Annotated in this window: 82 protein-coding genes and 2 tRNA genes (2 of these 84 cut by a window edge); 28 read left to right on the forward strand and 56 right to left on the reverse strand. The window is 53.3% G+C overall.

The features are described 5' to 3' along the window. The 4 genes from uvrA to CLV58_RS06870 all read left to right on the forward strand — a co-directional run. On the forward strand, positions 1 to 287 hold the final stretch of the coding sequence (gene uvrA / locus CLV58_RS06855; protein ID WP_106137054.1) for an excinuclease ABC subunit UvrA. The gene continues 2575 nt to the left of window position 1, outside the view; the window shows 287 of its 2862 coding nt (coding positions 2576-2862); the start codon falls outside the window, past its left edge; its stop codon occupies positions 285 to 287. Positions 288 to 416: 129 nt separating this feature from the next. Further along, a complete protein-coding gene (locus CLV58_RS06860) occupies positions 417 to 824 on the forward strand; it encodes a hypothetical protein (protein ID WP_106137055.1) in 408 nt (135 codons plus the stop codon). Further along, positions 824 to 2074 carry a metal-dependent hydrolase family protein gene (locus CLV58_RS06865; RefSeq protein ID WP_106137056.1) on the forward strand — a complete coding sequence of 417 codons (1251 nt, stop codon included), beginning with the start codon at positions 824 to 826 and terminating at the stop codon, positions 2072 to 2074. The genes CLV58_RS06860 and CLV58_RS06865 overlap by 1 nt, the downstream gene beginning before the upstream one ends. A 156-nt stretch (positions 2075 to 2230) precedes the next feature. Further along, positions 2231 to 3511, forward strand: a complete 1281-nt coding sequence (locus tag CLV58_RS06870; RefSeq protein ID WP_106137057.1) for a citrate synthase — start codon at positions 2231 to 2233, stop codon at positions 3509 to 3511. 66 nt (positions 3512 to 3577) lie between these two features. On the opposite strand, the gene CLV58_RS06875 is transcribed toward CLV58_RS06870, so the two are convergent. From CLV58_RS06875 to CLV58_RS06890, 4 genes are all read right to left on the reverse strand, one after another. Further along, a complete protein-coding gene (locus CLV58_RS06875) occupies positions 3578 to 4789 on the reverse strand; it encodes a DUF3667 domain-containing protein (RefSeq protein ID WP_106137058.1) in 1212 nt (403 codons plus the stop codon). Positions 4790 to 4892: 103 nt separating this feature from the next. Then, positions 4893 to 5987, reverse strand: a complete 1095-nt coding sequence (gene recA / locus CLV58_RS06880) for a recombinase RecA (protein WP_106137059.1) — start codon at positions 5985 to 5987, stop codon at positions 4893 to 4895. 267 nt (positions 5988 to 6254) lie between these two features. Further along, positions 6255 to 6755 (reverse strand): hypothetical protein, encoded by a 501-nt coding sequence (locus CLV58_RS06885; protein ID WP_106137060.1) that lies wholly within the window; start codon positions 6753 to 6755, stop codon positions 6255 to 6257. Between the two features lie 127 nt (positions 6756 to 6882). Further along, positions 6883 to 8124 carry an ABC transporter permease gene (locus CLV58_RS06890; protein WP_106137061.1) on the reverse strand — a complete coding sequence of 414 codons (1242 nt, stop codon included), beginning with the start codon at positions 8122 to 8124 and terminating at the stop codon, positions 6883 to 6885. Between the two features lie 184 nt (positions 8125 to 8308). Between CLV58_RS06890 and ggt the strand changes: the two genes are divergently transcribed. Together ggt and CLV58_RS06900 are read left to right on the forward strand one after the other, a co-directional pair. Further along, positions 8309 to 10111, forward strand: coding sequence for a gamma-glutamyltransferase (gene ggt, locus CLV58_RS06895; protein ID WP_106137062.1), 1803 nt, complete (start codon positions 8309 to 8311; stop codon positions 10109 to 10111). Between the two features lie 203 nt (positions 10112 to 10314). Continuing rightward, the gene (locus tag CLV58_RS06900) at positions 10315 to 10875 is read left to right on the forward strand and encodes a PQQ-binding-like beta-propeller repeat protein (RefSeq protein ID WP_211300824.1); all 561 of its coding nucleotides are present in this window, start codon (positions 10315 to 10317) and stop codon (positions 10873 to 10875) included. Here CLV58_RS06900 and CLV58_RS06905 read toward each other — a convergent pair. The 5 genes from CLV58_RS06905 to CLV58_RS06920 form a co-directional block, all read right to left on the reverse strand. Beyond that, a complete protein-coding gene (locus tag CLV58_RS06905; protein ID WP_106137064.1) occupies positions 10872 to 13142 on the reverse strand; it encodes an NADP-dependent malic enzyme in 2271 nt (756 codons plus the stop codon). The two genes, CLV58_RS06900 and CLV58_RS06905, sit on opposite strands and share 4 nt — an antisense overlap. 602 nt (positions 13143 to 13744) lie before the next feature. Next, the gene (locus tag CLV58_RS28290) at positions 13745 to 13915 is read right to left on the reverse strand and encodes a hypothetical protein (protein WP_170108658.1); all 171 of its coding nucleotides are present in this window, start codon (positions 13913 to 13915) and stop codon (positions 13745 to 13747) included. A 317-nt stretch (positions 13916 to 14232) separates the two neighbouring features. After that, positions 14233 to 15561: a cation:dicarboxylate symporter family transporter gene (locus CLV58_RS06910; protein WP_106137065.1), complete on the reverse strand. Its 1329-nt coding sequence runs from the start codon at positions 15559 to 15561 to the stop codon at positions 14233 to 14235. 1 nt (position 15562) lies between these two features. Further along, the gene (locus CLV58_RS06915; RefSeq protein WP_106137066.1) at positions 15563 to 16090 is read right to left on the reverse strand and encodes a DUF4468 domain-containing protein; all 528 of its coding nucleotides are present in this window, start codon (positions 16088 to 16090) and stop codon (positions 15563 to 15565) included. Between the two features lie 104 nt (positions 16091 to 16194). Further along, entirely contained in the window at positions 16195 to 16668 is a 474-nt protein-coding gene (locus CLV58_RS06920; protein ID WP_106137067.1) for a hypothetical protein, read from the reverse strand. Between the two features lie 418 nt (positions 16669 to 17086). On the opposite strand from CLV58_RS06920, the gene CLV58_RS06925 reads away from it, so the two are divergent. Next, complete coding sequence (locus tag CLV58_RS06925) at positions 17087 to 17605, forward strand: hypothetical protein (protein WP_106137068.1); 519 nt, start codon at positions 17087 to 17089, stop codon at positions 17603 to 17605. Positions 17606 to 17773: 168 nt separating this feature from the next. Here the strand turns inward: CLV58_RS06925 and CLV58_RS06930 are convergent. From CLV58_RS06930 to CLV58_RS06940, 3 genes are all read right to left on the reverse strand, one after another. Then, positions 17774 to 17848: transfer RNA gene (locus tag CLV58_RS06930), tRNA-Arg, on the reverse strand. A gap of 142 nt (positions 17849 to 17990) precedes the next feature. Further along, the gene (gene hflX / locus CLV58_RS06935; RefSeq protein WP_106137069.1) at positions 17991 to 19274 is read right to left on the reverse strand and encodes a GTPase HflX; all 1284 of its coding nucleotides are present in this window, start codon (positions 19272 to 19274) and stop codon (positions 17991 to 17993) included. A 204-nt stretch (positions 19275 to 19478) separates the two neighbouring features. Continuing rightward, positions 19479 to 20864 carry an MATE family efflux transporter gene (locus CLV58_RS06940; RefSeq protein ID WP_106137070.1) on the reverse strand — a complete coding sequence of 462 codons (1386 nt, stop codon included), beginning with the start codon at positions 20862 to 20864 and terminating at the stop codon, positions 19479 to 19481. Between the two features lie 333 nt (positions 20865 to 21197). On the opposite strand from CLV58_RS06940, the gene CLV58_RS06945 reads away from it, so the two are divergent. From CLV58_RS06945 to CLV58_RS06960, 4 genes are all read left to right on the forward strand, one after another. After that, complete coding sequence (locus tag CLV58_RS06945; protein WP_106137071.1) at positions 21198 to 21944, forward strand: Nif3-like dinuclear metal center hexameric protein; 747 nt, start codon at positions 21198 to 21200, stop codon at positions 21942 to 21944. Between the two features lie 96 nt (positions 21945 to 22040). After that, complete coding sequence (locus CLV58_RS06950) at positions 22041 to 22688, forward strand: DUF4142 domain-containing protein (protein ID WP_106137072.1); 648 nt, start codon at positions 22041 to 22043, stop codon at positions 22686 to 22688. 62 nt (positions 22689 to 22750) lie between these two features. Next, a complete protein-coding gene (locus tag CLV58_RS06955) occupies positions 22751 to 23539 on the forward strand; it encodes a bacteriorhodopsin (protein ID WP_106137073.1) in 789 nt (262 codons plus the stop codon). A 103-nt stretch (positions 23540 to 23642) separates the two neighbouring features. Continuing rightward, entirely contained in the window at positions 23643 to 24089 is a 447-nt protein-coding gene (locus CLV58_RS06960) for a ferritin-like domain-containing protein (RefSeq protein WP_106137074.1), read from the forward strand. Between the two features lie 146 nt (positions 24090 to 24235). Here the strand turns inward: CLV58_RS06960 and CLV58_RS06965 are convergent, their stop codons facing one another. Further along, a complete protein-coding gene (locus CLV58_RS06965; RefSeq protein WP_106137075.1) occupies positions 24236 to 25102 on the reverse strand; it encodes an aldo/keto reductase in 867 nt (288 codons plus the stop codon). Between the two features lie 266 nt (positions 25103 to 25368). On the opposite strand from CLV58_RS06965, the gene CLV58_RS06970 reads away from it, so the two are divergent. Continuing rightward, positions 25369 to 28164 (forward strand): T9SS type A sorting domain-containing protein, encoded by a 2796-nt coding sequence (locus CLV58_RS06970; protein WP_245882245.1) that lies wholly within the window; start codon positions 25369 to 25371, stop codon positions 28162 to 28164. Between the two features lie 88 nt (positions 28165 to 28252). On the opposite strand, the gene CLV58_RS06975 is transcribed toward CLV58_RS06970, so the two are convergent. Together CLV58_RS06975 and CLV58_RS06980 are read right to left on the reverse strand one after the other, a co-directional pair. Further along, a complete protein-coding gene (locus CLV58_RS06975; RefSeq protein WP_106137076.1) occupies positions 28253 to 29110 on the reverse strand; it encodes a prephenate dehydrogenase in 858 nt (285 codons plus the stop codon). Beyond that, complete coding sequence (locus CLV58_RS06980) at positions 29107 to 30279, reverse strand: pyridoxal phosphate-dependent aminotransferase (RefSeq protein WP_106137077.1); 1173 nt, start codon at positions 30277 to 30279, stop codon at positions 29107 to 29109. The genes CLV58_RS06975 and CLV58_RS06980 overlap by 4 nt, the downstream gene beginning before the upstream one ends. 289 nt (positions 30280 to 30568) lie before the next feature. On the opposite strand from CLV58_RS06980, the gene CLV58_RS06985 reads away from it, so the two are divergent. Both CLV58_RS06985 and CLV58_RS06990 read left to right on the forward strand, forming a co-directional pair. After that, entirely contained in the window at positions 30569 to 34900 is a 4332-nt protein-coding gene (locus CLV58_RS06985) for a T9SS type A sorting domain-containing protein (RefSeq protein ID WP_146141381.1), read from the forward strand. A gap of 217 nt (positions 34901 to 35117) precedes the next feature. Further along, positions 35118 to 35573, forward strand: coding sequence for a hypothetical protein (locus CLV58_RS06990; RefSeq protein WP_245882246.1), 456 nt, complete (start codon positions 35118 to 35120; stop codon positions 35571 to 35573). Positions 35574 to 35701: 128 nt separating this feature from the next. Here the strand turns inward: CLV58_RS06990 and CLV58_RS06995 are convergent, their stop codons facing one another. The 5 genes from CLV58_RS06995 to CLV58_RS07015 form a co-directional block, all read right to left on the reverse strand. Beyond that, positions 35702 to 36487, reverse strand: a complete 786-nt coding sequence (locus CLV58_RS06995; RefSeq protein ID WP_106137080.1) for a DUF2490 domain-containing protein — start codon at positions 36485 to 36487, stop codon at positions 35702 to 35704. Between the two features lie 103 nt (positions 36488 to 36590). Next, the gene (locus tag CLV58_RS07000; RefSeq protein WP_106137081.1) at positions 36591 to 37712 is read right to left on the reverse strand and encodes a Gfo/Idh/MocA family protein; all 1122 of its coding nucleotides are present in this window, start codon (positions 37710 to 37712) and stop codon (positions 36591 to 36593) included. 153 nt (positions 37713 to 37865) lie between these two features. Continuing rightward, on the reverse strand, positions 37866 to 38348 hold the full coding sequence (locus CLV58_RS07005) for a GyrI-like domain-containing protein (protein WP_106137082.1): 483 nt from the start codon (positions 38346 to 38348) through the stop codon (positions 37866 to 37868). 94 nt (positions 38349 to 38442) lie between these two features. Next, a complete protein-coding gene (locus CLV58_RS07010; RefSeq protein ID WP_106137083.1) occupies positions 38443 to 39396 on the reverse strand; it encodes a helix-turn-helix transcriptional regulator in 954 nt (317 codons plus the stop codon). A gap of 182 nt (positions 39397 to 39578) precedes the next feature. Beyond that, entirely contained in the window at positions 39579 to 41390 is a 1812-nt protein-coding gene (locus CLV58_RS07015) for an acyl-CoA dehydrogenase family protein (protein WP_106137084.1), read from the reverse strand. A gap of 293 nt (positions 41391 to 41683) precedes the next feature. Between CLV58_RS07015 and CLV58_RS07020 the strand changes: the two genes are divergently transcribed. Both CLV58_RS07020 and CLV58_RS07025 read left to right on the forward strand, forming a co-directional pair. Beyond that, positions 41684 to 42832: an RNA-guided endonuclease TnpB family protein gene (locus CLV58_RS07020; RefSeq protein WP_106137085.1), complete on the forward strand. Its 1149-nt coding sequence runs from the start codon at positions 41684 to 41686 to the stop codon at positions 42830 to 42832. A gap of 193 nt (positions 42833 to 43025) precedes the next feature. Next, positions 43026 to 45113 (forward strand): LysM peptidoglycan-binding domain-containing protein, encoded by a 2088-nt coding sequence (locus CLV58_RS07025; protein ID WP_106137086.1) that lies wholly within the window; start codon positions 43026 to 43028, stop codon positions 45111 to 45113. 80 nt (positions 45114 to 45193) lie between these two features. Here the strand turns inward: CLV58_RS07025 and CLV58_RS07030 are convergent, their stop codons facing one another. From CLV58_RS07030 to CLV58_RS07135, 22 genes are all read right to left on the reverse strand, one after another. Further along, positions 45194 to 46372 (reverse strand): acetyl-CoA C-acyltransferase, encoded by a 1179-nt coding sequence (locus tag CLV58_RS07030; protein WP_106137087.1) that lies wholly within the window; start codon positions 46370 to 46372, stop codon positions 45194 to 45196. A 190-nt stretch (positions 46373 to 46562) separates the two neighbouring features. Then, entirely contained in the window at positions 46563 to 47117 is a 555-nt protein-coding gene (locus CLV58_RS07035; RefSeq protein ID WP_106137088.1) for an NADH-quinone oxidoreductase subunit J family protein, read from the reverse strand. A 42-nt stretch (positions 47118 to 47159) separates the two neighbouring features. Beyond that, positions 47160 to 47723, reverse strand: coding sequence for a NuoI/complex I 23 kDa subunit family protein (locus tag CLV58_RS07040; protein WP_106137089.1), 564 nt, complete (start codon positions 47721 to 47723; stop codon positions 47160 to 47162). An 81-nt stretch (positions 47724 to 47804) separates the two neighbouring features. Next, positions 47805 to 48974, reverse strand: a complete 1170-nt coding sequence (nuoH, locus tag CLV58_RS07045) for an NADH-quinone oxidoreductase subunit NuoH (RefSeq protein WP_106137090.1) — start codon at positions 48972 to 48974, stop codon at positions 47805 to 47807. 43 nt (positions 48975 to 49017) lie between these two features. Then, positions 49018 to 50103, reverse strand: coding sequence for an NADH-quinone oxidoreductase subunit G (locus tag CLV58_RS07050; RefSeq protein ID WP_106137091.1), 1086 nt, complete (start codon positions 50101 to 50103; stop codon positions 49018 to 49020). A 100-nt stretch (positions 50104 to 50203) separates the two neighbouring features. Further along, positions 50204 to 51544: an NADH-quinone oxidoreductase subunit NuoF gene (nuoF, locus tag CLV58_RS07055; protein WP_106137092.1), complete on the reverse strand. Its 1341-nt coding sequence runs from the start codon at positions 51542 to 51544 to the stop codon at positions 50204 to 50206. A 2-nt stretch (positions 51545 to 51546) separates the two neighbouring features. Next, complete coding sequence (nuoE, locus tag CLV58_RS07060; RefSeq protein ID WP_106137093.1) at positions 51547 to 52047, reverse strand: NADH-quinone oxidoreductase subunit NuoE; 501 nt, start codon at positions 52045 to 52047, stop codon at positions 51547 to 51549. A gap of 31 nt (positions 52048 to 52078) precedes the next feature. After that, entirely contained in the window at positions 52079 to 53311 is a 1233-nt protein-coding gene (gene nuoD / locus CLV58_RS07065; protein WP_106137094.1) for an NADH dehydrogenase (quinone) subunit D, read from the reverse strand. Between the two features lie 102 nt (positions 53312 to 53413). Next, a complete protein-coding gene (locus CLV58_RS07070) occupies positions 53414 to 53914 on the reverse strand; it encodes an NADH-quinone oxidoreductase subunit C (RefSeq protein WP_106137095.1) in 501 nt (166 codons plus the stop codon). An 81-nt stretch (positions 53915 to 53995) separates the two neighbouring features. Continuing rightward, the gene (locus CLV58_RS07075; protein ID WP_106137096.1) at positions 53996 to 54541 is read right to left on the reverse strand and encodes an NADH-quinone oxidoreductase subunit B; all 546 of its coding nucleotides are present in this window, start codon (positions 54539 to 54541) and stop codon (positions 53996 to 53998) included. Between the two features lie 62 nt (positions 54542 to 54603). Continuing rightward, a complete protein-coding gene (locus CLV58_RS07080) occupies positions 54604 to 54975 on the reverse strand; it encodes an NADH-quinone oxidoreductase subunit A (RefSeq protein WP_106137097.1) in 372 nt (123 codons plus the stop codon). A 214-nt stretch (positions 54976 to 55189) separates the two neighbouring features. Then, positions 55190 to 57352 (reverse strand): T9SS type A sorting domain-containing protein, encoded by a 2163-nt coding sequence (locus tag CLV58_RS07085; RefSeq protein ID WP_106137098.1) that lies wholly within the window; start codon positions 57350 to 57352, stop codon positions 55190 to 55192. Positions 57353 to 57505: 153 nt separating this feature from the next. Then, positions 57506 to 60481 carry a T9SS type A sorting domain-containing protein gene (locus CLV58_RS07090; protein WP_106137099.1) on the reverse strand — a complete coding sequence of 992 codons (2976 nt, stop codon included), beginning with the start codon at positions 60479 to 60481 and terminating at the stop codon, positions 57506 to 57508. 57 nt (positions 60482 to 60538) lie between these two features. Further along, entirely contained in the window at positions 60539 to 61549 is a 1011-nt protein-coding gene (gene obgE, locus CLV58_RS07095) for a GTPase ObgE (protein ID WP_106137100.1), read from the reverse strand. Positions 61550 to 61585: 36 nt separating this feature from the next. After that, positions 61586 to 62173 (reverse strand): adenylate kinase, encoded by a 588-nt coding sequence (locus tag CLV58_RS07100; RefSeq protein ID WP_106137101.1) that lies wholly within the window; start codon positions 62171 to 62173, stop codon positions 61586 to 61588. A gap of 174 nt (positions 62174 to 62347) precedes the next feature. Beyond that, positions 62348 to 64111 (reverse strand): tetratricopeptide repeat protein, encoded by a 1764-nt coding sequence (locus CLV58_RS07105; protein ID WP_106137102.1) that lies wholly within the window; start codon positions 64109 to 64111, stop codon positions 62348 to 62350. Between the two features lie 86 nt (positions 64112 to 64197). Further along, a complete protein-coding gene (locus CLV58_RS07110; RefSeq protein ID WP_106137103.1) occupies positions 64198 to 65133 on the reverse strand; it encodes a PstS family phosphate ABC transporter substrate-binding protein in 936 nt (311 codons plus the stop codon). After that, positions 65123 to 65308, reverse strand: coding sequence for a hypothetical protein (locus CLV58_RS07115; RefSeq protein ID WP_245882248.1), 186 nt, complete (start codon positions 65306 to 65308; stop codon positions 65123 to 65125). Before CLV58_RS07115 ends, CLV58_RS07110 begins: the two co-directional genes overlap by 11 nt. Positions 65309 to 65349: 41 nt before the next feature. Then, positions 65350 to 66174 carry an energy transducer TonB gene (locus CLV58_RS07120; protein WP_106137105.1) on the reverse strand — a complete coding sequence of 275 codons (825 nt, stop codon included), beginning with the start codon at positions 66172 to 66174 and terminating at the stop codon, positions 65350 to 65352. A 4-nt stretch (positions 66175 to 66178) separates the two neighbouring features. Further along, entirely contained in the window at positions 66179 to 66715 is a 537-nt protein-coding gene (locus tag CLV58_RS07125; RefSeq protein WP_106137106.1) for an ExbD/TolR family protein, read from the reverse strand. A 49-nt stretch (positions 66716 to 66764) separates the two neighbouring features. Further along, the gene (locus CLV58_RS07130; RefSeq protein ID WP_106137107.1) at positions 66765 to 67391 is read right to left on the reverse strand and encodes an ExbD/TolR family protein; all 627 of its coding nucleotides are present in this window, start codon (positions 67389 to 67391) and stop codon (positions 66765 to 66767) included. Between the two features lie 66 nt (positions 67392 to 67457). Continuing rightward, the gene (locus tag CLV58_RS07135; protein ID WP_106137108.1) at positions 67458 to 68291 is read right to left on the reverse strand and encodes a MotA/TolQ/ExbB proton channel family protein; all 834 of its coding nucleotides are present in this window, start codon (positions 68289 to 68291) and stop codon (positions 67458 to 67460) included. Positions 68292 to 68811: 520 nt separating this feature from the next. Here CLV58_RS07135 and CLV58_RS07140 point away from each other — a divergent pair. Next, positions 68812 to 69054: a hypothetical protein gene (locus tag CLV58_RS07140; protein ID WP_106137109.1), complete on the forward strand. Its 243-nt coding sequence runs from the start codon at positions 68812 to 68814 to the stop codon at positions 69052 to 69054. A 94-nt stretch (positions 69055 to 69148) separates the two neighbouring features. Here the strand turns inward: CLV58_RS07140 and CLV58_RS07145 are convergent. The 10 genes from CLV58_RS07145 to pbpC form a co-directional block, all read right to left on the reverse strand. Then, positions 69149 to 69222 (reverse strand) — tRNA-Pro (locus CLV58_RS07145). A 91-nt stretch (positions 69223 to 69313) separates the two neighbouring features. Beyond that, complete coding sequence (locus CLV58_RS07150) at positions 69314 to 71719, reverse strand: M1 family metallopeptidase (RefSeq protein ID WP_106137110.1); 2406 nt, start codon at positions 71717 to 71719, stop codon at positions 69314 to 69316. 26 nt (positions 71720 to 71745) lie between these two features. Further along, a complete protein-coding gene (locus CLV58_RS07155) occupies positions 71746 to 74139 on the reverse strand; it encodes a M1 family metallopeptidase (RefSeq protein ID WP_106137111.1) in 2394 nt (797 codons plus the stop codon). A 100-nt stretch (positions 74140 to 74239) separates the two neighbouring features. After that, a complete protein-coding gene (locus CLV58_RS07160; RefSeq protein ID WP_106137112.1) occupies positions 74240 to 75124 on the reverse strand; it encodes a hypothetical protein in 885 nt (294 codons plus the stop codon). A gap of 27 nt (positions 75125 to 75151) precedes the next feature. Further along, complete coding sequence (locus CLV58_RS07165; protein ID WP_106137113.1) at positions 75152 to 76576, reverse strand: MBOAT family O-acyltransferase; 1425 nt, start codon at positions 76574 to 76576, stop codon at positions 75152 to 75154. An 84-nt stretch (positions 76577 to 76660) separates the two neighbouring features. After that, on the reverse strand, positions 76661 to 77266 hold the full coding sequence (locus tag CLV58_RS07170; RefSeq protein ID WP_106137114.1) for a HupE/UreJ family protein: 606 nt from the start codon (positions 77264 to 77266) through the stop codon (positions 76661 to 76663). Then, a complete protein-coding gene (locus CLV58_RS07175) occupies positions 77263 to 77772 on the reverse strand; it encodes a gamma carbonic anhydrase family protein (protein WP_106137115.1) in 510 nt (169 codons plus the stop codon). Before CLV58_RS07175 ends, CLV58_RS07170 begins: the two co-directional genes overlap by 4 nt. Before the next feature lie 75 nt (positions 77773 to 77847). Beyond that, positions 77848 to 79164 (reverse strand): hypothetical protein, encoded by a 1317-nt coding sequence (locus CLV58_RS07180; protein WP_146141382.1) that lies wholly within the window; start codon positions 79162 to 79164, stop codon positions 77848 to 77850. Between the two features lie 137 nt (positions 79165 to 79301). Continuing rightward, positions 79302 to 84776 (reverse strand): alpha-2-macroglobulin family protein, encoded by a 5475-nt coding sequence (locus CLV58_RS07185; protein WP_106137117.1) that lies wholly within the window; start codon positions 84774 to 84776, stop codon positions 79302 to 79304. A 108-nt stretch (positions 84777 to 84884) separates the two neighbouring features. Beyond that, entirely contained in the window at positions 84885 to 87266 is a 2382-nt protein-coding gene (gene pbpC, locus CLV58_RS07190; RefSeq protein ID WP_425443497.1) for a penicillin-binding protein 1C, read from the reverse strand. A gap of 113 nt (positions 87267 to 87379) precedes the next feature. Between pbpC and CLV58_RS07195 the strand changes: the two genes are divergently transcribed. Then, on the forward strand, positions 87380 to 88777 hold the full coding sequence (locus CLV58_RS07195; RefSeq protein ID WP_106137118.1) for an MBL fold metallo-hydrolase RNA specificity domain-containing protein: 1398 nt from the start codon (positions 87380 to 87382) through the stop codon (positions 88775 to 88777). Between the two features lie 71 nt (positions 88778 to 88848). Here CLV58_RS07195 and CLV58_RS07200 read toward each other — a convergent pair whose 3' ends face one another. Continuing rightward, on the reverse strand, positions 88849 to 89070 hold the full coding sequence (locus CLV58_RS07200) for a hypothetical protein (RefSeq protein WP_106137119.1): 222 nt from the start codon (positions 89068 to 89070) through the stop codon (positions 88849 to 88851). 176 nt (positions 89071 to 89246) lie between these two features. On the opposite strand from CLV58_RS07200, the gene CLV58_RS07205 reads away from it, so the two are divergent. Continuing rightward, positions 89247 to 90632 carry a BatD family protein gene (locus tag CLV58_RS07205; RefSeq protein WP_245882249.1) on the forward strand — a complete coding sequence of 462 codons (1386 nt, stop codon included), beginning with the start codon at positions 89247 to 89249 and terminating at the stop codon, positions 90630 to 90632. Next, positions 90629 to 91708, forward strand: a complete 1080-nt coding sequence (aroC, locus tag CLV58_RS07210; RefSeq protein ID WP_106137121.1) for a chorismate synthase — start codon at positions 90629 to 90631, stop codon at positions 91706 to 91708. The genes CLV58_RS07205 and aroC overlap by 4 nt, the downstream gene beginning before the upstream one ends. 423 nt (positions 91709 to 92131) lie before the next feature. Here aroC and CLV58_RS07215 read toward each other — a convergent pair whose 3' ends face one another. Further along, positions 92132 to 92338, reverse strand: coding sequence for a hypothetical protein (locus CLV58_RS07215; RefSeq protein ID WP_106137122.1), 207 nt, complete (start codon positions 92336 to 92338; stop codon positions 92132 to 92134). 91 nt (positions 92339 to 92429) lie between these two features. Between CLV58_RS07215 and CLV58_RS07220 the strand changes: the two genes are divergently transcribed. Beyond that, on the forward strand, positions 92430 to 93392 hold the full coding sequence (locus CLV58_RS07220) for an FAD:protein FMN transferase (RefSeq protein ID WP_245882250.1): 963 nt from the start codon (positions 92430 to 92432) through the stop codon (positions 93390 to 93392). 17 nt (positions 93393 to 93409) lie between these two features. Here CLV58_RS07220 and CLV58_RS07225 read toward each other — a convergent pair whose 3' ends face one another. Continuing rightward, positions 93410 to 94777 (reverse strand): Gfo/Idh/MocA family protein, encoded by a 1368-nt coding sequence (locus CLV58_RS07225; RefSeq protein ID WP_106137123.1) that lies wholly within the window; start codon positions 94775 to 94777, stop codon positions 93410 to 93412. A 307-nt stretch (positions 94778 to 95084) separates the two neighbouring features. Between CLV58_RS07225 and CLV58_RS07230 the strand changes: the two genes are divergently transcribed. Then, positions 95085 to 98060: a TonB-dependent receptor gene (locus CLV58_RS07230; protein WP_106137124.1), complete on the forward strand. Its 2976-nt coding sequence runs from the start codon at positions 95085 to 95087 to the stop codon at positions 98058 to 98060. A gap of 168 nt (positions 98061 to 98228) precedes the next feature. Next, a complete protein-coding gene (locus tag CLV58_RS07235) occupies positions 98229 to 99632 on the forward strand; it encodes an APC family permease (RefSeq protein ID WP_245882251.1) in 1404 nt (467 codons plus the stop codon). Between the two features lie 60 nt (positions 99633 to 99692). Here the strand turns inward: CLV58_RS07235 and CLV58_RS07240 are convergent, their stop codons facing one another. Further along, complete coding sequence (locus CLV58_RS07240) at positions 99693 to 102653, reverse strand: FAD-binding and (Fe-S)-binding domain-containing protein (RefSeq protein ID WP_106137125.1); 2961 nt, start codon at positions 102651 to 102653, stop codon at positions 99693 to 99695. A 489-nt stretch (positions 102654 to 103142) separates the two neighbouring features. On the opposite strand from CLV58_RS07240, the gene CLV58_RS07245 reads away from it, so the two are divergent. From CLV58_RS07245 to CLV58_RS07265, 5 genes are all read left to right on the forward strand, one after another. Then, entirely contained in the window at positions 103143 to 106259 is a 3117-nt protein-coding gene (locus CLV58_RS07245) for a SusC/RagA family TonB-linked outer membrane protein (RefSeq protein WP_106137126.1), read from the forward strand. Between the two features lie 124 nt (positions 106260 to 106383). Then, positions 106384 to 107862, forward strand: a complete 1479-nt coding sequence (locus tag CLV58_RS07250) for a RagB/SusD family nutrient uptake outer membrane protein (RefSeq protein WP_106137127.1) — start codon at positions 106384 to 106386, stop codon at positions 107860 to 107862. Positions 107863 to 108082: 220 nt separating this feature from the next. Next, the gene (locus tag CLV58_RS07255; RefSeq protein ID WP_245882252.1) at positions 108083 to 111454 is read left to right on the forward strand and encodes a VCBS repeat-containing protein; all 3372 of its coding nucleotides are present in this window, start codon (positions 108083 to 108085) and stop codon (positions 111452 to 111454) included. A 20-nt stretch (positions 111455 to 111474) separates the two neighbouring features. Continuing rightward, entirely contained in the window at positions 111475 to 114843 is a 3369-nt protein-coding gene (locus CLV58_RS07260) for a VCBS repeat-containing protein (protein ID WP_106137128.1), read from the forward strand. Between the two features lie 91 nt (positions 114844 to 114934). Next, positions 114935 to 115343 carry the 5' end (the start) of a vanadium-dependent haloperoxidase gene (locus tag CLV58_RS07265; RefSeq protein ID WP_106137129.1) on the forward strand. It continues 947 nt past the right edge of the window, so the window shows 409 of its 1356 coding nt (coding positions 1-409); it begins with the start codon at positions 114935 to 114937; its stop codon lies off the right edge, out of view.

Raw genomic sequence — 115343 nt, forward strand, 5'->3', positions numbered from 1 at the left:
CCGGTAAGACCCTGTACATTCTCGACGAACCAACGACTGGCCTGCACTTTCAGGACATCGCGCACTTGCTCGACGTGCTGAACAAACTCGCCGACAAAGGCAACACCGTCCTGATCATCGAGCACAATCTTGACGTAATCAAAGTCTCCGACCACGTCATCGACCTCGGGCCGGAGGGTGGTAATAAAGGTGGCCAAATTATCGCCGAAGGAACACCCGAAAAAGTCGCCGAAGCGAAAGGTAGCTACACCGGTAAGTTCCTGAAGATGGAGTTACAGGCCAGCTAATAAAAAGTGATTTTAGGTGTAGAAAGCGCCCGATTCGAAAGGATTGGGCGTTTTTGTTGTTTCTCGTGCATATTGACAGGACACAAAAGCTATCTTCGTTTTGATTAACTAACCTGATTGATACGGTTCATGCGTAGCCCATTTTTTTACGTCGTTTTGCTGGTACTGGTCGTTCTGGACGGCTGGCTGTTGGCGCACCCCAACCTGATTGGCCGGGCGGGCGTTTTCTTTTTTGACTATACCTATCTCGAAACATTCCCAAAAGCCCTTGGAACGGTTGCCGTTGTGGCCGGACTGGCGCTACTGATCGCGGGCCTGGCCCGGCAACTTGGACAGGCGATTGGCATTGGTCTGGTCGTAGCCTTGCTGGCCCTGTCCGGGTACTGGCTTATCGACAGTTTCACCACGTATAATGCTGGGGTGTACAAATTAACCGGCGCGGGTTTCCGGGCGGGGGCAATTCTGTTGCCGGGCATCTGCTTCCTGATTTTTGGCGAGAAACTGCTCACGCTTATTCAGGGTAAGTCCGCGCGCTGATGAACTACCTGCTACTTTGCTTCGGGCTGTGGTTCGCTACGGCGGCTAACGCGCAGACGGTTTATCTGCTTAAGCCCGACCGCGTATTCGACGGCGAAACGATGCATGACGGGTGGGTTGTGCGGGTCAATGGCGATAAGATTGATGCCGTCGGACCAGCCGCCAACGTGTCGGCGACTGGTGCGGAGGTGGTCGAACTGGCTGGACAAACCCTGATGCCGGGACTGATCGAAGGCCATTCACACCTGTTTCTGCATCCGTACAATGAAACGCCCTGGGATGACCAGGTCCTGCGCGAAGCCCGGTCGCTACGGACGGCGCGGGCGACGAACCACGCCCGAAAGACACTGCTGGCGGGCTTTACAACCGTGCGTGATCTGGGTACGGAAGGGGCTGAGTATGACGATGTTGGTCTGAAACAGGCCATCAATCAGGGTATTATTCCGGGACCACGCATGGTGATCGTGACCAAAGCCCTGATCGCGACGGGTAGTTACGGCCCGAAAAGCCCGAGTCCGGATAGTCAGTTTCCGCAGGGAGCCGAAGAAGCCGACGGGCACGACGCACTGATTCGGGCGGTACGGTCGCAGATCGGTAAGGGAGCCGATGCCATCAAAATCTACGCTGATTACCGGTGGGGCTTGATGGCCGAAGCCCGCCCGACGTTTACGCTGGATGAGATCAAACTCATTGTTGAGGTAGCCAAAAGCAGTGGTCGGGCAGTGGTAGCACACGCCAGTACCGCCGAGGGAATGCGCCGGGCTATTCTGGGTGGTTGCGAAACCATTGAACATGGCGACGCCGGAACGCCAGAGATCTTTGCGTTGATGAAGCAACACGGCACTGCGCTTTGCCCGACACTGGCCGCTGGTGATGCGGTTAGTCAGTATCGGGGCTGGAAAAAAGGACAGGAGCCTGAACCCAATCGTATTCGGGAAAAGCGGGTGACGTTCAAACAGGCGCTCGACGCGGGCGTCACGATTTGCGCCGGGGGCGACGTAGGCGTATTCAGCCACGGCGACAACGCCCGCGAACTACTGATGATGGTCGACTACGGGATGAAGCCGCTGGCTGTACTGCGCGCTGCCACATCCATAAATGCGGATGTATTCCATTTGGCCGACCGGGGGCGCGTTAAAGCGGGGCTGTTGGCCGACCTTGTCGGCGTACAGGGTAATCCGTTGACGGATATCGGTGCACTGCGGCAGGTGCAACTCGTAATCAAAGGCGGGACGCGCTACAAGCCGTAAAAACTTAAATGTGTAACGACCGGTTAGTATCCTGTTAAGGAATCGCTTTTTTATGACGATTTCGACTGACGTTTGGGTTTTTGGGCTAATTTCGCCCCGCTACCCCCGTTGGGCCGCTAATCCTTTTCTACTGAATATATTACCCTGATTCTCTGTATGGCAAACACTGCTGAACTAACCGTCGATGGCAAATCATACTCGTTTCCAACGCTGGAAGGAAGCGAACAGGAAAAAGCGTTCGACATTTCAAATCTGCGCGATCAAACGGGCTACGTAACGCTGGATCGGGGTTATAAAAATACAGGTGCTACGAAAAGCGCCATTACATTTCTCGACGGTGAAGAGGGTATTTTACGCTACCGGGGTTACTCGATCGAAGAGTTGGCATCAAAGGCATCTTTCCTAGAGGTAGCGTATCTGTTGATCTACGGTGAACTGCCTACGAAAGAGCAGTTTACGCAGTTTGAAAGCGCGATCCGGAGTCATACGATGGTTAACGAAGATATGCGTAAGATCTTCGATGGCTTTCCCGTCAACGCCCACCCCATGTGCGTACTGGCGTCGCTGGTCAGTGCCATGAGCGGTTTTTACCCGGAGTCGTACGAAGGCAACGGCGATGAAAATCTGGACATCGTTCGGTTGATGGCCAAGCTGCCAACCATCGCAACGTGGTCGTACAAGCGGTCGCAGGGGCACCCGCTCAACTACCCAAAGAATAAGCTGGGCTACATCGAGAACTTCCTGCAAATGATGTTCGCCCTGCCGGTGGAAGACTATACCGTCGATCCGGTAGTCGCTGAAGCCTTGAATATTCTGCTGATTCTTCACGCCGACCACGAGCAAAACTGTTCGACCTCAACGGTACGACTGGTAGGTTCGTCGCAGGCGAATCTGTACGCGTCGATTTCGGCGGGTATCAGTGCCTTGTGGGGACCGCTGCACGGTGGTGCCAACCAGGAAGTGATCGAGATGCTCGAAGAGATAAAAGCGGGTGGTGGCGATGTAGCCAAATACGTCGACATGGCAAAGAACGCTAAAACGACGGGTTTCCGCCTGTTTGGCTTCGGGCACCGCGTTTACAAGAACTTCGACCCACGGGCCAAAATTATCAAGAAAGCAGCCGACGATGTGCTGAGCAAACTCGGTGTCAACGATCCCGTTCTGGAAATTGCGAAGGGATTGGAAGAGGCCGCACTGAACGACGAATACTTCGTGTCGCGCAAGCTGTACCCGAACGTCGACTTCTACTCGGGGATTATCTACCGGGCGCTGGGTATTCCGACCAACATGTTCACGGTTATGTTCGCCATTGGCCGTTTGCCGGGCTGGATTGCCCAGTGGAAAGAAATGCGCGAGACGAAGGAGCCAATCGGCCGTCCGCGTCAGATTTACACCGGCTCAACCCTGCGCGAATTCGTGCCGATGGAAAACCGGTAATTAGACCGATACATCAGTTGAAAACACAACGCCCCCGACCTGCACAGGTCGGGGGCGTTGTGTTTGTTAGAAGGTCAGGAAGCCCGCTCCCAGGGCACCTAGCAGAAAGAATATGGCGGTAAGGCCATACATCATGCTCAGCAGGAAAAACTTCACAATTGTCTTACCCCACGACTGTCCGTAAACGCGCTTGATCGACAGCAGAAAATAAAACCAGCTAATCCAGAATGTCCAGGCTAAAACAGACGAAATAAGCGTAGGCTTGGCAAAAAACGTGATGCCTATCGCAATCGAAAAAAGCAGGAACAATACCGTGTGAATATGCACGGAGAAGATCAGGTGCTCGTAGTAGAACCGGCCGCGCCGGAAATAGAAGAGCAGCAACAGTACGGCCACGAACGGCATAAGCACGAACATGACGATGGAAAGGTTCTTGGTAACGGCATGTAATAATTCGTGGGTATTCTCGCCGTTACTCAGATGCGAAAACTTGCTTTGCTGCCGGTACAGCTTTCGGGTAAGCCAACCTGGGTTGCTGCCTTCGGCCCGAATAAGCGAATCGATCTGTTGGTCCGGCATATGACTAAGCTGCTCCTCATACGCTTCCCGCTCCTCACTCGTCTTGAATTTCCGTTTGCCGAATAGCTGGTCCAAACCCGTCGATACGCGTGGGGTATCCGGTACAAGTTCGATCAGCGCGCGAAGCTTCTGCCGGGTAGAGTCATTAACGGCAACGTTCGCTTTTGTCAGCATCGAATCTAACTGGGCTGGTTTGAGCCGCTTCAGGCGACTGGATAGGTCAGTCAGGCCCCGCTCATTTAGGGGAATCTTGAGGTCGAGCCTGCGCCCTAATTTCCCGGCTTTAAGACTATCCAACGACTGATCGTCGTCAATCAGATCCTGCATATCAATTTTTACGATGTCGCTACGCTTCAACTCATGGATAGATTCCTCTAGCTGATGGTCGGCGAACTTGCCAATCAGAAAGAAGAAAATAACGCTGACGAACACGTAAAGCCGGGCAGGTGGCACGTAGCGGGCGCGTTTCCCCTCCAGAAACTCAGCTGTCATTTTACCGGGGCGCGTGAAAATGGCTTTCAGCGAATTCCAGAGCTTGTTATCGAAGTGCGTAATGCTCTCGACAAACTCATAGCCAATATGACTAAGTGGTAGTTTAACTTCGTGATTCTCCTGACCGCAGTTGGGGCAAAAGTTAGTGTCGTGTCCGAGATGGGTACCGCAATTGGGACAAACGTCGAGTTTGTGGTGAGCAGACATGCAGTCAGTAGTCGTTAGCAGGCGGGAGCGAAAACACAAAAATAAAAAAAGAGGTGGCCGGACAATGCCAGCCACCTCTCAGTATGCAAAAGATAAATAAGGCTTAATCGTCGATTTCGCCTTCGTCGTCATCTTCGGTCGCTGCCAGAACCGGGTCGAGCAGCGCGTTCTGATCTTCCGAAATCTTGGTCCGGATCTTCGTTTCCAGTTCAGCCATCAGTTCCGGATTGTCAAGCAGCAGTTCCTTCACGGCGTCGCGGCCCTGTGCCAGCCGGCTGGTACCATACGAGAACCACGAGCCTGACTTCTTCACAATCTCCATTTCGACAGCCAGATCAAGGATCTCACCTACTTTGGAAACCCCCTGACCGTACATGATGTCGAACTCAACGACTTTAAACGGAGCCGCCAGTTTGTTCTTCACCACTTTCACTTTCGTGCGGTTACCGATCACATTGTCGGCCCCTTCTTTGATCTGCCCGATCCGGCGAATGTCCAGACGAACCGAGGAGTAGAACTTCAGCGCGTTACCACCGGTAGTCGTTTCGGGGTTACCGAACATGACACCGATTTTCTCGCGAAGCTGGTTGATGAAAATACAGCAGCAGCCCGTTTTGTTGATCGTACCGGTCAGCTTCCGCAATGCCTGCGACATCAGGCGAGCCTGTAAACCCATTTTGCTCTCACCCATTTCGCCTTCGATTTCGGCTTTCGGTACGAGGGCTGCAACGGAGTCGATAACGATAATGTCGATGGCACCCGAGCTGATGAGGTGCTCGGCAATTTCAAGCGCCTGCTCACCATTGTCAGGCTGCGAGATCAGGAGGTTCTTGGTATCAATGCCCAGCTTCTCCGCGTATACGCGATCGAATGCGTGTTCGGCGTCGATGAAAGCCGCCAGACCACCGTTTTTCTGTGCTTCCGCAATGCAGTGCATGGTCAGCGTGGTTTTACCCGACGATTCAGGTCCGTAGATTTCAACGATCCGACCGCGAGGTACACCACCAATACCCAATGCAAGGTCAAGGCCCAGCGAACCTGTCGAGATTACCGGAACATCGACCACCTTGCTCTCGCTCAACCGCATTACGGTACCTTTACCGAAGGCTTTGTCGAGCTTCTCAATGGTCGTTTGCAGCGCTTTTAGTTTACTGTCATTAGCAGATGCTGTGGCTTGCGCCGTATCTGATTTCGCCATGTTGGGATGGTTGTTTTTAAACAGATAAAATTAACCAGAAACGACCAGAAAATCAAGCCTTTTTTTAAAAGAAAACGGGGGTTTGAGTTCTATTTTCTGTATCGAAAAAATATAACTTAACTGATTGACTAACAGGGTATTGTTGCTATAAAAATGGGTTGCCTGCAAGTCGTCTGAGAAGTAGCTGACGTTACAACCAAAAAAGCGGGCGATTCCACCTAGAGTCGCCCGCTTTTTTGCATTATTTGGTAGTCCTCCGGCTATCACTTACAGTACCGAATCGGGTACCGTCTGCTGCTGCGTTGGTTGTTGCTGACCCGGCTGCTGCGAATAGTTCTGCTGAGGGTAACCCTGCTGCTGTTGTGGGTAATTTTGCTGACCAGGGTAACCGTAAGCACCCGGTGGCGGGCTGACCGCTTCGACGTTGGTAATGTAATATTTGGTTTCGCCGTTCCAGGGTAACCGAAGCATTTTTTCTTCGTAATGCAGGGTCACCCGTTGGCCAGTCTTGACCGCATCCGTAATCTGCTTGGCGACATTATCGTCTTTCACTGAGAAGTCGAAAAACTGGGGGGTCAGCGAGCCGGTTTCACCCGAGAAACCGCCGACGTTCAGTACACCCTCGTAGGTTTTGAAGATGTAGCCCCGACGGCTGAATTTAGACACGGTGCCAGCTCGTTCGCCGTCGCTGAAACTCCAGCCGGTGAGCACGTACAGGATGCCGAGAACGACAAACAGGAAAAGTAGGAAGTACAGTAATCCGCGCATGAATGTGGTTGTTTGGTTGCGGTTGATACGCTCAAATAGACGATTGGTTTGGTAATGCGTCAACAGATAGCAACGGTAACCCCGATAAAATGTTTGCGTATACGGGTCGGATGGGCACGTTTCAGCCTTATTTGGCCCGAATCGCAATGACCGGATTAAGCCGGGAAGCCGAAAACGCCGGGATAATGCCAGACAGAATACCGATAACACTGGACACGCCCAGTCCCAGCAGGATGTTGCTCGTGGTGAGCTGTAAGTCCAGCGTGCCGAACGGAATCAGCGACAACAGATAGACGAGCACAATACCACCCAAACCACCAACGAGACTGAGTAGCACGGCTTCGAACAGAAACTGAAACAGGATGAAATAATTCTTGGCACCCAGCGACTTCTGAATGCCAATGATGTTGGTGCGCTCCTTTACCGACACGAACATAATGTTGGCAATGCCAAAGCCACCGATCAGGATGGAAAAGCCACCGATAACCCAGCCTGCCAGCGTCAGGACGGTGAAAATGGCGCTGACGAACTTGACGGCTGCTTCGGGTCGGTTGATGGCGAAATTGTCGTCCTGCGTCGGCCGTAACCCGCGCCGGGCACGGAGTAGCCCCTGCACTTCGCTTTCGAGTTCGAGCAGTCCTTCATCACCTTCGTAACCCTTGATCGCTACGTCGAAGGTAGGAACGCCCGAGTTGAAGAGTTTCGAAAAGATCAGGTAGGGAATGATGCATTTGATATCGGGTTGATTACCGCCCACGCTGACCAGGCTCTTACCTTTTAGCTCCTGTACGCCGATCACCAGGAAGTTCATGCCACCGATCTTGATGGTTTTACCAACGGCTTCCTGCCCGTTGAACAGGTCGTCGGCAACGGTCGCGCCAATGATCGTTACCGGCCGACCGACGGCCATTTCCTGCGGAGTGAAGTACCGCCCGCTGGCAATCGTTACGTCGGAAATCTGATTGTAATCGTAAGTGGTGCCTTGTACCTGCGACGATGTGCTGTTGTTGCCGTATTTGACAACGGTTCGCTTGAAGTCCAGAATCGCCATTGCCTGCGCATTCTCAAGCTGATCGTTCAGATACCGGAATTCACTGTATTTGGTCTCGGGCCGCTGAAAGTATTTCCACCACTGGTATTCGCCCCCAAACGACCACGGCCATTTGCTGAGGTAGACCACGCGGTCGCCGACAAACGACAGGCTGGTTTTTACGTTACGTTCGAGCGAATCGACTAACGTAAAGACGGCGATGATGGCGAAGATTCCGATCGTTACGCCCAGCAGTGAGAGCAGTGTACGCAGCAGATTCGAGCGTAGCGCCTGCCACGCAAACCGAAAACTTTCCAGAATCTGACGTAGAAAAGACATGCTATCGATGGGGTATACGAGTCAAACAAAGAAACAAACAAACGCGTTGCGGCCCAATGCGTTTTCGATAAGCCTGGCCGGTAATCGGATAGGCGGTCGATAGAATATACGGTTGTGGGAAGTGCAGGCAAACTTGCCTTTTCGTAGTTTAGGGTTTCTAACAACCTGTACTACCTACGATTTTATGAAAAAACTGTATCAGTATGCTGCCTGTCTGCTCATCGGCGGGCTCGTGGCTACGGCCTGCAAAACCACAAAGTCGCCCAGTGGTCAGGCGGGTGGCGTTCGGCAGGGGCAGGGCGTTTACCAGTATCGGGAAGAAGACCCGCTGACGAAGCCGTTCTACTCGGATCGGAAGGGCGTAATCGGGCGCAATGGCATGGTCGCGTCGGCGCATCCCGAAGCGTCTCAGGTCGGACTGACTATTTTGCAGGCTGGCGGTAACGCTGTCGACGCGGCTGTAGCGGTACAATTCGCCCTGGCGGTTGTCTATCCAAACGCCGGGAATGTCGGTGGCGGTGGGTTCATGGTGTATCGCGACCGTTCTGGAAAAGCGTACAGCCTTGATTACCGGGAAAAAGCCCCTGGTCGGTCGACGGCCAACATGTATCTCGACTCGGCCGGTAACGTACGACCCGGCCTGAGTACAAGCGGGCATCTGGCAAGTGGCGTACCGGGTTCGGTCGATGGGATGGTCGAAGCACACAAGCGGTTCGGCAAGCTGACATGGGCGCAGGTGTTGCAGCCCGCTATCGATCTGGCCACTAACGGCTACGCGCTGACCGAGCGGGATGCGACGGGGCTAAACCGCATTCGGAAGGAGTTACAGACAATCAACCCCGGTAAAGCGTACTTTCTGAAAAGCACGACCGACACGTCGAGCCGCTGGAAACAGGGCGACAAACTCGTTCAGGCCGATCTGGCCCGAACACTACAGCGTATTCAGCAGCAGGGACGGGCGGGTTTTTACGAAGGCGAAACGGCGCGGCTGCTCACCGACGAGATGAAGCGGGGCGGTGGTATCATTAGCGAGGAAGATCTGAAAAATTACCATGCTGTCTGGCGCGACCCATTGCAGGCAACCTATAAGGAGTACAACGTAATTACGATGCCGCCGACTTCCAGCGGTGGCGTGGCTCTGATTCAACTGATGCGTCTGTCAGAGCAGTATCCGCTGCGCCGGTGGGGCTGGAACCGCGACAGTACGGTACAGGTAATGATCGAAGCCGAACGACGCGTGTATGCCGATCGGGCCAAGTTTCTGGGCGACCCCGACTTCCTCAAAATTCCCGTTGCGCAACTAATCGACCCGGCATATCTGCGGAGCCGCTGGCAGGATTTTTCGTTTGCTCACGCTACGGATAGCCGAAACGTCCGGGGAGGAACGCTACCCGGCTACGAGAGTCTGGAAACGACCCATTTCTCAATTGTCGATAAGGAGGGCAACGCGGTCAGTATCACCACGACACTCAACGGGGGCTACGGTAGCCGCGTGGTCATCGGCGGGGCCGGGTTCTTTATGAACAATGAGATGGATGACTTCAGTGTAAAGCCCGGTGTGCCGAATATGTTTGGCTTGACTGGTAATCAGGCCAACGCCATTGCGCCCAACAAGCGGATGCTGTCGTCGATGACACCGACGATCCTGGAAAAAGACGGGAAGCTGTTTATGGTTGTCGGTACGCCCGGCGGCTCGACGATTATCACGTCGGTATACCAGACGATCCTGAACGTGATCGAGCACGGAATGACCATGCAGCAATCCGTCAACGCGCTGAAGTTTCACCATCAGTGGTTACCCGACAAGACGATCTTCGAACAGGGGGCTTTCACCGAGCCAACCACGCAGACGCTCATCAGCCGAGGGTACATCCTCGAACGGCTTACCAATACGCTCGGTCGCATGGATTGCGTACTGGTCCGCCCGGACGGTTCCTACGAAGGAGCCTCCGACCCCCGCGCTGATAACACAGCAAGAGGGTATTAGAAAGGTAGAAGAAAGAGAAAAGAGATAAGAAGAAAGACGATTAAAGGCTTGATCGTGCGATGCAAATAAAGTCCACTGATTTCACGATCGATCTTTTCGAGGACCTAACTTATGATCCCCAATCAGCTGATAACGTCGTCAAATACGACTACTATTACGCACCAGAAGATCAGCAGTACAGATTACTCCAGCGGGGCATCTGCGTGACTGATGAAGAACAGCAGGTAATACGACAGGTGTATATAGCTGCGTCGGGAGGAAACACGAGTATTAATGAACATTCATACGTTCTGTTCGAGGAAGGGCTGGCTGTTTGTTGTGGCGACTCTGTCTTTTGTCTGGCAGTTCCAGATCTTACGCTGCTGTGGCAAACGAAAGCGGATACAATAACGTGTTTCGGCGTCTTTGCCCACGAAAATGATCTGATTGTTCATGGTGAACTATCAATTAGTAGGCTTACTAAAGAAGGTGCAATTATCTGGCAGTTTTCTGCGAGCGATATCTTTGTTTCTCTAACGAGTACTATCAACTTTAGAATTGAAGGACGTACTATTTACGTAATCGACTGGGATGGAATAATGTACGAAGTAGATGCTGAAACGGGTCGTCTCTTAAGAGAATACAGAGAACAGCCTTCTGCCGATCAGTTACGCGCCACGGCTAATATCGATACAGAAAAAGACGTAAGAGGAAAACTGGAGTCTTTAAGCAAAGGGCTCCGGTCTTTGTTCTTACGTCTTTTGTCTTTCTTCCGAAACGATTAATCGGCTACGGCGATCGTCACCATGTTAACGACTTCGCGGACGGTACTGCCCAACTGAAGCACGTATACCGGTTTGCGGATTCCCATCAGGACGGGGCCAATCTTCTCGATCCGGCCGATCTCTTTCAGCAGGTTGTACGCGATGTTCGACGCCGACAGGTTTGGGAAAATCAGCACGTTGGCCGGTTGTTCCGCTAACGACGAGAACGGATAGGTTTCGCGGAGCAACTCCTGGTTGAAGGGTAAGTGCGCCTGCATTTCGCCGTCGACAATCCAGTCGGGGTGGCGTTGTTGCAAAATGGCCGTGGCCTGCTGCATTTTCTCGGCGTCTTCGCCCGACGCACTACCAAACGTAGAGTAGGAGAGCAGGGCGATGCGCGGCTGAATTTTCAGTCGTTGCACCTCACGGGCGGTCGTTTCGGCAATCTCGACAATCTCTTCCATCGTCGGATTTACGTTGACGGTCGTGTCGGCGAGGAACAGTGGGCCGAAGCGCGACATCAGCACGTACATACCCGACACTTTCTTGATACCCGGCTGTCGGCCGATTACCTGTAGCGCCGGACGGAGCGTTTGCGGGTAGTTGCGCGTCAGCCCCGAAATCAGGACGTCGGCTTCGCCCGTTTCGAGCATCACGGCACCGAAATAGTTCCGGTCGCGCATCAGGGCCTGCGCTTCGGTCAGGGTCAGTCCTTTGCGTTTCCGTTTCTCGTATAGTACCTGCGCATACCGCTCCCGAACCTCCGCCTGCTCGCTGGAACGCTGGTCGATGATTCGGACATTGCCCAGATTCAGCCGGAAGTCGTTGAGCATCGTCCGGATGGTATCGGGGTTACCCAGCAGGATCGGGACGGCGATGCGTTGTTCCAGCACGTCGGCGACGGCACGCAGAACGGTCGGGTTTTCGCCGTCGGTAAAGACAACCCGTTTCGGCGACCGCTGCGCCTGCGCCAGCAAACCACGGGTAAGCGAATTGTCCTGCCCCAACCGACGCGATAGTTGCAGGTCGTAATCGTTCCAGTCGTTGATCGGCTGCTGCGCAACCCCCGACTCCATAGCCGCTTTGGCAACGGCCGGGGCCACGGTCATTAGCAGACGCGGGTCGGTAGGTTTCGGCAGAATGTAAGTCCGGCTGAACACCAGCCCTTCCTGTCCGTAGCTACGGCTGACGCTTTCCGGAACGGCTTTCTTGGCCAGATCAGCCAGCGCGCGCACGGCTGCCAGCTTCATGGCTTCATTAATTTCTGTTGCCCGTACGTCGAGCGCACCCCGGAAAATGTAGGGGAAGCCCAGTACGTTGTTGACCTGATTGGGGAAATCGGAGCGACCCGTGGCCATGATGATGTCCGGACGGGCGGCTGTTGCGATGTCATAACTGATCTCCGGATTCGGATTCGCCATGGCGAACACGATCGGGTTGTCGGCCATTGTCTTGACCATATCGCCCGTAACGACATTCCCGACCGACAAGCCCAGAAAGACATCGGCACCCTGCAGCGCATCGGCCAATGTCCAGTTGCTGGGGCAGCGATCGGTCGTGTATTTGTATTGGTTGGGGGCCAGGTTCGTCCGGTCTTTGGTGAGCAGCCCGTCTTTGTCGAACACGATGATGTTGTCCGGCGATACGCCCAGACTGACGTAGAGGTTCATGCAGGAAATAGCCGCAGCCCCCGCGCCGTTGACAACCAGTCGGATTTCCTCGATTTTCTTCCCGGCCAGTTCCAGCGCGTTGAGCAGTGCAGCCGCCGACGTGATGGCGGTGCCGTGCTGATCGTCGTGCATGACCGGAATATTCAACTCCTGCTTTAGCCGTTGTTCGATGATGAAGCAGTCGGGCGCGGCAATGTCTTCCAGGTTTACCCCGCCAAAGGTGGGTTCCAGAATCTTGACCGTCCGCACAAACTCATCGACATTGGTCGTGTCGAGTTCGATGTCGAAAGCGTCGATGTCCGCGTAGAGTTTGAACAGCAGGCTTTTCCCTTCCATGACGGGCTTCGACGCGACTGGCCCGATGTTTCCCAGTCCCAGCACGGCGGTACCGTTGCTGATTACCGCCACCAGGTTGCCTTTAGCCGTGTAGTCGTAGGCTTTGGCCGGTGTCTCGGCAATAGCCAGACAGGGTTCGGCTACGCCCGGTGAGTAGGCCAGCGATAGATCGCGCTGATTGGCTGTCTCTTTGGTGGGTGTAATTTCAATCTTCCCCGGTCGACCTTTAGCGTGGTAATACAGCGCGTCTTCCCGGAGCTTATCCGTAGGATTCGTTGTCATTGTCAAATAGTTACATAAAATCGAACGGCCGTGTTGACCCCGTTCGCCGATTAGTGTGCAAACCTAACGGATTCTGTTGGTAAAGTCCCGTTCATTCAGCAACTGTCTGAAGCCATACCTGGGGTTGGGTACTCTTTCAGGGTATCCGGACTGTTAAGTTCTAGACCGTCTACCCCCCAGCCCCCTGAAGGGGGAGTTGTTTTTTCGCGGAACGCTCCCCCTTTAGGGGGCTGGGGGGTAAATGGACCGAAGGAAATTTGGCTAACGTCAGTGTCAATTCAAGAACTTAACAGCCCCGCTCTTTTAGGGTATCCGGGCCTGGTTCGGAGTACGATACTGATTGGAAAGCGCAGGCAGGGGAAAGTAAGTGTGGTACTCGCGACAGGCTGCGGTTTAATAGCAGCTATTAACAAAAATTGGTTTAGCGCAGCTGATAGCGTACACGCTAAACCAATGGGAGCAGCGAAATCGGTGGTAGGCCAAAGAGCGGGCAGGTCAACTATGACACCCGCATTCGCAAAAGGCTGGAAGTGGGGATAGTTCGCTTGTTACTGTATTGAATGACATACTAGCAATGCAGCCAGTAATAGAGCGCGTTCGGATCAGAACGAGCCGGCGTATTTCTCGTAGACTTTGGCTTTGTACTGGGCCAGCAGTCGCTTGAACGTATCCAGTTCTGATGCTGAATAGTCGGCGGATGAATCGGCTGTTTCCTTGGCCGGCTTGTTGGGCTGATGCGATTGAGGGAGATGGTTATCCTTTACTGGTTTCATGGATGTGGCTGTTACGACGTGTTTTACAAATATACAGTTGACCTATGTCCTCGTTAACAAACGCATGTATACAGTTTGTTTTGTTGTACGAACAGGCCAAAAGCACACACGACCGACCGATTCGCGCGTAAACGGCACAGTAACAACAACTAAGCAGTACGGCTGTTTTGGCGGATAGCAGCGAAGAATAGGTAGCCGTGAACAAAATGCGATGCAGCAGTCGTCCCTGACTACGTGGTCGAAGCCAGTACCGGCCCCGGTAACGAAGTTGTGTAGTTACCGATGGTATAGCCCGATGATGCCGGTATGAGATACGGTTACTCTTCGCGGGTGGGCAGGACCGTCTGATTGTCTTCGCGAATATCTTCCAGATCGGGCGTTCGGGAAAAGGCGCGTTCCATCTGCGTTCGGTCGAGGGCGTTTTCATTGTTCGACAGCCAGATCGTGGCGACACCATTGCCAATAAAATTCGTAATGCTCCGCGCTTCCGACATAAACCGGTCAACACCCAGCAGCAGCGCCAGTCCTTCGAGCGGAATGGCCTTAACGGCTGTCAACGTACTGGCCAGTACCACAAAGCCGCTACCCGTAACCCCCGCTGCCCCTTTCGACGTTACCATCAGAATGCCAATGATCGTCAGTGTCTGCGTCAGGTCGAGGTGGACGTTGAACACCTGCGCCAGAAAGATCGTGGCCATCGACAGGTAAATTGTCGTACCGTCGAGGTTGAACGAGTACCCCGCCGGTACGACCAGTCCCACAACCGATTTGGCACAACCCATCCGCTGTAACTTATCGATCAGAGAAGGCAGGGCGGCTTCCGACGACGACGTGCCGAGCACGATCAGCAATTCTTCGCGGATGTACCGCAGAAACTGGAGGATATTGACCCGGCACGAGCGCAGAATCAGGCCCAGTACGCCGAAGATAAAGACGGCCATCGTCGTATAGACCGTCCCCATCAGTTTGGCGAGTGGCAGCAAGGTGCCCAGGCCGTATTTGCCGACCGTGTAAGCCATGCCGCCCAGTGCTCCGATCGGTGCCAGAATCATGACTTTGTGCAAACCCCAGAAAATGTATTTCGATGCCAGGTTGAACCAGTCGACGATCCGGTCGCGACCGCTGTAGCGACTCAGTGCAACCCCGGTAAGAATCGCCAGCACGAGTACCTGTAACGTAACATTGTCGAGAAAAAACTGCCACCAGCTGAATTCCGTCGCGCCTTTGGTGTATTTGGAGATGTCGCCCCCTTTCAGCTGCGCCGTGGCTACACCGTCGCCGGGCCGGATAACGTTGGCTACGATCACGCCGATAATCAGCGCTACGGTGGTAACGACTTCAAAGTAAAGCAGTGCCTTGGCCCCCACTTTTCCCACCTTCTTCAAGTCGCCCATGCTGACAATCCCCAGCGTGATCGTCAGGAAAATAATTGGGCTGATAAACAGCTTGACCAGGCTGATGAATGTTCCGCTGAGCAGTTCACTGAATGTGGTGCCGATGGAGAGTTCCTGCCCCATAAAACGCGTTTTGATCGGCGCGTCGAGAACCGGTAGTAGCGCCAGGTCAGGGCGAAAGTGGCCCAGCAGGATACCCAGTGTGATAGCGGTCAGTACCCAGAAGGTGAGATTGGTGAAGAGCCGTTTCATGCTAGCTGTTCAGGGCGGTTTTCAGGTTGTCGAGTGTAGCGCGGCAGGCGGCTTCGAGCGCCTTGTACAGGTCGGCCTGTTCCTTGGCGACAGCTTCGACAACTTCGGGCTTCGCTGCCTGACCACCTGCTTTCTGCATCTCTTCGACCGTTGCACTGGCTGGTTGAATAGGCGACAGCAGCCCGTTGTTTTCACCTATCAGATCGGTGATGGTAGCCCGGTAACGCCCCGTCTTGGCTTCGATCAGCATTGTGAACCGGACAAATTGTTCGCCGATGGGGTACACCCCCCGCACAAACAGAACGCCGTGTTCCTGATCGGGCTGTATTTCCGGTTCGTTCGTCGGTTTAAAATAACGTTCCGCCCACGCCTGGCTCTGGGTAAATACCTGTTTGGTCGACCGTGTCTTGTCGGTCAGGCGAACCAGTTCCTGAAATTGAACCTGCCCGTTGGCATCGGTGGGCAGTTGAACCTGGGCCAGCGCAGGATACGCAGCCATGAGAAGAAAAACGGCAAGAAGACGAAGCATAACGTCGAATGAAAAACATCAAAAGCTGCGACAATATAGCCATAGGTAATGAACCTGCGGCATACGGGCTTGGAAAGACGTAAATCAGTCGTGGTAGTCTACTGTCAGACAGTCCGCCTGGGGTTCTTGTCGACCAGTTCGAGCAACTGTTGGTAGACCGGGGCATGATCCAGTACGCTGGTCGTGCACTTGGCCCACAAGTCAACGTCATATTGCCGGAGGTATTCGGCTACGCAGGCCTGCACGTCAACGTTCTTTCTGAGTAACTGCTCGGCTAACAGCCGGATCGGGCCGGTTTGTTTGTTGAGATAAGGCAGCATGGGCATGAGCTGATACAGAACGGCCTGCGGTAGAAAATGACAACCCAGTACGGTATCCTGCCGGTAGGTATGTACGCTGGCGTGTCGGTCGACGGTTTCGGGCAACCAGATTTTCAGGTGACTGGCCGTTTCGATCAGAATATAGCCCACTTCGAGAAAGCGTTGCTGGGTAAACTCCTGACTTATTTCGACAAGTGCCCACTCGCCGGGATGGAGCCGCTGCCAAACCGGATCGGGTGGGGGCGTCGGTAAACTCATCGTATGCTGACTGGAGCGACGGGCTTGCTGCCGGCAGGTAACTGAGCAATGGGTAGGGTTTAAGTCAAAAGAGCGAAATCGTTTCTGGCACTGTGAACACGTATACGTACTGTAAGCCATGGAAAAGTAATAGGGCGAGGAGTAAGTGGGAGGAATGTATAAATCGGTAACGTCTGCGGAATAAACATACGGGTGCTTGTCTATATATCACCAGAGTATTGGTTATTTTCTCGATTTTTAGCTGAATTGGTTACTAAACGGGTCGCCTGCTACCCCGATCTACCGGTATACCGTCGGTGCATCTGCAACTCACATTGTCATCTAAAATACGTCGTTCAAATACAAATCTGGTTTTGCTCGTTTTACGGGTGCGTATACCGCGCATCTTTGCGACAACCTAACCGCAATTACTCCATCTATGGCTTCTCCCAAACGTTCGTTTCTTTTCTCCGTTCTGCCCAGTGCTGTTATACTGGGGCTGCTACTGGTCGTCAGTTGTAAAAACGGCGATCCGACCACCACGACAACCAACAACTCGATTCAGGGTAGCTGGCGAATAACGGCGGTCAACATCAGTCCGGCTGTCGTACAAAGCGGTGTTTCCTTTTCAGAAATTACCTCGCCATTGAATTTATTGGAAAACAACTGCATTGGCAGTACCACGCTGACGTTCTCAAACGGGACGGTTACCAACAATTCAACGTCTATCTCGGCCTGTACAAATTCCACTAATTCGAAGCAGTTGGTCAATACATTTTTTGCTTCATCGACGAGTTATACGGAAACCGACAATCAGTTGACGGTTAGAGGCCCTCAGACGATAACAGCTACGAAAACGGTGAATAACGCGACGGCTACGCTCGTTACGTCCCTGTCTGTTAATCCGCTCAATCAGCCAACGCCGACGTCGTACACGATGGTACTGACGAAACAGTAAGCAGTCAGTTCCCGGAAACGCTTCATGTACAAACAAAAATCACCCGGCTTAGTCGGGTGATTTTTGTTGAGGGGAAATTGCCAAAACGCTGACAGTACGATAATCGACAGACCCGTAAAACAAGGAAACCCCACACAGATCGTGCAGGGCTTTTTTTATTTACAGTAGTGGTGGTCGCGACGGGAATCGAACCCATATCAAACGTTTAGGAAACGTCTATTCTATCCGTTGAACTACGCAACCAATTCTTTAAGTACCCTTTACCGACGCCTGACTTCAACCAGATTTCTCGCTTCCTGGCATCTGGCCTAAACTCAGTTGTCAAGAACAGGCCACCAATAACACCGTCATTGGTGGCCTATCAGACAAAAATACCGTAATGCGCTTAACCTGCCAAACCGTCGCCAAATTCAGCCGACTCCGATAACGGAACGTTCACCCAGTTCGGATAAATGTAGTAGTGTTTCTCCCGAACGATGTCGTAGAGCAGTTCCCGCAGTTCGCTGATGTTTTCCCCGGTCTGCGCCGAAATAAACACCACATGGTCGGCTTGCTGGGTCAGATACGTCTTGCGCAGAAAGTCGAGCGCCGTTTTCCGCTTCACCGCTGCCGGTATCTCGGCAATCTGCATGGGCTGATCCGCGTCGAACTCATCGTCTTCAGCCGGCAGGACGGTTTCCAGCCACTCGGCTTTCGGCTCGAACTGATCCATCTTGTTGAAGACCAGAATCGTTGGTTTGTCGGCCGCGCCAATGTCCGCCAACGTCGACTGCACGACGCTGATCTGCTCCTCAAACAGCGGGTGCGACACGTCAACGACGTGCACCAGAATATCGGCTTCGCGTACCTCGTCCAGCGTCGACTTAAAGGCCTCGATCAGCGTGGTCGGCAGCTTGCGGATGAAACCGACGGTGTCGGTCAGCAGAAACGGGATATTGCCCAGCGTAACTTTCCGCACGGTCGAGTCGACGGTGGCAAACAGTTTGTTCTCAGCGAAAACGTCGGTTTTAGCCATTGTGCGCATCAGCGTCGACTTACCGACGTTGGTATACCCAACCAGGGCTACCCGCACCAGCCGGTCGCGTTCTTTCCGGCGCGTCTGGCTTTGCTTGTCAATCTTGCTTAGCTTCTCTTTCAGGAAAGCGATCCGGTCTTTTACAATCCGGCGGTCGGTTTCCAGCTCTTTTTCCCCCGGTCCGCGCATCCCCGTTCCCCCTTTCTGGCGGCTCAAGTGCGTCCACATCCGGGTCAGGCGTGGGTACAGATACTGGTATTGCGCCAGCTCGACCTGCACACGGGCCTGCGCGGTCTGCGCGCGCATGGAGAAGATGTTCAGAATCAGCAGGCTGCGGTCGAGCACTTTGATTTCCTTGAACTCCGCTTCGAGGTTACGTACCTGCGCGGGCGTTAGGTCATCGTCAAAGATGATCGTGTCGACGGGGTTAGCCAGGATAAACTGCTGAATCTCTTCCAGCTTTCCCTTGCCCACAAACGTGCGGGTGTCGGGGCGGTCGAGTTTCTGGGTAAACGATTTTTTGGTTTCTACCCCCGATGTTTCGGCCAGAAAAGCCAGTTCATCCAGGTATTCACGCGTCTGTTCGGCGGTCTGCTTTTGCGTAATCAGCGCGACGAGAACAGCGGTTTCGGGTTGTTTATGTGTTTCGATCAAGGTAGTTCGTGTTTATAGTGTGTCGGTTTTAACAGGGGTGGATTGGACCACCGGGTGCTATGCACCGGGCGTCAGGAAGCAGGAATGATCGTTCCGGACCCGTTGTGGTTTTTTCTTAAATCATTGGTGTAAACCGGCTAAAAATAACGGCCCCTCAGGGGTAAAAGTTTCGATACAAACCGACGATGTTCAGGCCCTTCAGTACTATACCTGAACACCTTTCCAGCGCCCCCGCCGGAAGACGAAAACGGCCAGCACAGCCAGCAGGGTTTCGCTAATCGCAACGGACCAGAACACACCCGTTGGTCCCCAGTTGAACGTATGCGCCAGCGTGTAGGCGAGTGGAATCTCAACCAGCCAGAAGCTGACGATGTTGATGATTGTCGGGGTTCGGGTGTCGCCCGCGCCGTTCAGTGCCTGACTCAGTACCATGCCGTACGCAAAGAATACATAGCCTGCGCAGAAGATGTGCAACGCGTCGACGGCAACCGAAACAACAGCCGGATTCGAATTGAACAGCTGGACGATCGTTGTCGCGCCGAGGAAAAACGCGATCCCAACCAAGGCCAGAAACACCATGTTGCAGGTGGCCGCACGCCAGGCGGAGGTTTCGGCCCGATCGGCCTGTCCCGCGCCCAGGTTCTGGCCCACCAGCGTTGCTGCAGCATTCGCCATACCCCACGACGGCAGAATCGTGAAGACGATAATGCGAATGGCAATGGTATACCCGGCTACGACATCGCTGCCGAAGGTCGACAGAATCCGCGTCAGGAATACCCAACTGGCCGACGATACCAGAAACTGCCCCGTCCCACCGGCTGCCAGACCCAGCAAACTCCGGATCAGAGCCGGGTTCGGTGTTACGTCCGCGCGCCGAATCTGGACCGTACTACCCGGCCTGGTCAGCGCGTACAGCTGATACAACACCCCGACCGTTCGACCAATGGTCGTGGCTACGGCCGAGCCCATAACGCCTAGCTCGGGAATGGGTCCCCAGCCAAAAATCAGCAGCGGACACAGCACGATATTGACGCCGTTAGCCAGCCAAAGCGACCGCATGGCGTCGGAAGCACGGCCCGCACCGCGCAGGCAACCGCTCAGCGTGTACAGCAGCATGATGGCGGGTGCGCTGGCAAAGATCATGCGGGTGAAGCCGGCACCGTTGGCAATCAGGTGCGCGTCGCCCCCCATAAGACTCAGAATCTGCTCGGCGAACAGCACGCCCGTCAGGCTCATCAGCACTGCCAGCGACAGCGAAATCAGGATGACCTGCCCGACGGCAGCGCTGGCCCCGGCTCGATCGGTTTCACCCACACGCCGGGCCACCAGTGCCGTAGCTGCCGTACTCAGGCCGATGGCGACGGAATACACCAATGTCAGTACCGATTCCGTCAGGCCGACGGTGGCAACAGCTTCAGTACCGATCTGCGCGACGAAAAAGATGTCGACGATAGCAAACAGCGACTCCATGACCATTTCCAGAATCATGGGTACCGACAGAAGAAATAAAGCCCGGTTGATGTTGCCGGACGTAAAATTGGTTTCGGAACCGCGCAACGCGGCCACGAATAACCGGATGAATCGGGTCATTTGAACAGACAGATACACTACGGCCGATGGCCACAGCAAGGGTAAACAAACGAATTTGAGGAAAGACCACCGGGCAAACCGGAGACGGGCGGGTGGCTTACTGTAAAGGAAAAGACCAGCGGAGGGTCTTACAGAAAGAAAATCATCGGCGTAGGTGGCCTGCCTGTGCAAGGCGCTAATGCGGTGACAAAGGTAACAAGAATAAAACGGAAAAATCAGATCGTCCTGACAGCCAGCACCTTTTTTGTCGATAGTGCCGGTTTATTGGCAAACTCTACCGGTTGATACTAGTTATCTACGAATCACTCTGGCCCGGCCAGTTTCAACAACGCAATGAATAACATAACGCTGTCGCTTACGGACATCAGCGATTTTCTTCGGAACGAACTCGCTGTTGAGCGGTACCCGGCCGATGAGCAGGGGGGAATCTATCGGCCGGGTAACCGACCCATCGCCCGACTGGGAATTGCCCTGGAGCCATTTGTGGGCCTGGCCGATTGGGTTGAGCAGGAACAACTCGACGCGCTGTGGCTGCACCGCCCCTGGCATCTACAGGCCGACACGTTACCACCGGATGTGGGTGTGCTGTATCATCATCTTCCCTTCGATGAGACCCTGACAATCGGCTACTGCGAACCGCTGGCGTCACAACTCGATGCGACGAGCGATCTCGAACCAATTGGCTACAAACAGGCGGTAACCAAGACCGGTGAACCCTTACCCAAGCGGGCTATCGGTATGCTACTCGACATCAACGGGCAGGAGTTCGACGAATGTCTCGACCACGTCAAAGACCTACTCGGTAACTACGACCGGGCCGAAGCAGGCCGTCAGCATGACGTCGACCGGATCGCCGTGGTCGGGGCTATGACGGATGAGCTGGTGCGGGAAGCGGCTGAACGCGGGGCCAACGTTTACCTGACGGGGCAGTACCGCAAACCAGCGCAGGATGCCGTTAACGAAACGGGTATGGCCGTAATCGCCGTGGGGCACCGGCGCAGCGAAGAATGGGGCCTTGGGGCGCTGGCCGATCTGTTACGCACCCGCTGGCCCGACCTGACGGTGCTTGTACACGCGTAGAAATAGCCGGCGCGTTAAACCATTTTATTGTTCATTTGTCTTTTAGGCGGACCAACGAAAAAAGGTCGCCAGTTGCATAACCATTCAACAAAAGCAATGAAAACGAACGTAAATCCACTGATCCTAGGCTTCTTTGTATTGAGTTTATCGGCTAGCTCGCTGGCAGCCTGCGCACAGGCCACAACGGGCGTTGCGACGACGAGCAAGCCCGTCACCGACACGAATAAAATTGCCGTGATTACGCCCATGCGGCAGATGATGTCGCGCCTGACCAAACTTGAACCCACCGGCGATCCTGATTTTGACTACGCTCTACAGGCGCGCGTGCAGACGCAGGGACAGCTCGATCTGCTGAAGCAGGAAGCACAAAGCGGCAAGGATACCTCGCTTCGTAAAATGGCGCAGACGATGATCCCTACCGTGCAGGCCGATATCGATATGATCAACAATCTGGCTCGTCAGTTGCGTCCGTCGCGTCCCAATCAGGCATTCATGCAGGCACAGAATCAGAATATCAAGGCCATGGCGTTGAAGTTTCAGGCGGGCGGTAATACGGAGAACAAACTGACCAGTAATTTCGATGATAATTTCGTGACGGTGATGCTCGACCAGCGGCAGGATGCTATCGACCTGGCGAACACCTACCTGAAATACGGCAGCAACGATACACTGAAAAAGTACGCTCAGGACCTGACGACGAAGGCCCAGCAGCAGATGAACAGCATCAAACAGACGATTAAGTAGTCGAACAAATAGCAGTTATCGCGTGTAGCGTCAGGGAAACCTGATACTACACGCGATTTTTTATGGAGTTATCCGAAACGTTTGTTCCAACGGCAGGCACGGTTGGCTTGCTGCCTATGCTCACCTATTACAGCCTGATCGTTACGGGGCTGGTCTTTCTGGCGCAGGCCGCTTTCGTGTTTACTACCCGCCCGTTGGTCGAGCCAAAACACCAGGCAGCACACATCCTGAGTGGCGTCATCGCGCTGGTAGCGGGTGTGGCTTATTTCCAGATGCAGGACATCTACCGCGATATGCTGGCTGAACTGGCCACCGTCGTTGACGCCACCGATCGGCAAACCTTAATGCGGGAAGCGTACCCGGCTGTCAGTCAATATCGCTATATGGATTGGGCTATTACCACCCCGCTGTTGCTGTTGACTATGGTGCGGCTACTGAACGTGTCGCTGCGCAGCATCGCCCGGCCGGTTGCGTTGATGCTGGTTGCCGATCTGTTTATGATCGTTACCGGCTACATTGGTGAGCAGCAATTGACGTTTGATCAGGAAGCTATCGTCAGCGCCAAACTTATCTGGGGGGCCGTGTCGACGCTGGGCTATGCCGTTGTCCCCTGGACGTTGTATAAGCTGTACCGACAGTACGGCGCAGTCCCGTCGCTCGACCGATCATTCCGGCTGGTCGCGCTGACAACGATCACGTTCTGGGGCATTTACCCAATTGGCTATATTTTGTCAGCGACCGGTGTCGACACGAATGTCATTCATATCGGCTTTTGCATTGGTGACGTGATTAATAAAACGGGCGTCGCGGCCCTGCTCTTTCTGACAACCCACCGGCGGGAGACAGTCTAACCAACGTTCTCACCGCTGATTTTGCGCGGAACAACCTTGGTCGCCAAACAATTGCTGACCAAGGCTGTTCTAGTTTCCAACTACCATTTTGAACTCAACTATCATGATTAAGAACGAAGAAATCGTTGATGATCTCAACGACCTGGTAAAAATCAACAACGACCGGATTCAGGGTTACGAAAAAGCAATCGAAGACACGAAAGATGCTGATCTGGACGAACTGTTCCGCCATAGCATCATTCAAAGCCAGAAGTTCCGCAGCCAACTGGCCGACCATATTGTCCGGATCGACGGCACCGCCGTGTCTGACGCAACGACGAGCGATCTGTCAAGCAAAATCCACCGCGCCTGGATCGACATCAAGGCAGCCGTTACGGGCAAGGACCGGAGCACCGTACTAAGCTCGGTCGAATACGGCGAAAATGCAGCCGTCGAAGCGTATCAGGATGCCATCGAGAAAGACCACATCCCAGCTTACATCAAAGAAGATCTGCAAGCACAACTCAGCGAATTGAAGGCAACCGCCGACAAAATGAGCACGCTGAAATAGTCAGTGATTGAATGACGGATTGGTTGAATGATTGAATGGTCTGGCAAAGGCGCTCTATTCAATCATTCAACCAATCCGTCATTCAACCGCTTCCTAATTGATAAAAGCAGAGGAGTCAGGCAATTTGCCTGACTCCTCTGCTTTTATCAATTAGGAAGCGGCATATCCTGAAAGTCTTCGTCGGTCAACTTGAGCGTGGCACCCAGCACGTTTTCCTCCAGGTGTTTGACTGACGACGTCCCGGCGATTGGCAGCATAACCGGCGAAGCGGCCAAAAGCCACGCCAGCGCTACCTGATAGTCGGTCGCGCCGTGGCGTTTGGCCACTTTGCTGATAGCTTCTTCGGCACTCAGGTTACCACTTGCCAGCGGATACCACGGAATGAAGGCGATATTCTCCTGCTCGCAGAACTTGAGCACGTCGTTCCACTTTTGCTGGCCGAAGTTGTACATGTTCTGTACCGACACTACCTCAAAATACTGCTGTGCCTGTTTAATCTGGTCGACACCGACTTCCGACAAACCGATATGCCGGATCTTACCCGCTTGCTGGGCTTCCTGCAAAAAGCCGAGGTACTCTTCCGCAGGTACTTTGTCGTCGAAGCGGTGTAACTGATACAAATCGATACGGTCCAGTTTCAGGCGTTTCAAGCTGCCGTCCAGGGCTTCTTCCAGATGTTTCCGGCTGCCATCGACCGGCCACTGATTCGGGCCGGTACGCAGCAAACCGCCTTTGGTGCCAATGACCAGCCCGTCGGGGTAAGGATGCAGGGCTTCGGCAATCAATTCTTCCGATACGTAAGGTCCGTAACTGTCGGCAGTGTCGATGAAATTGATGCCTAGTTCGAGCGCGCGTTTCAGAACCCGAATGGCTTCATCATGGTCTTTGGGTGGCCCCCAGATACCGTCGCCGGTGATACGCATAGCCCCGTAGGCCATCCGGTTGACGGTCAGATCGCCACCCAGCGTAATTGTGCCGGCTTCGAGTGCCGGTTGTTGTGTGTTGGCTTGCATAGGTTTTGTGTACTGTGTTTTCTTCTATGACTAGCCAGCTACCTAAACTGTTCGACAGATCAGGTAGATACATCGATTTATAATCAGTTCGGTATGGTACGGCTAAACGGCTTAGTTACGTATCATTTGTTCTATATAACCTGTTGGTTATGTTAAGTTTATGGTAGGTGTTAAAAAGTAAAATTATTTTCGGTTTGTTCGATAAATGGCAATCTATTTGGGATGTACAGTAGCAGAACGTCTATAAGTGGAAAAAACAGAGACCCATGCGAAAACTACTACTGGCCATCTTACTGCTTGCAGCCCCTCTGTTTACGCACGCACAAACGGAAGAAGTTATTACGCGGGTGTCGGTTACCACCAGCGAAAAGACGGATCAGGACTTCAGACCGTGGCTAAACGATGACGTGAACGACCTGATTCCAAAGGCGTGGCAGGGTAATATGAAGTACATCGAGGTAACGCTCAAACTAGGTAAAACCTGCAAAATCACTCGGTTATCACTCTATGATTACGAGGATGTGTTTATCAATCAGCCGGCTGAGTTATATGCACTAAGCGGTACGCGGAAAACACTGATCGGAAAGTTCGAAGGACGCGATTACATGCGGTGGGTGGAGATGAAGCCTTCGACTCCGCTACAGGCCGATGCAATCGTTGTGCGGAAGTTCGGTAACAATTTTCCGCAGAAAATTAAAGTGTTTGGCATAGCTGTTGCTACGTCGGCGCCGGTTTCGTCAACCCCTGTCGTTACCACACCCCCTGCGTCGACAACAACCGCTACTACTACGCCCGTCGCATCGACAACGGGCGCTACAGCTACACAGTCGCCTAAAATTCCCATCGAAGCTGCGCGCTGGTATCAGGTTAATAATACCACGAACGGACTGGACGGTCTGTTCGATGGTCGGATCGATCAACCCGTCAACACGGGCTGGGGCAAAATTCTGACAAATTACGACGCCTATTACCCGCTGAATCCCGGTGAAACGATGGTTATCGACCGAATCCGGTTCTACGATGGGCAGGGTACGAACGAAGATGCACCATTGACCCTATCAGTCATTACCGACGACTGGAAGCGGGTGCCAATTGCGCAGTTTATTGGTACGCAATACAACGCCTGGGTTGGTCCGAATCCCAGCCAGCAGAGCGATTTCTCCGTTAAGACGACCGTTAGGAATGCCCGCTATCTCGTCATCAACACATCGGGTGCGTATCCAAACGAACTCGAACTGTACGGTAGCTACACCGCTCCGGTCAGTGCGTTGCGTACTGCCGCACGGGTATCGGCTTCGCCCCTGGTGCAGCAGTTTGGCGTGAACGCGTTCGAATGGAATGTCGAAGATGCAGGCTCGCCCTGGCAGGTCGACGAGTCAAGCGTAAAGGCTGTTAAAAACTTCTCCGCAATCCGGCACTACATGGACTGGGAAAAGCTGGAGTCGACGCAGGGCGAGTACACGTTCAACCCAACACTCAGTGGTAGCTGGAACTACGATGCCATCTACGAACGGATGAAGGCAGAAAACGTCGACGTGCTGGCTTGTCTGAAAACCATTCCGAAATGGATGGAGAATACCTACCCCGCCGGGCAGCGTGATTACGAAAATATCCCGACCGTGTACGGCCGTGATCTGAGCGCTCCGGCATCCTATATTGAACAGGCGAAGGTGGCTTTTCAGTACATGGCGCGCTACGGCCACAACAAAAACATTGATCCGTCGCTGGTTAAGGTAAGCTCGGTGAAAACGTGGGCGGGCGTAAACACGGTAAAGATTGGTCTGGGTCTGATTAACTACATTGAGTGCGACAACGAGCGCGACAAAACCTGGAAAGGGCGACAGGCGTATCAGTCGGCTCGGGAGTATGCAGCCAATCTGTCGGCGTTCTACGACGGACACAAAAATACGCTGGGGGCAGGCGTTGGTGCTAAAAACGCCGATCCATCGGTCAAAGTAGTGATCGGGGGGATTGCCTCCTCGTCGACGGACTATCTCCGGGCGATGATCGACTGGTGTAAAGAATTCCGGGGCTACAAGGCCGACGGCTCGGTCAACCTTTGCTGGGATGTCATCAACCAACACCTGTATTCCAACGATGCCAAGTCGTCGCAGAATGGTGGCGGCTCGCGCGGGGCGGCACCGGAACTGTCGGGTACGGGCGAGCAGGCTGCGGCTTTCGTAGCGATTGGCCAACAGTATAACCTGCCGGTCTGGATTACCGAAGCGGGCTACGATCAGAATCAGGGAAGTCCGTTCCGGGCTATGCCAATCGGTACTAAAACCGTCGAGCAGACACAGGCGGACTGGATTCTGCGAACGGCGCTCATGTACAGCCGTGTTGGTATCGACCGCCTGTTTTTCTACCAGATGCACGACGACAACGCGGCTATTCCGGTACAGTTCTATTCGATGGGGCTGATCAATGACAACAAAACCCGCAAGCCCGCTGCTGACTATCTATATCAGGTGAAAAACCTGCTTGGCGCTTACACGTACAAAGAGACGCTGAACACCGATCCGCTTGTCGATCGCTACGAACTGACGAGCAACGGACAGACGCGTCAGGCATACATGCTGGTAGTGCCCGACGAGAAAGGACGCACGGCAACCTATGAACTGTCGGTGGGTACGGGAACGGTGAAGCTGTACACGCCGAAGATTGGCAGCGACGACATGACGGTAACGACGCTGATGCCGGGTAGTACTGGCAAGGTAAAGGTTGCGGTTAGTGAAACGCCGGTCTTCGTGCTGGTAACCCCCGCATCGGGTGCCCGGACGGCTGCCGAGGTAATTGAACCGGCGCTGGGTTCGCTTCAGGTATTTCCGAACCCCACTACCGACTACATCGAACTAACGATTGACAACGCGGATAGCCGCCCCGTAACGGCGCTGCTTTACGACGCATCGACCGGCCGTATCCACAAGCAAACCGCGTTCGAGAAGCCGTCGCAGCAACTGCGGGAGCGAATCGATACAAGCGCGTTGCCAACCGGTCTGTATCTACTGGATGTTCGGCAGGGTGCCGACCGCGCTGTGCGCAAGGTGATTAAGGTACAATAGGCTTGGGGAAGAAAGAGGAAAGACGTAAGAAGAAAGAGGCTGGCGCATTCCAGTCTTTCTTCTTACGTCTTTCCTCTTTCTTCTACACTCACTTCTTCTCGATACCGTCGAGTACCCGGCGGATGACGTTGGCCTGCTGCATGAAATCGAGCGAGGCCGAGACGTCCTGTTCATCGATGACTTTCTTGAACTGCTGGAGAAACTCGATGTAAGCCGTTAACGCATCGGAAACGTTGACGCGGTTCTGATCGAAGATAGGGGCCCACATCTGCGGGGAGCTTTTCGCCAGCCGGACCGTACTGCTGAAACCGGTACTGGCCATGTCGAAAATGGCCCGCTCGTCTTTTTCCTTTTCCAGTACGGTAAGGCCCAGCGCAAAGGCGCTGATATGGCTCAGGTGCGACACGTACGCCAGGTGCAGGTCATGTTCTTTGGGCGTCATGTAGAACAAGCGCATACCGGCATCACGGAACAGACTTTCAACCAGCGCCAGGCTATCCGGCGCACTTTTCTGCCGGTCGCAGATGATCAGGTTTTTGCCGGGGAGCAAGTCGCGGAAGGCGGCACCGGGACCGGAATTTTCCGTGCCAGCCATCGGATGGGCCGCCACGAACTGGCTCCGCCGGGGGTGCGCGTCGGCAATCTCGCAGATCAACCCCTTCGTCGAACCCAGGTCAACGACCGTCGCATTGGGGGGGAGCAGGTCGAGGATGGTCGGCAGCAGGTTCATCAGTACGTTGACGGGTGTCGCCAGCACAACCAGTTCGCTCTGGGCAATGGCTTCGTCCAGCGGTAATACGTCGTCGACGATACCTTTGGCCAGGGCCAGTTGCCCGTTAACAACCGATGTGTCGACGCCGATAAACCGCATCTTGGGGTATTTCTCGCGCAGAATCAGGGCGAATGAACCGCCTAGCAGGCCGATACCAACGATGGAGACTGTCATGCTTGTAAGCGGTTAACGGCTTCTTCGATGCGCTCTTTGGGCACACAGAGGGAGACGCGGATGTAGCGCTCACCCTTGGGTCCGAAAATGAAGCCGGGAGCAATGAAAATATGTTTTTCGTACAGCAGCTGATTGACCAGTGCTTCCGCCGACAGAATGCTATCGGGTAGTTTGGCCCAGATAAACATGCCTTCCTGATCGGTTGCGTAGGTGCAATCAAGCGTATCGAGCAGGGCATGCACCGCGTCGAGCCGCCCCTGATACACGGCGTTGCGGGCACGGTGCCAGTCGTCGGAATTGGCCAGGGCTTCGGTCGCAGCATCCATCAGCGGCTTAAACTGACCGGAGTCGACATTGCTCTTGATCGTCAATACGGCGTCAATGTACGGTTTGGCCGCTGCCAGCCAGCCCATGCGCCAGCCCGCCATGTTGTGCGACTTGCTGAGTGAATTCAGTTCGACGCCCACTTCTTTCGCCCCATCGACCGAGAGCAGACTAATCGGGGCCTTCTTGTTCAGAATCAGGCTGTACGGGTTGTCGTGACACAGCAGAATCTTGTGATCGTGGGCAAAACGAACCGCCTGGTCAAACAATTCTTTCGTCGCCGGTGCCCCCGTCGGCATGTGTGGGTAGTTGAGCCACAGCAGCTTTGTCGGATTAGGCGAACCAACTGGTTGTACGAGTTCGGCCAGTGCTGCCCAGTCGGGTTGCCAGCCTGCGTGTTCGAGCAGCGGATACTCCTGCACCCGTGCCCCGACCATCTGACTGACAGCGCGGTATGCCGGGTAACCCAATTCGGGTACGAGCACGCCGTCGCCTTCGTTCAGAAACGTCAGCGACAGGTGCGTAATACCTTCTTTCGACCCGATCAGCGGCAGTAATTCCGTTTCGGGATCGAGCGTGACACCGTATGTATGGGCATAGAACCGAGCAATGGCCTGTCGTAGCGCGGGGGTACCTTTATAGGATTGATACCCGTGAGCGGTCGGTTGTTGCGCCGACTTGGTCAGCGCATCGAGGGTAGCCTCAGACGGCATCATGTCGGGATTGCCGATGCCGATGTTGATCACGTCGTGGCCCTGTGCCAGCAACTGACGTACTTCAGCCAGCTTCACCGAGAAGTAATACTCCTGTGTTTGATCAGCGCGTTGCGCCAGTGGGATAATCATGCAATCAACTAGTTGCCGGTCAAGGGAGCCGGGCAGATGACGAATTACAAACCTCGGGTGTTGATGAAACCGTAAAATTACGAAGCAGGCGGGGAGTTTGGTCGGTTTCGCGTGGTTGGTTTACGCCTTTCGGGGAATAGTATTGGTTCATGCGATTGAAATAGAGCGCTTTCCGGTTGACCACAGCGTACTGTAAACCAGCTTCCGTAAACAGTAGCTGGTTCTCCGTAAACTGGCCCGTAGTTTGCGGTTTTTTAGTTATTCTCCGGCTTTGGCCGTGTCCTCTCTCATGCGATTACATCTACTTACCGGCTTACTACTCATTGGTTGTCTGTTGTCGGCCGGCAGGCTGTTGGGCCAACGTATTGACCCCGCCACCATCAGCGATCCGGTCTGCCTGGGGGCATCGTTGACTGTGCCATTTACCGTACAGGGTCGGTTTACGGATAGCAACGTCTTTAGTGTGCAACTGCGCAACAGCACGACGGGCGCGGTGATCCTGACGTCGGCAACCGTTACCACCAGCCCGGCTAAACTGCAACTACCGGCTACGCTACCCGGCTTTACCGACGTTAGCCGCTACCAGTATCGTATCGTCAGCACCAGCCCGGCCGCCACCAGCGACTGGCAACGATTCAGCGCCATTCAGTCCCCCGCGTCGGTAACCCTTGTCAGCGGACTGATCCCGCTGGCCAATCCGGGACAACCGTATGAACTACGGACGATCGGGCAAGGGACGGCTCCGATCAGCATTACCCTCAGCGACGGTAGTCAGCACACCCTGACGAACTGCTGCGCCGATGCGTTCGAACAGCGTATTACGATCAATCCACAAACGTCGGGTACGTATACGATCAAGGCAGTTCAAAATAGTTGTGGCACGGGTAAAAGCACCGGTACGGCATCGGTGTCGGTCAATGCAGTATCGTTCAAAACGACATCGGTAACGCCGGCGGTGGTTTGTTCAGACGGAACGATTTCAGTGGCGTATTCGCAGACGGGTGACGCGTTTGGGAGTGGTACGCCCCTTAAAATCCGACTGACGACTAGTAATCCATTTTCGCAAAGCGCCACGGCTGCCGATAAGTACTATGATCTCGATGCCACGCCCGTTGCCGGCGGGCTGAAAGCGGTCGTTCCCGCCAGCGTCACGACCGACGGTGCCGCTACGTACTTCGTGCAGGTGATCGCTGGTTCGCCCGCCGTCAGCAGCGACCCCGGTACCGCTACCGTGCGTGTTTCACCGGGTATTACGGCGCAGATTCTCACGCCCCCGACGACGATCGATGTAGGACAGACGTTACCGCTGCGCGTGGTGCTTAACGGACGAGGACCGGGCGAGGTGGTTCTGAACGATAGTTTGTCGGTACCGATTGGCGATTTCGGAACGGAAACCAACGAAACGACGATCCGGCTGCGGCCCCGGCAAAGCACGATTTTCCGCATCACACGCATTCAGAGTACGTGCGGCATTCAGTCGGTGACGAATACTGTCGGAACAACGATCGGGGTTCGGCCGGGTATTGCGATCGATTCGCTGCCGGGAACGGGCTTTATCCGTGGGCCGGTATGCGAAGGGCAGCCGCTTACCTTACCCATCAGCACCAATAGCACGTTTACGGCCGATACTCAGGTCTTCGTCGAATTTCGCTACGGTACGACGGGCGATGTTATCAAGTTCACCCCCGCCACTATACAGGGTGGAAACAAGCTGGTGTTTACCGTGCCTGAACTGCCTTCCGATACGGTAAACTTCTTTGGTCGGCGGCAGTATGGCATCCGCGTGCTGACGTTGAACCCAACGACGGCCAGTGCCAGCGATCCTAGTTACGTGTTGGCCGTAACGACCAAACCCCGCCCGCTTTTCGCACAGGCCGATCAGCAAACGGTACTTGCCAAACCCGGCGTTGCCACGGTTCGGATTCAGCATGTTGGTGGTGGACCGTATGAACTGAAACTGTCGAACGGTCAGGTACTGACCAGCACCTGTCTCGATTGCGACGACGTCAACGCGACCATCTATGCCAGCCAGAATAAGACGGTGCGGATACTGTATGCGCAGAACGGATGCGGCCGGGTAGATAACCCGGCGTCGGCAACCGCAACGTTCACGGTGCAGAATTCGGCAACTGCCGGTATCGAAATCGATTCGGTTGAACAGAACAAGTGCAATTCCGACAGCATCCGGGTCTTTTTTCACACTACCGGTCTGAGTTCGCAAACCGTAGTCGTGCAGGCGGCTTCGGTAGGCTACGGCGTAGGCGAGGGCTGGACAACGGCACCCGTCGTGGGTGGGGGTAGCGGTAGCCCGGTACGGATCAAGCTGGATGATGTCAGTAAAATCCGCATCAGCGGAAGCGGTCAGGTCAGTAATGAGGTCCGGGTAGATGTCAATAAGAAACCGGTTGCCGAGATCAATTACACCCCCCCCGCAACGGCGTATCTGTTCGGAGCCGAACCCAACACGATTCTGCCGGGAACAGCCGTAACACTCAGTACGATTTATGCATCGGGGCAGGGGCCCTACCGTACGGTGTACACCGACGGTACCACTGATTACATAGCGCCAAACGGTGGTACGATGGTCAGTGTAGTGCCCACGCAGCGGACTACATACCGGCTCAAGTCGATTTCAAACGCCTGTGGAACGGGTACTGTGTCTGGCCCCGGTATTACGTATAATCCGATGCCCTTTGCGATTAAAGTACCCGCCCAACTTACAGATCTCTACTATTATTCGCTCTGCGCCGGTACCAGTCAGACCATTCCGTTTATCACCAGTCCGGCTGCGCCGACGGGCGTTACCTATGCGCTGCAACTGGCCTCGCGTCGGGATTCGGTTTTCTCGGATTTGGCTACTACAGCCGCGTCGCCGTTTGGCGTAACGATACCCGCTTCCCTGACGACTGGTGACTACTACCTGCGGATCATTGCTAAAAATACGGATGCGAGGACAGCGGCTCTGCTCACGCGGATTTCACAGACGCCAACGGTGGTTTTGAGCAGTGTCGCCAGTAGCACCGTAGTTGATGCCGGTAGTGCGCTGTCACTACAACTGACGCTGACGGGGTCGGCGCCCTGGCAGGTGCAGTACAGCGACCTTGCCACGCAGACCGTTACAAGTGCTTCTGCTACCCGCGAGGTTCGACCGACGACAGGGCAGACGTACAGCATTCGTAGCGTTTCGAACGCTTGTGGGTACGGTACAGCATCGGGTAGTGTCAACGTGCAGGTGAAACCACAGCTTCGCGTGGCTGCGAGCGTGACAAAGCCAGTGTGTGTTGGGGGGACCATGCCTGTTTCGCTGACGGCACTCGGCGATTTTACCAGTGCATCGACGGTGCAACTGGCCCTGATTCCGCCGACGGGCAGCGCCGATATTGCGCTGTCGAGCGTACCGGCTACTAGTGGTACGGTGTCGCTTACTGTCCCCAACAGCGTGTCGGCGGGCTCGTACCGACTGCGGGCAACGGCATCGGGTGGACAGACCGAATCGATCAGCAGCGCGTTCGACCTGAGTGCGCCCCCTGTTTATACGCTATCGGGCAGTACGACCGTCAACGCGGGCGGTACCACTTTCCTGACATTGAAAGGCGCAAACATGAATGCCCTGCCGACGACGTATACGCTTTCGGATGGATACCAAGGGAGTTTCTTCACCAGCAGCGGACAGACCAGCATGCGGGTTGATCCCTTGCAAACGACTACCTACACGGTATCATCAATTGCTAACGGATGTGGAACGGGCGTAGCATCCGGCAGTGCTGTCGTAACCGTATTGCCGGCCAGTGATAGAACGATCGACCTGACCGGTATTGGCGATGGCTTTACCTGCTCGGGGTCCACGATAACGGTGCTGTTTCAGACAACGGGTAGCTTTTCGGCGGATAATACATTCACGCTTCAGATCTCCGATTCGACCGGGGCGAATTTCCGAAACATCGCTACCGCTACCGCGATCAATGCCATTCAGGCAACGATTCCGACTGACCTGCCCGCTGGTTATGGGTACCGACTGCGTATCCTGTCGTCGGATGGGTCGATGAGTAATACCATTCCATCGCCGTTTACACTGCGGGCTGGTGGGGCAACGGCAACGTTCAGCGCAGCTTCGTTTACCATACGGCCCGATAACATTGTACCGTTAACGGTAAATTTCACCGGACAGGGCCCCTGGTACTATACGATTCAGAATGGGACTGCGAGCCAGAACTTGCAGACGACAAGCACCCCGGCTATCGTTGAACTGCCCTTCTCCGGAACGACAGCGTTTACGCTGACAACGGTGAGTAACGGCTGCGGTCTCGGCAAGATCGGTGCTATACCCACAGCGCAGGCCTTGATTATCACCGCTGAAGAACCGCTGCTGACACCCAGTATCAACATTTATCCGAATCCCACCGTCGATCGTGTGCAGGTCGACCTGACCAACTGGACAGGTGGTCCGGCCCGGCTGGAACTGATCGACGCGACGGGGCAACGATTGAGCGAACAGACGATCACGGGTGCGTCGGGTGAAGTTTGGCTGAACAAGTGGCCGGGTCGCCTGTTTTTCTTACGAATCAGCAGCACTCGTACCGATTTTCGGGCTACCTACCGGATCGTGCGGCAAGAACGCTGATGTCAATTTTGGTGATTCACATATGAGCAGCCCGTCTGCTTTCGTTCTGTAAGGGCTTGTTTATGCCTTATCTGTACCAACCGTTCTAATGAGAAACTGGCTTATTGCGTTTGTTGCGTTTTGCTGTCTCACAGCTTGTCAGCGCCCCGTTGCTTATTTTCAACGAACGGCTCATGTCCCCGCTGCCCGCCTAAATAAATCAATTGAAGCGATACCAATGCCCGCCGTTGAAGCTGTAGCCGAACCGGTCGTGCCGGTAGAGAACCTACCGGAATCTGCCGACGTATTGGTCGCGTCGACAACCCAGCGGCTGGTCGGCGAAAATGCACAGCAGGTCAGACAGCACACGCAGCGGATAAGCCGCTTCCTGACGAATTCGGTGACTACTGAAGCCCAGGTGGTCGGTCAGCAGCAGCCGAAACCGAAGCCAAAACCCAAGATGCGACTGGGTAACAAGATTCGTGACGCACTGGGTATGCCGTTGCGGCAAGAACTGAACTGGTGGCAGCGTATCAGCTGGAAGCTGAAAGCATCGGTGATCATCATCCTGGTGGCCGTGCTATTTGCGATCTTCCACATCACCATTCTGGCCATAATCTTCGGCATCGTAGCCGCCTTCCTGCTCATCAGCGGATTGCGTCGCTCGTTCAAAGTCCGTCGGCCGTGGTTTTAAATATGGTTTACGGTTTTCAGTACACAGTTTACGGTTGACTTACGTGCGCAATCGTCGGTAGTCAAACTAAGAACGACAAAAGACCACTTGCAAACCGTAAACTGACTACCGAAAACCGTACACCGACACTAGTCCGGCTGTGAGGGAAGCTGTTCGGCGTCGTTGCTCTTGCGGATGATGCGGAAGATAACGGACAGCACCAGGTTATTTTTTCCTGCCGATACGATCGGTGTAAACTGATTCTGCGTGAACGATGCTGCGCTGTAGTTCGTCTGATTGACCCAGCCAACCTGCGCAACCCAACGCGGACTAAACTGATACCCAAGCCCGCCGTACAAACGGTTTCGCTCAAATACAGGCCCTTTGGGGTTTAGGAAAATCTCGTCATAGACCGACGCGAACACAGTACCCGTGCCAATTTTGGGACTGTTAAGGGGAATAAACAGGTTCAGTCGGTACCGGAAACGATTGCGGAATTCGGTTGTATTCCCCCGGAAGTCGAACCACCGCTGTTCCAGTCGGTAGCGATGTTCGAACCGAATCCGGTCTAGGTACTGATTCAGCACCAACTGTTCCCAGACGCGCTTTTCCACGTTCAGCGGCCCCGTCGATAGGTCCTGATAGTCGTTCGTCTGGTAACGACCAGCGGCCGCCATTACCTGCACGTTGCGGTCGAGATCATAGCTGATACCGCCTTTTAACTCGTTGTAGAAATACTGGTTGAATACACCGTTGGAACGGGCCTGCACTTCGACGTAACCACCCCATCGGGTGCTGGGTGACGCGGGCATCAGGACGGTACCGATAAACCAGGTCCCCCACGTATTGGTCGGTTGTGAAACAGTCTGTGCAAAGGCTACAGACGAAGAAACTAAACTGATTAGCAGAAGCCAGAGACGGCGGGTGTCGAACATACCCGCAAAAATACATCCCGACTCGTACACATAGTAGCATATAGCCCAGACCTAGAGCCACGCGGTGGCCGGTCTGGGCTACACTTCTCTAGGATATACTACACTATGCTTTCAGATCGATTTTGCGACCGGTTTCGGCGGCCTGGTAGATCGCCTGTAGCAGTTTGACGTCGCGCATACCTTCGGCCCCCGTAATATGATCGGGGAGGGTCTTGTTCTGGAGCAGTACCTCGCAGACACCGTCCATGTGCATCGCCTGGTGATTGACAATGGGTTTCTCGATGGGGCCTTTACTGGTACGGCCTTTCAGCGGACCGTAGCCAAAGGCAGGCGACAGTTCGAACCAGCCGTCCTGACAACTGGCGTAAAGCCGCTCGACACCGGCTGTGTAGCTGGTCGTTGAATTGCTGACGGCACCGCTCGGAAACTGAAACTGCCAGAACAACGTCTCTTCGACGTCTTTGAATTTTTGGGGTTCGGTCTTCGGGCCAAACTGGGCGGTTACCGAAATGGGTTCTTCACCCGTGACGTACCGTGCGCCCTGCACGGCGTAGATGCCCACGTCCATCAGCGGACCACCGCCGGCCAGTGCCTTTTTCATCCTCCATTGACCCGGATCGCCAATGCGGAACCCGTCGCTCGACTCGACAAACTTGATCGGGCCGAACACTTTCTGCTGACCCAGCCGCATGGCTTCCTGCGTGAATGGTTCGTAGTGAAGCCGGTAACCGACGGCCAACTGCTTATTCGCTTTCTTGCAGGCGTCGATCATTTCCTGGCATTCCTGCGGCATAATCGCCATCGGTTTTTCGCAGATCACGTGCTTGCCCGCCTGAGCCGCCCGCACAACGTATTCACGGTGCATCGAGTTAGGTAATACCACATACACTACGTCGATGTCTTTATTGTCGGCGATACGGTCGAACGTTTTGTAGTCGTAGACGTTGGCTTTCGGGATGTCGTATTTTTTCATCCACTCCTCGGCTTTCGCCGGAGTACCCGTGACAATACCTGCCAGTCGGCAGTTCTTTGTCTGCTGGAGTGCCGGTGCCAGTTGATTCTTGCTGTAGCTACCCAGGCCGACCAGTGCGATACCTAGTTTACGACCGGGTTGCGCTGTGGGTAACGGATTACCAAAAGCATCCGTTAGTGAAGGGAGTGTTAAGGCCGATGCACCTACGCCCGCCAGAAACTGACGACGGGAGAAAGTAGAAAGTTGAGTCATGGTATACGGGGTCTAGCCGGAGTCAGGTAAAACTACAAAGGCCTGCCGACTAAAAAACCTACTAACCTGGGTCGGTTAATAGGTTTTCAATGGGTCGGAGGTATGCTATGGTAACGATCGCTCCTACCTAACGAGTAGGGGTTGGGGTGCCAACTAAACGATACCAATCTGTACCTCTGTAACACACTGCGCTGGCTGTTCCAGATCAGCTACGATGTGCACCTCCCGCACGACAGTGCCTTCCGAATAGCCATCACGGTAAAACTGGGAAAATAACTGATCATACACGGCCGGCATGTCGCTCCAGGCCCCCGTGTGCGCGTGGCTTACACATGAAAACGCAGGTAGTTCGTTATATACAAACGTCTCTGACGGCGGACCGGCATGCTGAATGGGCAGGACCACATCCAGTTGAAATTCCTGATTGTCGTCGCCCGATGCGCCGATATAATGCCATTGTGATGGTCCCGTGATTGTCAGCCCAAGCCGGGCAGCTTCGGCGTACAACGACTGCATAACGGGCACGCATTCGTTGAGCCGTTTGAGCGTAACGCGTACACTGCTGACAATGGCGAGGAAAGGCGGAACGGTTTTGAGGGCGAGGATAATCGACGGGCTTTGTGCTTCAGTTGTCATCGTTGTAGGAATTTAGTGTGCCCTACAAAGGTCTGAGCGACTACTGACAGCCTTATGTCAGTATGGTTTGTCAAGCGCAATAAATAAGCTAGCCCTACACCATTGGCAGTTCGTAGTGCTCGACCATTTCCTGAATGTAATGCCGCATAATCTCGTTCAGCTCAGTTGGATGCTCGACGCGAATGGAATTGCCGTACATCAGCAGCCAGCGACCCAGTGTTTTCAGGCATTGCGTCAGGAACGTCATACGTACTCCGTCCAGCGTTTCTTCCTGCGAAATGAAGCCAAACGAATACCGCTCATCGTGCGTAAACCGGGCCATTTTGCGGCTGAACGTGATGACTACTTCCTGTAAGTCCTGCTCCTGCTTCAGCCGGTCCAGATAACCCTGCAAGGTCAGCCGCGACTGCCGGGGAAAAGGCTCACTTAGCTCTGCCAGCTGTTGAATCCGATCGACGCGAAAATCACGGTAGTCGTCGCGGAGCCGACAGTAAGCAATCAGGTGCCAGCCGATACCGTAGTGACACAGGCCGATGGGTTCGATGGTGCGCTGCGTCTGACTATCGTTGTAACCCGCCCGATACACAATTGTCAGGCGGTGGCCCCGTACCAGCGCCCCTTGAATGGCGTACAGCAGTTGATCGGAGTAGGGCTGTGGACGTGTTGGGTTTAGGATTTCAATCTGACCGGCCAGCTCATCCAGATGGTCCTTCTCTGACCGCGACAATACCGCTTTGATCTTATACAGTGCCGACTCGTAGGGCGTCCGTAACGATTCATCGGCCATTTGTGCGAGTAGCTTGCCGCCAACCTGTAGCGCGCTGGCTTCCGCGTTGGTAAACATCACCGGGGGCAGGTGGTAATCCGTCAGGAAATAACCAATGCCCGCTTCGGCACCGATGGGAACGCCCGCTTCCTCCAGCGCCCGAATGTCCCGGTAAATCGTCCGCAGGCTCAGGTCAAACCGGTCGGCCAGTTCCTGCGCTTTCACGACCCGTTTCGTTTGCAGGTGAATCAGAATGGCGGTCAACCGGTCGATGCGATTCATGGGTGGAGAGGAGGTTGTTTATCGCGCAAGTTAAGGACTTCTACCACCCTGGAACCAACTTTACACCCTTATAACTTTACAGCGCTGCTACTTTTCAAAACAACAAAGGCGGCTCTGAGTCAGAACCGCCTTTGCACCTTTTCGTTGTTGATGGATTACTAGCTATATCCACCCGACCCTCCTTAAAAAATGTATTTATTCTCCGCGATCATGGCGTCAGCGATGGTCCGGCGCGCATCCTTGAGGTTCAGCGGTTCTATTTTGGTGAAGCGTTTCATTCCCATCAGCATACCACGCAACTCGTCGCCCTCGGCAAACGACGTGACCGCCTGACGGCCAACGTTGTTGATTTTCTCGACGGCTTCGTGCAGGTACACCAGTGCGATCTGCTTTTGCAGCTTCATCGCTTCGTCACCCCTGACGCCGATCAGCTTCTCAACGCGCAGTAGCACTGATTCGGCCGCGTAGATTTCGATGACCATGTCGGCGATGTTCATCAGAATCTCCTGCTCGTTCGAGAGGGTCATCATGAACTTCTGCACGGCGGCACCGGCGACCATGAGCGCGGCTTTTTTCAGGTTCTTCAGCACCTTCTTCTCGGCGACGAACAGGCCTTCTTCCTCTTCCGTGTTGAAGTCAGGAATCGACATGATTTCCTTGGCCACGCCCATTGCCGGACCCATCAGGTCGAGCTCGCCTTTCATCGCCCGCTTCAGCAGCATGTCGACGACAAGCATCCGGTTGATCTCGTTGGTACCTTCGAAAATCCGGTTGATCCGTGCATCGCGGTAAGCGCGGTCCATGGGTGCGTCGGCTGAATAGCCCATCCCGCCATAGACCTGTACGCCTTCATCGACCACGTAATCGAGCGCTTCCGAACCATGCACTTTCATGATGGCACACTCAATGGCGAACTGTTCCAGCGCCTGTAGCTTGGCAGTAACGTCGTTGATTCCCTGACTTTTCAGGTCCTCGATCATGTCGTCGATGTTCTGACCCGCGCGGTAGCTGGCCGATTCCGACGCGTAGACTTTAACGGCCATTTCGGCCAGTTTGTGCTTAATCGCGCCAAACTGGGCAATTGGCGTTTTGAATTGCTTCCGCTCGTTGGCGTAGTTGACGGCGTTGTTGATTACTTCCTTGCTGCCGCCTACCGCAGCAACACCCAGTTTGATACGGCCAATGTTGAGGATGTTGACGGCGATCTTGAAACCATTGCCCCGATCAGACAGCAGGTTGTCAACAGGCACTTTCACATCGTTGAAGAAAATCTGTCGTGTGTCCGAACCTTTGATCCCCATTTTGTGCTCGGGCTCGTTCATCGTGATTCCATCGAATCCTTTTTCCAGGATGAAGGCCGACAGGTTCTTGTCGACCTGACCGTTTTCCTCGATCTTGGCGAACACGATAAACACATCGGCGAAACCACCGTTGGTGATCCACATTTTCTGCCCGTTGAGCACATAGTGTTTGCCGTCTTCCGACAGCTTCGCTCGGCTCTTGCCCGAGTTGGCATCCGAACCAGAGTCCGGCTCAGTCAGGCAATAGGCGGCTTTCCACTCACCGGTTGCCAGCTTGGGCAGGTATTTGGCTTTCTGCTCATCGTTGCCGTAGTACACAATCGGCAGCGTACCGATACCGGTATGCGCTGAGAGCGCAACGGAAAATGAATGGCCTGCACCCGTTACTTCAGCGACCAGCATCGAGGTGTTGAAACTCATGCCGAAGCCGCCGTATTCTTCGGGTACGCCCGTACCGAGCAGACCCAGTTCACCGGCTTTGTCCATCAGCGACGAGATCAACTCGGGCGACTTCGCCTTGTCGATTTCATCGAGTCGTGGCCATATTTCGCGTTCCAGAAATTCACGGCAGGTAGCCGCAATCATCTGTTGCTCTTCAGAAAACTCTTCGGGTATAAAAACCTGCGCTGCGCTGGTTTCTTTAATGAGGAATTCGCCCCCTTTAATGGATGCTTTCGGTTCGGTCGCAATCATGACGTTGCAGTTTGTTATGCTTGCATACTAATTTGTACAAAGAACGAAGAATATAGATTAGTATGCAAGCATACTAATAACAATTTTTTCTCCATAAAATGCATGCTCGTGTTGTGTTCGCTGTAAACCGAAAAGATGGCTAACAATTTGCTTTTGACGATAGATTATAGGCGACGCAAGCCCCGCGCCTTTAGCGGACGTCGCGCGGGCCGGGGATAGGAGCCGAACGCACGAATCCTATTTTGTTTTTGCAATAGATTTTTTATTTGTGTCAAGTTGAGCATCTTTCAATTATGATTAAAGCATACAAATACGAGTTGGCTCCAACACCCGAACAGGCTAATCACCTGAACCGGATAATGGGTTCATGTCGGTTTGTGTATAATTTAGCCTTAGATACGAAGATTCACGCTTACACAAAAGGCGTGTCCGTTAACTGTTTTGAATTAATGAAGCAGTTGACCGACCTGAAAGCTGAGTACGACTGGCTGTATGAGTCTCCGACTCACGCCCTGCAACACGCTATTTCCAATCTGGATAACGCATTCACCAACTTTTTCAAAGGCAGGGCTAAATTTCCCCGTTTCAAATCCAAGAAGCATAAACAATCATTTCATATTCCGCAAGGGGTAAAGGTTGATTGGGAAAAAGGAAGTGTGTTTTTGCCTAAACTCAAGTGGGTGAAGCTAATTGTTTCGCGCCAGTTCGTGGGCAGTATTCGTAATGCCACTGTCAGCAAGACGCCAACCGGGAAGTTCTTGGTCTCAGTACTGGTTGAGACGGGCGCAGACGTACCAGCGAAGCGACCAATGTCGCATGAGACGGCAGTAGGCGTGGACGTTGGACTCAAGACCTTTGCGACGCTCTCAGACGGCACTAGCATCGCTAACCCTAAACTGCTGTTCCACTCGTTGAAGCGGTTACGGGTCGAGCAACGGACGCTCAAACGTCGGTCTAAGAAAGGCGCAAAGGCGCAAAGCAAGGGCTACCATAAACAAAGACTTGTCGTTGCGAAACTGCATGAGAAAGTAAGTAATCAACGTAAGGATTTTCTACACAAAGCATCGACTGCGATAGTCAAGGAGTATGATACGATTGTGCTGGAAGATTTGAACGTGGCGGGTATGGTGAAGAACCGTCATTTGAGCCGGGCCATCAGCGATGTAGGCTGGGGGATGTTTGAGGGCTTTATCCGTTACAAATGTGAGTGGCACGGGAAGCACTTTGAGCAGATCGGTCGGTTTGAACCAAGTTCTAAAATCTGTTCTACGTGCGGCCATCAAAAAGGCGAATTGAGTTTAACCGAACGGGAATGGACGTGTATTAAGTGTGAAACTAAACACGATAGAGACCAAAACGCGGCTATCAATATCCGAAACTTTGGCCTATCAAAGACTTTCCGGTTGGGGACTCAGCCGTTGCGAGTTAAGACGGGGCAGTAGCCCGAATCTTTCGCAAGAATCCCCCTGCTTTAGCGGGGGGAGTAGTCAATAGATCGGCATTTTAACAGCCTGTGATCGTATTATCAAAATACACGATAACGGGCACATTCCGACAGGCGGCATCGGACGATGCGTGAATAATTGATATTTTTGGCGATTCAGGCCGTTGGCCTAATCAGATAACTGAGTAAGAATGAAACGAACTAGCTGGAAACAACTGGTATTTGGCTGCCTGCTAGTCGTGCGTTGGTTCGCGGCCGATGGACAGACGGTGCCGCAGGTTTCATTTGACGTCGAGTTCGCGGGGGTGACGGTACATATCAACGAAGCTGCCCGGACACTGATTCAGCAGGAAATCAACACCATGTATGCGGATCGGCCTGCGTTGCTGCGCGATCTGGAAGCACTGCGGCAACTGACCCCCCTGCTCGAAGCCCGTCTTGCCGACGATAAATTACCCATCGACTTCCGCTACGTATCCCTGCCGTTCAGTACTACATCCGACGTTGGTTACTGGGGGCTGACCATCGATGAGGCTGGTAAGTTAAAGCTACGAATCGACCCATCGGTTGATGAGCGGCTGCATCCGATTCTGTCGACCGACGCGGTCGTAGACCGGCTGTCGGAGTTACAACTTCAGTCGGGAAACTATGCGCAGACCCTGTTGTACTATTTACAGGGTGTATCGCCAGCCGATCGCAAACCGGGCAGCCGATACGCGACCTACCTGCTGCTGACGGAGAAAAATCCGCCCTTATTGTGGAAAATCCTGGCCCGTAAGTTCGTCGTCGAGCGTGAAGAGCCAACCTTTCGGCCGGGACAGCTCTATGTGCTGTTCGATTACCCCAACGGTAGTGGCCAAACCATTGCATCCATCGCCCGGCAGCTCGGGCTTGACGAAGATCGCTTTGAACCGTTCAACCAATGGCTGAAGACAACGGTTATTCCAACCGAAAAACGATACCCGGTTCTGGTGCGGGTTACTGCCGAGGAGTTTCCACAGGTAAGAAGTTTGTCGCAGGGAAAGGCTCAGGCAGGCAATAAGCAACCGGCCGATGTGGGCTTCCCGGTTCTGGTGAAGAAACCGCTGGCACCCACAAGTCTGTACGGCCAGGCCGTGTACTACACCATCAACGGCTTACCGGGGATTCAGGCGCAATCCTGTGACAACGTGATTACGCTGGCTTATTACGGAAGAAAACCGGTGGAACGGTTTATTGCCGATAACGACCTTACTGCACAAGACGTTATTCTGCCAGGGCAGATTTATTACCTGGCGCGAAAAGCCAAACGGGCGAAGGTACCGTTTCACGTCGTGCAGCGTGGGCAGACCTTGCGTGAGGTGGCTAATATGTACGGTGTTCGGCTGAAATCATTGCTGAAATTCAATCGTATTCCGGCCAATCAGCGCGTGCAGACCGGGCGTATCGTCTGGCTGCAGCGAAAGCGCCCGGCCCGCCGACCCGTCGAATACCAACAGCTCCCCGAAACACCCCGCCAATACGATACACCGGCCGACGAACCAGTTGCTGTGACACGACCGGTCACGCCTGCGCCTGATACGCTTACCAAGCGAACCGTCATTATCAATCCGGCTCCGTCAGTTGCCCGTTCAACAACGGCTGCTGCACCAGTTCGAGTTAGCTCAGCCCCTGCGTCGACTGTTCGCGCCGGGCAAGTGACCGGGCCAGTAAGACGGACTGCCCCATCTCCGACACCGGGCAAATCCATAGAAACCAGTACGCAACGCCCGACAAAACTATCGCCGAACGAGCCGTCAACCGCTACTGCTGCTCCCGTTCAGCCCGACACGGCGCGGGCTGAACCTCGGGAAATCGTTCGCCTGCACATTGTTAAGGCGGGACAGACCTATTCGTCTATTGCCCGTCAGTACGGTGTAGCGGTGGGTCAGCTGTATGCCTGGAACAATCTGTCGGAACGCTACCCATTGGAAGCTGGTCAGGAAATCATTGTCGGTGTCGTGAAAGTACCCGCTTCCATTGTCGCGCGCCCGGCCACCCGGCAATCGGCAAAACCTACCTTCGTCGCCGAGCCAAAACCAACGGTAGTAACGACAGCGCCAGTAACGACAGCATCGTCGTCGCCGGCCCCAGCCCCAACTGCGGATACAAAAGTTTATTACCACGTCGTGCAGCCCGGACAGACAGCCTACCGGATTGCGCTGATCAACAAGGTACCCGTCAATGAGTTGGCACGCTGGAATAATCTAAAAAACTACACCATCGAAGTGGGGCAGCGGCTGATCATCCGTAAGAAATGAGTGCCATCGCGTTAAAAAAGGGGCGGGCTACCAGCACTGGTAGCCCGCCCCTTTTTTGTAAGTCTATTCTGGCCGATAGCTTAGTTCAGACGTTCAAAAATACCGGCTACGCCCTGACCTCCGCCTACACAGGCCGATACCATGCCGTATTTATCATTCTGCCGACGCATTTCGTTTAACAACTGTACAGTGAGTCGGGCACCGGTTGAACCCAGCGCGTGCCCCAACGCAATAGCACCACCATTCGGGTTGATCTTGCTGCGGTCCAACCCCAGCTCCTGAATAACCGCCAGCGACTGGGCCGCGAACGCTTCGTTCAGCTCGATCATATCGATATCGTCCTGTTTTAGACCCGCCTTTTGCAGCGCGATCGGAATAGCGGCTACCGGTCCGATACCCATGATCTTGGGCTCGACTCCTGCCGATGCATACGACATCATCCGGGCTACCGGCTTTAGGTTCAGTTCATTCACCAGCCGCTCCGACATCACGATGACGAATGCAGCACCGTCCGAAGTTTGTGAGGAGTTCCCAGCCGTAACCGACCCACCTGCTGCAAAAACAGGTTTGAGTTTTGCCAGTCCGTCGGCGCTTGTGTCCTTACGAGGGCCTTCGTCCTGCGCTACGGTCCACTCCCGGTTTTTCTTCTTGTTGCTTTCGGCGTCGAAGTAAGTTTCCGTGACCTTGATCGGCACGATTTCGTCGGTGAACTTACCGTCGCGCTGAGCGGCCAGTGCTTTCTGGTGCGACTCCAGCGCGAACTCGTCTTGCGCGTCGCGGCTGATATTGAACTGCTGCGCTACCTGCTCGGCTGTCAAACCCATGCCGATGTAATAGTCGGGGTGCGCTTTGGCGATTTCATAATTGAGAGCCGTCTTCCAGCCCATGACTGGCACCATCGACATCGATTCGGTACCGCCCGCAATGATACAGTCGGCCAAACCAGCGTGAATTTTGGCCGATGCGATGGCGATGGCTTCCAGACCAGACCCGCAATAGCGGTTGATCGTGAAGCCGGGAACACTGTTAGGCAACGATAGCAATGCGATGTAACGGGCAATCTGCATACCCTGTTCTGCTTCGGGTACGGCGTTCCCCACGATAAGATCTTCGACCCGTGCCGGGTCAAGAGCAGGTACCTGACGGAGTAGGTGCTTGATGACTTCTGCGGCCATATCGTCAGGACGGGTTAACCGTAACCCACCCCGTGGCGCCTTACCGACCGCCGTACGATAGCCAGCAACAATATATGCGTCCATGTATTACTAGGTTTATTGGCTTTTAGGCTTGAACTATAGCGCAATAACTTACTTTTTGCGGGAAAAATTACCAGACTAGTGGAAATTATTATGCACGCATACTATTTCTGCTAGAATCACATACTGAACTATAGCGGCATAAAAAAAGCCGCCCAAGCAGGCGGCTTCGTACGGATTGGTGTAGCGATGACTAGAAATGACGGTCGCCCGCTTCGCGCTTACCGAGCATGACGGCACCTACCATAGCGATTAGAAACAGCACCGATGCCAGTTCGAATGGCAGGATGTAACTGCCATAAAGCAGATGGCCGAGATTTTCGACCATTCCTGTGTTGGGCTCGAAGCCGACAGTACTTCCTACCGGCAACTGCGACGATTTCGCCCGGAAGATCATAATCAGCATCACCATCAGCGTACCGCCGACGATGACCGATGCGATCTTGGTCAGGTTTGTTTTTGCTTCTTCATCCTCTCTCCGCAGATTCAGGAACATGATCGTAAACAGAAAGAGTACCATGATGGCACCCGCGTAGACGATGATATTGACGGCTGCCAGAAACTGAGCATTCAGGAGAATATAATGGCCCGACAGGCAGAAGAAGGTAGCAATCAGCGCCAGTACGCTGTAGATCGGGTTGCGGGCGGTAACGACGCCCATAGCGCTGATAACCGTCAGGGCTGTCAGCAACAGAAACAAATAGCCGGTCGGCGTGAGTGTCTTGAAAAACGCTAGAAATTCAGTCATAACTTAATGCTATACAGAAACGGATAGGAGAGGCTGCCGCTACTACGTTGTTGACCGGGTAAGGCTGGGTTCGGTCGGTGTTGTTTTGACTTCCGAGTTTTTCCGAATATACCGGTCATCCAGTTTCTCGACCAGCCGATCTTTGCCGTAAATCACTTCGTCGCGCTCCTGAAATACAGGAACCATGCGATCGTGACGCAGGTACACGGCCTGCTTGGGGCAGGCTTCTTCACAAAGCCCGCAGAAGATGCAGCGAAGCATGTTGATCTCGTATACGGCTGCGTATTTCTCTTCTCTGTACAGCGCTTCTTCGCCTTTTTTACGCTCGGCGGCTACCATCGAAATGGCTTCGGCGGGGCAGGCTACGGCACACAGGCCACAAGCCGTGCAGCGCTCCCGGCCCTGTTCGTCCCGCTTCAATACGTGATGACCGCGATAGATGGGCCCCAGGTATTTTTTTACCTCCGGGTACTGAATCGTCGGCTTTTTGCGGAAGAAGTGCTTGATGGTGATGGCGAGCCCACCTACCACTGCCGGCAGATACATTTTCTCTGCCAGCGTCATTTCCTTGTTGCTGACCTGCTTCGCGCGATTGGTAAGTTGCATAGTGTATTTGTTTCGGTTTACAGTTTACAGTTTTCTGTTGAAATGAGCCCCCAGTTTACTGCAAACCGTAAACTGTATACCTTAAACCGTTCTCTGTGGCACAACCTGCTGTTTGGGCGCTTTGGCCTGCGACATAACTGCCAATACGGTCATAACAACCACAATCAGCCAGGATGAGTACTTGAAATCATAAAGCAGACCGGCACCCGTCACGACGACGTTGAGAATCGATAGTGGGATGAAAATTTTCCAGCCCAGGTTCATCAGTTGGTCGTACCGGAAGCGGGGCAGGGTCCAGCGTACCCACATAAAGAAGAAGATGAAGAACAGAATCTTACCGAAAAAGACGAGGAAGCCGATTGCGGTAGCCAGGTTATGGCCCGTCACGGCACCCATTGACTTCTCCAGCGCGCCGTTCACTTCATTCATGAAAGGATAATGGAAGCCGCCGAAATACAGCGCTGAAATAAACGCCGATGAGACAAACATGTTGATATACTCCGAGAACAGATAAAGTCCCAGTTTCATCGAGCTATATTCGGTGTGATAACCGCCGACGAGTTCCGTTTCACATTCCGGTAAATCAAAAGGCGTCCGGTTACACTCCGCAAAGGAGCAGGTCAGGAAAATAATAAAGCCCAATGGCTGCGTAAAGACGTTCCATTCGAAGAAGGTAGCCTGCTCATTCACGATCTGCCGTACCGACAGCGAACCCGTCATCATCAGAATCGCAATCATCGACAGACCCAGCGCAATCTCGTAGCTGATGTTCTGCGAAGCCGCCCGAATGGCACCCAGCAACGAAAACTTGTTGTTCGATGCCCAGCCACCAACCATAACACCATACACGCCCAGCGACACTACGCCAAAGATGTACAGTACGCCGATGTTGATCTCGATACCCTGCACGTTAACGTCATAATTCACATTATCCCATGCGAATCGGATGCTGTCGCCAAATGGGATTACCGCACTCGACATAAGCGCAGTGAACATAGCCAGGGATGGTCCTAGGATGAACAGCCACTTACTGGCCTGAGACGGGATAAAGTCTTCTTTGAAGAACAACTTACCGGCATCCGCAATCGGCTGTAAAAGCCCCCACGGACCTGCCCGGTTGGGACCAATCCGATCTTGCAGAAAAGCCGCTACTTTACGCTCGGCGTAGGTCGAGTAGGTAGCGATCAGGAGCGAAATTCCGAAGATGACCAGAATTATCAGCCCTTTGGTTAATAGAATGGGTAAGGCCATTACTAGGTTATTTTTCGTTTAATGAGACCGAATTCGGCTTCGATCAGGGTTCTGGCTCGACGGCCGAAGGCAATGTTTTGGCAAAGCGCTCGGGCGGAAGCTGTTGAATACTGAGCTGCGACGTATCCCGCTCATCATGAATAGGCTTGTATTCGGCAGCAGCCAACCGCTTACCAAAGCTAGGCTTCTCCAGATCGGCCCGGTACTTGTTCGCCGAAATTACCGACGACCGCGACACCTTCGTTGGCCCTTCGATAACCCAGTCGCTGGTTTTCTTTGTCTCGAACCGGCAGGTGTTGCAGATAAACTCCGTTACCTCGTTCCACTCATTTTTGCGGGCCGTTACGCGAATTACTTCATCGCCCCGGTACCAGAGCGTAACCTTGCCGGAGCAGGTTGGGCAATCGCGGTGTGCATCGACCGGTTTGGTAAACCATACCCGGTTTTTGAACCGGTAAGTCTTATCGGTCAGTGCGCCGACGGGGCAGACATCGATAACGTTCCCCGAGAAATCGTTGTCGATTGCTTTCTCGATGTACGTTCCGATTTCCGACGCATCGCCCCGGCCCAATACACCATGAACGCGCTTTTCGGTAATCTGGTCGGCGGTGTACACACAGCGGTAGCACAGGATGCAACGCGTCATGTGCAGCTGAATGTACGGGCCAATATCTTTCTTCTCGAACGTCCGGCGATCTTCTTCGTACCGAGTCGTCGCCTTGCCGTGGTCGAAGGCAAAGTTTTGCAGGTCGCACTCGCCAGCTTGGTCGCAAACCGGGCAGTCGAGCGGATGATTCAGCAGCAGAAACTCGACGATACCATTCCGGGCGTCGACAACCTGCGGATTGGTTGTATTCTCGACCACCATACCGTCCTGAACGGCTGTCAGGCAGGAAGCGACCAGTTTCGGCATAGGCCGGGGGTCTTTCGTCGATCCGGCAGCCACGCGTACCAGACAGGCGCGGCATTTACCCCCGCTGCCTTTCAGCGGCTGGTAATAGCACATCGCCGGTGGTGCCACGTCCGGCCCGATCTTGCGGGCTGCCTGTAGGATAGTGGTTCCGGGCTCTACCTCAACGGCAATGCCGTCAATCGTGACGGTCAGCAACTGTGGTTTTGTATCTTCCATTAGTCTAAAGTCGCTATATGTCAATCGATGCGTTTACGAGCCAGTCTGTCGATCGTTGTCAGATTCAACAACGAGCTGTAAAACACGTCTACTGTACTATCTACACCAAAGCCATCTCACCCCGATAAACAGCTCCCGGCTGGGTGGCTTCGGTCGGGTGGTCGATGTGCCACTGGAATTCATCACGGAAATGCCGGATAGCACTGGCAACTGGCCAGGCAGCAGCATCGCCGAGTGGGCAAATGGTGTTTCCTTCGATCTTCTTCGACACGTCGACCAGCAGATCGATGTCGTGCTGATGGCCGTGACCATGCTCGATGCGGTGCAGGACTTTTTCCATCCAGCCCGTTCCTTCCCGGCAGGGACTGCATTGACCGCACGACTCGTGGTGGTAGAACCGTGAGAAATTCCAGGTGTTCTTCACGATACAGGATGTTTCGTCGAACAGGATGAAGCCGCCCGAACCAAGCATCGTACCGGTAGCAAACCCACCGTCGGATAAGGATTCATAGCTCATCAGCCGCTTTTCGCCGTTGGCCAGTGTCAGCGCCAGATTGGCGGGCAGGATGGGGACTGATGAACCACCGGCAACCAGGGCTTTGAATTTATGACCGGGCCGGATGCCACCGCACCATTCGTCGGCGTAGATGAAATCTTCAACGGGTAAACCCAGCTCGATTTCGTACACGCCCGGCTTGCGCATGTGGCCTGACGCGGAAATCAGCTTGGTGCCAGTGCTACGACCGATACCGATAGCCGCGTATGCATCACCACCGTTGTTGATAATCCACGATGTAGTGGCGATCGACTCGACGTTGTTGACTACCGTTGGGCACTGATACAGTCCTTTGACAGCGGGGAACGGTGGTTTATTCCGTGGGTTGCCACGCTTGCCTTCCAGCGATTCGAGCAGGGCTGTCTCTTCTCCGCAGATGTACGCACCGCCACCGGGTTGCACAACCAGTTCGAGGTCGTAGCCGCTGCCGAGGATGTTTTTACCCAGAAAACCCTTTGCTTTCGCTTCGGCAATGGCTTTTTCCAGAATTCGGATAACATACATCAGTTCACCCCGTACGTAGATGAACGACTTATTGGCCCCCAGCGCAAACGACGAGACGATCATCCCCTCGATCAGCAGGTGGGGAATATGCTTCATCAGGTAGTGGTCTTTGAACGTACCCGGCTCCGACTCATCGGCATTACAAACCAGGTACCGGGGAACACCTTCCGGTTTCGCCAGAAAGCTCCACTTCATACCCATCGGGAAACCGGCACCACCCCGACCCCGAACGCCGGCTTTTTTTACTTCTTCGACGATCTCATCGGGCGTCATGGTTTTCAGCGCCTTTTCAACCGCCGTATAACCACCCTGCTGCCGGTAAACGTCGAACGTCTCGATACCCGGAACGTTAATATGCTCCGTTAAGATTTTCTTTGTCATGGTTACGCTTGTTTCGACAGTTCGTCAATGATTTCGTCGACCCGGTCGTTGGTCAGGTGCATGTAATACTGCTCACGAACCTGAAAGACAGGACCCATACCACAGGCTGCCAGACACTCTACTTCCTTCAGCGTAAACTGCCCATCGACCGTAGTTTGTCCCGTTTCGATACCAAGCCGCTGTTTCAAGTGCGCCAAGACATCGTCGCCACCCATCAGGCAGCAGGGCCCCGTCCGGCAGTATTCAATCACGTGCTTGCCAACGGGCTGCACATGGTACATTGTGTAGAACGTGGCGACTTCGTACACCTCGATTGGCTGGATGTCGAGCATACGCGCTATGTAGTCCATCCCTTCGGTGCTCGTCCAGCCTTCCTGCTCCTGCATCAGGTGCAGCAACGGAAGAAGTGCCGATTTTTGCCGTCCTTCCGGGTAGCGGGCAATGATTTCTTTCGCTTCAGCCAGCCGTTCCGGCGTAAACTGTATGGTGGATTCGGTGGTCATAAATCAACGAAAATGGTCAATGAAGCAGGAGTTACCCGTCTAGTTCGCCTGCGATTACGTTCATGCTACTCATGATAACGATAGCATCCGACAGCGTCAGGCCTTTGCACATTTCGGGATAAGCTTGGTAGTAAATGAAGCAGGGACGCCGGAAGTGTAGCCGGTACGGCGCGCGCCCCCCGTCACTAATGAGGTAAAAGCCAAGTTCGCCATTACCGCCTTCAACGGCGTGATATACCTCGCCAACCGGTGCGTCGATTTCACCCATCACAATTTTAAAGTGATAGATGAGGGCTTCCATGTTCTTGTACACTTCCTGTTTGGGCGGCAGGTAGTACTGGGGTGCATCAGCATAGAACGGGCCTTCCGGCAGGTTGTCCATTGCCTGCTGAATGATGCGCATACTTTGCCACATCTCCTCGTTCCGCACCATAAACCGATCGTATGTGTCGCCACTCTGACCGACGGGAATATCAAATTCGAAATCCTGATACGACGAATATGGATTCATCACACGGACATCGTAGTCAACACCCGCAGCCCGGAGATTCGGCCCGGTGAAGCCGTAACTGAGCGCGCGTTCAGCCGAGATGCCGCCTACGCCAACGACACGATCCATGAAAATCCGGTTCCGGTTGAACAGGCTTTCAAACTCGCGCAGCACCGCTGGGAAGCGTTTCAGAAACTCGTTGATTTTACGGATTGCGGTGGGCGAGAGGTCACGCTCCATACCACCAATCCGGCCCATGTTCGTCGTCAGGCGGGCACCGCAGATTTCCTCGTAGATTTCGTAGATGTTTTCCCGCTCCTGATAGATATACAGAAAGCCGGTGAACGCACCCGTGTCTACACCAAGAATACCGTTGCAGATGATGTGGTCGGCAATACGGGCCAGTTCCATCATAATTACCCGGATATACTGGGCTCGTTTGGGAATGTCGATGCCCAGCAGCTTTTCGACCGTCATGTGCCACCCCATGTTGTTGATCGGCGACGAACAGTAGTTCATCCGATCCGTCAGGGTCGTGATCTGGTAGAAGGGCCGGCGCTCGGCAATTTTTTCGAACGCGCGGTGGATATAGCCAATCGTCTGCTCACCCGATACGATTTTCTCCCCGTCCATCTGGAGCACGTTCTGGAAAATACCGTGCGTGGCGGGGTGCGTGGGGCCGAGGTTAAGGGTCGTTAGTTCGTTGACGTACTGAACCGGCCCCTGCTCGGCGGGTAAGTTTTGCTTTGTTGTATCGAGTTCTTCAGAAACCATAAGACTGAAGTTGTATGGTTATAGAGTTGTATAGTTGTAAAGTTTAATAGGTCGTTCAAATGAGCTTTATAACTCTACAACCGACCAACGCTACAACTTTTTTTACCGGCCAAACAGGGCGTCGATTTTGTCTTCACGCGTAGCGTCTTCCAGCGGATACTCCTTGCGCATCGGATGGTAATCCATCTCTTCCATGTTAAGAATCCGGCGCAGATCCGGGTGACCATCGAAGAGAATACCGAAGTAATCAAAGGTTTCCCGTTCCATCCAATTGGCCCCGGCAAACAGCGGTACCATCGTTGGTATGTGCATGTCATCGGCCGTCAAAAAGACCTTGATGCGCAACCGGAAATTATTGACGAAGCTGTGCAGGTGATACACAACGCAGTACTCTTTACCGGGCGAATCCGGGTAGTGAACGGCGGTAATGTCCGTAAGAAAATTGACCTGTAGGGCCGGCTCGTCGCGCAGGTAAGTAATAAGTGCGACAATCTGCTCCCGTGTGGTTGAAAACGTCAGCAGGTCATACGGATCGTCGAAGTCACTGACGGCATCGCCAAACTGATTGATGATATGCTGCGCTAGTTGCTCGTTGGTGAACATGGCGGACGGGATCGACTGGTAGACTGACTAATTGATTCGAATCCCTATTCGGGTAATTCAATTTGTCAGCTTACCACTCAGTTATTGAATGCTATATGAATTGAGCAGTTTCTGGTACTCTTCGGTATTCCGTCGGCGCAAGGACTCGTTTTTGGCCAACTCCTGTACCTGCATCACCCCTTCGAGAATCTGCTCCGGGCGCGGGGGGCACCCTGGTACATACACGTCGACGGGGATAATCCGGTCGATACCCTGCAAGACGCTGTACGTATCGAAGATACCACCACTCGACGCACAGGCCCCAATAGCGATAACCCAGCGGGGCTCGGCCATTTGCAGGTATACCTGCTTGACAACGGGGCCCATCTTTTTGGCAATCGTACCGGCTACCAGGAGCATATCGGCCTGCCGGGGGGAGAAGCTGGGACGTTCCGAACCAAAGCGGGCAAGGTCAAATGTCGACGCCATCGTCGACATAAACTCGATGCCGCAGCAGGAAGTCGCGAACGGAAGTGGCCACAGCGAGTTTGCTCTTGCCAGACCGATTATTTTATCGAAGGAAGTTGCCTGAAAACCAGCGCCATCGTAGCTGTCAGGACCTTCTACCATTTTGATATTACTAGCCATAGTAAACGAGCGAATTGTCTACTTATATAACAGACAAAACTGTGTTATGATTCGGTTGTAGACTATTCCCACTTCAGAACACCCTTACGGATGATGTAGAAGAAACCAGCCAGCAGCAAGCCCATGAAGAGGACCATTTCGATAAAGCCAGTCATGCCCAGCCCTTTGAAATTAACGGCCCAGGGGTACAGAAAGATGACTTCTACATCGAATAGTACAAAGAGAATGGCAATCAGAAAATATTTGATGGAGATCGGTGTACGAGCGTCCCCCTGAACCGGGATACCACACTCAAACGGATCGTCTTTCTTAACACTGTGACGCTTCGGACCAATGGCATGAGTAACCAGCATCGTCGTAACGATAAAGCCGAGCGCCAGGCCCATCTGAATTAGAATAGGCAGGTAATCGGCGGGTACGTAGGTTGTGTTCATCAGTTGATTGGGAAATACGCGACCAAAGGTAAGGATAAAACCGATTGGCCTTCGCGCCCGAACGAACGCAAAGGTGAACTCTAGTCAAAAATACAAAAATCCGCCTAGTTCAGCAAGCGGCAGGCGGGGTACACACGGACGCGCAGGACCCATAACGCGACTGGCCTCCCAGTAAGAGAGGCCAGTCGCATTACCACAAAAAGGGGGCAGCGGATCAGGGGTTGACGATGACCCGCCGTGAGATGTTGAAGCTTTCCGATTTGACCTGAATCAAATACTCGCCGGGAGCAAGGCCACCCAGATCGACAGCCTGACGGTTGTCGAAAACAGGGACAAGCGACGTTGACAGTTGACGACCGTCCATCGAGAAGATAGCAACCTGTGCGTTCACCAGATTTTCGAGCGTTTCAATCGTCACCTTCCCATCAGCCGTAGGGTTGGGATAAACGCTTACACCACCAATGCTGGAATCGAAGGTGAACGGTTGGGGCGAACTGTAAGCCGAAGCACACGTCAGGCTGCTCCCATCGCTCAGGGTAAACGTAGACTTGGTACGCGCCGTATAGTTGGCGCTGACGACTACCTTCACTTCCGCGCCGTTTTGCGGAATCAGCTCTCCCGACCGGCGCCAGTCGAATCGGTCCAACTGCGCCCCTGTCGAGCTGGGCAGGTTCGCGCGTAATGTATAGGTTCCCACCTGCTCAATGCTGGGCGTTGGTACTTTCGGGCGAACCGTCAGCGTAATGTTACTCGATTGCCCAGACCGGCAACCGTAAACATTAAGCGTACGGGCTGAATACGTACCCGCTGTGCTAACCGCCAGACTTTTCCCGACAAACCCGTTGCTCCATTGCAGTACGCTATTATCCGGTAGGTTCGCCGTTAGGTTGAGCACGGAGTCGGCACAGATTTGCTGTTGACTGGAGGCTGCCTGACCCGTTTGACTGCTCAATGTCAACGTTGGTGTAACTGGCTGAATCGCTGATTGAACGTCGACAGTTGGCGCAAGGTATGTATTGCCATAGCGGTCTTTCAGCGTGGCCTGGTACGTACCGGTTGAACTGACAGATATGGTCTGACTCTGCTGTCCGGTTTTCCAGTTGTAGCTGCTGTACAGCGAGGGGAGCGATAACGTCAATGCATTGTTGTTCGTATTGCAGGCCACCGTGACGGTTGGCTGAAGCAGCGGGCGCGACGGTTGTGAAACACTGAAGAATACGGCATTCAGGCTGTTAAACCAGGCTTGGCCTAGCTGATTGAGTCCTTCGTTACCAGGCGCATTTCCAAAGTGAACCTGCCCTTCATAGCGCGGAACCTGAATATTATCCGTGTACGGGCCAGCGAAGACGTTGTTGTTATACGTATTGATAACGTCGTTTTGTGCCTGAATGATGTCCTGGCTGGTTTGGCCCGCGTTGTATGATGATCGTGCCAATACCCAGGCCGGATATCGATTCAAGTCAGCCCGGGTTTTATTGACCAGGTACTGCATGTCAGTACGATATGTCTCCCGGGTAGAGTGGAGGGGAACGTTGTCGTTTTCGCCCTGCTGCCAAAGTACAGCCCGCAACCCTTGTAGGGATGCGTAGTAACGCAATGCAATAACTAGGTTGGCGTAGGGCATACCTGTTGGGAAATTCTCGTCGGGCGTTCCCAGGGCAAAAATATTTTTCGTGATCTGTCCGTCGGAGCTTTCTTTCCAGTTTCGAATCACGGTCCCTTGCCAGGCCGTGTTGATGAATAGGACCGGTACGTTATACTGCTTCGCGATTAAATCACCCAACACCCCCCAGCACCAGGCACTCTGGCCACGAGGGCCGATCAAGGCGTCGGCAGATAGCTGTTGAAACGACGGGGCTGGCGGATCGGCTAGTGAGTTCGCTTTGGAATTGTCGTAGGTAACGCAATTGACCCGGTCGTCGGCTGCTCCAACCGCACCGAAACCCTGAAAGCCTTGCGCGTTTGACTGACCTGTGATGATGAAAACTTCGCCAACCCCTACTTTACGGACGGCGTCGCTACCCAGCACGGTACCGCCGGCAAACGCTTGTACTTCGAGCCGGTACCAGCCACCTTGTACGCGTAACGAGCCCTGGAATACGCCCCCCGACGGGTTGCGCTGAACGGTTGTCCAGTTAGTATTCAATCCTTGTCCGGTTACTTCTGCCACGACACGAGCCTGTATACTATCGACAGGCTGGTAGTAATTTCCAGACAGGTAGATGATCGAGGTATTATCATTTTCCCGTTGAAAAACGGCCCGGCTACCGGGATAGGTAATGCGAATGGGTTGTGTGTTTTGGGCAAAGGCACAAAATGAACTGGTTAATGTGCTCACCAATAACAACCCTAAAAAACGAGTGTATAGGTTCTTCATAGTCGGATAAAAAGCTGCTACTCACTACTATTGTCGCTACGTACGCGAAGACATATCAGTCAGCGACAGATACGTATTACAGCGGGCTATTTCCCGATAAAGTCCAATAGCCAATACGGTAGACATTGACTGAACGGCAGAATGGCATTTAAATTACAACCCGACTAAAATTCGCCGGGACACGTTGTAATCGGCTGCGCGAACCATAACCACGTAAACACCACCTGACAGGCCGCTCAACGTAATCTGACGGCGTTCATCGAATGTTGGTATCGTTGTCGAGTAGACGAGCTGACCGGTCAGTGCGTAAACGGTAACCGTAGCATTGATCAAATTCTGCTGGGTTTCGATCGTAAGCACCTTGTCGGGGCTGGGATTCGGGTAGATGCTGAGACCCTGAAGACTTGCGTCGACCGTGTAGGTATACGCAGATGAAGGTAGCGAATAACAGGTCAAGGTATTCGAGTAAACCGTTGTTGCCTGTGCCGAGTACACCCCGCTCTGACTTGCTTTTAGAATGGCGCTCGTGGTGCTTAGGGTGTCGTTACCCAGCTTCCACCGGAAGAGTGGGCTGTTGGTCGAGCTTACGGCTTCCAGCGTGAACGTACCGACTGTATTGACGGTAGGGGCCGGGGGGAGCGCACGAAGTTCGACCGCAGTAGCGGCCGATTGGGAAGACAGACAGCCGTTAACATCGCGAACGCGGGCTGTGTAGTTGCCGGCCTGTCCGGTTGTGATACTGCGGGCAGTATCGCCAGTCGACCAGTATACCGTGTATGGACCGCTCACGCTGAACGTAACCCGATCGCCTTCGCACAAGATCGGTGATTTGTTGGTCAGCAGGGTTGGCGCGGCCGGTAGGGGATTAACCTGAACCGTGATGAATGACGAGAACGGAGACAGGCAACCGTTACCATCCTGCGCCTGTGCTGCGTAGTTACCCGACTGATTGACCGTAATTGTCTTGGACGTCTGACCGCTCGACCAGACTGCGTTTTGCGTGGTTGCCGCCGATAGCGATACGGTGTTACCCGCACAGAAGGTTGTCACTCCAGCCGCCGAAATTGTTGGCGTGGCCGGTAGCGGGTTGACCGTGACATTGAGTACGTCGGACTGCGTCGATTGACAGCCAAACTGATTCGTGACGCGCACCGCAAAATTGCCTGATTGATTTACCGTCTGGGCCCGCACTGTCTGCCCATTTGTCCAGCTATACGAGGTTGCTTCGGGGGCCGTCAGCGTCAGGGTTCGGTCGGCACAGAAGGTAGTCGGGCCGTTGGTTGAAATGGTTGGTTTTGCCGGAACCGGGTTGGCCGTTACCGAGATCGCGTTCGATCCTGGGGAAGTACATCCGTTTTGGTCGGTGACGGTCAGCGTATACGCTCCGGACGAACCCACTGTAATTGCTTTGCCCGACTGACCATCGCTCCAGTTGTAGCGTACGTTATCCGACGAGGCCCGCAATACTGTATTGTCGCCCTGACAAAACGTGGTTGGTTTCTCTGCGGTAACCGTGGGAGCTGGTGGTAGTGGATTGACGGACGGTGTCAGTACGTTCGACGTGAAGGTACAGCCGCTAACGTCGTTGTAGCGGAAATAATACCCGTTAGCTGTACTGACGCTAACTTGTCTCGTATTGGCAACGACGGCATTTGTCTGCTGATTTACCCACGACACGCCATCGTAATTGGCGGTCAGCGCCAGTGAACTACCCACGCAGATGGAAGCTGGACCATTGCCTACTACGGAGGCAACCGGTGCATCGCTCACGCGTACATAACTCGTAAACGACGTATTACCGGCAGCATCTTTCACCTTGGCCCGATACAGGCCAGCCCCTTTTGTAATGCTGCGACCTGTTTCGCCAGACTCCCATTGAAATGAGCTGTAGTTTCCGTTGACGCTTAGCGTCAGATTGTTACCGGCACAGGCAACGGAAAGAGTAGGCGATGCCGTGGGAGACTGTGGAGTCGATTGTTGGAAGAACGTGTCGTTCAGACTACCATTCCAGGCGTTGGCCACTTCTACAAGCCCATCATAGTCAAAGTGAAATCCTTCCGGATCATACAGGGGGGGACGCGTGCGTGGTATCTGGATATTGTCGGTAGATGGCCCTGCAAATACATTTGGTCCGGCACTAATGACGTTGTTCTGAGCTGTGATAACGGCTTGGCTGACGCGGCCCGGCACCCGATCGCCGTAGCTGGCCCGTGCTACCACCCAGCTCATATTTCGACCAAAGTCCTGTCGGCTTTTAGTAATAACATATTGAAGATCGCTGACGTAACTGGCTGTTGGTGTGTTGATTAGATTGTCTGCTTCACCCTGTTGCCAAAGAACAGCCCGTATCCCCAACGTGTTTGCGTAAAATTGAAGAGCGAGTTTAAGGTTGATATAAGGCTGACGGGAGGGATAGAGTAAAGACGGGTCGTAGACACTAACTGCAACCCCGCCGTCGGGAGCACTTTGTCGCCAGTTCTGAACGGCTGTTCCGGTGAAAGCGCTGTTGAAGAACATGATGGGAACGTTCAAGCGGCTGGCCAGCAGATCGCCCAGTCGTCCCCAGCACCAGCTACCATCACCTCGCGGTGCAATGGTAAACCCTGTTGTATTATCGAGATGAGAGAAAACGGGCGTCGGTGGCTCATTAGGAAACCCATTGTCTGGGTACCGATAATTGACGCAGTTGACCCGGTCATCGGTTGACACAGGAGCACTCTGGTGAATACCCTGTGCGTTCGACTGACCAGCAATAACAAAGACTTCGCCAACGCCAACCCGATCAACTGTAAAGCTACCGACCTGCTGATCGCCATTCATGCCGCGCACATCAAGCGAGTACCAGCCACCTGATGCCGTCAGATCCCCTGCGAATACCCCTCCTGACGGATTCGTCTGGATGGTTTGCCAATCGGTCGATGATCCCTGTCCGTCACGGGCTGTTAACCGGGCGTCGATACGGGTTACCGTGGTGGTGTAGTACCCCGTAATTCTGAACGTTGCCTGATTCGCGTTGTTACGCTGGAAAACAGCACGGCTAGTTGGAAACGATACCTGAATCTGCGCTACGGTTAGCAAGGGCAACAATAGACAGACCACTACACCGGCAGCCAGCAAAACGTGTTTCATAGCAAGTAGGTACTAGGCCATCGCGCTAGCAATGGCCGATGCGAATATGCAGCTAGTTTACGCGACTGATTCCGGCGTTTGCGTGAGCTGATGCCAAATCATGTCCTTTAACTCGTTAAGACCTTTCTGACTGACTGCGGATATAAACGCGACAGGTAGCTTATCGGGTAACTCTCCCCGTATACGATCGAGCTCAGTCGCATCCACCAGATCAATTTTGGATATAGCCAGCAGTCGATCCTTATCCATCAGTTCCGGATTGTATTCCCGCAACTCATTCAACAGCGTGTTGTATTCATGGCGAACGTCTTCAGTGTCAGCCGGAATAACGAACAACAACACTGAGTTACGTTCGATGTGACGCAGGAAGCGTAGCCCCAGGCCCTTGCCTTGCGATGCGCCCTCGATGATGCCGGGAATATCAGCCATAACGAACGACTTGTAGTCCCGGTACGCTACGACCCCTAAATTGGGTACGAGGGTTGTAAACGGATAGTCGGCAATTTCGGGCCGAGCCGCCGACACGACGGATAACAGTGTCGACTTACCCGCATTCGGAAAACCAACCAAACCAACGTCGGCTAGCAGTTTGAGTTCAAGAATGATCCATTCTTCCTGACCAGGTTCTCCTGGCTGAGCGTGTTCAGGGGCCTGTAACGTCGACGATTTAAAGTGATCGTTGCCCAGACCTCCGCGTCCTCCCGGCAGCAGAATGACCTCCTGACCATCAGCCGTAATCTCCTGCAACTGCTCGCCCGTGTCCGGGTTGCGGGCTATTGTTCCCAGCGGTACTTCAAGAATGATATCTTCACCCTGCGCTCCACTCCGTCTGCCACCCTCACCATTTCCGCCACTACTGGCTTTCACGTGCTTGCGGTATTTCAGGTGAAGTAACGTCCACATCTGGGCGTTACCGCGCAGGATGATATGGCCACCACGACCGCCATCCCCCCCATCAGGCCCACCTTTTGGTACGTGCTTCTCCCGTCGAAAATGAACCGACCCGGCTCCGCCCGCACCTGAGCGGCAGTTGATCTTAACATAGTCGATGAAATTGGAAGAAGCCATAATAGGGGGTATGAATGCAGCGGGCTAAGGTTCCGCTTAGTTAGTTTGTCCGGTTACCTGTTCGATTTGCTGCGAGATCAAATCGAAAATTGTGTCAATGTCGCCAATCCCGTCGATCGTTGCCAGTTTTTGCTGGCCGGCATAGTAATCCGCAACGGGCGTTGTTTTTTCGTTGTACTCGTTTACCCGTCTACGAATCAGCTCTTCATTCTGGTCGTCGGGCCGGCCTGACGTCTGTCCACGAATCAACAGTCGCCGGGTTAGTTCTTCGTCGTCAACCATCAACGCCACCATAAGGGTGATGCTTGTCCGGTATTGACTCAGCAATTCATCCAATGCTGCTGCCTGAGGAACGGTACGGGGAAACCCATCAAAAATGAAACCGGATGCATCCTGGTTTTCGCGAAGTTTACTTTCGATCATACCGATCACCACTTCGTCGGGTACCAACAAACCTTGGTCCATCAATTGTTTAGCGCGAATCCCCAGTTCGGTACCGGCGGCAATTTGTGACCGCAGCAGATCACCCGTCGACAGGTGTACCAGCCGGTATTTCTGAATGAGTCGTTCACTTTGGGTACCCTTACCAGCACCCGGTGGGCCAAACAGTACAAGATTGAGCATTGCAGAACAAGAAAGTGTAGTGGGTCTAAAGTTGCCACCTGCAAAGGTACAATACGCCCGTGAAAAAAAATGCGTGGCGACCAAGGGCCTATTTATTGGTACCACACACCCCGTAAAATACAAAAGCACCGAGATTATCCCGGTGCTTTGTCCCTTGTTACTATCAGTCAAAAACTATTTTTTGACCGCTTTCTTCGTCGCAGGTGCAGCCTTCGATGGTGCTGCCTTTGCCGGAGTGGGGTTAAGTGCTTTTTTCACGTCCGCATCGTTCGGATCGAGTTCCAGCACTTTATTGAAGTATTCCTTCGCTTTCGCGTCGTCGTTCTTCGATCCATAGTACGAAGCCAGGAACTTATACGACGTGATGAGCGGCTTTTTGTACGAATCTTTCAGTTTTTGATCCGTTTCTGCGTTAGCCTGCTCAATAAACTTCTCATAATAAGGAACGGCCGTACCCCGTGCTAGCGAAACTGCTGATGGGAACGCGTAGTAGTTCGACTGTCCTTCGTAGTAGTAAGCAAGTGGGTATTTGCTGGTCGCAGCCGTATCCGCTTCGATCTTGGCAGCCATCTTACCGAAAGCAGAGTCAGCGCGCATGAAGTACATCTGACGAGCCATCCGGATTTGCGCCGTGTCCATCGGTGCTTCGGTTGAGTCGCGGCCTACCCGGAAACCGTACTGGTAGTTAGCCAGACCCTGGTACAGGTAATCGTTGTTCAGCGGTTTTTTATCGGTCGAAACAACTTTACCGTAATAATCAGCCGACTTGTTGTACTTCTTCATATCGTAGTACTTCTTGGCGATATCACGATACAGATTCTCGGTCGTATCAAGCGGAGCCGCTTTCTCTAGGTAAACGATACTCATCGAGTCAGCCTGTGGCGTGTTAACCATACCATAAGCCCGGCCCAGATATTTGTAATCGTCATAGATTACTTTATCAGGAGCCGACGAGATAAACTTATTCAGTGCATCGACAGATTGCTGCGGCTGATTCAGACCGTAGTATGCCCAGCCGTACATCCGATCCATGATCGGGTTGTTTACCTTACCTTTCAGTTGATCGAGGTACGACGTAGCACCTTGATAATCCTGCGCCAGGAAGCGATAGCGAGCTACGTCGAGCAAACGCTCAGGATCAGTCGTGCCACTCTTCTGAACGTACAGGTCATAGTTTTGCGCTGCGCTCTTGTATGACCGCGAGTTAGCCAAAGCATCGGCATAGGCTAAGTACGTAGGAGCAAACTCAGGATCGTTCTGGATAGCCAGTTTGAAGTATTCCTGTGCTTTGGTGTAGTTTTTACCACGAAGGTATAGACGACCAATTTTGTAGTTAGCTTCTGCCAGGTTCGGCTTCATTGCCAACGCATTCTCATACTTCGAAATAGCGTTGCCACCGTCGTTTTTCAGAAAGTAAGCGTCCCCCAATGCCATTTCGATTTCAGCATTTTCGTTCTTCTTGTCTTTCTCGTCGGCTATCGTCAGCAGGCGAACAGCTTCAGCGGGATCGTTTGTCTTATCCGAGAGCGTTAACATCTCACCGGCCCGGATCAGTACATCCTGGTTTTTGCTTTTAGTTGCGTTGACCGCATTGTCGATCAGCGTTTTTCCCGTTGCCCGGTCGCCCTTCATAAAGGCCACACCTGCCAGACCGACATTGTTGAGCTGGTTTTTCCCGTCTGCGGCCAGGCCTTTTTCAAACGCTGCTTTTGCCTGATCGAGTTGCCCCGTTTTCAGGTAGTAGTAGCCAAGATAGAACTGATTTTCAGCTGATGGCGAGCTGTTTGCCAGTTGCGTGAATGTTTGGCCAGCCTTCGTAAACCGCTCAGCTTCCAGGTCTTCAAGACCCTTTTGCACGTCCTGCGCATAAACCTGAGTGGTCATTGCAGCACCGACGAACAAGATAGTCATCAGCGATTTTTTCTGGTTGTTCATCATGTATTCTAGGTTGGAAATTAAAAAGGTTATATACCACTAAAACAACACACAAATCTAAAAAAGTGCCGCTTAACCAAAAAAACTACCTATTTCTGTAGGTTTATCTCCCGATTATAGCGTACAGAAGGCCATAAGCCAACTTTGTAAATGATTAACGATCCTGCGTCCCGTATCAAATAATTGACTAATCCTCCACCCAGTCCAGGGTGCGCTTCCCGGCTCAATATGTACACTGGTCGGCGGAGTGGGTAACGCTGCATACCAAGATCTTCCTGAAACGGCTGATAGTAGTCGGCACGACCCGTCGGATTTGGTTTTGACGACACTCCCATAACTCGCAAGTCAGCTGATAGTTCAGTTGTCAGCGGTTCGTCACCATCACTGATCCAGTTGACACCAATGAAACCCAGTGCTGACGGATTCTTACGCACGTACTCAATTACCTCTCTGTTTGATCGGGTTGTGAAAATGCGAAGGCCATCGACTGACTTGATTCCGAACGTGCTTAAAACGAAATCGAGGTTACTGGAATTGTTATTGTCAAAGACCAATGTAATCGGCTCGTTCTGATTACCTTTCAGCTGGCTCCATGTTTTTATTTTTCCCGTAAAAACAGCCCGCAGTTGATCCATCGTAATCAGACTATCTGTGTTTGCCTTATTGACGATCAAGGCTACACCGTCTGTCGCAATTTTGACAGCTCCGCCGATAATCTTGCGCTGATCGAGTGCGCGCTGCTCATTTTTGGTCAGTTTTCGGGTCGTGAAAGCTAACCGCGCGCTGTCGCGAAGCATCATATTGATGGCTTCCTGCTCGGGTCTAAAGACAAGAGTAAACTTTACGTTTGGGTAAATCCCTTCGTAGGCCGATGTTATTTGCGAAACAAGCGGTTTAAATGATTCGTCAGCCGCAATCGTAATGGAACCTCGCGATGGATTATCGAGCGGGGCCTTCCCATTGTTACAGTTGGCCACTAGAGCAACAATAACTAGAAGCGCGCAATAGAGAATACTACGTTTCATTCCGAATCTGTTGATAAGCCCGGAAGATCCGGAAGGTCCCGTAGACGATTAGCATAACAGCCATGCTGTACCGCAGCACGCCGGGCTCCGGAAACACACCAAAAGACTGAGAGGAGGCTATCAGTGCGATGCCTCCTCCCAAATAAGCCAGCGACGCCAGAACCGCAATAAGCAATGTAAGACGAGCTGGACCTCCATTTTGTCCGCGCATAGAAACTATTCCAGCGTGAAGTTGATCGGCAGGTTAAATTTAACCCGTACCGGACGCCCTGATTGTTTACCTGGCCGCCATTTCGGCATGCCCTGCACTACGCGTTTCGCTTCTTCGTCCGTACCAAAGCCAAGACCTTTCAGTACTTGAACATCCTGAATACTACCGTCGGTGTTGACCACGAAGCTGACGAATACACGACCAGCGATGTTGGCACGTTGAGCAGCGGCAGGATAGCGGAGGTTTTTCTGAAGATACTGACCAAGGGCCGCATTACCGCCCGTGAATTCCGGCTGTTGCTCGACCACGGTGAAAACTTCTTCAACCTTTGGTGCTGCTTCTACGGCAACCTCCACTTTCGTTGGTCCAACCGACGCTTCAGGGGCTGCAATAACCTCTTCTGCGTTGGGGTCACCTTCCTGCGTCTTCTCAGCCGCAACGGCTTCCTTCAGTTCTTCAACAGCCGGTGGTGGCGTTTCTTCGGGCACTTCCTGATCCGGTTTTACTTCCGGTGGCAGGAATTTCACCGTGTTCACTTTCGGTGCTTCGACTGGTGGTGGTGGCGGTGGTGGTGGTTCGTTCGGGTCGATCGGCGGTGGTGGGATCTTCATCAGATCCACTTCTACCATTGCCTGTTCCTCTACTTCCGGAGTAAGCGCGGTGATGATTGTTGGTGTCAAAACACCCAGTGTGAACAGAATACCGCCGATAATGAGGGCGCGGGTAACTGTTCTTGGGTACGTTTTCCGCAGATCGTAAGCACCATACGCCTTGTTCCGGTCGGCAAACACTATGTCATCAAGTGTCGCCTTTGAATCGAGTTCTGCCATGGCGTTAGATTTCTAGTTTAGCTTTTTCTTTAAGCAGCTTCTCCTCATCGGGGGTAAGCGCATCCACCAGTGCGTACCGCTTTGTCTTGGTGATCGCCATCTCATCCAGCACGTCAACCATGTTCTTATAGTTCGACACTTTGGTTGGCTTGATCACGACAACAAATTTGTCGGCAGGTACTTTACGAGCGTTATCCTGAATGGCTTTCCGGAACTCGTAACCGTATCCAACTGTCTCCAGCTTCGGATCTTCATTCGCGGCTTTCCCAAAAATATAGTAGGCCTTGTTGTTGTCCCCGAGGAAAACCGTCATTACGTTCGACGCTTTGATCGGTTCGGTCTCTTCTGTTTTTGTCTTGTCTGGTACGTTGAGCGTCATCGACGATGGTTTGCTCAAGGTGGTAGCCAAGATGAAGAAGGTGATTAGCAAGAATCCCAGGTCAACCATGGGCGTCATGTCTATACGAGTAGACGCTTTCTTTGACCGTACCTTACCACCTTTACTCTTGCCACCACCGCCACCAGTGTTAATTTCTGCCATGGCTTTTTTGGTTTATCTTTAAGCAGAGCGATCTACTTAAAGTTGTGGATTAGTCAGCTTTCCAGCCAGCTGGCGGAGCTTCCGTGCCCGTGATGAGGTTGAACTTGTTGATATTCTGCGCCTGAAGCGTAGCCAACACGTTCTTGAACTCCGGAAATTTGGCCAGGTTGTCGCCTTTCAGGGCAATACGCAGACCGTTGTTAGCTTTCCGAGAGTTGAATACCCAATCTTTAAGCTCATTGGTTGCACCCGCACCCGTCGAATCGGTAGGAATACCGGGCTGTTTCACCTTGGCTTTCTGATCGTCAGGTAAATCCAGATAGGCTTTCAACTGATTGATAGGAATACCAAAATTCGACATCAACGAGAAATCCTTCTTTTCCTTATCGGAAAATGTGATTCCTTTTAGAGCGGCTATGTTATCCAGCATCGTAATACGATCCTGCTGACTGTCAATGCCGAAATAAACCTTTCCGTCTTTGCCCAGCGCAATCGTCATGATGTCCTTGTCCGGAACTTTGATGCCAGAGATGGAAGACGGCGTTTCGATCGACGCGGCATCCTGAGATTTGAACTGAGCGGTTAGAATAAAGAACGTCAGTAACAGGAATGCAACGTCAGTCATCGCGGTCATATCCACCGAAGAACTGGCGCGTTTTACTTTAACTGCAGGCATGAAAGAGTCTGTTTCTGCCTGTCCAGCTCTCGAACTGGACAGGCGGGTTTGTCAACGGAAAGAAATCTAGTAGTGAGCAGCAAAGTTCTGCTGAATGCTCAGACCGATTTCGTCGATGTTGTACGTAAGAACGTCAATACGGCTCGTGAAGTAGCTGTACATGATCGTAGCGATAGCCGCCGTACCGATACCAAGAGCCGTATTTACAAGGGCCTCAGAGATACCCGTCGACAGAGCACCCGTGTCAGGCTGACCGCCAGCACCCATGGCTGCGAACGCGCGAATCATACCAAGTACCGTTCCGAGCAGGGCGATCAGCGTCGATACCGAAGCCAGCGTAGCGATAATGGTCAGGTTTTTTTCCAGCATCGGCAACTCAAGCGTCGTCGCTTCTTCTACTTCTTTTTGAAGAGCGGCCAGTTTCTGGTCTTTGTCAAGGCTGGCGTCGGTAGCTAGTTGCTGATACTTTACCAGCGCTGTTTTAACAACGTTACCAATCGAACCTTTCTGGCGATCGCACTCCTGAATAGCAGCGGCTACATCGTTACGGTCGAGCAGCGATTTGATCTTGCGAACGAAATCGTCAACTGAACCTGTACCATTGGCGCGGCCAATCGTGATGAAACGTTCGATCGAGAAAACCAATACCGTCAGGAAGCAAGTAAACAGAATCGGTACGATGAAACCACCTTTGTAAACGGTACCGAAGTAGTCGCCGGGCAGGGGCTCTTTTGTGTTATCTCCATCCTGGAAGTGGCTAGCATCACCGAAAACGAACATGTAGGTAAGAATACCGATGACGAGTAGTACAGGAAGTACGAACGCTGGATTCAGACCACCCGACTTCTTTTTTGGTGCTGCAGCTTTGGCTGGTGCTGGAGAAGGAGTTTGTGTTTTCATTGGAACTGGACTGTAGGGTTAAAATGAAAGTTGGTTTGCCCGGTAAAAAAAGCGAAAAATCTAACTGTTTCGGTTTATCCCGTCAAAAATTTGATGGAAAGCCGTCGAAACCTCCACAAAACTAGGGTTTTTCTTACGAATACAAAGCAATAGGATTCGCCAAATTTTGCGCCTTAATTGGAGTTGCTCGCTAATTTGTTGGATATAAACAGTTGTGTTAATAATCCATCAACATGATAGCACAGTAACCGAACCGGTAAAACATTGGCTTTCAACCAACCAGTGAAGAACAACCGACTCATGTGTCTTCTCCTTATCACAACGGCAGTGAGGGGGGGCCTTATTCATAAAGGAATTATTAAGTTTTTAAGTGGACGAACGGGTAGTTGTAGCAGACGCTGTACACACGTTAGATGCAGTAAGCCAACCTATTCCACAAAGAATCTCAATTATTTTCCGTGACCGCAATCCGAACGTCCGTCTATACGTATGTACTGGATGTTACCTAAATTCTTAAGTCATGAATAAAGCCCTGCTTATTCTATTGACATTTGCGGTGGTCTCTGCTGATGTATTTTATCGACTGTTCGAAAAATTGACAAGCTTGGACTGGTGGTCAAAATCGCCGGCGCTTGTTGGCGCATTCCTATTTTCGGTTACCGTCGGGGCGTTGGTAGCGCACGTTCTGCTCTCGCTACTGGCGGGAACGGACATGCGAACGGATATTGTGCAGGTAGATCCTGTTGAAGAATTTGTTAAGTAACTGACAGGGAGCTATACAGAAACGCCCGGCTAGCCAACTAGCCGGGCGTTTCTACACAAAAAAGAGCAGCCTCAAAAAGACTGCTCTAACTAAGTCGGGAAGGCGGGATTCGAACCCACGACCTCTTGCACCCCATGCAAGCACGCTACCGGACTGCGCTACATCCCGAACTGGTTCGCAAAGATAAGGAGTATTTGTAAAAGCACAACCGGCATAGCAGGAAAATATGCCGGCTGTGCTTTTCTAGTGTATAGAGAACCTAGTTTCGACCGCTACCCTGTGTGGCCGGGAGCTGCGTGCTTCGACGCTGCTGCATCGGATTGCCTGATTGCGACGCAGCTGGATTCTGACGTTGCCGGAACAACTGGAAACGCGACGGTTGCGACACGCGTGGAAACGAATTGTTCTCCGTATCAATGTCAGCAATCTCGTAGAAAGGATCGAGCGTCCACTGCGTCACTTTCTTGTTGGTAACAATCACTTTCTTGATGGCCACGTCGTTAAAGCGCCAGATCTCAGCTGGGAAACGGGCTACGGAGTCGGTGCCATCCTCAAACTGCATCCGAAGAATCACGGGCATCGGTACACCACCTTTGTTCTTCAGCGACACCGTGTAGAAGTTATTCTTGTCGGCCGATTCGATGGCCTGCCGTTCGCTTTCGCTCAACGTAGCCAGATACTCCTGATAGCGTTTGCGGTCGGTGTCTGTGACCGTGTTAGGATCGTAGCTGTTGTAGAAATCCCGCATCGACGAATCTTGTGCTACGACTGACGATCCCTGCGTACCAGCGTCGCGCTGCTTACTGATTGTACCAGCTTTCCGCTTTTCTTCAGCACGGGCTGCTGCTTTCGTAATCTCTGGATTTCCTGAATCGATTTGGTACCAGTCGACTTCTACCAGATCCTGATCGACGGGTTCGACGCCGTAGAACCAGCCTTTCCAGAACCAGTCGAGGTCGACACCCGAGGCATCTTCCAGGGTGCGGAAGAAATCGGCGGGTTCGGGGCTTTTGAAGGCCCAACGGCGGGCGTATTCCTTGAAGGCGTAATCGAACAGCTCGCGACCCATCACCGTTTCGCGCAGAATGTTGAGCGCCGTCGCCGGCTTGGCGTAGGCGTTAGCACCCAGGTTGATCACATTATCCGACGAGGTCATGATGGGCGACAGTACCGCTTTATCCGACTTCATATAGTCGGTGATATACTGCGGTTCGCCCCGGCGGCTTGGGAAGTTATAATCCCATTCTTTCTCCGCCAGATACTGACAGAACGTGTTCAGTCCTTCGTCCATCCAGGTCCACTGACGCTCGTCGGAGTTAACGATCATCGGGAAAAAGTTGTGGCCAACTTCGTGGATAATGACGCCGATCATACCCGCTTTGGTGCTGGCCGAATACGTACCGTCCGCTTCGGGACGGCCCCCGTTGAACGAAATCATTGGGTACTCCATGCCACCGCCAGGCGTCGCATGACACGAAATGGCAACGGGATACGGGTATTTGATGGTCCGGTTACCGTACGATTTCAATGTGTGCTCAACAACGCGGGTCGAATACTGTCCCCACAGCGGATTGCCTTCTTTCGAATAGAATGACATACTCCAGATTTTGCGACCGTCGCCGTAGACGTCGGTTTGCATGGCATCCCAGATAAATTTGCGGCTGCTGGCAAAGGCAAAGTCACGTACGTTGTCGGCTTTGTACACCCACGTTTTCGTCGTTTTTACATCGCCTGCTTTCGCTTTTTCAGCGGCAACCGCTTCATCCTGCGTAACGATAACGATCGGCTTTTTCGAGTTGGCGGCTTGTGTCATCCGCTTCTGCTGGTTAGCGGTCAGTACCTGTTTGTAGTTCTGGCACTCGCCCGTAGCACCGACAACGTGATCGCTTGGTACGGTGATCGCTACGCGGTAGTTACCGAAGATCAGCGTAAATTCTCCCTGCCCCAGAAACTGCTTGTTTTGCCAGCCGTTGACGTCGTTGTAAGCACACAGACGCGGGAACCAATGGGCGATGAAGTAGTTGTAGTTGCCGTCTTTGGCAAAAAACTCCATACCGCTCCGGCCGTAGTATTCGGTGATAAAATAATTCCAGTCGACCTTGAAGGCGTAGCTGCCACCGGGCTTGATGGGGGTGGGCAAATCGACGCGCATCATCGTCTGGTTAATCGTATATTTCAGCGCATTGCCTGACTTGGCATCTTTAATCGACGTGATCTTGTAGCCAAACTTGTCTGTTGCCTGTTGACTGCTGCGTTCACGAACAGAGGTAAGATTCTGTAACTGCGCGAAGCTCATACCGCTTTCGTTGATACTTCCGGTGCGGGTGATGCTACCGGTAGAGCCCTTGGCAAACAGATTCTGATCGAGCTGTAGCCAGATGAAGCGCAGTTCGTCGGTCGAATTGTTGTGATACGTAACCGTTTCGGAACCGGTGATTTTCTGCGTCGCGTCGTCCAGCGTCACGTCGATGTCGTAGTCGGCGCGGTTCTGGAAGTAGTCGCGACCAGGTGCGCCGGCGGCTGTGCGAAATGTGTTCGGCGTCGGAAGCATGGGGCCGAGCTGCTCGAACCGCGTGTTTGCGTTCTGCGTCGGTGGTCCCTGCTGCTGCGCGACCAGGTTGGTTGACCAGAGGGCCATACTAACCAGAAACAGTACTTTTTTCATGGTTGATTCAGAAATAGAGGGTTACGTTAATTCTGTCCAGTGCCTTGACGAGCCGGAGCCTGCTGGCGCTGCTGCTGCATGGGGTTGGGTATACCAGTCGCACGATTCTGCTGTTTGAAGAGCTGAAAACGGCTGGGCTGGGCTACGCGGGGAAAGGAATTGTCCTCGGTGTTGATGTCGGCAATCTCGTAGAAAGGGTCCAGCGTCCATTGCTTTACTTTCTTCGTGGTGGCAATTACTTTCTTGATCGATGCGTCGTTGAAGCGCCAGATTTCGGCCGGGAAGCGGGCTACCGAATCCGTGCCGTCTTCAAATTCCATCCGAACAATAACGGGCATTGGCATACCCCCCTTGTTCTGCAACGAAAGCGTGTAAAAGTTGGTCCCTGCCTCGGCCAGTAACCGTTCTTCCTGCGTCAGCGATGCCAGATAATCCTGGTATTTCTTTCGGTCTTCGGCAGTGACCGCGTACGGATCATACTGATTGTAGAAATCCCGCATCGAACTGTCCTGGGCGACTACCGTCTGGTCTTTGCTCAAAGCATCGCGTTGCCGGCTGATCGTATTGAGTTTTTGCTGAGCAGCCGCCCGTGCTTCCGATTTGGTAATGTCCGGGTTTTGCGAACTGGCCTGATTCCAGCTTACGTTAGTCAGTGTTTGGTCGACGGGCTGAACACCATAGAACCAGCCTTTCCAGAACCAATCGAGGTCAACACCCGACGCGTTCTCCATTGTACGGAAGAAGTCGGCGGGTTCGGGGCTTTTGAAAGCCCAACGGCGGGCGTATTCCTTGAAGGCGTAATCGAACAGCTCGCGACCCATCACCGTTTCGCGCAGAATATTCAGACCGGTGGCTGGTTTCGTATACGCGTTTGGTCCGAACGTACCCGCCAGAATATTGTCGGAACTGCTCATGATGGGTACCTGCTGCGTCGAGTCGAGTTGCATGTACGGGACAATGTACTGCGGGTCGATACCGTGCGCCGGAAAATTAGCGTCCCACTCCAGACAGGCCAGCCCTTCCAGAAAGCTGTTCAGTCCTTCATCCATCCACGACCACTGCCGCTCGTCGGAGTTGACGATCATCGGGAAAAAATTGTGGCCAACCTCATGGATAACGACCGAGATAAGGAAATTTTTGGTGCCGACCGAATACGTGCCATCGGCTTCCGGGCGTGCTCCGTTGAAGCTCATCATGGGGTACTCCATGCCGCCCACCGGCCCGTGTACGGAGTAGGCCACCGGATACGGATAAGCGATGGTTCGGCGGGAGTAGGCGTGGAGCGTATGGGCAATCAGCCGGGTCGAATACTGTCCCCACAGTGGATTGGCTTCCTTGGGGTATAGCGACATGGCCCAGACGCGTTTGCCTTCTACATTGGGTTGCATGGCGTCCCAGATAAACTTACGGCTGCTGGCGAAGGCAAAGTCACGCACGTTATCGGCTTTGTACACCCACGTTTTTGTCCGTTTTACGTCGCTCGCTTTGGCTTTTTCGGCGGCTTCGGCTTCCGCCTGCGTAACGATCTGAACGGGGTTGTCGCCCCTTTTGTCGCCCCGGTTCTTCGCGTCGTTCCAGCGTTTCAGCTGGGTTGCTGATAAGACCTGCGTCGGGTTTTGCAGTTCACCCGTTGCGCCGACGATGTGGTCGCTCGGTGCAGTGAGCGTCAGCTTGTAATTCCCGAAAATAAGCGCGAATTCACCCTGTCCCAGAAACTGCCTGTTCTGCCAGCCGGTCACGTCGTTATAGACACACAGACGCGGAAACCACTGGGCTATCTCGTAGATGTAGTTGCCATCTTTCGGAAAGTATTCGTAGCCGGAACGGGCCCCCGTTTGCTTCGCATCAACAATGTTAAAATTCCAGTCTATGCTGAACGAATAGCTGCCACCGGGTTTGATGGGGGCGGGTAGGTCGACCCGCATCATCGTCTGGTTGATCGTGTATGTCAGCGGCTTCCCGGCCTGATCGCGGACGGCCGTAATCTTATAGCCGTAGTCTTTACCAGTGAGGGAAGCACTGGGGTCGATCTGTCGGATGGACGTAGCCCGGCTGGTATTGATGCTGCTGGTACGGGCCGTATTGCCGATCGCATCCGGCTTGAACAGGTTCTGGTCGAGCTGTAGCCAGAGATACGGTAGGGCGTCGGTCGACTTGTTGTGATAGGTGATAACCTCCGACGCCGTAATTTTTTGGGTTACGTCATCGAGCGTTGCTTTGATGTCGTAGTCGGCGCGGTTCTGAAAATAATCGCGACCGGGTGCACCAGCGGCTGTGCGGAACGTGTTGGGCGTAGGTAATACGGGACCAAGCTGCTCAAAGCGGGTGTTGGCTCGTTGCGACGGTGGGCTTTGCTGTTGCGCCGTTGCGCTGAAAATACATAGCGGCAGCCCGGCCATCAGCAAAAGTATCTTTTGCATATACGCGTAGATTGTTGATGAATCGAGGGCTAAAGATACAGAATGGGCTAATTTATACGAAATGAGAGTTTGTCGGTTTACGAACAGTCGGCTGGTTTATTCAGATAGGCTTTGAAGCCGTATGTGCCAGTTTCTGATATTGTGCGTGCAGGTAATTGGTGTAGTGGAGCGATTCGTCATAGAGCAGATGAATACCATCCGACGTACGGAATGAATCGGCTGGCAGGACGATGTGCTGATAGCGTGGTGCCGGAAAATAGCGATTCGCGTAGGTCCTGATCGTTCGGGGTGCCAGTAAGTTTTCCAGTCGGGCATCGATCGGCATTTCAAACAGAATAACCGTGGTACCCTGACGCTTTAGTCGATTCAGAAAGGCGTAGGCTTTTTTAAACGAGCTATCCGTTGCTACGACAGACAAGGGTAGACTCATGGTACCGTGTAATTGGTGGACCATCTTCTGCTGCATAGCGGTATCAAGACGAGACGCCGATTCGGGCGCGACAATGTCAGATGAGCCGTGTTGCCAGTCGCGTAACAGTGCTTTCACGACACCGATGGGCTGGTATTTCTGCCGTAAAAATGGCAACCACTGCTTGAGTGTCCGGCTGGTCGGATCGGCGACCTTTGTTAAATCAAGCGATGACGGGCTTTGCCGCGCAATTGTGTTGATTTCGACGAACAGAACTTTAGGTGCATGGCCACTGGCCTGGATAAGATAGAGGCCATCGAGTGAGGACAAACCACTAAAACTCAGGTTATAACAGTTGGGGGCCAGTCGCTCAGAATGAAGCCGCTCGCTCATCGACGAACCGACGATCAACGTGTCGTAATGGTTGCTGTCTTCGTAGAGAAACTCTTCTGCTTTCACGATGTTGCGCTGTGCCGTTGTCTGGGCTGTTCGCGAAATAGCAGTGCCACTGTAACGAATGAACAGCGTGTAAGCAGTCAACAGCAGTAGGGTGGTGAGAATAGATTTCCAGATCATATCGGAAAACGGGTTATGGAATGGTAATCAGAACTGAAAATAAATGAATGCCCCTTCCGACCCGCTGTTGGTAATAATCAGAAATAAGAGAATACCGTAGATGAGAGCCGTCTGGGTAGAAAAGCGATTTTCCGAAAGCGACAGGCGGGTGGGCGAGTGCTGCCATACGTGGTAAAAATGGTAGCCGATAACCGGTAGCGAGTACAGAATGATGAAAATGATGGCCAGGGTCTCGTGAGGCTTACCACCGTTAGTGACGATGGCGCGTAGATAAGCAAGTACGTGATTGAAGTCAGGCAGGCGAAACAGGAGCCACGCCAGGGTAACGTAGCCGAAAACAAGTAGCCCGCGCAGCAACCGGAATCGCTGGAAGGTTGACTTGCCAAACGTATCGCCCGCAAACCGTTCGAGCGCCAGTGCCGACCCGTGGGCAAACCCCCAAACGGCATAACTCCAGGCAGCACCGTGCCAAAGGCCGCCTAGTACCATTGTTATCAGTAGGTTGGCGTACGTGCGTGCCGTGCCGTGCCGGTTCCCACCCAGGGGAATATACAGGTATTCACGCAGGAAACTGGAAAGAGAAATGTGCCACCGACGCCAGAAATCGGCGAAAGACGTAGCGATGTAGGGGAAGTTGAAGTTGATCGGAAATTGGTAACCGAATAACGCGGCCAGGCCCAGCGCGATAAGTGAGTAGCCGGCAAAATCGGCGAAAATCTGCATCGAATAGCCGAAGAGCAGTACCAGCAGGGTGAGCGACGAGTAGGCTTCAAAATAGGGGTACGTCATCAGCATGGTGTGGTCTTTCAGATTGTCGGCCACGACCATTTTCAGGAAATAGCCCAGTACCAACGTGCGGAAGCAGTACTCCCAGCGCACGGCCTGTATCGACTTGGGCCCAATCTGGGGCAGGAAAAAATTGGCCTTGACGATTGGGCCGGAGACAAGCTGCGGAAAGAACCCTTTAAAGAAAAAAACCGTCTGCGCGTGTTTAAGCAGGTTGCGCGCAATCAACGAACGGTACTGTTCAACATGCCGGTATTTGTACGTGTCGACAACCAGGCTGATGCCCTGAAACGTAAAGAACGAAATACCGATGGGCAGCGGCAGGTTAACCAGTAACGAGCCCAGTTCGCCGTCGGTAGCCGAAAACGTCCGGCCCAGCAGGGGGCCGTACTTGAAAAAAAGTAGTATGGCCAGGTTAAAGACGACGCCCAGTACAGCGTAGAGACGGTGCCGATCGGGTTTACCGTAGATGACAAGGTAGCTGGAGGCTATGTTTATGCTGACTGACAGCAGCAACAGCCATAACAGGTTGGCCTGGCCGTAGGCGTAAAAGAAAAGGCTGGCGGCAATCAGAATCGGGACCTGCCACCGGACTAGGCTGGGTAAATAATACAGTATAAACGTACAGGTAACCAGAAGGACGAACTGAGGACTGGTGAAAAGCATGAAGGAGAACGAGATGAGTGGTCGACCGAAGGCAGCCTGCGCCACATGCAGTCAAATATAAACAGGAAATAGCCAGCCGAAATGCTAAAGCGTTGCCAGGTACTCGTTGTCAAGCAGCAACGAAATAGCCATACCAGCCACAATACCAGACACGATAAGTACCCAGCGTAACTGGGCTACCCGCGCCAGGCTTAGCAGCACGTACGATACCGCCAGTACGAACGATACGATCAGCAACTGGCCGAGTTCCAGCCCAATATTGAATGCCAGCAGGGGCGACAGAATATCGGCTTCACGACCTAGTAGACTCCGTAAGTAGTTGGAGAACCCCATGCCATGGATCAGCCCGAAGGCCAGCGCCAGTCCGTACCGCCAGGGTTGCGTCACGGCAGGTACCGCCGAACGATCGGACCTGTCCCGGAAGAAGAAATTGCTGACTGCTGTTATCAGGATCGTTACGGGAATCAACAGCTCAATCAGGTCCGTGCTGTAGCGAATCAGACGCAATGTTGCCAGTGCCAGGGTAATCGAATGACCAAGCGTGAAGGCGGTTACAAGAATCAGCACCTGCCGCCATTGCTGAATCCGGTACACGGCACAGAGCGCAATGACAAACAGGATATGGTCGTACCCACCCGGATCGGTAATGTGATCGTAGCCCAGCCGGAGGTAAATCAGGAAGTCGCTCATTTGAACCAGTCGGCGTACATAACGTAGTTGTTGGCCGTGCGCATGAATACCTCGCCCTGTTCATCCGAAACGGCTTTCAGGAAGCGAGCCGGATTGCCCGCGTAAATGGAGCCGGGGGGAACGATGGTGTTTTGCGTGATAATGGCTCCGGCGGCAATGATACTGCGCGTACCGATAACGGCCCCATCCATGATAATCGCACCCATACCGATCAGTACGTCGTCTTCGATTGTGCAGCCGTGTACGATGGCGTTGTGCGCGATCGACACGTTATTGCCGATGGTTGTTTTGGTGCGTTGGTATGTACAGTGAACGACCGCACCGTCCTGTACGTTGCAACGATTGCCGAACGTGATGGAATTGACATCACCCCGTACCACAGCGTTGAACCAGACTGTACAGTCGCGCCCCATACGGACATCGCCGACAACGGTAGCGTTATCGGCTAGCCAGCAGTTGTCGCCGAATTGAGGTTCTACGCCCCGAACGGATTTGATAAGTGCCATGGGGCAAAGATAAGCCGTAAACATAAAAAGGGAGTGCTCGCAATGAGCACTCCCTTTTTATAGCAGGCACTGATCTTACATCTTCTTGTCGATCTTATCGCCCATTTTGTCCATCCAATCTTTGACGTCGTCAAGCGACTTCTCGGCGTCTTTCTTCACTTTATCGAAGTCGTCACCACTAGACCGTTGTACTTTGTAGTACGAATCCATCAGGTCGCTACGCTTGTCTTTCAGGTCATTGACCATTTTCTCACGCTCGCGCTTTTCTTTCCGGCTTTCGTTTTTTACGTCCGACTTAGCTGCGTCGAGTTGCTTGTCCACTTTGTCCAGTTGGTCGGAAATGCGGTCGCTCAACTCGCGTTTGTCACGGTCGCTGCTTCTATCGTTTCGATTGTCCCGATCCCGATCTCTGTCGCGCATCCGGTCATTGTCGCGATCATTCATTCGATCATCGTTTCGACGATCATCGTTGCGCATCCGGTCATCGTTACGACGGTCTTCATCGCGTCGATCGTCCCGGCGATCATCGTACCGATCGTCTCTCCGGTTATCGCGATCGCGGTTGTCGCGGTCCCGATCTCTGTCCCGCATCCGGTCGTTATCCCGATCAGCCCGCATCCGGTCCCGGTCATTCCGATCATCATAGCGGCTATCCCGGTCACTCATCCGGTCGTCGTTACGACGGTCGTCCCGGTCGTTGTATGAATCCCGGTCGTTCCGATCGGCGTACCGATCATTGTATGAATTACGGCTGTCGCGGTCATCGTACTGGCCACCGTATGTGCCACGCGATCCGTACGAACGTGAGTTGTAATCCGACCGGTCGTTGTACGAATCGCGGTTGTTATCCCGGTCATTGTACGAGTATCGGTCGTTATTCGAATTCTGGTCGTCGCTATATCGGTCGTTGTATGAACCACCCCCTAGCCGGCCCGAGCGATTGCTGTCGTTGTTGCGGCTACGGTATGAGTAGCTGTCCCGGTTCATATCGTACGAATCGTTGTCGCGATCGCGCCGACCACCGAACAGACCCGTGCCACGATTATCATCCTGATCGTTGTCCCGATTCCGACGGCCAAACAGACCTGGTTCGCGGTCGGAGTTCCGATCGTTGTCCCGGTTGCGGTTACTGAATAAACCACCGTCCCGGTCTCTGTCCCGATTGCGGTCTCGGTCGTCGTTTCGGCTGTAGCGGTCATTGCCACGATCACGACGGCTGTTGTCATTGTCATCCCGATCGCTTCGATCGCTTCGATCGCTGCGGGTATTCTGCACCATTTCCTGACGGCTGGCCTGTGAATCGCCGTATAACCAGCGTTCTGTAGTTGCACAGGAAGAAAGACCTACAGTAGCCGCCAGCATTGCTCCGACTACCCATGTTCTGCGTTTCATAACGTTCTATCGTTAGATGATGGTAGTGATGCTGGCAGATGCCCAAAAAGCGTACCAGTGCCTTTTTTAAGGCGTACAGGCCGGTTTTGACGGATAAATGGGTATTCCCTTCCCCTGAAAACTGTGGAGTAAATTCCCTACCGGATACGCACTGACCCACTTTGCCGGTAGCTCCGCAGGGTTGGATCATACATGGCATCGGCAGAAACGCTGCCTTGCGAGAACCGTCCTTTCGTTACGGCCCTGGCCTGGTAGTAAAACGATCGTTCGGTACTGGTAACGGTGGTAAACAGGTTTAGCCGGTCGTCGCGCAGGTCGATATGGTCGGGCTGGGTAGCTAACTCATTTTTGTTGAGCCACGGCAGATCACGCGTATCGGTCAGGCGCGGATTTTCGATTTCCAGACCGGCGGGTAGCAGATCGGTAATCACCACGTTGTCGATAACCGGAGCCGACGTGCTGACAACGGTTAGCCTGATGATGACCAGCTCATTCTGCCGAAGCTCGGTAACAGGCTTACCATTCCGATCCAGCAGTGTCCGGCGAATGCGCAGCCCATTGTCCGTGGCCTGAACACGACCGTCGGCCGGAACGCCTTCCTGCTGCCCGAAATAGAAAACCGGGCCGTTGCCTTGGGCCGACAACGTAAGCGGCTGATTGACCGGAATTCGTTTCAGGTTGACAGACGTCGTGTTGAGTATACCGATCGGTTTACCGCCTGCCGAGAGCGTTGCCGTTGCCAGACTTGCCGTATACCGACGGGCCAGCTTACCTAGCGCCAGAAACGCAAAGGTGGCTTCCTGTGTGTTGAGGTAGCGGGTAGCGGTCAGGGCACTTGTCAGTTGCCGGGCCATCGCTGGAATCTGCCCGTTATTCGGGTCCGTCGAGACGAGGGCATCGAGCGATAGGGCCAGGTTGCGAAGGGGCGACGCGTAGCTGCCACTTGTTTCGCGATTCGTCGTGTTATCGCTAAACTGTCGGGGCAACAGCGCCTGCGCGCTGCGACTATCACCCAGCCGCCGGAACGCCGATGCTAACAGATAGCGGCTGTCGTTGGTCAGTAGCCCGACGTTCTGCTTGTAGTAATTCATGGCCGACCGGTTGGGTTTTCCCGCTTCGGCCAGCACGTAGAGCGCGTAGATGTTGGTGCGGCTCGCCACCTTCCGAACGACCGATCTGCCCGTTTCGTCGTATACCAGCACGTTTTCGCTGACGGGGCGGTTGGCGAGCGTAGTCAGGTAGTCGATGCCCTGCCCCAACACCGTCGGTCGAACTTCGTAGCCCGCTTCCTGCGCTTCGGTCAGAAAATGAACGGCATAGGCCGATGCCCACGCGTCGTCGTTGATCTGCCCCTGAACGGCGGGCCATAGCATGAAGCCGCCGTTCGGTGTTTGTAGTCCTTCCACGCTCTGCACAGCCCGCCGGACGTTGGTTGCTGGATTGAGGTCGCTGTCGCCCGCTTTGACGAAATACGTGTTGGCGGCCAGTTGCTTCGTCAGATCGGTGAAATACAGTTGGGGAAATGCCTTCGAAATGGTTTGCTCAAGGCAACCATACGGATAACCCAGCAGATAACTCAACTCCCGACCGTATTGCACGACCGGCGACCGGCTGAGGGTAATGCTTGCTTTGGCGGTACCCGGCAGGAAATTGCCTGCCAATTGTAGCGACGCCGTTTTTCCCGACGGAACCTCGCCCGCTATGGTTGTTTTCTGTAGCGACGCACCGGGTCGGATAGTCAGGCTGGTCGTGTTGGTAAACGTTTCGCCGAGCCCATCGACAGACACAGTGATCGTGCCGACGCCGATTGTCTGGCGGGCCGATAGCCGGAAGCTAAGCCGGCTTTCGCGGCCCGGCTGCAACGTCACCTGCTGCGTCTGGGCGCTGTCGGCAACGAGCGGCCCAGTCAGTGTCAGACGGGCCGTGACGGGGGCTGCTTTTCGGGTGGTATTAGTTAGATTGACCGGTACGTCGACCTGATCGCCGGGGGTCAGAAAGCGGGGTACGCCTACACTGACGACAATTGGGTCGGCTACCTTGATATTTGTGTTGGCCGATCCGAACGCGTTGCCTTTGTACGCCACCGCCATTACGCGCAGATCGCCTGAGAACTGGGGGATGTTGGCCGTAAACTGTGCTTCACCATTGCTGTTCGTCTGCAACTGACCACTCCACAACGCCACCAGATTGACCCGTCCGTTGCTGAGCGGATTGACGCGCCGTTCAAGATCGTAGCCATCGCCCCCTACGCTCGACGCTGACCGCAGGGATAGTTCGGGGTAGAGCAGCGCGTACAGATCACTGCTGCCTACTTCGAGGGCGCGCTTCTGGTAGAAGAAGCCGTGCGGGTCGGGGGTTTTGTAATTTTTGATCTGTAAAATGCCCTCGTCGACTACAGCTACCGTGACCAGCGCATTGGGGCTTGTTTTGACGCGGATTGTCTGCTTGGTTTTCGACCGGGATTGGGCCGCAGCTGTGATCGCGACGGGTAAGCGAGTGGTGGGGTCCTGTACGGCTACCGACGCGAAGCCGTGAGCGACGGTCAGTGGCAGGCTGGTGTTGTCGATAGCCCGAATCAGGGTCGCTGTCACGTAGACGTTGGGTAGGTATGCCTGATCGACGGAAAAGGACAGCTCCGCCGATTTGTTGTTGGTCGTCAGCCAATGCTGTTCCAGTACCCGGTTCCGCTCCAGCGTCACCAGCAGCTTACCGTCGAACGGGGCTTTGAACAGCACCGTTGCGTCGTCGCCGGTCTTATACTCGGCCTTGTCGAACGTCATCAGTACCTGACCTTCCTGGCTAACGTCGAACGATGACGCCGTGGTACTGCCGTAGCCGTACGCATAAAAACTGGTGGCAGCAAAACGGGTCGCGCCGGGCCGACGCACCCGGATTTCGTATTCGCCCGACGCCGTCGGTACGTAGCGGAAAGCGGCTTTGCCATTGGTAAACGACAACGTGTTGGTGTAAACGGATTTCTCCTGTTTGCGCGTGTTGTACCGAATCTGACCGTTCTGCTTTTCAACGACGGTCTGGTAGTCGAGCCGGACAACGTCGACCTGCGCGGTAGCCGACGGGCGGAGAACACCGTTGGCTGTCAGGGCGACCAATTCAGCCGCGATGGGCGTGCCGGTCGTGACGTAGCGGTCGGGCAGGCGGGTGCCGAAGAAGGTATCCTGCGTCAGAATGTCGAACCGGCGCAGTCGATTGACCGGACGACCGTTCTCGTCAAAAACCGTGACAAACAGCTTCCCATCCAGCAAACCAATATCCTGGTAGAGGGCCGGGATGGCGAACTGCTCCGTTGTCTGCCCGTTGGCATTAGTCCGCCCCTGCCGTAGCTCTTTCGGGAACGCAGCTGCCGGACCATTTTTGTCGCCGGGGATGGCGAACGAATAGGCTTCGTATCCCTTGGGCGCAAACACCGTGCGGCTTAGCCGAAACTCCATCTCGTAAGCCCGATCCGAAGCGGGTGGCCCGAACAGATTCATTGCCGTGGTCGATACCGTGATCGTCTGTCCAGCTTTGTACGTCGTCTGGTTGGTCAGTACGTTGACGCTGATCCGGTCGGGGATAAACTCTTCGACGCTGACAGGCTGCGACGTAAGCAAGACATCGTTGGCGTTCAGTACCTCGATCGTGTACGTGCCGGTGACGGCGGCCGGGTTCAACGGAACATCGGTCGTGACGGACCCCTGCGCGTTGGTTGTCTTGCGGAACGACTGCACTTCACGTCCATTGGGGGCCAGTACCCGAATCAGGAGCGGCACCGCACCGGGGGTATCGGTACCCTGTCCCCGCACGATGGTGTTGAGGTGAATCGTTTCGCCGGGGCGGTAAATATCACGGTCGCCGTAGACGAACGCGTCGAATCCCGAGGGGTTATCCCGTTTACCATCGACGGCAAAGCGCGACGTTTCGACCTGCGTGTCGGTCAGCGACAGGAAGTTGAAATCGGTGTCTGTCTTGGCTGTCACGAGGGCGATTTTGAAACCCGGTGCCTGCTCGCTGACGTTTTTGAAGCGCGCCATGCCGCTGCCATCCGTCTTCTGCGTGTATACCGACTGGTTGTTGCTGCTGACCAGAGTAATCTCAACCCCCGACAGCGGTTCGGCCGTGCGTATGGAGTTGGCCCAGACCAGTACTTCATCGGCAGTGTGGCGTGTAATCAGGCCGATGTCGGATACCGATACCAGCTGACTACTTTGCAGATACGCTTCACCTTTCGAACTGACCGTTACCAGGTACACACCCCGGAATTTGTTGTTCTGGTCGGGCAGCGATACGTTCAGCGCAGACACCCCCCGCACCACCGGCAGGTTTGCTGTTTCAACCGTTTTGTTGACCAGTACGTCGCTCAGATTACCGCTGTCGTCGGCGCTGTAATTGAACGTCCCGTCGGGTAGCCATTGGCCATCGGCACCTTCGGCATACTGCGGATAACGGCTGTTCGTCAGGTACGCCAGAATATTGTTCTCGTAGACCTTTGCCACCGTCACCTGCACCTTCGGGACGTTGACAATGTTCAGCCCGACGTTACGGTTACCCTCGGCCGAGAGATAAATCGATTTACGGTTGGCAAACTGAATGCTGGCGGGCATCCGACCGAAAAAGAGATCCTTGCTTACCGGCTCGGTCAACGTCGCTCCCAGCACCCCGCGCAGCTGACTAGTCAGGGTTATAACGTAGGTGTCGGCTTCGTTAAAGTCACCCCGGATAAGCAGACCATTCTCCGTCAGTTCAGCGGTCATCGCTACCTGTGGCTGAATGGTGTAATAGGCGCTCAGGTTGCCCGGCTGCAATTCCTGGGTCGTGACGATGCGTACAACCCCCTGATTGTTCTCGTAACTGGGTAGCACGTCAAGTACGTCCAGTCGGTCGCGGGCGGGCAGGGTACTGGTTTGCTCGATCGATTCTTTGCTGACATAAGCCGTACCGGGAACCGCCAGGCCACTACCCACCTTGATCTGAAGCGGTTGCGGATTGTTGACGTTGGGCGCGTCGGACAAACGGAGCAATACATTGCCCGGCTCACTACCCGGCTCGGACTGAATCGTCAGCGATTGAGCGGGGTCGCCGATGGTCAGATTGAGTTTGGGGAGTACGTCTTGTGTCGGAACGGGATAGTTGAACAGCAGCCGGGCTTTGGCGATGGGTTTACCCGTCGTTGCGTCGCGGCTCCACCAGCTTTCCGTCTTTGCCAGCTGTAGATAGGGCGTATGGAAACTCAGTTCATCGTCAGACAGCTTTGTATCCGTCTTCGATGACCGTGTCAGCAGGGCGTCGGTAAGTTCGGCGCGGTAGTCGGTTGCGGGCGCAAAAGCCGTAGCCGGGGAGAAAACGAGTTCGCTGGGCGACGTCCACCGAAATTTACCCCGTACTGCCGGCTTGAACCGGATGTACTGCACTGAATCCCAACGCTCGGTCGGCTTGTCGGGGCCAATGTTTTTGTTGAACGTAAACGTCAGGTTCTGCGTCTGCTGAATTTCCTCGTCGAAGTTGCGGCCGATAACGGCTACGTCGCTGAACGGCAGCCGGGAACAACCAGAAAAAGAGACGATCAGGAGTATTAACGTAATCGTCCGGCGGGAGCGAAAGGCGGGGGAGGGCATGGTGTCAGGTGTGTGAAATTCGGCGGCTGAAATGTGGTGAAAATTTAGGCAAAACCAAACGGCGGGCGGGTGCCGTAGCGACTGATGGACAAGTCAGTCGGTAGCACATCATTCGGGTCGTATGGTTACGTGGAGGGTTCGATACCGCCCTTTGTCGTCGGCGCAGGAAACGGTCAGCAGGCCGGGGCGGGGTTTGAAAAAGATAGCTTCACTTGGTCGGGCGCGTCGATATAAGCGGTCGTTCAGATACCAATACACTGTTTGTACGTCGTTGCTGGCCTGGCAGCGCAGTTCCATGCTGGCGGGCTGACGGGGATTGATGTAGTACTCGCTGCGATCGTTCAGACTGACGATCTGCGGCCCGGCCTGCCCCGATACCCGATCACAGGCTGGATTATGCGGAGGCACCAGTTCGACGGGAACCTGCTGCGTCTGGTAGTAGGCCAGTACGTCGGGTGATAGGTTGGGGTATGACCGCCGAACAACCAGACTGGTGTCGTCCGTCGACTGATCGGGACGGCAGTGCGCGCAATACGATACCGTACCCGCCGGGTTGGTCAACACCCACCGTCGATGCTGACACCGCTGGTAGCGCGATACGCCCATAATGGCATAGTCGGATATGGTGCGGGTGCAGAAGTGATTCGGTACGTCGCCGGTTTCGGGGCAGACAAGTCGCGTCGTCAAGCGCCAGTTCGACCGCGCAGGGTGTTTAAACCAGCCGTTGGGGGCGTCGTAGTCGAGCGTGTTGAACAACTGAAACAGCAGCGGTGTCGCGATATTGGCTCCGCTCAGCTCAGCCACCCCAACGCCCGAAAAGTTGCCTACCCACACCCCAATCGTATACCGCTGGTTGTACCCGATACTCCACGCATCGCGCCGACCGTACGACGTTCCGGTTTTCCAGGCAATCCGGGGCAGGTGGTAGCTGTTGTCGAAGTTGTTGGGCAGGTCGGGGCGGGTGACCTGCGTAAGCGTCTGCGTCACCAGAAACGTGGCTTCGGGCGATAGCAGCACCTGCCCGCTGGTATCGGCTGCCGAGCGACCGGGCGCATTGGTCAGGCGCAGCGGCCGGACGACGCCGTCGTTGGCTAAGCCGGTATATAGTCGGGTCATTTCCTGGAGGGTTACCCCACAGCCGCCCAGTACCATCGACAGGCCCAGTACCCCCGCCTGTTTGTTGACCGTTGAAAAGCCCGCCCGTTTCAGGCTCGCGACCAGCTTGCTCGTGCCCAGGTCGTGGAGAAGGGCAACGGCCGGTATGTTGAGCGAATTGGCCAGGGCAAACTCCGCCGTAACGGGACCGTTAAACCGCTGATCGTAGTTATCGGGCGCGTAACCGTCGAAACTGGTCGGTACGTCAGCCAGTCGGGTTTTGGGCGTGATAATGCCCGCGTCGAACGCCAGTCCGTACAGTAATGGTTTCAGCGCACTGCCCGGCGACCGTACGGCCTGTACGCCATCGACCTGCCCGCCATCGTATACGTTGCCGAAATCCGCCGAACCCACGTACGCCAGTACCTCCCGCGTCTCGTTGTCAACGACCAGCACGGCCGCATTCTGAATGGCCAGCGCCCGTATCCGATTGACATAATTCTGCACCAGCCGCTCAGCCGTCGCCTGCGTCGTTGGGTCGAGGGTGGCGTGAATGATGGGCTGATCGGGCTGTTCGCGTTGCAGTCGGCGGGACAGGTGCGGAGCCAGGCGGGGCGCAGCGCGTCGATGAGCCGTAAGCGGTTCGGTCAGGGCGTCGGCGATGGCTTCGTCGGAAAATAAGCGGGCCCGGCGAAACCGCAGCAGCCACTCGTTACGGGCCTGAACAAGCCGGGCGTTGTTCGGCCCCGGTCGCAGACTCGACGGGCGGTTGGGCACAATCGTCAGCGTGGTCAGTTCGGCCAGACTAAGCAGGTCCGGCGATTTACCGAAATAAAGCAGCGCGGCCGATTTGATACCTTCAATATTGCTGCCGTATGGTACCAGATTCAGATACAACTGTAAAATTTCGTCTTTCGAATAATGCAGTTCCAGTTGCAGTGCCCGCGCCAGCTCAATTAGTTTGCTGGTGTAGGTGCGGGGGCGGGGTTCCAGCAGCCGGACGGTCTGCATCGTAATGGTCGACGCGCCCGACGTTCGCCGACCCGTCAGCAGGTTGCGTGCAGCGGCCCGGACCAGCGAAATGGGATTGATACCGGGGTGCCAGCGAAAGTAGCGGTCTTCCTTGAATAAAACCGTTTCGCGCAGCAACGGTGTCATCTCGTCCAACTCGGTATACAGTCGCCACTTGTCGTCGCGGCTCAGAAAGGCGTGCAGCGGCTGCCCGTTTCCGGCCGTCACGATGGTCGAATAGGCAACGTGGGGGCGGAAGGGTAGTCGTGCATCCAGCAGTAGCAACAAGAGAATCAGCCCGACCACGATTCGCAATACCGTTGACCGGAAAAGCCCTGTCAGCCATCGGCGAATTGCGGTAGGAAACGATGTCGGAAAAAACACGGCGAGGAGCAGACAGGTTACTTGTCTGGCAAAGAAACGAAGGGAGACTCGTCATATTTGCGCGGGGCGTCACATCTTTACGCATTCCGGAACCCAATCCTCATTCATCGGCTATGACTATTCAATTCTGGGGCGCTGCCCGCACTGTAACGGGAAGTAAACACCTGCTGACAACGGCATCGGGCAAGCGCATTCTGCTCGACTGCGGACTGTTTCAGGGAATCAACACGGACGAATTGAATCAGCAGTTCGGCTTCGACCCGGCCGAGGTCGACTACATGGTGCTGTCGCATGCCCATATCGACCATACGGGGTTAATTCCGCGACTGGTCAAAAAAGGATTTACCGGACCCATCTACACGACTTCCGCGACAATCGACCTCTGCGAGATCATGCTCATGGACAGCGCCCGTATTCAGGTGCGCGATCTGGAGCGGGTCAACGCCCGACGTAGCCGGCGGGGCGACGCTGAACTGGAAGCCCTATACGACGAGGACGATGTGCGGCAGGCGCTGACGCAGATGGTGCCGGTGGCATATAACGAGTCTTTCGTAATCTGCGATGAGGTGACTGGACTGCTGACCGATGCGGCCCATTTGCTGGGGAGTGCCGCCGTTACCCTGACGATCCGCGAAAACGGGGGCGATATACGTCTGACGTTTAGTGGCGATATTGGCCGTCCTGACGACAAAATCCTGCGCCGGTTCGACCGGTTTCCACAGACCGACTACATCCTCTGCGAATCGACCTACGGCGACCGGCTCCACGAAGTCGAGCCCGATATGAAAAGTCACTTGCTGCGCATCGTTCAGCAAACCTGCGTGGTGCAGCGTGGCAAACTGCTGATTCCCGCCTTCGCTGTCGACCGGACGCAGGAACTGATTTACGCACTCGACCAACTGGCCAGCGACGGGAAACTGCCCCGGATACCCGTGTATATCGACAGTCCGATGTCGGTGCTGGCAACGCGGGTTATGCGTCGGCACGAGGAAGATTTCAACCCCGACATACTGGCGTACATCAAAAAAGACGGCGACGCGTTCGACTTCCCGAACCTGTATTATATCGCCGACGTGGAGGAGTCTAAGTCGCTGAACGACAGTGACGAGCCCTGCATTATTATCGCGCCGTCGGGTATGGCCGAAGCCGGACGGATTAAGCACCACATCAAAAACAACGTCGAAAAGCCCAGTACAACGATTCTGCTGGTTGGGTACGCATCGCCCAACAGTCTGGGTGGCGCGCTGAAACGGGGCGAGAAAGAAGTGACAATCTTTGGCGAAAAATACCGGGTCAACGCGCGCGTCGAGATTATGGACTCGTTTTCAGCGCATGGCGATTACCGGGAAATGCTGGACTTTTTAAGCTGTCAGGACCCTACGCTAGTCAAGACTGTCTTCCTGGTACATGGCGACTACGATACGCAGCAGGTGTGGCGGGCAAAACTGCTGGCGGCTGGTTTCCCCGACGTGCAGATCCCGGCGATGGGTGAGACCGTTACCCTGGCATAACTTCACGTAAACACAACACCCCGGCGCAGTGAGCACCGGGGTGTTGACAAAAACCGGAATCGAGTCGGACGTTATGTAAATTTCATCCGGGATGTGAACGGCACTCGGGCGAAGCACCGGTTCAACACGGACCGATAGATTTTACCGAACTGGACGTAACACCACCGCCTGAGTTGCTTGACCTCTTTAGGAATCAGTAGCTTAATGGCTTTGGCCAGCTCTTTCTCGAACAGAGCCTTATCAAAACTTACCTTCTGAAGGATGGTTTTGATGTATTCAAGCATAGAAAGCATACCACATTGTGCGTTTTTAGTTGTAGGGATTCGTTACTTCGATGTTAGTGAAAAATAAGGTGTATCGCTAAATCAACACGAAGCTATCTGTACCGAGAACGGCCCGTTTCTACTATTGTTGCCCAAATGTACTGATGATAATTGCAATATTCCGAAATTTGTTTGTATTATTTATTTTGACGATTACATCGGTTTTTGCGCAACAGGCTGATAATCTGATCGCCATTGACCTTGGTGTTACTAATTTTTCGATCGAACGGCCCTACACCATATCCGTCGCTGTTCGGAACAGCGACGAGCGCCCGGATATCCGTTTTCCCGACATCCCCGGATTCACGAAAAAAGGAATATCCGCCAGCGTAACCAGCCCTGAAGTGGATGGTAAAGTAACCGTTAGTCAGGTTATCACGCAGATCTATCAGGCAAAAGCACCGGGGCGCTACGTACTGGCACCGTTCACGATTACGGTGGGCGACAACACGGCCCGTTCGGAAGGGGCGGTATTGACGGTCCGATCCAGTGCGGGCATAGCGTCGGGTAGTTTGTCGACGACGGCCGTCGCGCCCTCACCGGGGTCGGCTTTCCTGGAACTGTCGGCATCGAAACGGAAGATGTATGCGGGCGAAGGCGTCGCGCTGACGCTGTCATTCTTTATTGCCGACAACTATCCGCAGGCGTTGAATTTTACGGCACTCGATCAGCAGATACAGCAGATTGCCAACCGAATCAGACCGGTCAACGCCTGGGAGGAAAACCGAAATATTACCGAACTGAAACCCGTCACGGTACGGATTGGAGCCCGCACCTTCCGACAATACCTGTTGTATCAGGCGGTGTTTTTTCCGGTGGCCGCCCGTTCCTTGTCGATTCCGGCGGTGACGTTGCAACTCTCTCGACCGGGGCCAGCCAACAGCGCTCCCGTGCGTGTTGCATTCACGAGCAAGCCGCTAACGATCGACGTACAGGCGCTGCCTGCGCGAGTCAGTAACCAGCAAATTCCCGTCGGGCGGTTCCGGCTCGTCGAACGGCTGAACCGGCGTCGGGTCAACGCGGGGCAAAGTGCACAGTATACGTTTCAGGTGATGGGGGAGGGTAATATTGCCACGCTGCCGGCTCCTGTATTGGTGGCCGATTCCGGTAACGTCGACATCTTCCCGCCCGAAGAACGCCTGACCATCAACCGGGACGGTGCGCAGATTACCGGTCAGAAAAGCTTTGCTTATTTCATCGTTCCGAATCAAAATGGGTTGGTTTCGTTGGCGAATCGGTTTCAATGGGTTTATTTCGACCCGCAGTCAGCCCGGTACGATACGTTGCGCCCCCGACTGACCCTCCGCGTTGGCGGTGTTGCTGATCCGTCTGACGTAGCGGTATCAACGGATGAATCGGTAGCTGGTGCAAGTGGAGAAAGCGGTTTGGCCGCCCGGTCGATCTACGCCGGACTGAAAACGCAGGATAGTAGCGAGCAACCGATTAATCAGGACGAACTGATCCGGGGGCTGGCCAGTGTGCTGATCGTGCTGATGCTGGTTGGCGTGATTTTTATCATCGTAAAAAAATGAGTAGTACATACGGTACCCTTTTCAAAATTTCCACTTTTGGTGAGTCGCACGGACCGGCCATTGGCGTTGTCATCGACGGTTGCCCGGCGGGCCTGGCTTTCGACACTGACTTTATCCAGCAGGAACTCGACCGACGTAAGCCCGGTCAGTCGCGTATCACGACGCAACGGCGCGAAGCCGACGAGTTCGAAGTGCTATCGGGGGTATTCGACGGACAAACGCAGGGTACGCCTATTGCGCTGGTGATTCGTAACACCGATCAGCGCAGTAAAGATTACGGGCATATCGCCCGGCAGTTTCGACCGTCGCATGCCGATTATACCTACCAGGCGAAATATGGCTCCCGCGATTACCGGGGCGGTGGGCGTTCGTCGGCTCGCGAAACGGCCGCACGGGTAGCGGCCGGAGCCGTTGCCAAGTTGTTGCTGGCGCAGCAGGGCGTGCAGATTCAGGCGTATGTATCGCAGGTCGGTACGCTGAAACTGGCGAAAACATATACCGAACTCGATCTGGCGAAAGCAGAAGACAATGCCGTTCGGTGCCCCGATCCCGACATGGCGGAGCAGATGTTCCAGTACATCGACGAAGTACGTAAGAATGGTGATTCCGTTGGCGGGGTTGTCGACTGTGTTGTTACCGGCGCACCGGTTGGCTGGGGTGAACCCGTATTCGACAAGCTGCACGCCGAACTGGGTAAAGCCATGCTGAGTATCAATGCCGTGAAAGGTTTTGAATACGGCAGCGGTTTCGCCGGGGCTGAACTGTTTGGTTCGCAGCACAACGACGAGTTTTACACCGACGAAACCGGGGCTGTTCGGACCCGTACCAATCAGTCGGGTGGTATTCAGGGCGGTATCAGCAATGGAGAAGCCATTTATTTCCGGACGGCTTTCAAGCCGGTGGCTACCATCATGCAGGATCAGGACAGCGTCGACGTCGATGGACAACCGGTTACCGTGTCGGGGAAAGGACGGCATGACCCGTGCGTTGTGCCCCGCGCCGTACCGATCGTTGAAGCTATGGCGGCACTGGTACTGGCCGACATGATGCTGCGCAACAAAGCCGCCCGCGTCTGATCAACTTTAGAAAAGAACCCCACGGCAACCCTACCAACTGATTTTGTAAGCGTTGCTTATCAACGAGGATACATTACTATTTGTAGACCTTCTTCACCCCTAAATCCCCTGAAGGGCAGGGCTGTTAAGTTCTAGCCTGTTTACCTCCCGCCCCCCTGAAGGGGGAGTAGTTTGCTTGCAAATTTCACCCCCTTTAGGGGGCGGGGGGTATGGTTAGACGAAGGAAATTTGCCTATCATCAACGCTAAACCAAGAACTTAACAGCCCTAAATCCCCTGAAGGGGACTTTGTTTGCGCTCGAAAAAAGTCCCCTTCAGGGGATTTAGGGGTGAAAACCTGTATGTAAAAACAGTTGGCTGATACGGATTAAAACCCCTGTAAGATAAATGGAGGGATTAGGACAGTCAGCCATCAGGGAGGGGGTTATTTCTTCTTGGAGAAAATGGCCTGCATCAGCACATAGCCAAAGAAGCCGAAACCAATAGCCTGCGCGGTAATGCCAACTGTCAATAACAACCCGGACGATGACCAGTGTTGCGACCGGGCTGCGGCACCGATCAGGGTCAGGATCAGCCCGGAAAACCAGAAACCGACGGCCAACAGCAGGAACTTGTTTTTGATCGTAACCATGTGCGTACGTGTTTGTGTCGGTTTACTAACCCATGTCGGCGCGCATTTGTCACAACGAACGCTCGTTTTATCGGCGGTAACATGGTTTTGGTTGGGCGGAACTTCCCTGTCGGCCCAGCCGCTGGGTCGCTATCAGTTTCGGCGGGGGCTGATGGGTACGCAGTTTACGCTGACGCTGTACGCCACCGATAGCCTGACCGCCAACCGGGCAAGCAAGGCCGTATCCGTCCGGATGGATTCGCTGAACCAGGTGATGAGCGACTATCAGGACGGATCAGAAATAAACCGCTTGTCGGAAACGGCGGGTAGCGGCCGGTGGGTACCGTTGTCTGCCGATCTGTTCAGCGTGCTGGCAAAAGCACAAACCATCGCCCGGTTGTCCGGCGGTCGCTACGACCCGACGGTCGGGCCGCTTTCGTTACTCTGGCGTCGGGCGGTTCGGCGGGGCGAATTCCCAACGGCCAAACAACGACGACAGGCGCATCGGGCCGTTGGCTACCGACTGCTTGACCTCGATAGCACGACCTGCTCTGCCCGGTTACGACGACCCGGTATGCGACTCGATGTGGGGGGGATCGGGCAGGGGTTTGCCAACGATGAAGCCATGCGTGTGCTGCAACAGCTTGGTATCCGGTCTGCCCTGCTCGATCTGGGGGGCGACATTCTTATCAGCGACGCTCAGCCCGGACAGGCTGGCTGGCGCGTCAGCATCGGATCGCCCGAAACAGGTGATACGGCCACGCTGGTGTTGCGTAACGTTGCCATTACCACCTCCGGCGACTTGTACCGGCATCTCGATTATCGGGGGAAGCGGTATTCACACATCATGAACCCACGGTCTGGTTTAGGATTGCGCCATTTTGTGCGGGCCACCGTTGCCGCACCTACGGGCTGGCAGGCCGACGCGCTGACCAAGGTATTCAGCGTAGCCGGCTTGCGCCAGAGCCGCCGGCTGATTCGCCGGTTCCCCTACGCTACCGTACAGGTGGTCGAACGAAAACGAGGTCGACTGCGCAGCTGGCAATCGACCTCGCTTATCAACCTGATGAACTGAGTTCGGGGGCGTTCACTTTAAACCGTCACTGTTTTACCCGGTACGGCAATGGGATAAAAACCGTCTTTATTGGGTAAAACCTTGGGCATGGCATCCCAGGCCAGTTTTTCGGGGAACAGGTCGATCTGCGAGTTCAGTGCTTCGTCCCATTTCACTACTTTGCCTGAATATGTCGCCATCCGACCCATGATGGCCGTCATGGTACTTTTCGCTACCCGTTCTGCGTCGGCAAATTTGTAGTCGCCTTTAGCAATGGCAGCAAACAGTTCGTCGTGCTCGATCTGGTACGGGTTACCATCCGCCTTGGCGTCGTGGGTATAAATGGGCTGACCGTTGTAGCCCAGCAGGGCACTGCTCCGCTTTTCCATTCCCTCGACTTTGCCCTTTGTGCCCAGGAACAGCTCGTCAACCCGGCTGAAAGTGCCTTCGTAATGGCGGCATTGGCTGTTGATGGTCGTGCCGTCGGCGTATACGAAGTCTACGATATGGTGATCGAAGATTTCGCCGTCGTCTTTGCCGTTCCGAACCTGCCGGCCCCCCGTTCCCTGACAGGATACGGGGTAGCTGTTTTTGACCCAGTTGGCTACGTCGATGTTGTGGACGTGTTGTTCGTTGATGTGATCACCACACAGCCAGTTGAAGTAGTACCAGTTGCGCATCTGGTAGTCCATCTCGGTCTGCTGGGGCTGGCGTGGCTTGTGCCAGACACCCCCGCTGATCCAGTACACCTGCCCACCCACAATGTCGCCGAGGGCACCGTCGTGAATCCGCTTGATCATCTCGCGGTAGCTGGGCTGGTAACGCCGTTGCAGACCGACGACAACGTTCAGCTTCTTCTTTTTGGCTTCCTCGGCCGCTGCCAGCACTTTCCGTACCCCCGGTCCATCGGTCGCTACCGGCTTTTCCATGAATACGTGCTTTCCCTGCCGAACGGCTTCTTCAAAATGGCTGGGCCGAAAGCCCGGTGGCGTTGCCAGAATGACGACGTCCGCCAAGGCAATGGCTTGTTTATAGGCGTCGAAACCGACAAATTTCCGGTCTTCCGGTATATCCACTTTGGGCGTTCCGTCGGCGGCTTTGGCTCCACGTTCGGTCAGCGCTTTGTAGGCACCGTCCAGCCGGTCGCGGAAGGCGTCGGCCAGTGCCACAATTTTCACGTTTTGCTTCGTGCTCAGTGCCTGCTGAGCTGCTCCCGTACCCCGGCCACCGCAGCCAATCAGCGCAACTTTGATAACGTCGTTGGCCGATGTATGGTAACCGTTGGCGAAGGCTACGCCTGGTAACGTGTTAAGAAGGGTACCACCAGCGAATAAACCGGATGCTTTGAGAAAGGCCCGACGACCGGCAAGATCTGTCAGCAGAGAGGAAGAGTGCTCGTGTTCCATAGCGTCTATGTATTTAGATAAGGGGGTCAGAAACACCATAAAAAGAAGCAGACCCGACCAGATATACTAACTTCCTCAGAATGAACACGAAGAAGATAGGTTGGTGAGCTGCTTCCTAGCTCGTGCGATACGCTCGTTTTGTCACCGCTCGTGCCGTTATAACCTGCTGATTGTCAGTCATAGTAAGCGAGCGTGCTAACTATTTTGATGCAATAGTTAGAAAAAATAAGATAAAAGTTAGGCGAATATGTATGTTTACTCAACAAGAGACTTGTTACATCTGCTGTTGACTAGTTACAAACGAACTATGCAAAAAACCATTACCTACACACTTTGCCTGACCTGTTTGTGGAGTTTACTGAGTTTGGCGGCTATCGCCCAAACGCGTGTGTCAGGCCGGATAACGAATGAATCGAAACGTGAGCCGCTGGCCGGTATCAGCATTGCCGTCAGAGGAAAAGTCGTTGGTACGATTACCGATCAGAAAGGGCAGTTTTCGCTGTCAGTCAATACACCCCCGCCGTTCACCCTGGCCATCACCGGTGTCGGGTTTCAGACGCAGGAAATCGTTATCAACGGTAACCGTACGGATCTCGATATCGCGCTGAAAGAGCAGGTTATGCTGGGGCAGGAGGTCGTCGTATCGGCGTCGCGCGTCGAAGAGAATGTACTCAAGTCGCCGGTGAGCATCGAGAAAATGGATATACGGAGTATCCAATCGACAGCCGCACCCAGCTTTTACGACGCGCTCCGTAATCTGAAAGGGGTAGAGGTTAGTCAGCAGAGCGTCAACTTCAGCTCAGTCAATACACGTGGTTTTACCAGCAACGGCAATAACCGGCTGGTGCAACTGGTAGACGGCATGGACAATCAGGCACCGGGTCTGAATTTTCCGGTCGGCAACGTAGCCGGGATTTCTGAACTCGATCTGGAAAGCGTCGAATTGCTACCTGGGGCGGCATCGGCATTGTACGGTCCCAATGCGATCAACGGGCTGTTACTGATGACGTCGAAGAGTCCGTTTACCTATCAGGGACTAAGCGCGCAGGCGCGGGGGGGCGTAATGAGCGCAACCAACCGGACGACCATCGATGGAACGCCACAGGTGAACACGCCTTTCTACGACGTAGCGTTTCGGTATGCGAAGGCGTTCAAAAATCGCCTGGCGTTCAAAGTCAATGCCAACTACGTAACGGCCAAGGACTGGCAGGCCACGGACTATCGCGATCAAAGCTTCTACAACGGCTACAATCCGTCGACGGGTACGGCGCAGAATAACCCCGGCTACAATGGGGTCAACGTGTACGGCGATGAGAACTCGTCGGGCGTTAGTCTGGCGTCGTTTCGGCCCATCTTTGCGCAGTTGTTGGGCGTTCCAGCCTCACAGCTATCGGTCATCGACCCATCCGGGCGACTGGCGCAGTTGATTGGCGGAGTGCAGCAAGTGTCGGCACAGACGGGTATACCTGCTTCACAGATTGTCAATGACGTATTGCTGCCCAATACGGTTGTGTCGCGTACTGGTTATCCCGAACGTGGTCTGGTCGATTATAACACGCATAGTCTGAAGCTCAACGGGGCTGTACACTACCGGTTCAACGACAAACTGGAAGGTATTCTGCAAGCCAACTGGGGAAGCGGTACTACCGTATATACATCGACCGATCGATACTACATCAATAATTTTCAGCTGGCCCAGTATAAGGCTGAATTGCGTGGTAGTGACTTTTTCGTACGGGCGTACAGCACGCAGGAGCGCTCCGGCGATGCCTACGCAGCCGGCTTGCTGGGTTCGTTTATCCTGGAAGCGTGGAAGCCGAGTATCAACCAGTCAAACCTGCTGGGTTCGTGGTACCCGCAATATGCGTTCACCTACGCGGGTGGGGCGTTGCAGGCGTTTCCCCGTGCCTTGCAGCAGGCCTTGGCAGCCAACCCCGGCAACGTAGCAGCCGCTTACCAATCGGCCGTGGCGTCAATAAATACGTTGGCTCCGACCTTGCAGGCTGCTGCCCTGGGTGTGGCTGATGCTGGTAAACCCGCCGTTGGGTCGGCGCAATTCAACCAATATGCCGACGCCATCAAACAGCAACCGATCGCGCAGGGGGCAAAATTCCTGGACCGGACGAACCTGTACCATGCCGAAGGGATGTATCATCTCCGCTCGCTCGTCGATCCGAACCTCGTCGACCTGACTGTTGGGGCCAACTACCGTATGTATGCGCTGAACTCAGGCGGTACGCTGTTCCTGCAAAAACCCGAGGGTGGGGAATATACGATTCATGAGTACGGTGCGTATCTACAGGCGATCAAGTCGTTTAAGGATGTGCTGAAGATAACCGGTTCCGTTCGGTACGATAAAAACCAGAATTTCCGGGGTGTATTCAGCCCGCGTATATCAGCGGTGTTGACGGCCGCCAAGGATCATAACTTCCGGGCAAGCTACCAGACCGGGTTCCGCATACCGACTACGCAGAACCAGTATATCAACCTGAATACGCCGGTCGCGCTGTTGATCGGCGGCTTGCCGGCCGTGCGTGATCGGTACAACCTGCGGGATGGCCGCACGACGATCTTCGGCACGTCAACCAGCTATGACTTCCCCGAATTCAAGCCCGAACGCGTACTGACCTTTGAAGTAGGCTACAAGGGGCTGATCGCAAACCGGTTGCTGATCGACGCTTACTATTATAACAGTCAGATGCAGAATTACATCGGCGCTGTCGTGTTGAGCAATCCGGGTGTGCCCGTTCCCATTCAAACGCCCCGCAACTACGACAAGAGTATTATGTATCAGGGCTTTGGCCTGGGTATCGACTATGTGTTGCCGAAGAACTTTACCATCGGCGGGAACCTGTCGAATACGACACTGAACGCGGGTGGCGTTGGTCTGTTCGATAGTAAGAAGAATCAGAACGTGCTTGACGATGGGTTCCAGATCGGGTTCAACACGCCTAAGTATCGGTATAACTTATCCGTTGCGAACCGGAACATCGGCAATAGCGGCTGGGGCTTCAACGTGACCTGGCGTTATCAGGATGCTTTCCTGTGGCAGGAGTTGCTGCAACCCGTACAGTCGCGTACGCTGGCTAACAGCCAACAGATTGTCATTCCCGCCTTCAGTACGCTGGACGCACAGGTGAGTAAAAAAATAGCACCGATCAAATCGATTCTGAAAGTGGGGGGCAGTAATATCCTGCGCAACCAATACACCACCGGCTGGGGTAACCCGACCATCGGAGCCATGTATTACGTTAGTCTGACGTTCGACGAACTGCTGAACTAAGGTTTACTACCTGCATAGTTCTGGAAACCGGTTTGCTCCCAGCAGACCGGTTTTTTCATAAGCACTGGGCTGTATACGTCGCTCAGCTTGGCTGAATGCGAACTTTTACCAGTGATCCGGCCTTACACGCATAAGCCACTCCCGGCCCCAGCATTAACCCGAAAGCCCTTGTCGAACGCTGCATCGACTGGTTCGTCCAGTCAGCCGGCCGCGCCGGTTCCCGATCATTTGCCCCGTCGGTTGAATTTGTTGCAGGGCACGGCGCTGAATATGATCGACATGGTCGGTATCGGGCCGTTCGTCGTGTTGCCGCTGGTCATCAAAACGTTGGGGGGCGGATTTTTTCTGTGGGCCTGGGTGCTGGGTGCCTTCGTTTCACTGATCGACGCGTTTGTCTGGTCGGAACTGGGTGCTGCCTTTCCTCAGGCGGGGGGGAGCTACAACTTTCTCAAGATCTCGTACGGTGAACAACGCTGGGGGCGGTTGCTGTCCTTTCTGTACGTCTGGCAAACACTCATTCAGGCTCCGCTCGTATTGGCGTCGGGAGCCATCGGATTCGCGCAGTACGTATCATACCTGACTCCGCTCGATGAGTGGCAGCGGAAAGCTATTTCGGGCGGTATCGTGCTGGTCATTATCGCGCTGCTTTACCGCAAGATTGATTCTATTGGTACCATCGGTGTTGTGATGTGGGGCGCTGTGTTGCTCACCCTCGGCTGGATTATCGTTGGCGGTTTGAGCAATGCGCAGATTCCGCTGTCACAGACATTATCGTCGGTAAGTTCTGTCAGCGGGGGCGTGTTGGCGGTGGGTCTGGGGCAGGCTACTGTTAAAACCATTTACTGCTACCTTGGCTACTACAATGTCTGTCACCTGGGCGGGGAGATAAAGAAACCTACGCGAAACATACCGGCCAGTATGTTTATCTCGGTGGCTGGTATCGCCATGCTGTATCTACTGATGAACATAAGCGTCGTCAGCGTCGTGCCGTGGCAGGAAGCACAGCACAGTCAGTTCATCGTCAGTACGTTTGTCGAACGAATCTACGGTTCGGGTGCGGCACAGCTGGCCACAGTGCTGGTGCTGGTTGTTGCCTTTTCGTCGCTGTTCGCGGTATTACTCGGGTATTCGCGCGTTCCCTATGCCGCTGCCGCCGACGGGCAGTTTCTGAACGTCTTCGCTAAACTCCACCCGACGAGACAGTTCCCTTACGTATCGCTGCTGTTTCTGGGTGGGCTCGGCTTTGTATTCAGCCTGCTATTCCGGCTTAGCGACGTGATCGACGGCATTCTGGCGATGCGCATCATCATCCAATTCGTTGGGCAAGCGGTTGGCTTACTGCTGTTGCACCGTCGCCGGGCGGCCGACAGCTTCCCGTTTCGGATGCCGCTCTACCCATTACCCGTTATACTGGCCGTAGGCGTATGGTTGCTGATCTTCGCATCCACCAAGCTGACGTTCATGCTTTCCGGCCTAATCGTACTCACGCTGGGCGTCGTTGCCTTCCTGCTCTTCAACCGCTACCGACGCCAGTGGCCGTTTGAGTTAAAGAATGATCGAGTGATAGAATGATTGAATGGGCTAGCGCATGGAACGCATTCAATCATTCCATCAATCAACAATTCAACCATTCTATACTAACGCGTTGAACAGAATCTCGGCGGGGTGCTGCGCTTTGCGGGCGGTGCCATCTTTGATCTGATGGCGGCAGGAGGTACCCGGTGCAGCAATGATAACCTCTTCGGGTTGTTGGCGAACCGTTGGGAACAGGACCAACTCGCCAATTTTCATTGACACATCGTAGTGTTCTGCTTCGTAGCCAAACGAACCGGCCATACCGCAGCAGCCCGACGGAATCAGTTGCACGGTATAATTTTTCGGCAGCGACAGGGCTTTTTTTCCCGGTACCAGCGACGAAACGGCTTTCTGCTGGCAGTGGCCATGCAGTTTGATCAGGCGGGTTTCCTGCGTAAACTGCTCGGGGCGGATACGCTTGGCGTCGAGTTCACGAGCGATAAACTCTTCGAACGTCAGCGCGTGTTTCGACAACGCTTTCGCGTCCTCGACCAGCGACTCCTCGACCAGATCGGGATATTCATCGCGGAAAGTTAGAATGGCGGATGGCTCCAGTCCGACGAGGGGCGTGTCGGCTGTTATGACGTTTCGCAGCGCACGCACATTGTGATCGGCCATTGGTTTGGCCATTTTCAGCATTCCTTTCGACAAAGCCGCCCGGCCGCTTTCGCCATGCTCGGGAATGAGGACCATGTAGCCCAGCCGTTCGAGCAACTGCACTGCTTTCTGACCAACCGGTACGTCGTTGAAATTCGTGAACTCGTCGCAGAATAGATAGACCGTTTTCTGCGCAGTGTCTCCAGTTGGCTTCGCTGTCGGCTGGCGCGATGTGAACCACTTTTTCAGTGTCGTCTTATCGAGCAACGGCATGCTCCGCTCGGGATGGAAGCCGAGGGTACGGTTGGCGATGCGTCGCAGTGCGGGGGTTCCCAACACGCCATTGTATGCCCAGGGTACCAGCGATGCCAGTCCTGACAAGCGGCCGAAGTTGGCAATCATGCGTGACCGTAGCGGAACCCCGTTCGCATCGTAATAATGCTGTAAAAATTCAGCCTTCAGCTTGGCTACGTCGACGTTCGACGGGCACTCCGACTTGCAGCCTTTACAGGACAGGCAAAGGTCGTATACTTCCTTTATCTCGGGGTTGTCGAAGCGGTTTTCCTTCGGCGAACGCGTCAGCATTTCGCGCAGGATATTGGCACGGGCACGGGTCGTATCTTTCTCGTTCCGCGTGGCCATGTAGCTGGGACACATCGTACCACCCGAGCGTTCGGTTTTGCGACAATCGCCCGAGCCGTTGCACTGCTCTGCGTGTTGCAGGATCGTCTGGTTTTCGTACCGAAAATACGTTTGAAAGTCGGGCGTTTGCTGACCGGCTTCGTAGCGTAGGAACGTATCCATCGGGGGCGTTTCGACGATCTTGCCGGGGTTGAAAATACCGTCGGGGTCCCACGTATGCTTGATCTGGCGCATCAGCTCGTAGTTATGCTGACCAACCATCTGCGGAATAAATTCACCCCGCAGCCGTCCGTCGCCGTGTTCGCCCGACAACGAGCCGTCGTATTTTTTGACCAGCGTCGCGATCTGCTCGGCAATCAACCGGTACTGTCGGTGCCCTTCGGCCGTTTTCAGGTTAATGATCGGTCGCAGGTGTATCTCACCCGATCCAGCGTGCGCGTAGTGTACCGCCGACATCTGGTTTTCTTTCAGGATGTCGTTGAACTCCCGAATAAAATCGGGCAAGTCGTGCACATCGACAGCGGTGTCTTCGATAACAGCCACTGCCTTCGCGTCGCCGGGTAGGTTGCCCAGCAAACCAAGGCCCGCTTTGCGTAAGGTCCAGATTTTCTTGGTGTCTTCGCCAAACAGCAGGGGGAAGTGATAGCCAAGACCAGCGGCCCGCATCTCAGTCTCCATTTCATTCGCCAGGGACTGAATTTCTTCCTTCGTATCGCGCGACAGGTCGACAACCAGAATGATCGGGAAGGTATCGTTGCTTGTTTTCTGAACGAAGAAACTGTTTTTGCGCTGCTCCGGATTTTCGTCGGCCCGGGCCAGAATAATATCGTCGATGAGTTCGACGGCGTAGGGTTGGTATTTCAACGCAACCAGCGTTGCCCGTAACGACTCATCAATCGACCGGCAGTGTACGCAGACGAGACCGCCTTCCTTGGGTGGTAACGGAACCAGATTAAGTTTGATCTCCGTCAGGAAGCAGAGCGTTCCTTCCGAACCCGCAATGAACTTGGCCAGGTTGAATGCGGGACCGCCGGGGGTAAATGGCTCCATGTCGAGCAGCGCATCGAGGGCATAGCCGGTATTACGCCGTTCGATAGTCTGCTTCGGGAAATTACGCCGGATCTCCGCCTGATTGGCTGAGTCGCTCAGTATGGTATTCGTTGTTAAGAGAATGCGATCTGCCAGCGACGCTGACCCGTTTTTCCGGCTCGCCAGATCGAGTTGCTCACTGAATTCGTTTGCTGCCGTAGGACCGAATTCAGCCTCGGTGCCGTCGGCCAGCAATACGGTTACGGACAGCGTATGTTCGCGGGTGGCCCGGTACACGACGGAATTGGAACCGCAGGAATTGTTCCCGACCATGCCCCCAATCATGGCCCGGTTCGCCGTCGACGTTTCCGGCCCGAAGTAGAGACCGTACGGTTTTAGAAACTGATTCAGTTCGTCGCGCACGACGCCGGGTTGTACCCGTACCCAACGTTCCTCGGGATTGATCTCCAGAATTTTCGTGAAATGCTTCGACACATCGACTACAATGCCACTACCAACGACCTGACCGGCCAGTGATGTACCGGCGGTACGGGGAATGAGCGAGAGCTTGTGCTGACGGGCAAAGGCAATCAGCGTTTTAAGGTCGTCAACAGTTTTAGGAACCGCTACGGCAGCTGGCATCTCCCGGTAGGCCGATGCGTCGGTTGCGTATAGCGTGCGTTGGGTCGTATCGTCGTAGAGGTCTCCGGTCAATTGTGCGGCCAGAGACTGGAAAAAACCAGCATTCATATCGGTAGGCGATACTGGGGTACTCCTGCCCAGTCAGTACATTTTGTACAAAAATAGCCCTAAAACGCACATTTTTCCGACCGCGTAAATATACGTGCAGTAAATAATGCGTAGTACTCAAAACTGATAGAGAATAGTAAAAATAGATTGATAGTCAATTGATTAAGCTGATTGATGAGGCTTTGTAAGTTGCCTGCAACTTGGAATAGACAAATTCTACTCAGTACCATAATACAATTTTAACCTGCACTATGCGAATTTTGATTTCGAGGTCTTGTATTATTAGTAGTAATTCTATTAGTTTTGCCCACTGGTCTTACTATGTTCGTCTTAAATCTAAAATAAGTACAGCGGTAAAAAAAAGATGGTGTTTTACCTATAGCTAGTTAGAAACCATCATTTCCCGTGCAACTACAGAGAAGAGAGAGTATTGTAAGCCAGCTACTATTAAACCACCCCAAGTCTTATTCATTAAATTTTACGAAACCTATGATGGACAAATCCTACTTAGTAGGTCGCGCCGACACTGTTCGGTGTACGAAAACCAGCACCGTTCTGGCGCGGCTAGGTGTGCTGGTTGTTCTATTGTGTGTTCTATTGGGGACACAAGCTGCGTTTGCGCAGGGCACGACGATCACCGGTAAAGTAACAGATGCTACTGGTGCTGGTCTACCTGGTGTTACGGTACAGGTCAAGGGAACGTCGAAAGGGACGACAACTGGTAGCGATGGTGCCTATCAGTTAGCTAATGTAGCTGCCAACTCGACACTTGTGTTCAGTTCGATCGGGTATACTTCTAAAGAAGAGTCAGTCGGGAATCGGTCAACAATCGATACGAGAATGACTGACGACACGAAAGCACTGGACGAAGTTGTAGTCGTAGGATATGGTACTGCGAAACGGAAAGATCTGACGGGTTCGGTAGCCCAGGTGAGTGCTAAAGATTTCAACGCCGGGATTAACCCCAACCCACTTCAGGCTATTCAGGGTAAGGTAGCGGGTCTGGTGATTACACAACCTTCGGGTGACCCTAACCAAACCCCAACAGTTCGGTTGCGGGGATATACCTCACTAGCCGGTGGTTCCGATCCTCTATATGTGGTCGACGGTATGATCGGGGTTCCTATTAACACGCTTTCGCCAAATGACATCGAGTCGATGGATGTATTGAAAGATGCATCAGCTGCCGCTATCTATGGGTCGAGAGCAGCCAATGGCGTTATTCTGATTACGACGAAACGCGGTAAGTCGGGTCGGACGACAGTAGGTTTCAGCAATTACGTTGGTATTGCTACGATCTCTCGTCGGTATGAAATGCTAAATGCACAAGGCTACAGAGATGCCGTTACGCAAATAAAAGGAGCTGCCTCATTGAACGATGCCCAACGTTTCCCCGCCGGAAACTATGATACGGACTGGCAGAAAGAGGTAACGCAGATTGGCACTGTCAATAATCATGATCTGTCTATTGCGGGTGGTTCGCAGGCGTTCAGCTACCGGGGTTCGGTTAACTATTTCAACCAGAATGGTATTGTAAAAAATACAGGGCTGGAGCGTGTAACGGGTCGTATCAATCTCGATCAGAAAGCATTCGATAACCGTCTGAACGTACAATACAATCTGTCGTATTCGGAATCGAACAAAAAGTATGACAGTGGTATCCTTGGCCGTGCTGTTACATTCCTGCCAACGCTGCCTATTCGGAATGCTGACGGATCGTATTACGAAGTAGGGGGTAGTTTTGACCTCTTCAACCCGGTGGCCATGCAGGAGAATGTGATCAACAATGGCGTACAGCGGTATCTGCAAGGCGGTATGAATCTGCGTTACGAGATATTGGACGGTTTGACGGTGGGTGTAAATGGTCAGTTACAGCGTGACAACACGGTTAACAACTTCTACACCAACCCCAATATCAAAGCGTACTCTGCCAACAACGGCCGCGCAAGCCGGAATTTTTCCGAAAGCAATACAAAGCTGATCGAACTGACGGCCAATTACACCAAAGGATTTGGTAATCAAAGCAGCAACTACTCATTGCTGGGTGGTTACTCTTATCAGCAGTTTGACAACGACGGCTTCCAGGCAGCTAACTCAGGTTTTGTAACACCAGATATTAACTTTAGCAATCTGGGTCTGGGCTCAGGTACACTGGTTAATCCGGGTAACACCTATGCTACATCATACCGCAACAGTTCGAAATTGATATCATTCTTCGGACGGGCTACGCTGAACCTGAATGATCGATACAACTTGACTGCTACGGTTCGTCGGGATGGTAGTTCTAAATTCGGAGCAAACAATAAGTGGGGCGTGTTCCCGTCAGTTGGCGCAGGCTGGACAATTTCCAACGAGCCATTCTTCCCGAAGAGTAATACACTTAACTCGCTGAAACTGCGCGTTGGTTACGGGCAGACAGGAAACTCAGAAGGTATTGCTCCTTATAATTCGATTCAGCTATATGGGCAAACACCAAATGCTTACTATGATGGTACGCTGGGTGACTTCCTGCCGGGTTATGGTATTACTCAGAACGCAAACCCAGATCTGAAATGGGAAGTACTTACCACGTCGAACATCGGGCTTGATTTTCAACTGCTCGGTGGTCGGTTCCGCGGTACAGTAGAGTATTACAACAAGCTGACGAAGGACATGCTGTATCCGTACTCGGTACCCGCCGATGGGGTCAAGTATTTTGCTACATACATCCTGGCCAACGTAGGGTCGATGCGGAATAGCGGCTTCGAGCTATCGTTCGGTGGTGACGTAATCCAGAAAGGCGACTTCTCCTGGAACTCGACGATCAACGGGGCTTATAACAAAAACACGATTGTATCCCTGTCGAACGATCAGTTCAGCAATGGGCAGGTTCGTTTCAATGCGTTCAACGGTCGTGGTTTGTCTGATGTATTTGCCTCTTATCTGGTGGCTGGTCAGCCATTGGGTGAATTCAACAACGTGCCAACCTTCACCGGAAGTTATTCGTCTGATGGGCAGCCACTGTTGAAACCAGGATCGGGCGATACACCGGTAACCGACGTATCGAAAGCTGATGCTGCTGCGGGTGTTGCTTCGGGTAATTATGTCAAGCAGGGTAACCCACAACCCTTCCTGAATGCCTCGTTTATCAACACGTTCCGTTACAAAGGCTTCGACGTATACTTTCAGATACGGGGTACGTTTGGAAACACGATCCTCAATGCGATCCGGTCTAACCTGCTGATTCCAGGTTCTATTTTGGAAACAAACATGCTGCAAGGCGTAACGGACTTTCCTAAAAATTATGGTGTGAACGTATTGTCGACTAACTGGCTTGAAAGTGGTTCGTTTGTCCGGTTTGACAACTGGCAAATCGGCTACAACATTCCGCTAGGGGCTAGCAAGTACATTACTAATGCACGGGTTTATGTGGGTGGTAACAACCTGTTTATCCTGACCAAGTATAAGGGTATCGATCCTGAGTTACAGGTGAAAGCTGATTTGCAGACAAGCAATGGTGTAGTGCAGCAAGCACCCAACGCAGTTGGTTTAGATGGAGGAGGATACGGAAATACCGTTTATCCAAAGACGCGCACGTTCCAGTTAGGACTTAATCTGACGTTCTAAGCTGGTTCTTAAAACGAAGTCGAGTTTTAAGAAATACTCGGCTTCGTCCAACCTGTTCTGATCAACATATCGTTAGCATTAGACATAATGCTAACGATGTAACTGGTTAACCATCAAAACATCAATGAAGCGAATAAACATAAAACTATTTCTGGGCTGCTCGGTACTCATGCTGACAGGGCAGGCCTGCACCGATCTTACGGAAACGACGTACGACGTCATTCCAACTAGTGGATCATTCGGTAGTACAGCAGCACAGCAGGCAGCTCTCATTGGCCCTTTGTATAGTGGGCTTGGCAACTACTACGCCAATATGACTAACCTCAATACGGTGACGGACGAGCAGATCGTTCCAACCCGTGGTGGTGACTGGAAAGACGGTGATAACTGGAAACGGCTGTACACCCATACCTGGGACCCCGTCACAGACAATGGTCAGTTCAATGGACCCTGGACCTGGTGCTACAACAACATCACCAGCATCAATCAGCAGTTAGGTACTGCCACTAGTGCTGGTGTGAAAGCGGAGTTGCGGGCGTTGCGCGCGTTCTTTCACTATCAGGCGATGGACCTTTTCGGAAATGTGATTATTTCCGATGCTGTAGGTAATACTACACCCGCTCAGAGCACTCGCGCCCAGGTTTTTGCTTTCGTAGAGAAAGAGCTTCTGGCTGTGTACTCAGATCTGAGTGATGTATCAGGGGGCGCGTATTACGGCCGAATGAACAAATATGTCGCCGACATGATTCTGGCCAAGTTATATCTGAACGCACAGGTATATACAGGTACGCCCCGCTGGGCCGACGCGATTACCCGCTGCACGAACATTATCAATTCTGGCAAGTTTCAGCTTCCCAACGACTATTTCAGCAACTTTGTCGTGCAGAACCAGAACTCGCCGGAGATCATTCTGGCTACCCCGTTCGACAAATCGAAGCGCGGAGGATTCCACCCGCAGATGCAGACCCTCCACTATCTGAACCAGTTGACGTACAACATCGGTACGGCTCCATGGAACGGATTTGCTGCCGTTACCGAGTTCTATAACTCGTTCGACGACAAGGACATTCGTAAGAAGCAGTGGATTGTCGGTCAACAGTATAAGGCCGATGGAACGCCCCTCAGTGATGATGGTGTACCGCTGGTGTACCGCCCGGAAATTGAGTCGTTTGCTTTCGACGCCGGTGCTAATGGTCGCCTGGCGGGTGTCCGGACACAGAAATATGAGATTCAGCGTAATAACAGCTTTACCGAACAGGATAACGACTTTGTCGTCTACCGTTTGGCAGACGTATACCTGATGCGTGCAGAAGCCAATCTGCGGCTGGGCAATACAGCAACTGCCATCACCGATGCTAATGTGGTGCGGACTCGTACTGGTTTGTCACCATACACAAGCCTGACGTTAACGGAACTGTTGGCAGAGCGAGGTCGCGAATTAGCCTGGGAATATCACCGCCGTCAGGATATGATTCGGTTTGGTGTATTCGGTGCAGCGAAGCGATTCAAGCCTGCTGATTCTGATAATCACTGGGAGCTATATCCGATTCCGCGCGATCAGCTGGCGCTGAACCCAAATTTGAAACAGAATCCGGGGTACTAATCGTAATAGGTGTACAATGCAAAAAGCAGGTTTGAAAAAGCCTGCTTTTTGCATTGTACTGGATCAAAGGAGTTAAGTGTGTGTTAAACCAAACCGCTATTTGGGCATAAATGTGTATTTTTACTATATGTATTTGTCGGCTTTTCGTTAAGTGTATAGCGTACCTGTAACTAGTAAGATTTCCGTGTTCAAGCAATTAAAGTTCATTCAGTGTGTTTTATTGGTCTTACTATTAGCCAGTTGTAAAGCTAAGATAGAACAGACCGAACCGCTTTTTAAGAAAGTAGCCGAAGAGGAAACTAATATTCATTTTTCAAATGTCGTCACCGACGAAAAAGACTTCAATGTATTCAACTACCGCAACTTTTATAATGGTGGTGGTGTCGCGATCGGTGATGTGAATGGCGATGGCTGGCCCGACGTATTTCTGATCGCCAACATGGGTGATAACCAGCTTTATATCAATCGAACAAAAAAGGAAAAAACGCCACAGCTACGTTTTGAGAAAGTAACCGAAAAAGCGGGAGTAGCCGGAAAGCGTGCCTGGAGTACAGGCGCTACCTTCGCGGATGTTAATGGGGATGGAAAATTAGATCTATACGTGTGTAATGCCGGTATTCGGGAGGGCGATGACCGGGCCAACGAATTGTACATAAATACTGGTAACGACAAGACCGGTACGCCAATATTTGTTGAGCAGGCAGCAGCATACGGTCTCGACGATCGGGGCTATTCTACCCACGCAGCTTTCTTTGATTATGATCGTGATGGTGATCTCGACATGTATTTACTCAACAATAGTTTTATGCCTGTTGGTCGACTACAGTATGCGAACATGCGCGATCAACGAGACCCATTAGGCGGACACAAACTGTTTCGTAACGATAACAACCATTTTACGGATGTAAGCGAACAGGCTGGCATATATGGTAGTCTGATTGGGTTTGGTCTGGGCATAACAATAGGTGATGTCAATAATGATAACTGGCCGGACATTTACATTTCGAATGACTTTTATGAACGCGACTATTTATACATCAATAAGCAGAATGGCGCATTTGAAGAATCGGTAAAGGAGTCGATGCCCCATATCAGTCTATCCTCGATGGGCGCTGATGTAGCCGATGTAAACAATGACGGCAGACTGGACATATTCACAACCGATATGCTGCCCGGTAACGACAAGCGTGTAAAGCGTACGTCGACATTTGAAAGTCATGATCTGGAGAAGATCAAGCTGGATCGTGATTTTCACTATCAGGTGATGCAAAACATGTTGCAGCTAAATCAGGGTAATGACCTTGAAAACGACAAACGTCCCGTATTCAGCGAGATCGCCCGGTTTGCAGGCGTATCGGCTACCGACTGGAGCTGGGGGGCCTTACTATTTGATATGGATGGCGATGGCAACAAGGATATTTTCGTTGCCAACGGTATAGCCAGAGATGTGACGGATCAGGATTTTGTCAACTTTCTGGCTGATAGAGAGAACATGGCGCAGATTGCCCGGCAACGATCGTTTGACTTCAAAGAATTCCTGAATAAAGCGCCTTCCGAAGGCATACCAAACTACGCGTTTCATAACGACGGGCAATTGCATTTCACGAATAAAGCAGCTGATTGGGGGTTAGCCGAGCCTAATTTCTCGAACGGATCTGCGTATGGTGATCTGGACAACGACGGTGATCTGGACTTGATTGTCAATAATATGAATGCACCTGTGGCCGTATACCAGAACCAGGCGCAGCAGACAACTAAACCTAATTATCTGAGCGTAAAATTAGTCGGTCAGCAACGTAATCTGTTCGGTATAGGTGCCAGAGTATCTGTATACCAGAAAGGGAAAATACAGGTGTTAGAGCAGATGCCAAATCGTGGTTTTGAATCATCGGTGGATTTGACGATGGTCTTCGGGCTTGGCAAGAATCCACGTATTGATTCTGTGGTTGTTGTGTGGCCTAACGATCGCTCACAAACAATAAAGCAGCCTAGCGCCAACCAGGCACTTACTATTCAACAAAATAAGGCAACGGCGATCTGGCGACCGTCACTGGAAGTGAGGGACGTTCCATTCAAGGACAACACGAAAGCCGCTAACCTTACTTTCCTTCATAAAGAAAGTAATTTCGTCGACTACAATCGTGATCCGTTGCTAAAGCAGCAGCTCTCGACACAGGGCCCGGCGATGGCGACTGGCGATGTGAACGGTGATGGTCTCGACGATGTATTTTTGGGTGGAGCAAGCGGGCAGTCGCACCGGCTCTATCTACAGCAGCAAGGAGGAACATTTGTTGATAAAACCCCCACCGTAATTGGTCAGGATACAACGTATGAGGCTGTCGATGCCGTTTTTTTCGATGCAGATGGAGACAACGATCTTGATTTGTACGTGGTATCGGGTAGTAATGAGTTTAGCCCCGAAGCCGATGAATTACTGGATCGATTGTACATTAACGATGGTAAAGCCGGCTTTACGCGCGCCGATGGTAAGTTGCCGAACCTGAAAGCGAGTGGTTCGTGTGTAGCCGCAGCGGACTTCGACCATGATGGCGACGTCGATTTATTCGTCGGCTCTCGGCTGATTCCTGGCCAATACGGGCAGAATCCACCAAGCTATCTCCTGACTAACGACGGAACCGGTTCGTTTAAAAACTATACCCGCCGGTCGCTACCCGAAGCCGAAAAACTGGGTATGGTAACTGATGCCGCCTGGGTCGATCTCAACGGCGATCAATACCCTGAATTGATAGTCGTGGGCGACTGGGAGCCGATTCGATTATTTACCAATAAACGTGGCCGACTGGAGCAGGATAATACATCGGCTATACAGTCGGAAACAGGTGAGCCGCTGAAAACAAACGGCTGGTGGAATTGCCTTAAGGTTGGTGATGCCGATAATGATGGTGATCTAGATATCGTCGTTGGCAACTTAGGGCTGAACACCCGTATCAGAGCTACGCAGTCGACTCCCGCCGAACTCTATACAGGCGACTTCGATCAAAACGGTACCATGGAGCAAATCATTAATTGCGCTGACGAAACGGGGGAACTGTATCCAATGGTACTTAAGAGTGATTTACAACGGCAAATGCCTTCGATTAAAAAGAAGTTCGTAAAGTTTACAGACTATGCCGGCAAGAAGTTAAACGAAATTCTGGATGAGTCTCAGCTTAAGCAGGCGGTTGTTAAACAGGCTTTCATGAGTACATCGGTGCTCCTGCGCAACGAAGGACGTGGTCGATTTATCTGTCAGACGTTGCCCACGGCGGCTCAGTTCTCGCCCGTTTGTGGGGCCGCTTTCGTTGACTATGACCGGGACGGCCGGACCGATCTGGTACTGGCTGGTAATTTCTTCGACGTATTGCCGGAGATAGGGCGATATGACGCCAGTTATGGGTTATTACTGCATAACATGGGTCGTGTGCCGAAAACGGGCGACATAGACTATGCGCCTGTCAGCCATCGACAATCCGGTTTTTTTGTCAGAGGGCAGACGCGCAGGCTGGAACAGTTGAAACAGGGACAGCTGGTATTAGCTAAAAATAATGACCGGGTACAGCTCTTTACACTCAAAACAAAATTGACGAAATAACGCCCACTTCGTAACCTGAAATGAAACGTTCGCTTGTATTTGCACTACTCGGTAGTTTACTATCGCTGAGCAGCTGCCAGTTTTTTCGCTCAGAAAAACCACTTTTCGTAACTCTTGATTCAACTAAGACCGGGATTGGGTTTGTCAATCAGTTGGTACCGACTACTAAACTCAATATTCTGGACTACCTTTATTTTTACAATGGAGGAGGTGTGTCGGCCGGTGACATTAATAACGACGGCTTGACGGATTTATACTTCGTTTCCAACCAGGGAGCGAATAAGTTATACCTCAATAAAGGGGGGTTCAAATTCGAAGACGTTACGAAACAGGCGGGTGTCGGTGGCTACGCTGATTGGCAAACCGGGTCGACAATGGCTGATGTAAACGGCGACGGATGGCTGGATATTTACGTTTGTGCTGTTGGTAATTTTCGAGGGTTGGAAGGAGCTAATGAACTCTACATTAACAATGGCGACGGGACGTTCACCGAAAAAGCCGCTGATTATGGCCTCGACTTCACCGGGTTTTCTACACAGGCCGCTTTTTTCGATTACGATCACGACGGCGATCTGGACTGCTACTTACTGAACCACGCTATACACACGTCGCGTAGCTACGACCGGGTTACGGCCCGAAGCTTACGAAATAACGAATCCGGCGATTATCTATACCAAAACCAGTTACGATCGGCCGACTCAGCAACGTCTGCCAAAAAGCAAGCTCGTTTTGTCGATGTAAGCAACAAAGCAGGCATATACGGCGCTGCGATGGGCTACGGACTGGGCATCTCAGTCGCGGATATCAATAACGACGGGTGGGAGGATCTGTATGTATCAAACGACTTTCACGAAGACGATTATTATTACGTCAATAACAAAAACGGTACGTTCACGGAAAGCGCCAAAAAAGCGTTTATGCACACAAGCCGATTCTCGATGGGTAACGACATCGCGGATATCAACAACGATGGATTTGCCGACGTTGTAACGCTTGACATGTACCCGGACGATGAGGTTGTCGAAAAACAATCACTGGGCGAAGATCCACTCGACATTTTTTATTACAAACTGGAGTATGGCTATATGAATCAATATAGCCGTAACTGCTTGCAGTTGAGTCAGTCAGGTGAAAAATTTGTTGATATTGGGGCAATGGCCGGGGTCGCTGCCACCGACTGGAGTTGGTCGCCCTTACTGGCTGATTACGATAATGATGGAATTCGGGACCTCTTTGTTTCCAATGGTATCGTTCATCGTCCCAACAATCTCGATTACGTCAAATACGCTTCGGATGATTCATTACGATACGCTGCGGAAACATCCGCAACGTTAGACGAACGGGCTATCAAGATGATGCCTGATGGTAAGATGCATAACTATTTCTATCGCGGTACATCTTCACTACGCTTCGAAGACAAATCAAAAGACTGGGGATTTGAAACACCTAACTACGCTAACGGTGCTGTATATGCCGACCTGGACAACGATGGTGATCTTGATATAGTAACCAACAACATCGATTCGCCAGCAAGCATATACCAAAATGAAGCGCGTACCCTTTTTCCTGATAACAACTATCTGACAGTCAAAATGCAGGGAGCTGTTCCTAACACATTCGGTGTAGGGGCAAAGGTTATTCTGAAATACGGTGGCACAGGTGGCGATAGTATGCAGGTAGCGCAGCTGATGCCAACGCGTGGTTTCGAGTCATCGGTTGCGCCGGAACTGCTGTTTGGATTGGGCAAACGAGCTACCGTCGATTCGCTGATTGTAATCTGGCCCGACCAGCGTATGGAGGTGCGAACCGGCGTAAAAGTCAACCAGATCGTTCGACTCAAACAAAGCGACGCACATCTTGACGCGACTGCCTATCGCTACACCACCCCTGCCGGTCGGCCACTCTTTACAGATGTTACCAATCAGGACTCTATACCGTACGTTCATCGTGAGAATAAAGACTACTTTGATTTTGTCCGTGAATCGCTAATGCCGTTTCAGGTGTCGACGGAAGGCCCCCGGTTGGCAGTTGGCGACGTAAACGGCGATGGGCTTGACGACATATACGCCGGGGGGGCAAAGTGGCAATCGGGAAGTTTGTTGATGCAACAGCCAAACGGGCAATTCAAAGCAATCAAACAACCTGCCATCGTCGTCGACTCGGTATATGAAGACGTTGACGCATGCTTTTTTGATGCCGACGGTGATAAAGATCTGGACTTATATGTAGTGTCTGGTGGAAACGAATTTTTCGGTAAGTCTCCCGAACTTCTTGATCGACTGTATATCAATGATGGAAAGGGAAACTTCAGCCGGAAAACAGACGCCTTGCCAGCAATGTATGACAACAAAAGCTGCGTTAGGCCATACGATGTCGATGGCGACGGTGATCTGGATTTGTTTGTTGGCGGGCGTGTTGTCAGCTACGCGTATGGAGAAATACCCAATTCTTATCTGCTGATTAATGACGGGAAAGGCAGATTCACGAATCAAATTGAGAGGATTGCCCCCGGCCTACAGAAAGTTGGTATGGTAACCGATGCTGTATGGGCTGATTACGATGGCGATAAAGACGTAGACTTACTACTAGTCGGTGATTGGATGCCCGTTCGGATCTTCACCAACGAAAAGGGTAATTTTCACGAAGAAAGCAAAATAACGGTCGGAAGTACGCCACTTTCAGGCCTTTACCAGCGGATCGTTGCCGCCGATTTTGACCGTGACGGCGATGTGGACTTGATGGCAGCTAATCTGGGCACGAATAACAAGTTCCGAAAGGGTACTGATTCACAGTTGAAAATGTGGGTGAAGGACATCGACAACAACCAGAAAGTAGATCAAATACTGGCATATAGCCGGGGTGATGAGTGGTACCCGCTTGGGTTTAAAGATGAGCTAGGCAAGCAGATGCCTGGTATCATTAACAAACGCTTTACCGATTATGAGTCGTTTGCCGGCAAACAGCTCAGCGATATATTCACAAAAGAGGAACTGAAAGGGGCGGCTGAATTTTCTGTGAATCAGTTTGCCTCCGTGTATCTGGAAAATCAGAATGGAAAATTCATCGTTCACGAGTTGCCTATAATGGCCCAGGTATCTAAGCTGTTTACATTGTTGCCCATCGACATTGACAAGGACGGTGATTTGGACATAATAGGTGGAGGTAATTTTTACGGCGTCAGTATGTACCAGGGGCGGTACGACGCTAGTTACGGTCTCATTATGCGCAATGATGGTAAAGGACGTTTTACCACACTGTCGCCTATCGATAGCGGCTTTCTCCTTTATGGTGAAATACGAGATATACGTCAGGTAAAAACGGTAAGCGGGACGTTGCTAGCAATCGGGCGTAATGGGAACAGTATGCAGTTAATGAGAATGAACCAGTAGCGCCTTCCTTTTGTCTGGTATTTTCCGTTAATTTTGTAAGTTCTAGTAGCTGGTAAATACTCAGAAATCAGCTGCGTAACTGTCCTGCCGTATGAAATCGATTGCCTATTGGATTAGCCTCCCGGTGATGGCGCTGGTACTGCTGACGGGTTGTCAGAAAGAGTCGACGCCAACCGAATACAACGCCAAAGCCGCTGATCCCGAGCGCTACAATGCCGCGCTGAATAAACTGACCGAGGTTGTCGTACACGATATCTTTTCGCCACCCGTTGCCAGCCGTATTTATGCGTATGCGAATCTGGCGGGCTACGAAGCATTGGCCCCTTTTGATCCGAATTATCAGTCGCTGGCGGGTAAGCTGAAACGGTTCAGTGATGGGCCCCAGCCTGAAGCGGGTAAGCAATATTGTTTCCCACTGGCCAGCACCCGCGCCTTCATGACCGTTGCCCGTGCGCTTACGTTCAGCGTCGAGTTTTACGATGACTTTGAGAAGTCATTCT

This window comes from Spirosoma oryzae (assembly GCF_003002825.1).
GTDB classification, from domain to species: Bacteria; Bacteroidota; Bacteroidia; order Cytophagales; family Spirosomataceae; genus Spirosoma; species Spirosoma oryzae.

Coding starts and splice junctions, on each gene's coding strand:
- CLV58_RS06860 (WP_106137055.1), top strand. CDS start 417: ATGCGTAGCCCATTTTTTTACGTCGTTTTGCTGGTACTGGTCGTTCTG.
- CLV58_RS06865 (WP_106137056.1), top strand. CDS start 824: ATGAACTACCTGCTACTTTGCTTCGGGCTGTGGTTCGCTACGGCGGCT.
- CLV58_RS06870 (WP_106137057.1), top strand. CDS start 2,231: ATGGCAAACACTGCTGAACTAACCGTCGATGGCAAATCATACTCGTTT.
- CLV58_RS06875 (WP_106137058.1), bottom strand. CDS start 4,789: ATGTCTGCTCACCACAAACTCGACGTTTGTCCCAATTGCGGTACCCAT.
- recA (WP_106137059.1), bottom strand. CDS start 5,987: ATGGCGAAATCAGATACGGCGCAAGCCACAGCATCTGCTAATGACAGT.
- CLV58_RS06885 (WP_106137060.1), bottom strand. CDS start 6,755: ATGCGCGGATTACTGTACTTCCTACTTTTCCTGTTTGTCGTTCTCGGC.
- CLV58_RS06890 (WP_106137061.1), bottom strand. CDS start 8,124: ATGTCTTTTCTACGTCAGATTCTGGAAAGTTTTCGGTTTGCGTGGCAG.
- ggt (WP_106137062.1), top strand. CDS start 8,309: ATGAAAAAACTGTATCAGTATGCTGCCTGTCTGCTCATCGGCGGGCTC.
- CLV58_RS06905 (WP_106137064.1), bottom strand. CDS start 13,142: ATGACAACGAATCCTACGGATAAGCTCCGGGAAGACGCGCTGTATTAC.
- CLV58_RS28290 (WP_170108658.1), bottom strand. CDS start 13,915: ATGAAACCAGTAAAGGATAACCATCTCCCTCAATCGCATCAGCCCAAC.
- CLV58_RS06910 (WP_106137065.1), bottom strand. CDS start 15,561: ATGAAACGGCTCTTCACCAATCTCACCTTCTGGGTACTGACCGCTATC.
- CLV58_RS06915 (WP_106137066.1), bottom strand. CDS start 16,090: ATGCTTCGTCTTCTTGCCGTTTTTCTTCTCATGGCTGCGTATCCTGCG.
- CLV58_RS06920 (WP_106137067.1), bottom strand. CDS start 16,668: ATGAGTTTACCGACGCCCCCACCCGATCCGGTTTGGCAGCGGCTCCAT.
- CLV58_RS06925 (WP_106137068.1), top strand. CDS start 17,087: ATGGCTTCTCCCAAACGTTCGTTTCTTTTCTCCGTTCTGCCCAGTGCT.
- CLV58_RS06940 (WP_106137070.1), bottom strand. CDS start 20,864: ATGACCCGATTCATCCGGTTATTCGTGGCCGCGTTGCGCGGTTCCGAA.
- CLV58_RS06945 (WP_106137071.1), top strand. CDS start 21,198: ATGAATAACATAACGCTGTCGCTTACGGACATCAGCGATTTTCTTCGG.
- CLV58_RS06950 (WP_106137072.1), top strand. CDS start 22,041: ATGAAAACGAACGTAAATCCACTGATCCTAGGCTTCTTTGTATTGAGT.
- CLV58_RS06955 (WP_106137073.1), top strand. CDS start 22,751: ATGGAGTTATCCGAAACGTTTGTTCCAACGGCAGGCACGGTTGGCTTG.
- CLV58_RS06960 (WP_106137074.1), top strand. CDS start 23,643: ATGATTAAGAACGAAGAAATCGTTGATGATCTCAACGACCTGGTAAAA.
- CLV58_RS06965 (WP_106137075.1), bottom strand. CDS start 25,102: ATGCAAGCCAACACACAACAACCGGCACTCGAAGCCGGCACAATTACG.
- CLV58_RS06970 (WP_245882245.1), top strand. CDS start 25,369: ATGCGAAAACTACTACTGGCCATCTTACTGCTTGCAGCCCCTCTGTTT.
- CLV58_RS06975 (WP_106137076.1), bottom strand. CDS start 29,110: ATGACAGTCTCCATCGTTGGTATCGGCCTGCTAGGCGGTTCATTCGCC.
- CLV58_RS06980 (WP_106137077.1), bottom strand. CDS start 30,279: ATGATTATCCCACTGGCGCAACGCGCTGATCAAACACAGGAGTATTAC.
- CLV58_RS06985 (WP_146141381.1), top strand. CDS start 30,569: ATGCGATTACATCTACTTACCGGCTTACTACTCATTGGTTGTCTGTTG.
- CLV58_RS06990 (WP_245882246.1), top strand. CDS start 35,118: ATGCCCGCCGTTGAAGCTGTAGCCGAACCGGTCGTGCCGGTAGAGAAC.
- CLV58_RS06995 (WP_106137080.1), bottom strand. CDS start 36,487: ATGTTCGACACCCGCCGTCTCTGGCTTCTGCTAATCAGTTTAGTTTCT.
- CLV58_RS07000 (WP_106137081.1), bottom strand. CDS start 37,712: ATGACTCAACTTTCTACTTTCTCCCGTCGTCAGTTTCTGGCGGGCGTA.
- CLV58_RS07005 (WP_106137082.1), bottom strand. CDS start 38,348: ATGACAACTGAAGCACAAAGCCCGTCGATTATCCTCGCCCTCAAAACC.
- CLV58_RS07010 (WP_106137083.1), bottom strand. CDS start 39,396: ATGAATCGCATCGACCGGTTGACCGCCATTCTGATTCACCTGCAAACG.
- CLV58_RS07015 (WP_106137084.1), bottom strand. CDS start 41,390: ATGATTGCGACCGAACCGAAAGCATCCATTAAAGGGGGCGAATTCCTC.
- CLV58_RS07020 (WP_106137085.1), top strand. CDS start 41,684: ATGATTAAAGCATACAAATACGAGTTGGCTCCAACACCCGAACAGGCT.
- CLV58_RS07025 (WP_106137086.1), top strand. CDS start 43,026: ATGAAACGAACTAGCTGGAAACAACTGGTATTTGGCTGCCTGCTAGTC.
- CLV58_RS07030 (WP_106137087.1), bottom strand. CDS start 46,372: ATGGACGCATATATTGTTGCTGGCTATCGTACGGCGGTCGGTAAGGCG.
- CLV58_RS07035 (WP_106137088.1), bottom strand. CDS start 47,117: ATGACTGAATTTCTAGCGTTTTTCAAGACACTCACGCCGACCGGCTAT.
- CLV58_RS07040 (WP_106137089.1), bottom strand. CDS start 47,723: ATGCAACTTACCAATCGCGCGAAGCAGGTCAGCAACAAGGAAATGACG.
- nuoH (WP_106137090.1), bottom strand. CDS start 48,974: ATGGCCTTACCCATTCTATTAACCAAAGGGCTGATAATTCTGGTCATC.
- CLV58_RS07050 (WP_106137091.1), bottom strand. CDS start 50,103: ATGGAAGATACAAAACCACAGTTGCTGACCGTCACGATTGACGGCATT.
- nuoF (WP_106137092.1), bottom strand. CDS start 51,544: ATGACAAAGAAAATCTTAACGGAGCATATTAACGTTCCGGGTATCGAG.
- nuoE (WP_106137093.1), bottom strand. CDS start 52,047: ATGACCACCGAATCCACCATACAGTTTACGCCGGAACGGCTGGCTGAA.
- nuoD (WP_106137094.1), bottom strand. CDS start 53,311: ATGGTTTCTGAAGAACTCGATACAACAAAGCAAAACTTACCCGCCGAG.
- CLV58_RS07070 (WP_106137095.1), bottom strand. CDS start 53,914: ATGTTCACCAACGAGCAACTAGCGCAGCATATCATCAATCAGTTTGGC.
- CLV58_RS07075 (WP_106137096.1), bottom strand. CDS start 54,541: ATGGCTAGTAATATCAAAATGGTAGAAGGTCCTGACAGCTACGATGGC.
- CLV58_RS07080 (WP_106137097.1), bottom strand. CDS start 54,975: ATGAACACAACCTACGTACCCGCCGATTACCTGCCTATTCTAATTCAG.
- CLV58_RS07085 (WP_106137098.1), bottom strand. CDS start 57,352: ATGAAGAACCTATACACTCGTTTTTTAGGGTTGTTATTGGTGAGCACA.
- CLV58_RS07090 (WP_106137099.1), bottom strand. CDS start 60,481: ATGAAACACGTTTTGCTGGCTGCCGGTGTAGTGGTCTGTCTATTGTTG.
- obgE (WP_106137100.1), bottom strand. CDS start 61,549: ATGGCTTCTTCCAATTTCATCGACTATGTTAAGATCAACTGCCGCTCA.
- CLV58_RS07100 (WP_106137101.1), bottom strand. CDS start 62,173: ATGCTCAATCTTGTACTGTTTGGCCCACCGGGTGCTGGTAAGGGTACC.
- CLV58_RS07105 (WP_106137102.1), bottom strand. CDS start 64,111: ATGATGAACAACCAGAAAAAATCGCTGATGACTATCTTGTTCGTCGGT.
- CLV58_RS07110 (WP_106137103.1), bottom strand. CDS start 65,133: ATGAAACGTAGTATTCTCTATTGCGCGCTTCTAGTTATTGTTGCTCTA.
- CLV58_RS07120 (WP_106137105.1), bottom strand. CDS start 66,174: ATGGCAGAACTCGATTCAAAGGCGACACTTGATGACATAGTGTTTGCC.
- CLV58_RS07125 (WP_106137106.1), bottom strand. CDS start 66,715: ATGGCAGAAATTAACACTGGTGGCGGTGGTGGCAAGAGTAAAGGTGGT.
- CLV58_RS07130 (WP_106137107.1), bottom strand. CDS start 67,391: ATGCCTGCAGTTAAAGTAAAACGCGCCAGTTCTTCGGTGGATATGACC.
- CLV58_RS07135 (WP_106137108.1), bottom strand. CDS start 68,291: ATGAAAACACAAACTCCTTCTCCAGCACCAGCCAAAGCTGCAGCACCA.
- CLV58_RS07140 (WP_106137109.1), top strand. CDS start 68,812: ATGAATAAAGCCCTGCTTATTCTATTGACATTTGCGGTGGTCTCTGCT.
- CLV58_RS07150 (WP_106137110.1), bottom strand. CDS start 71,719: ATGAAAAAAGTACTGTTTCTGGTTAGTATGGCCCTCTGGTCAACCAAC.
- CLV58_RS07155 (WP_106137111.1), bottom strand. CDS start 74,139: ATGCAAAAGATACTTTTGCTGATGGCCGGGCTGCCGCTATGTATTTTC.
- CLV58_RS07160 (WP_106137112.1), bottom strand. CDS start 75,124: ATGATCTGGAAATCTATTCTCACCACCCTACTGCTGTTGACTGCTTAC.
- CLV58_RS07165 (WP_106137113.1), bottom strand. CDS start 76,576: ATGCTTTTCACCAGTCCTCAGTTCGTCCTTCTGGTTACCTGTACGTTT.
- CLV58_RS07170 (WP_106137114.1), bottom strand. CDS start 77,266: ATGAGCGACTTCCTGATTTACCTCCGGCTGGGCTACGATCACATTACC.
- CLV58_RS07175 (WP_106137115.1), bottom strand. CDS start 77,772: ATGGCACTTATCAAATCCGTTCGGGGCGTAGAACCTCAATTCGGCGAC.
- CLV58_RS07180 (WP_146141382.1), bottom strand. CDS start 79,164: ATGAAACGCAGAACATGGGTAGTCGGAGCAATGCTGGCGGCTACTGTA.
- CLV58_RS07185 (WP_106137117.1), bottom strand. CDS start 84,776: ATGCCCTCCCCCGCCTTTCGCTCCCGCCGGACGATTACGTTAATACTC.
- CLV58_RS07195 (WP_106137118.1), top strand. CDS start 87,380: ATGACTATTCAATTCTGGGGCGCTGCCCGCACTGTAACGGGAAGTAAA.
- CLV58_RS07200 (WP_106137119.1), bottom strand. CDS start 89,070: ATGCTTTCTATGCTTGAATACATCAAAACCATCCTTCAGAAGGTAAGT.
- aroC (WP_106137121.1), top strand. CDS start 90,629: ATGAGTAGTACATACGGTACCCTTTTCAAAATTTCCACTTTTGGTGAG.
- CLV58_RS07215 (WP_106137122.1), bottom strand. CDS start 92,338: ATGGTTACGATCAAAAACAAGTTCCTGCTGTTGGCCGTCGGTTTCTGG.
- CLV58_RS07225 (WP_106137123.1), bottom strand. CDS start 94,777: ATGGAACACGAGCACTCTTCCTCTCTGCTGACAGATCTTGCCGGTCGT.
- CLV58_RS07230 (WP_106137124.1), top strand. CDS start 95,085: ATGCAAAAAACCATTACCTACACACTTTGCCTGACCTGTTTGTGGAGT.
- CLV58_RS07240 (WP_106137125.1), bottom strand. CDS start 102,653: ATGAATGCTGGTTTTTTCCAGTCTCTGGCCGCACAATTGACCGGAGAC.
- CLV58_RS07245 (WP_106137126.1), top strand. CDS start 103,143: ATGATGGACAAATCCTACTTAGTAGGTCGCGCCGACACTGTTCGGTGT.
- CLV58_RS07250 (WP_106137127.1), top strand. CDS start 106,384: ATGAAGCGAATAAACATAAAACTATTTCTGGGCTGCTCGGTACTCATG.
- CLV58_RS07260 (WP_106137128.1), top strand. CDS start 111,475: ATGAAACGTTCGCTTGTATTTGCACTACTCGGTAGTTTACTATCGCTG.